The sequence below is a fragment of the Sphingomonas antarctica genome, from assembly GCF_965137005.1.
Taxonomy (GTDB): Bacteria; Pseudomonadota; Alphaproteobacteria; order Sphingomonadales; family Sphingomonadaceae; genus Sphingomonas_O; species Sphingomonas_O antarctica.
In genome coordinates, this window is the sequence record NZ_CBCRXM010000001.1 from 1 (window position 1) to 111,595 (window position 111,595).

Here is a 111,595-nt window from a genome sequence, read left to right on the forward strand (position 1 = left end):
CCCCCGCCTCCTCCGCCGCCTCCGGCAGCGGTGTGTCAGCCTGGGCCGTACATCGTGTTCTTCGAATGGGACAAGTCGGACATTACGCCTGAAGCCGCGTCGATCCTCGACAACGCCGTCACGGCCTATGCTGACTGTGCCAACACCACGATCATGCTGGCGGGTTACACCGACACCTCGGGTACCCCGAAGTACAACCTCGGTCTCTCGCAGCGTCGTGCTGATGCCGTTAAGGCATATATCACGGGCAAGGGCATTGCGGATGGTGTCATCACCACCAAGGCGCTCGGCGAAACCAACCTACGCGTTCAGACCGCCGATGGCGTTCGCGAACTGCAGAACCGTCGCGTCGAAATCATGTATGGCCCCAACGCCGGCATGTAATTTCGATCCGATTGTTGGAACGAAAAAGAGGGGCTCGGTCGCAAGACCGGGCCCTTTCTTTTTGTGTTCGCTTGATGCGCGCAAAGCCCTGACGCACACTCCCGTCAGGGAGATGCCGCATGGCCGATATCGAAAGCATTCCGGCGCCGCGCGCGCTGCCGCTGGTCGGCAATTTGCATCAGATCCCCAAGGCCGGGTTGATCGGGCACCTTCTCCAAGTCTCTAAAGACTTCGTCGATCCCGGCATTTTCAAGCTGCGTTTCGGCGCGCGCGTCGGGCTGTTCGTGACGCACCCCGATCTGGTCGCCGAATTGTGCGACGAAACCCGCTTTCGTAAAATTCCCGGACCTGGCCTGCGCGTCGTGCGCAAGTTCGCGGGCGATGGCCTGTTCACCGCGTTCAGCGACGAGGCCAATTGGGGCAAGGCGCACCGCATCCTGCTGCCCGCATTCGCCCAGCGCGCGATGCGCGGTTATTTCGACCTCATCCTCGAAGTCTGCGACCAATTAATTGCGAAATGGAGCGCGCGCGCGGGTGGCGAACTGCTCGTCGCCGACGATTTCACGCGGCTGACGCTCGACAGCATCGCGATCGCCGGCTTCGGCCACCGCTTCGACAGTTTTGCGCACGACGAACTCGACCCGTTCCTCGAATCGCTCGCCAGCGCGCTGGGTGAGTCGCTCAATGTCATTACGCGCCTGCCGATCCAGCAACGCTTCGCCAAGCGATCGACCGCGCAATTCGATGCCGACATCGTTGAGATGAACGCATTGGTCGACGGGATCATCGCCGAACGCCGCGCCAATCCGCGGGAGGCGAAAGACCTGCTCAACCTGATGATTACCGCGGTCGATCCGGAAACGGGTGAAGGCCTCGACGATCTCAACATCCGCTATCAGGTGCTGACCTTCCTGATCGCCGGGCATGAAACCACGTCGGGGCTGCTGACCTTCGCGTTCATGGAAATGCTCAAGGACCCGGCGGTGCTGGCGCAGGCATATGCCGAGGTCGACCGCGTCCTGCCCGGCGACACACGGCCGCAATACGAACACCTCGCGCATCTCAAGGTCATCGAACGCATCGTCAAGGAAACCCAGCGGCTATGGCCGACCGCCCCGGCCTTCTCGGTCGGGCCGTGGGAAGACACGGTGATCGGCGGCAAATGGCGGTTGCGCAAGGATCGGCCGGTCAACGTCTACGCGCCCGGCCTTCAGCGTCACCCGGCGGCATGGTCCGATCCCGAAGACTTCGACATCGACCGCTGGCTTCCCGAAGCCGAAGCGGCCCATCATCCGCACGCCTATAAGCCGTTCGGCAATGGCGCGCGCGCGTGCATCGGGCGGCAATTTGCCCTGGTCGAGGCCAAGCTCGCCATTGCTCTGATCCTCCAGAAATTCCAGGTCGCGGAACGGCGCGGCTATCGACTGACGCTGAAGGAAACGCTGTCGATCAAGCCCGACGATTTCTGGGTCCGCGTAAAACTGCGCCAGCCGCATGAACGCTTGTCGATCGGCGAGGCGGTAAAAGTCGGGGGCAACAGCGAGGTCGCCTCCGCGGCCGGAGCGGGACAACGCCTGTCGGTGCTCTATGGCACCTCGCTCGGCACCGCGCGCGACATTGCGGAGGAAATCGCCGAGCGCGCCGCCAATGACGGGTTCGAAACGCGCGTCGTTTCGATCGACGAATCGATGGGCACGCTGCCCGAAGACCGCGTAATCGTCCTCGTCACCGCGACCTATAACGGCCGTGCGCCCGACTCGGCGCTCGCCGCCGAAGCCGCGATCGACGCCGGACAGTTTGCCGATGCGCGTTGGCCCGAAACCAAGTTCGCGGTGCTCGGCATCGGCAACAGCCAATGGCCGAATTATCAGGCCTTCCCCAAAAAGATCGATGCGGCATTCGAGGCGACCGGCGCGCAACGGCTGTGTCCGCGAGGGGAAGCCAATGGCGATGGCGATTTCGACGGCGGCGTCACGGCGTTCCTCAAGGACTTATGGGCTGCACTTGGCGCGAAAGGCGAGGCAGCAAAGGCAAGCGGGCTGACGCTGCACATCGTCGATACCAAGGATGCCCGCGCTGCAGTGCTGCCCGAACAGGCGGTGGCGCTGACCATCACGCGCAACGACGAGATGATCCTGCCCGCCGAAGGGCTGTGGGATTTTGCCAAGGAGGCACCGCGTGGTTCGACGCGCTTCCTGACCGTCAAACTACCCGAGGGGCAAAGCTATGCTGCGGGCGACCACCTCGCAATCTATGCGCGCAACCGTAAGGAACATGTCGATCTCGCCATCGAACGCCTCGGCGTGCCCGGCGCGATGCAAGTCGTGCCCGGCGGCTCGAGCGGGCGCTTCCGCCATCTGCCGATCGGGCGGACGGTGACGGTGCGCCAACTCCTCACCGATTTCGTCGAGCTGCAGGAACCGATGCCGCGACGCGCGCTCGACACGGCGATCGCCGCGACGCGTTGCCCCGACGCGCGCGGCAAGCTCGAAGCGTTGCGCGACGATGCCACGTGGCAGGCGGAGGTTGCGGACAAACGCCTCACTTTGCTTGGCATGATGATCCAGCATCCGGCCATCGAGATCGACTTGCAGAACTTCGTCGAACTTTCCGCCGCGATCGCACCGCGTTTCTATTCGATCGCGTCGTCACCCTTGGTCGAGCCCAACGCGGTCGATCTGATCGTCGGCACTGTCAGCGCGCCCGCCTGGTCGGGCATCGGCACGCATCAAGGGTTTGCCTCGACGCATATGCGCGATCTCGGGCCGGGCGACGATGTGTTCGGCTATCTCCGCCGCCCCAATCCGCCCTTCGCGCCGCCACAGGACACCGCCGTGCCGTTGATCCTGATCGGTCCCGGCACCGGCTTCGCCCCGTTGCGCGGGTTTATTCAGGAGCGTGCGGCGTTGGGTAAAGGCGCGCTCATCCACTTGTTCTTCGGCGCACGTCACCCCGATCATGACTGGCTGTGCCGTGACGAAATGGACACTTGGGCCGCAGACGGCGTCATAGACCTTCACCTCGCCTGGTCGGCACTCGACGGCCACCCGCATCGCTTTGTGCAGGACGCGATCTGGGATGCGCGAGCTGCCGTGTGGGATGCGATTGGCAAGGGCGGGCAAGTCTTTCTGTGCGGCGATGGTCGCTTCATGGCCCCGGCGGTGCGCGACACGCTCATCCGCATTCATGCCGACAAGACCGGCGGCGGCCACGACGAGGGCTCGGCTTGGCTCGAAGGATTGATCGAGGACGGCATTTATCATCAGGACGTGTTCGGCTTCGGCAAATAACGTCCCCGATCGGGACAGTCCGCCGCGTTTAGCCGCCGGTATGTCCGTTTCGTCCAATCCAGACATCGCGCTGACACGTAAATGGTCCACGCATCGCTGCGTCAACGCCGCGATTGAGGACTTACGATGGCTAAATTCGGTTTTGTGACAGCGGTTGCGGCGATCGTGCTCGCTGGCACCGGCACGCTGGCACCGGTCTGGGCGCTGGCGTTGATCGCTGGCGGCGCTGCGGTTGCCGTGCTTCGCCGCCGCAAACCGGACGCGGATGGTGAGGTCAGCTGCTGACCATCGTGTCGCCGTCCCAGCGAGATTGCCAGCGGTGTGGAATCCGCTAGCATCCCGGACGAGCCGATAGAATTTGGCCGGGAGAGAGAATGCAGCAGCTCAGCGGCCAGGACGCCTCGTTCGTCTATCTCGAATCGCCGTCGACACCGATGCACATCGGGTCGGTCGGCATATACGATCCATCGACTGCGCCCGGCGGTTTCGTGCGGTTCAAGGATATCCTGCGCTTCATCGAAAGCCGGCTGAGCGGGGCGCGCTCGTTCCGCCAGCGACTGGTCCGCGTGCCGTTCGATCTCGATCATCCCTATTGGATCGAGGATCCCGATTTCGACATCGAATATCATGTGCGCCATATCGCGCTGCCGAAGCCGGGCGACTGGCGTCAGCTCTGCATCCAGGTCGCGCGGCTGCACGCCCGACCGATGGATCTCAGCAAGCCATTGTGGGAATTCACGATCATCGAGGGGCTCGACAACATCCCCGGTCTCCCACCCGGATGTTTCGCCTTGCTCGCCAAGGTTCATCACGCGGCGATCGACGGCATGTCGGGCGTCGAAATGTCGGCAGCGATCCACGACATCACGGCAGACATGCCAAACCGCACGCCCGCCGACGACTGGAAGGCCGACAACAAGCCCGGCATCGCCGACCTGCTGGTTCAGGGCTATTTCAACGCGCTGCGCCAACCGCAGAAATATCTCGAAACCGTCGCGCGTTCGGTCCCCGGCCTTGCCAAGCTCGCTGCGGCAGTGGGGAAGGGCGAGCTGACCATCGCCGGCGCACGCACGCCGCCCAGCACGCGCTTCAACAAGCCCGTTTCATCGCACCGCGTGTTCGACGGCGTGCCGTTCAGCCTGTCCGAAATCCGTGCGGCCAAGGACGCGGTTCCCGGCGCCACGGTCAATGACGTCATTCTGACGATCATCGGCGGGGGTTTGCGCACCTATCTGCTCGACAAGGGCGAATTGCCCGACGCGAGCATGACCGCGATGGCCCCGATCAGCGTGCGCGGGAATGGTGAAAAGGCCGCGCTCGGCAACCTCGTCTCGGCCATGGTGGTCAGCCTCGGCACGCACATCGCCGATCCCAGGGAGCGCCTCGAACATGTTCACAAAGACGCAATCAACTCCAAGGGGCTGACCAACGCCGTCGGCGCGCGGACTCTGACCGAGTTCAGCGAGCTGATCCCCTCGGGTCTCGCGGGTCTCGCTGCGCGACTTTACACCCGCGTGGGGGCGGCACAGGCGCATGCGCCCGCGTTCAACGTCGTCGCGACGAATGTCCCGGGCAGCCGCGTTCCGCTGTATTTCGCCGGTGCGAAAATGGTCAAGATGTACGGCACCGGCCCGGTGTTCGACGGCATGGGCCTGATCAACACGATCTATTCCTATGTCGACGAGATCGCGATCAGTTTCACCAGCGACCGCAACATGATGCCCGATCCGGAAGTTTACGGAGCGGCGCTCAAAAAATCGTTCGAAGATCTGAAAGCCGCATTGCAAGCGCCAGCAGCAACCAAGCCCGCTGCAAAACCCAAAAAGATCAAGGAGAAGGCATGATGGCTAAGGACAGCACCGACGCGAAAAAGGGTACGCTCGAAAACGCCACCGACGCGGTCAAGCGCGCGGGGGAAAGCGTCAAGGACGCGGCAAGCCATGCGGCACAAAACGCTGCCTCGCTGAATGCCAAGGTCATCGATCACGCCGAAGAAAATGTCCGCGAGGCGTTTCGCGCGCTCCGTGCCGCAGCGGGATCGACGTCGGTTCAGGATGTGGTCAAGGCGCAGACCGACTACGTCAAGGATCAGGGCGCGCGGTCGATGACGCAAGCCAAGGAAATCGGTGAGATGATCGCGCAATTCGGCCGCACCGCGATGGAAGCCTGGCGCCCGAAATCCTGAACCTTTTTGGGCTAAAGTTTGACTAAACTTTGGCTAGTCGTCGGTGATCAGATCCGCTTTCGCGCTGTCGGGAAGCAGCGCGAAAGCGAGCGCCATCAAAGCGCAGAACCCCGCGACATACCAATAAAATGCGGCCTCGATCCCGGCCTGCTTGAACCACAAAGCGACATATTCCGCCGTACCGCCGAACATCGCATTGCCGATCGCATAGGGGAAGGCGACGCCCAATGTGCGGATGTGCGCCGGGAACAACTCCGCTTTGAACACCGCGCCGATCGACGTGTAAGCCCCGAGCAGCGTCAGCGGGATCAGCACCAGCCCCAACGCCGCCGCTGCGCTTTGCACGCCGGCCAGCGCGGTGAAGATCGGCACCGCCACCACCGCTCCGGTCACGCCATAACCGATCAGCAGCGGTTTTCGCCCGACCTTGTCGCTGATCAAACCCCAGACCGGCTGCATCAGGGCAAAGATGACCAGCGCGACGGTCATCACTTGCGACGACGCCGCCTTGGTCAGTCCCGAAGTGTTGACCAGGAATTTCTGCATGTACGTGGTGTAGGCATAAAAGCTCAGGCTTCCGCCCGCGCTGATGACCGCGATTAACAGGAATTCGCGCGGGTGCGCGCGCCACAAATTGGCGATGCTCGATTTGGGCCGCTCCGCCGATTGTGTCGTGAAGCTGGCGGTTTCGGCAAGGCGGCGGCGCAAGATGTAGACAGCGACCGCAAGCAAAGCACCGACCACGAATGGAATGCGCCAGCCCCATGCGTTGAGCTGATCTTCGCTCAGCATCGCTTGAAGCAGCAACAACACCGCGAGGCTGAGCAACTGCCCGCCGATCAATGTGACGTACTGGAAACTCGACCAGAAGCCGCGACGGTCGCGCGTCGCCATTTCTGACAGATACGTCGCGCTGGTGCCATATTCGCCGCCGACGCTCAGCCCCTGAACCATCCTTGCGACGGTCAGCCAGATCGGCGCGGCCACCCCCGCCGCCGCATAAGTCGGCGCACTGGCGATCATCAGCGACCCCGCGGCCATCAGCGCGACCGACAATGCCAGTCCAGCCTTGCGGCCGCGCCGGTCGCCATACACGCCCATCAGCCACGCGCCGACCGGACGCATCAGAAAGCCGACCGCGAAAATCGCGGCGGTCGCCAGCAATTGCGCGGTCTTGTCACCCTTTGGAAAAAAGGACGCGGCGAAATACAGGCTCAGCGAGGTGTAGGCATACCAGTCATACCATTCGACGAGGTTGCCCGCCGATCCCCCGATGATCGATTTGAGCCGCTTGCCGTCCATCTGTACCCTCTCCCCGCACCACGGGTAGCGGGCCGGGGCGGCGCGGGCTAGAGTCGTGCGGGTGAAGCGTTCCCTCCTATTGTTATTGCTGCTTGCCGCCTGCGTCGGTCGGCCGAAGCAGGTTGAGGTTCCGGCCCCGCAGCCGCGTCCCGCGCCGCCGCCGATGGCAGTGCTGCCGCCCGTCGCGTGGGAAGACCGCACACGGACCGCTGGTAATTGGACCTATCGACGCGACGGTGCCGGTTCGGTCGCGGAATTCAAAAACGCAGAACAATCGATCTTTACCATAACTTGCGGTGCTGGGCGGGTCACGCTGCATCGTCCCGGCCCGGAAGCGTTGGTGATGACCGTCACGACGACAACGTCGAGCAAACGATTCCTCGGATCACCGGACTCACTTACGCACGGTGCCGTAGGCACGTTGCCCGCAAACGATCCGCTGCTCGACGCGATCATCTATTCGCGGGGCAAGTTCATGGTCTCTGCAACCGGTCTGACGGATCTGATCCTGCCGCCCTGGCCAGAGATTGCGCGCGTCGTTGAAGATTGCCGCAACTGACGAAGCGAAGCTCTAATGGTGGCTCGCAAAAATATTTTACACAAGACCTTGATTGCGAACCCACTTCATCGCAGATTTGCGTCGTGCCCGATTTGCGGCATGCGCAAGCGAAAGGAGGTGATCCGATGTCTCATGGTTCAGCACAGAGGTCGGAGAGTTTCGTTCGGGAGCATAGCTTCTAACCGAGCTATCGAAGGTCTCCCGGGCTCGAGGCAATCCTCCGGCCGCTGACCATGCTAAGGGTCGCCGGGCTTGGCCGCCCGGCGGCCTTTTTCATTGGTCGCTTACGAGAATCCGCTTTCACCGGATCGGTTTTTGCGGAATGCACGCGCGCATGAAAAAAAGAGCTTCGAAACCAAAATCGTTACCGGTTTCTTAACCTCCGGCTCCGCATGAAGTTAAACTCGGGGAGTTGCATGCGAATGCGTTGGGTGTGGCGGTTACTGGCGATGCTGGTGATGGCGTGCGGGTGTGCCCCCGCCGCCGCCCAGCCGCTCGTCCGCGCCCCCTTTATCCGCTGCGCCGACCAACCCGATTCGCGCTGCCCCGTGGCGAAAGGTGATCAAGCCTGGGTGGTGCTGACCGCGCCGGAGCAACTCGCGGATTTGCCCAGCGGATGGCAATTGCTGGTCGATCAGACGCGCTTCTCGCGGATCACTATCGAGGTTCAGACCGGCGACGCGATATATCGGATCGAACGCGGTCAAAAGGACCTCGCCGCCAACTGGTCGCTCGGCAACAATCTGCGCTTCGACATTCCGATCGAGGGACGAGAGGTTCGCGCGGTACGCATCGGCTTCGATCGGCCCGGCGACCTCCATTTGATGCGGACAATCAAGGCCGCCTCTCCCGAAGCCCTCAACGATTATGAGAGCGCGTGGCAATTCACCGTCGCGCTTGTCGCCGGGTTGATGATCTGTGCGCTGATCTACAGCGTGTTCCTGCTCAGCTGGCTGCGCACCAATTTCCAACGATGGTATCTCATCTGGGTCGGCGGTGCGCTGACTTACATGCTGTTATGGTCGGGGGTCGCTTATTACGCCTGGCCGGGACTTGTCGGGAATGCGACCGTCCGGATCGATGCGTTGCTGGCGGGTGTGCTGGTGGGTGTCGGCACACTGTTCTTCTATGCACTGCTGGAGGATGAGGCGCAGCAACCGCGCATGGCGCGCATCGGGCGGATGTGCGCCTGGGCCGGGGTGGTCAGCGGGATCCTGTCGGCGTGCGATCAGATTATTCCCGTCTGGCTCGGCGACCGCGCGCTTAATCTGGCATTTATCGCCTGTAACATCTCGATCCTCGCGGGCGTGTGGGTCGCGCTGCGGCTGCGCAGCCGGATGGTATGGTTCTACCTTGCCAGCTGGCTGCCCGTGCTTGTGATCTTCAACCTCCGTATCGCGCGCAATTTCGGGCTGGTGCCGCAAACGGACGCGATCGATTTCGGCAGTTTCATCTCGCTTGGGTTCGAAGCGGTGCTGCTGTCGGTCGCCATCGCCGATCGCGTACGCCTGCTCAGCCGCCAGTTCGCGGCGGCCGAGCAGGAACGCAACGCGCTGCGCAGTGAGGCATCGAGCGACGCGCTCACGCTGGTCCGCAACCGCGCATATTTCCAGCGCCGCCTCGCCAGCATCGAAGCGGTCGGTGAGCCGGTCGATCTGGTGCTGGTCGATATCGATTATCTGAAGGACACCAACGACTTCGCCGGACACGACGCCGGCGATCAACTGCTTCTCGCCGCGGCCTCGCGACTGGAAGCAGCGGCGGCGTGCGACGATTGCGTCGCGCGGGTTGGCGGAGACGAATTCGCCGTCCTGCTGGCGGGCGACCAGCGTGAGCGGCTCGGCGCAGTGCTCGATTCGATCCGTCAGGTCGATTCGATCACCTTGGCAAACGGCCAGGTCCTGCCTTTGTCGATGAGCGGCGGGCATTCCGCATGGGAACCCGAACAGGGGTTCCCCGGGCGGCTGTTCAAGGAGGCCGACCTCGCGCTCTACAAGGCCAAGGGTTCGGGCCGGGGGGCCTGGCGCACTTACGACCACGCCATGCGCGACGAGGAGGAAGCGCGGCGGCGCATGATCCTCGAGGCGCGTACCGCGTTGATCCGTGGCGAATTCTTTCTCGCCTTCCAGCCGATCTTTGTGCTCAATCCGAACGCGTTGCTCGCCAATGAAGTGCTGTTGCGCTGGCGTCACCCGGTCCACGGGGTGCTGACCCCGCCGCAATTCGCCGCCGTTCTCGAAGAGCCCGCCTTGCTCACGCAGCTGCAGGATCTGGTCCTCGACAAGGCGCTTGATGCGGTCGGTGCCGATCCCGCGCTCAAGCGCGTCAGCGTCAACTTCGTCGCCAGCCAGTTGCAGGGCATTGCGTCTGCCGAACGCATTTTCGAAAAAATGGCATCGCGCGGGCTTCCCGCCGAACGCCTGATCGTCGAGGTGCGCGAATCGGTGATGCTCGGGCGGGTCGCGCCGGGAAGCCCGATCGAACAATGTCTCGAACGCTTGCGATGGGCCGGCGTAACGATCGCGCTCGACGATTTCGGCACCGGCGGTGCGTCGCTGGTGCATCTGCGCACGCTGCCCACCGACATCCTGAAGATCGACGTGACCCTGATCGCGGCGATCAGCGGCGACAAGGCAACCGCGCGGACGGTCAATTCGCTGATCGATCTGGCGCACGGCTTCGGCCGAACCGTGATCGCCGAGGGGATCGAGACCGAACAGCAACTCTCCGCGCTCAAACGCGCCGGATGCGATGCTGGGCAGGGGCATTTGCTGGGCCGACCCGTCGAGGGCGCGGGCATTGGACAATTGTCGATCGCCGCGGCTTAACCGTTCGCGCGAACTCGTCCGAACAATTCGGTCAGTAAGGCGACATAGCGATCCAGCCGTTCGCGCACGCCGATATTGGCCAGCGCGATGTCCGCTGCCAGTTCGTCTCGCCGGCGATACCGGTCGAGGATGAACGCCAGCGCATCGGCGGTGCTCAACCCCTTGACCGGGACAAGGTGCTTGTAACCCAACACACCTTCGAACAGCCCGGAGAATTTCCGGCTATACGCGACCGGCACCACCGCGACTCCGCTCGAGAAAGCAGCGATGCACGCGTGCATCCGTCCGGCGACGAGGAAATCGAGTCCGGCAATATGGCTTTTCGCTGCCGAAGGCGACGCAAAGTCGGGCACACGCAACACGCCCGGAAATTCCAGCGCCAGCTGATCCGCCACCGCGCCGTCATCGTCGCGCGGGATGTGCGGCGCGTTAACATGGGTGATCAGCTCGACCGTCACGCCTTCGGCCAGCAATGCCTCGATCAACGCGCGGCTGAGCGCCGCATAATCGACGTCGAGTCCGTAATCATTGCCGCCCTTGTAACCGCCATTGAACAACAGGCCCGAGACATTGATCCCGACGCGCGGCGCAGCGGCGGGATTGCGCAAGGGTCTGTCGAACGGCAGGGCAAAGGCGACGTCGACCGCCTCGAGCACGCGCGCCTTCGGTGTCATCGCTCGCGCCACTGCGAACGACTGCGGATCGCGCGCCACGATCGCCGTCGCTCTGCCTTGCGCGATTGCCGCCAGCGACTTTAACGGCCCCGGCGAAAAAGGACCGATGGTTTGCGGCGAAAAGACCAGAGGCTTGCCGCGCGCGATGGCCGCCATCTTGGTCGCCCACAAATAGGCGAAGCGTTTCTTGCCATAAATGTCCGCCCAGCTGTCTCCCGCGCCGATGTCCAGCACCACATCGGCCTTGCCGATCGCGGCCCAATATCCGCCGGGTGACGCCAGCATCCGGCCATCCAGCGCGGCTTCGGCAATATCGTCACCAACCACATAGGGATCGCCAGCCTCACGCGGCCCATAAATCGTGAATTGCGGCGTCAGCCCGACGGCGGCGGCGGCCTCTCGCGCCAGCGCGATATTGGCGACGGTCAGCGCACCGACCCCCAGATTGGCTGACCGTGTCGAGTGCCACAGCAAGGCGATACGAAGTGTCGATGTCATTTCAGTGCCAGCCTCACGGCATCGCCAAATCGCCACAGCCGAATTCGCGCGAGCGTGATCAGCGCACCCGCGCGCTCACCGGCGCTCAGGCCCTGAGCGGCGAACACGCGCGGCGCATGCGCGACAATCGACAATGGCATCGCCAGTTGTTTCGCCAGCCACGGCCAACGTTCGCCGCGGGATTTTGCCAGCAGGAAACTCTCCTCGCTGATCCGGCCCCATTTCTTGACCAGCGACGGCCAGTCGGGCCGGGCAGGGTGCGCCACCGCCGCGTCGGGAGCATAAGCAATGGCATAGCCCATATCGCGCGCGCGCCAGCACCATTCGGTATCCTCGGACACGCCGGTGCGGAACGGCCCGACCGCATCGAACGTCGTGCGCGCGCAGAAAAGGTTCGCTGTCACGGTGAAGCCTTTGCGCGTGACGTAATCCTCGTTGTCGAACGCAAACAACGTCTCGAAAACTTCGGGGCCGGTGCGGGCTGAGCTGGTCGAAACGGTCATGCGCCCGCCGATGATCGGCGCGTTTTGGAGTGCGGCAATCCCGGCGGCGAGCCAGCCCGGTTCGGGAACGCAATCGCAATCGGTGAAGGCCAGCAATTCGCCCGCCGCCGCCGCGACGCCGCCATTGCGCGCGGGGCCAGCGCCCTTTTCGGGGGCGATGGTCAAGCGTGCCCGCCCGGCAATGACCTTGGCCACCGCCGCCTCGCCCATCGGTGAGGCATTGTCGGCGACGACGATTTCATGATCTGCCTTGGGAAACGTCTGGGCGGTCAGTGCGGTGAGGCAGGCGTCGAGGCTCGCCGGATCCTGATAATGCGGCACGACGACGCTGACGCGCATGGTCATGCGAATGCCTTTGCCAGCTTTTCCGGCGTCGGCCTGGTCACCGCATGATCGAAGTCGCGCTCGATCCGCGCGAGTTCGGCCATGTCGCGCTGCCACCAGCGGCTGGCCTCGAGCGCGGCGATCAAGTCGGCGTCGAAGCGCTGGCGCAGCGGGCTGGCCGGATTGCCCGCGACGATCGTGTACGCCTCGACATTCTTGGTGACGATCGATCCCGCGCCGATGATCGCGCCGCGGCCGATGAACTTGCAGCCGGGCAGGATCACGGTGTTGTGGCCGACCCACACATCGTCCTCGATGATCAGTGGCGCGGGCGACAACGCGTTGGCGGCAATTACGCCGTGCGCGGCTTCGTAGATGAGCGGGTGGGTGGTGATGCCGTCGATGGGATGGTTGCTGTCGACGACGCGCACCGTGCTGCCGAACGAGCAATAACGGCCGATCTGCAGCGGACCCGGCATGCGCCAGCGGTCGAAACAGCCATAGGAATAGAGGCCGACCTGGATGCCATATCTGTCCGCAAAATGGGTACGCAGCGGCAGGCTGGTCATTTGCTGACGGCGCCAGCGGAACAACCGCGCGCGATCGATGATACCCCCGAGCATCAGGGGCTAATGCAAGGGTGGGCGCGGGGCGTAAATCCCCGCGCCCATATTTCTTAGCGCTTCGAGAACTGGAAGCTGCGACGCGCCTTGGCGCGGCCATACTTCTTGCGTTCGACGGTGCGGCTGTCGCGGGTCAGGAACCCGGCGGCCTTGACCGGCGCACGCAGCACCGGCTCATACTTGGTCAGCGCCTGGCTGATGCCGTGCTTCAACGCACCGGCCTGGCCCGACAGTCCGCCACCCTTGACGGTGGCGACGACGTCATAGCTGCCGACACGGTCGGCGACTTCGAAAGCCTGAGCGATGACGAGACGCAGCGTCGGGCGCGCGAAATAGATTTCGCCGTCGCGGCCGTTGACCGTGATCTTACCCGAGCCGGGCTTGATCCACACGCGGGCAACCGCGTCCTTGCGGCGACCCGTGGCATAGGCACGGCCCTGCTTGTCGATGATCTGCTCGCGCAGCGGCATCGTCGAAACCGGGGCGACGGGCGCCTGCGGCTCTTCGCCGGGCAACGTGTCCACAACCGGCGCAGGGGCGGGAGCCGGCGCGCCGGTAAGCGCCGCGAGATCGGCGAGCGATTGACGGTTGTCGGACATTATGCGCCCACCTTGTTCTTGCGATTCATCGAGGCGACGTCGAGGACGTTCGGGTCCTGCGCCGTGTGCGGATGCTCGGCACCCTGATAGACGCGCAGCGCGCGCATCTGGTCACGACCGAGGGGGCCGCGCGGGATCATCCGCTCGATCGCCTTTTCCAGCACACGCTCGGGGAACTTGCCCGCGAGAATCTTCGCCGGCGTCGTTTCCTTGATGCCGCCCGGGTGACCGGTGTGGCGATAATAGACCTTGTCGGTGGTTTTCTTGCCGGTGAACTTCACCTTTTCCGCGTTGATGATGATGACATGGTCACCACAATCGACGTGCGGGGTGTAGGTCACCTTGTGCTTGCCGCGGAGGATGTTCGCGACCAGCGAGGCGACACGGCCAACGACCAGTCCGTCGGCATCGATCAAATGCCATTTCTTTTCGACCTCAGCCGGCTTGGCCGACTTGGTCGTCTTCATCAGCGCCTTCATGGCCTGAATCTCCCGAAAATAAAAAACCGCCCCGGGAAGGGGCGGTGTTGGAGGTTCAGTAGGCGCAGATCCTCAAAAAGGCAAGGGTATTATCATACCCGCCGTGTTCCGACAGCGTGCGCGGCCCAGGCGGTAGCGGCGACGAGCAGGGCGCCGTTCGCCTGATGCAGGATCGCCAGTGGCAGGCTGATTCCCGTCATCACCGTGGCGATGCCAAGCAGGATTTGTGTGCCGAAGGCGGCATACAAGGCGGTCGATGCACGACGATCTCCGGCGCGCTTGACCTGACGGGCGAGTGCTACCAGCGCGGCCACGGCGACCCACGCCCACCAGCGATGGAGGAAGTGAACGAGATAGGGGTCGGTCGCGAAGGCGGCGATACCGCGCGTCCAGTCGATGCCGTCGGGGACCATGCGGCCCTGCATCAGCGGCCAGTCGCTGGCGACATAGCCGGCGCGCATCCCCGCGACCCACGCACCCAGCGTCAGCTGGATCGCCAGCACCAACGCGGCGACGATCGCCACCGGCGTCAGGTGTGCCTTGTCGCCGCTGCGCAAGTCGAGCGCGGTCCAGATCAGCCCGGCCATCAGGAACAGTGCCGTCAGCAGGTGGATCGACAGGCGGATGTGGCTGACATGTTCGCCGGCGAGCAACCCCGACGTCACCATCCACCACCCGATCGCGCCCTGAAACCCGACCAACGCAACGAGTGCGATCAGCCGCGGCTTGTACCCGGCGGGGACCGCGCCCCGCACCCAATACCAGATCAACGGAAGGAGCAATGCGAGCCCGATCACGCGCGCCAACAACCGGTGGACCCATTCCCAGAAAAAGATGAACTTGAATTGCCCGAGCGTGATCCCCGCATGGACCGTCTTCGCCTGGGGTATCCGCAGATATTCGGCATAGGCCTGCGCCCAGGCCGCACCGTTCAGCGGCGGTAATGTGCCCGACACGGGCTTCCATTCGGTGATCGACAATCCGCTTTCGGTCAGGCGGGTCAGGCCGCCAATAACGACGATGGCGAACACCATCGCGGCGACGATGAACAGCCAGCGGGCGAGTTTGAGCGGTTGGGGCATTGCCGCCGCCCTATCGCAGGACAAGTCAGTCCTCAATTACCACTTGCCAAGCGCGCGCATGGGTCGGACTATGATCGCAGACCGCGGAACAGCGGCGTGGGAGAGATCGATGCGTCGCGCGCTTGCCGGAACCCTGTTGTTTGTCGTCATCCTGCTGGTCGCACTTACCGCTTGGGAGCCGATGACGGCGGGCACTTACGCACCGCCGCCGCCCGCGCATTATGACGGCCGCATCGTTCGCGACGAATGGGGCGTGCCGCACATTTACGGTAAGCGCGATGTCGATGTCGGCTTCGCGTTGGCTTACGCCCATGCCGAGGACGATTTCGCGACGTTGCAGGAAGTGATCGCAATGACTCGCGGTCGCGCCGGGGCGATGATCGGGCCGGAGGGGATGAAGGTCAGCTATGTCCTCGGCCTGCTCGACGCGCGCGGCACGGTCGATCGGCGATACAAGGAACTGGATCCGAAGACGCGTGCGCTGCTCGACGCTTATGCCAGCGGACTCAACGCCTTTGCGGCCAAGCACCCGTCCGAAGTGCGGCTGGCCAAGCTGTTCCCGGTCAATGGACAGGATGTCGCCACCGGCTTCGTTCTGCGCTCGCCCTTCTTCTTCGGTCTCGATGGCGTGCTCGGCGCGCTGAGCGACGACAAGCCATTGCCCGTCGAACTGGCCAAGCCGATGCTGCCCGACACCATGAGCGGGTCGAACGCCTTTGCCGTCGCACCCGGCAAATCGACCGACGGCCACACGCGCCTGCTGAGCAACTCGCATCAGCCGTGGAGCGGTGGCGTGGCATGGTACGAGATGAACATCCAGTCGGGGGAGGGGTGGCATTTCTCGGGCGCCAACTTCCCCGGTATGCCGTTCCCGGCGCTGGGGCATAACGAGACACTGGGCTGGACCAACACCGTCGACCGGCCCGATTTGATCGACGTGTACAAGCTGGTGCTCAACGCCGACGGCACGCAATACCGGTATGACGGCAAATGGCTGCCGCTCGAAAAGAAGCGCATCTGGCTCCGCTATAAAATCGGGCCGCTGCTGATCCCGGTGTTCAAGACCGCCTATCGATCGATCCACGGGCCGGTCGTGATCAACAAATCGGGCGCGTGGGCGATCAATTACGGCGGCAAGGATACGATCGGCCAGCTCGATCAATATTACCGCCTGAGCCATGCGAAGGATTGGGCGGAATGGTCCGCGACGATGGCGATGCACCAGATTCCGGCGACCAACTTCATCTATGGCGACGCAACGGGCAAGATCGCTCTGATTTACAACGCGCAGTTCCTCAACCGGAAACCGGGCTTCGACTATCGCGGTGTGCTGCCCGGAGATACATCGCGCGCGCTGGCCAGTGGCGGCGTGCCATGGTCGATGGTCCCGCAGAATGTCGCGCCCAAATCGGGCTTTATCGAAAATTCGAACAACTCCCCGTTCATGGCGGCCGGGCCGGGATCCGAACTCGATCCCAAGGCGTATTCGCCGCTGCTCGGGATCGAAACCGACGTCACCAACCGCGCCTTGCGCGGTGTTGGGCTGATGGCGGCGACCCCGAAGATCGGCGAGGCCGAGCTGATGCACATCAAATACGACACGGCCTATGATCCCAAGGGCTATGCCGGGGCGTGGTGGCGGGCGATTGCCGCCGTCGATCCCAAGGGCGATGCGACGTTGATCAAGGCCAAGGCGCTGCTCGCGACCTGGGACTGGACGCTCGACGGCAAGGGCGGCGCCGATGCGCTCGCCTGCCTGATGCTGCGTCCGGCGAACAAGGTGAATTATCAGCGGCTGACCACCCCCGCCGATGCCCGCGCCGAACTGGTCACATGGTCGGGGCATTTGATGAAATATTTCGGGCGGCTCGACCCCCCGCTCGGCGATCTGATGCGGCTGCGGCACGGCAATGTCGATCTGCCGCTCGACGGCGGGCCGGACACGCTGCGCGCGATGGCGTTGTGGGATATCGACGACGATGGCCGCCTGCGCGCAAAACATGGTGACAGCTTCATCATGCTGGTCGACTGGGATGCGCAGGGACGGGTGCGCTCACAATCGATCCAGCCATTTGGCGCCGCGACCACCCGCCCGGACTCGCCGCATTACAGCGATCAGGCACCGCTGTTCGCCACGCATCGCATGAAGGCGGTGTGGTTCTGGCCCCGCGATGTCGCCGCGCATGCCAAGAGTGCGCAGCGCATCACCAGCTAGTTGCGTCCCCCTTCGCAGCGCTTACACACACGCATCCAAATCACGAGGTCAGCCATGTCGTTTCGTGCCGCTCTGCTTGCTTTGTCTCTGTCCACGGCGCTTGTCGCCGTGCCCGCCTTCGCCGTCGAGCCGGCGCCGCTATCCGAACTCGTCAAATCGGTGGATATTCCGTACCAGCAATTCACCCTGCCCAACGGGTTGCGCGTACTGGTTCATACGGACCGCAAGGCGCCCCTCGTCCATGTCGGCGTATGGTATCACATCGGATCGAAGGACGAGCCCGCGGGCAAGACCGGTTTCGCGCATCTGTTCGAACACATCATGTTTTACGGTAGCGAGCACGCGCCGGGCGATTTCTTCAATTATCTGCAGGACATCGGCGCGACCGACACCAACGGCACGACGTGGTATGACCGCACCAATTATTTCGAGACGGTGCCAACCGGTGCGCTGGACCGCGCCATGTTCCTCGAAAGCGACCGCATGGGCTACCTTCTCGGCGGGCTGACCCAGGCGCGGCTCGATGCGCAGCGTGGCGTCGTCCAGAACGAAAAGCGTCAGGGCGACAATCAGCCGTTCGGCACGGTCGATTACCTCGTCAACGACGTGCTGTTCCCGGTCGGCCATCCCTATCGCCACCAGACCATCGGTTCGATGGCGGACTTGAACGCCGCCAGCCTCGCGACGGTGAAGAACTGGTTCTCCTCGCATTACGCGCCGAACAACGCGGTGCTGGTGTTGGCGGGCGATATCGACCTGCCGACGGCGAAGGCCAAGGCGAGCAAATGGTTCGGCAGCATCCCCGCCGGTCCCGCCAATATCCATCCCGTCGTGCCGATCCCGACGCTGTCGGCGAACATCGATAAGGTAATGCACGACCAGGTGCCTTATGCCCGGGTCCAGCGCAGCTGGGTGGTCGAAGGCGTCAACGGGCACGACACCGAGGCGCTCGACGCCGCGCTGTCGATCCTCGGCGGGCTGTCATCGAGCCGCCTCGACAATGCGCTGGTGCGCGGCGACAAATCCGCTGTCGGGGTCAGCGCGGGGCTGGAGGATCACGAAAGCCTGTCGATCGTCACGATCAGCGCGAATGTGAAGCCGGGGCAGGACCCTGCCGCCGTCGCGTCGCATCTCGACGCCATCGTCGCCGACTTCATCAAACAGGGCCCGACCGCCGACGAAGTCCGCCGCGTCGCGACCAAGGAAGTCGCGGGACAGATTGCCGGCTACGAAACCGTCGGCGGTTTTTCGGGCAAGGGGCCGACGCTGGCGCAGGGGCTGCTTTATTCGAACGACCCGGCAAAGTATAAAAAGGACCTGGCGGAGACCGCCGCGCTAACGCCGACACGCGTGCGCGATGCTGCCGCCAAATGGCTCGGTCGTCCCGCATTCCGCCTGACCGTGCTGCCCGGTGTGCGCGAAGATACGCCCGAAATGCGCGCGATCCGTGGCGACGTGGCCCCACCGGCCGGTCGTGGTGCCAGCCATTTCCGCAAGCCGGGCGAATGGCCCGCGACGGTCGTGACCCAGAACGCTGCACCCGACCGCAGCAGCTTCCCTCCGGTCGGCCAGCTCGCGGCGCTGAGCTTCCCCAGCATCGAGCGCGCCACGCTCGCCAACGGTATCCAGGTGTTCCTCGCCCGCCGGCCGGAAACCCCGACGGCGCGCGTTGCGGTCAGCTTCAACGCCGGGACGTCGGCCGATCCCAGGGATGCGGTCGGAACGCAATCGCTGATGCTTGCCTTGATGGATGAGGGGACGCAGCGGCTCAACTCGATCCAGATCGCCGAGGCGCAGGAACGGCTGGGTGCGACGATTTCGGGCGCCACGACGCTCGATCGCACCAGCATGCAGCTTTACGCGCTCAAGCCCAATCTCGCGCCGTCGCTCGATCTGCTCGCCGATATTGTCCGCAATCCGGCCTTTGCCGAGGGCGAGTTTCAGCGCCTGCGCGCGCAACAGCTTTCGGCGGTCGCGGCGACCCTCGCCGACCCGTCGAATGCGGCGCGTTATGTTGCCGGGCCGATCGCGTTCGGTCCCGACCACCCGTATAATGTGTGGGGCCGCGGCAATGGCGATCCAGCGGCGTTGGCAAAGCTGACGCGCGACGATGTCGTCCGCTTCCACCACGACTGGATCGTTCCGTCGAACGCGCAGGTGTTCGTCGTCGGCGATACGACGCTGGCGGAGATCGTGCCGCTGCTCGAAAGCCGGTTCGGCAACTGGCCGATGGATCGCCGGGCTCGTCCGGTAAAGGATTTGACGGCCGCGGTGCCGGTCAAGGCGTCGCGCATTTATCTGGTCGACAAGCCCGGCGCGCCGCAATCGGTGCTGCGCGGCGTGCTCGCACTGCCGGTCACCGGTAAAAGCGATCTGGTGCCGCTCGAAAGCGCCAATGACGTGCTGGGCGGCGGGTTCATCAACCGCCTCAACAATGATCTGCGCGAGGAAAAGGGCTGGTCGTACGGTGCGGGTTCGGCGGTGACGTCGTTCGAAGGGCCGGCGACCTTCCTCGCGGTCGCGCCGGTGCAAACCGACAAGACCGGCGAGTCGCTCAGCGCGATGATCGCCGATGTGAAGGCGTTTGCCACGACCAGGCCGATCGAGGCCGCCGAACTGGCGCGCAGCGTCAACGGTGCGGTTCGGGCGCTGCCCGGCGAGTTCGAGACATCGGACGCGGTGCTCGGCGCGCTGCAACAGATCGTCTGGCTGGGACGTGCCGACTATTATTATGTCGGCCTGCCCGCGCGGTATCGCGCACTCACCACCACGCAGCTCGACGCGGCGTCGCGTGCCGTGATCGACCCGGCGCACATCGCATGGATCGTGGTTGGCGATGCCAAGGTGATCCGCCCGCAGCTCGAAAAGGTCGGCCTGCCGATCGAGACGGTCGAGTTGCCGAAGACCAACTAACTGCTAACATCCTTGTGAATAACGGAGAGAGAATCATGCCGAACGTTGCGGGCAAATGGGATTGCGTGGTCAATTCGCCGCTGGGCGAGCAAAAATCGGTGCTGACCGTCAACGACAATGGCGACGGCACCTGGTCGGGCGACAATACCGGCACGATGGGCGGCCTGAGCTGCGACAATGGCAAGGTCGACGGCAACAAGATCACCTGGACGATGGACATGAAGGTGCCGATGCCGATGACGCTCGAATGCGATGCGACGATCGACGGCGACACGCTGACCGGCGGCGTCAAGGCCGGCGCGTTCGGCACCAGCCCGATGAAGGGCACACGCGTCTCTGGCTAAGTTTGACGGCCAGCCCACGCTCGACGGCGAAACCATCCTTCTCCGGCCAACGGAGCCAGAGGATTGGGACGCGTTGTTTGCCGTCGCCAGCGATCCGCAGATCTGGGCGAAGCATCCCGCTTGGGACCGCTTCAAGGAGCCGGTGTTTCGCGCCTATTTCGACGATGCGCTGGCGTCGCGCGGCGGGCTGACGGTCGTCGATAAGGCGTCGGGCCGCGTCATCGGTGCGTCGCGCTATGCCGCCTTTCCAGAACTGGACGAGGTCGAGATCGGCTGGACGTTTCTGTCTCGCGATTTTTGGGGCGGAGCGGTCAACCGGCAGATGAAGCGGCTGATGCTTGCCTACGCGCTGGTAGCGTTTCCGCGTGTGGTGTTCCGGGTAGGAGAAAACAACGTCATCTCATGCCGCGCGATGGAAAAGATCGGCGGTCGGCTGACCGATCGAACCGAGAGCATCGTTCGCGGCGGAAAGCCGGTCGTGCATGTGCTTTACGAAATCGACCGCACTGGCTTTACTGCTGGACCGCTCAACACATAAAAAAGGGCGCGACCGGCGGTCGCGCCCTTTTCTAAAATCGAGAGATGAACGCTTAGGCGGCTACGAGCGTCGCGCGGCGGCGGCGCATCGCACCACCGACAAAGCCGAAGCCACCGATCATGAGGGCCCACTGCGCAGGTTCAGGAACCGCAGTCACGCCGAAGGTCAATGCCGTGGTGTCGCCACCATAGTTGCCGTTGGCATCGACGATCGCGCCGAACTGTTGACCCGCCGCCAGAACGACCTGACCTGAAAGGGTCGTCGCCGAGGTGTAGCCCGGAAGAACCTGACGCGAACCAAGCGTCGCAACGTTGGCGACGGACGTGAAATCCGTGACACCGACGCCGTTCACCGAATCCGTGCCGATCGCCTTGAGCTTGATCGTATAAGCGTATTTGCCGGCAGTCGTCGCGCGAAACGCCGCGAACGTGTCGAGGCTGTTCGACGGATGCATCGCCAAGGTCGTGCCGTCATAGTCGACCGTGCTGTAGCTGCCGCCCTTGACGACACCCGGGATCACACCGTCCGGCGAGGCCGACGAGTAAAGGCAGGTGCCGCCCGGAAGGAAGCAGCCGCCCGTCGCGGTGACGTTGTAGTCGCTAAGCGCCGTTCCGCTGGCCGAGCCATAATAGAACCCACCGGTGCCGTTCGTGCCGTTGAACACGGTGAACGCATCGACCGCCAGAGCCGGCGAAGCGGCGAGCGCCGCCGAAGCAACAACAACACTCGTCAAAAACTTGATCATCATCGAATCCTCGAAAGTCGATTGCATTTGTAAACGCATTGCTAACCAGCGGCAAGCGGCATGTTGCGGCGCGGCATGATTATTTTGTCCCGAAAAGCGACACTTAAATCAGTCGCGTGACATGCCCCATCTTGCGTCCGGCGCGCACCGCCTTGCCGTAAAGGTGCAGATGCGCGCCACTTTCGGCCAGATAATCCGGCCAACGCAGTGCGTCGTCACCGATCAGGTTGGTCATCGTCGCGCCCGATCGGGTGAGCGCGGTCGAGCCGAGTGGCAGGCCGCAAATCGCCCGGATGTGATTCTCGAACTGCGAGGTTTCGGCCCCTTCGATCGTCCAATGCCCGCTATTATGCACCCGCGGCGCCATTTCATTGAAAACCGCGCCGTCGGCGGTGGCGAAGAATTCGACCGACACCACGCCTATGTAGTCAAGCGCGTCGGCAATCCGTTCGGCGGTCGCGCGCGCCTCGGGCAGGCAAGCGATGATATCCGCATGGGCAGGCACGGTCGAAGTGTCGAGAATGCCGTCGCGATGCCGGTTTTCGGCGGCGTCCCAATGGACGATCGACCCGTCGGCCCCGCGCGCGAGGATCACCGAAAATTCGCGCTCGAAGGCGACAAAGCCTTCAAGGATTGCGGGCTGCCCACCAATCGTCCGCCATGCGGCATCGGCATCGGCGGCGGTCTGCAATCGCGCCTGACCCTTGCCGTCATAGCCGAAGCGCACGGTCTTGAGGATCGCAGGGGTGCCTACCGCCGCTAGCGCCGCATTCAGTCGCTCGCGGCTGCCGGCCTCTGCCCATGCGGCTGTTCGAGCGCCCTGGGCGGCGGCAAAACGCTTTTCCACGATGCGGTCCTGCGCCGTCCTCAGCGCGACCAGCGGCGGGTAGAGCGGCACGGCGGCCGCGACCGCCTCCAATGGATCGGCGGCAACATTTTCGAATTCATACGTCGCGACATCCACGCTGGCGGCAAACGCAGCGAGCTTGTCGCGGTCGTCATAGCGGCCCTGGGTCCAGGCGGCGGAAACTTCCGTTGCCGGGCCGGACGCCTCCGGGCTGTAAACGTGGCAGCGATAACCGAGTTGCGCGGCAGCCATCGCCAGCATCCGGCCGAGCTGGCCGCCGCCGATGATCCCGATCATGCCGCCCGGTTCGATCATTATTCGGCCAAAATCACTCGGGGTTCTCGGCCACGCTTTCGGTCTGCGCCGCGCGCCAATCAGCCAGCCGCCCCGCCAAGGCTTCATCCGATAGCGCCAAAATCGCCGCGGCCAGCAACCCGGCGTTGATCGCGCCCGGCTTGCCGATCGCCAGCGTGCCCACGGGAATGCCGCCGGGCATCTGCGCGATCGACAGCAAGCTATCCATGCCCTTGAGCGCCTTCGACTCTACCGGCACGCCGAGGACTGGTAGCGCCGTCATGCTCGCCGCCATGCCGGAGAGATGCGCCGCGCCGCCCGCGCCGGCCACGATCACCTTCAGCCCGCGTTCAGCGGCGCCGGTCGCATAATCGTAAAGACGCTGAGGAGTACGATGCGCCGACACGATTTTGGCCTCGAACGTCACATCGAGCGCGGTCAGTATGTCCGCGCAGGCCTGCATCGTCTCCCAATCGGAGCGGCTGCCCATGATGATGCCGACCAGTGGTTGCGCCATCGGCACTCCCTAATCGGCACAGTTCGTCGCGGCAATGCGGCATTGCGGCGACAATCTTCGCCCTTTAACGGAGCCGCCGGGGGATTATCGAGTTATGGCTGGGATGTTGCGTGACGTGGCACAGTCGCTTGCGCGACCATTGACCGATGCTGGTCGCCTGCGCGCGCAGTTGGCGCATGCCGAGGCGCGCATCGCCGAGTTGGAGCGGCTGGCCGACACCGACCCGCTAACCGAACTCCCCAACCGCCGCCCGTTCATGCGGGCCATCGCGCGATCGATCCGGCATCTGGAACGGCACGGCACCCCGGCGGCGATACTGTTCATCGATGTCGATGGCCTAAAAGCGATCAACGATCTTTACGGCCATCTCAGCGGCGACGCGGCACTGCTGCACATCGCGCGCGTCCTTCAGCGTGAAGTGCGCGCGTCGGACGTGGTATCGCGCATCGGCGGTGACGAATTCGGGCTGGTGCTCGATCATGTCAACGAAGAGGCGGCACGCGCCAAGGCTACGGCGCTGTCGGCGGCGGTCAGCGATGCGCCCGTCCGGTTCGGCGACGCGGCGATCAGCGTGAAGCTGTCGATCGGCGTCGCGACGGTGATGCAGGGCGACACCACCGAACATGCGCTGCGCCGCGCCGACGACGAAATGTATGTCGCCAAACGCGCTCAGCGCTCGGACAAATAGAACCGCTCGCGCTCGCGCAGATTGTCGTCGAGTTCGTAGACGAGAGGCTGTCCAGTCGGGATTTCGAGGCCGGTGATGTCCGCGTCGGCAATCCCCGACAAATGCTTGACCAAAGCGCGCAGCGAGTTGCCGTGCGCTGCGATCAGGACGCGTTTACCGTCGCGCAGTTGCGGCGCGATCTTGGCGTCGAAATAAGGCAGGACGCGCGCGATGGTGTCCTTTAGACTCTCGGTCTGCGGGATCGGCACACCCTTGTAACGAACATCCTGAGCCAGATCCCACGCGGAACCTTCCTCGGGCGGCGGCGGCGGGACGTCGAAGCTGCGGCGCCACAATTTGACCTGGTCGTCGCCATGTTTCGCGGCAGTCTCGGCCTTGTTCAGGCCGGTCAGCCCGCCATAGGATCGCTCGTTCAGCCGCCAGTCCTTCTCGACCGGCAACCACAGCCGCCCCATCGCTTCCAGCGCCAGGTTGCAAGTCTTGATCGCGCGGCTCTGGAAACTGGTGAAGCACTGGTCGAAATCATACCCCTTGTCGCGCAGGTTCTCACCCGCCGCCCAGGCTTCCGTCACACCCTGTTCGGTCAGATCGACGTCCCACCAGCCGGTGAATCGGTTTTCGAGATTCCAGGCCGACTGGCCGTGGCGAAGCAGGACGAGCGTGGGCATGGGTTTCCTAGAGTTCCAAAGTCATGAAACGGTTGTGTTCGCTGGGCGGGTAGCCGCCGAATGGGTCGCAGTCCACGAAGCCGTAGAGTTCGTACATCGCGTTGGCCGGGTCGAACATCGGCGCGGTGCCGGTCTCGAGGCTCAGGCGCCTGAACCCCGACGACTGCGCTTCGGCGGCGAGGTAGCCGAGGATCGTGCGCGCGACGCCCTGGCGGAGGTGATCGGGATGCGTGCGCATCGATTTGAGTTCGGCGTGAGTGTCGTCGAGGTGCCGCAACGCTGCCACACCGAGAAGTTCGTCGTCGTCCCATACGGAGAAGAACCGAATGCCCGGCGCGCTGAGTGCCGCTGAGTCCATCGCATGGGCATTGTCGGTCGGCGTCGAGGCGTGCGCTTCGGTGCGGTGATAATGCAGCAAGGCCTCGACCTGCGGGTCGCCCAGGCCGCCCTCCCGAACCTGCATCACAGCTGGTCGATAATGCCGGCGAGCGTCTTCAGGCAATCGACCGCCAGTCGCTTGGAACGGTCGGGCGACCAGCCTTCGACCGGATCAGGAGCGTCCTGGTTATCCTTGAACGGCATCTCCAACGTCATGCTGACCGCGCCGAAGCGTTCGGCGAGCTGGTTGGTCGACATCGTCATATTGGCCTTGCCCTGACCCGCTTTGGGATAGCCGTATTTGGTCTGAAAATCCTCGGTCCGCGCTTCGAGTGCGCCGATGAACGCGTCGTAATTGCGAACCTGCTTTTGGGTCAGCGACGGCACCCCGTCGAAACCCGCCATGAACACGTAGGGGATCGCCTCGTCGCCATGCACGTCCATCGCGAAATCGACGCCCGTTTGATCCATCGCCGCGCGGGCGAGGAAAACTTCGGGGCTGCCGTCCATCGTCGGATCGGCCCATTCGCGATTGAGATTCTTGCCCGCGGCGTTTGTCCGCAAATGCCCCCGCGCCGATCCGTCGGGGTTCATGTTGGGCACGATGTGGAGCGTCGCGGCCTCGCGCAGTTTCTGCGCCGCAGGATCGTCCGAGATGAGAAACTCGAGCGCGCCTTCCATCCACCATTCGGCCATACTCTCACCGGGGTGCTGTCGGGCGTAAAGCCAGACACTCTTTCCGCCGGTGCCGATTTGCAACAAATCGAGCGGACGCCCGTCGAGCGTTTGACCGAGCATGCGATGTGCAGCGAGGTCGTTGCCCGCGATACGCTCGACCAGCGCCTGGTGTCGCGCGCTCGAATATGGCGCGAAATAGGCGAACCACACGCTGTCACCCGCGGGCGTGTGGCGGATCGTCAGAGTGCCATTGGCATAGCTGGTGTCGGTCCGCCGCCACGCCGCATCGTCGTCACTGACGCAGGCGCGGTAATCGGGCCAGCCGAGCGGATAGGCCGCACCCGCACAATTCATAATGTCGAGTTCGAGTGACTGTCCCGCTGCGCCGTCCACACGGAAATAAAACCACTGATAGAAATCGGACAGATGGTCATTGCGGATCGTCAGTTCGGCTCGAGGGCCGTCCAGCGACTCGACTTCGATATTGCCGGCATCGAAGTCGGCCGAAATGGTGATGGTCATTTGACCGTGATAGTGCGCCCGTTCACGCCCGGAAAGTCCCGGAACAAGGCATAGGCCAGCCGATCGGCCACCTCGCGCTGTCCAACGTCGGGGCGATCCTCGGTTTCCGCGCGGCCTTCCCAGACAGTGGAGCCGCCGCGCTCGCGAATTTGCACCGACAGGCGCGTGACCGCTGCGTCGCTACGACCGCCGCCAAAGCCTATGCCGACGCCGCCGCCGACGCTGCTGCCGCCATAATAGCCGCCGCCGCTGCCGCCGCCGCCCAAACCGATCGAAAAGCTCGGCTTGCGCTTGGCCGAAGGTTGGATGTCGCGCGTATATTCAATGGAATAGACATAGCGCGCGGTGTCGGCGCCGGGTGCAAAACCCTGACGGCTCAACTCAGCGGATACCGCGTCGCGATAAATTTGTGCTTCGAGACCACCGTCGAGGCTGGCGGGGGCGATCGCTCCACGCTGGACATCCTGCGTGAGGAAAAACCGGGTGGCGGTAGTGCGCGGCCGCGCGTCGGCAACGGCGGGCATGGTCAGCACCGCAAGCGGCAAAAGGTAAGCGAGGGTTTTCATGACTGGGCTCCGCACTGTATCGTTACGGTTGCAACGAACGATCGCGCCATTCGCTGCACCTTGACGGATTGCGTTGTCCTGAATAGTGGCGCCGCTTCAATTTCACGCAGATTCGAAGAAGCGTACGACCATGAAAATCCGTAACTCGTTGAAGTCGCTCAAGGACCGTCATCGCGATAACCGCGTGATCCGTCGTCGTGGGCGGACCTATGTCATCAACAAGACCAACCGCCGGTTTAAAGCCCGCCAGGGGTAAGCCCGCGCGCTGCGCATTTGCGCGGTGCCTTTCGTGACAAGCAGATAGCGACGCAGGGACGACCCGCGTCGCTTTTTTGCGTCCGGCTTATTTGAGCTCTTCACCCGTCAACCGCACCACATGCAGCACGTTAGTGCTGCCTGGGGTCTTGAACGGCACGCCCGCGACGATCACCAGTCGCTGATCGCCCGCCGCCAGATTGTGGCGCAACGCCATGCGCTTGGCCTTGGCGACCATTTCCTCGAAGCTCGCCACGTCGCGCGTATGGACCGCATGCGCGCCCCATAGCAGGCCCAGCCGCCGCGCGGTGGTCATGCTCGGCGTCATCACGAGGAGCGGCACGCCGGGACGTTCGCGTGCCACCCGCCGCGCGGTCGATCCAGACGCAGTAAACGTCGCGATTGCTCTCGCGCCAAGTGTGTGCGCGATTTCTCGCGCCGCCGCCGAGATCGCATCTGCGGCGGTCGCGTCGGCCTTGGTCTCGGTAAAGTGCAGACGCGCGTGATACCCCGGATCGGCCTCCACGCTCATTGCGATGCGATCCATCATCGCGACCGATTCGACTGGCCAGGCACCCGCCGCGCTTTCCGCCGACAGCATCACTGCGTCCGCGCCGTCGTAAATCGCGGTGCCGACATCGGACACTTCGGCGCGCGTCGGGGTCGGTGCAGTGATCATCGATTCGAGCATTTGAGTCGCCACCACCACCGGGCGGCCAGCGCGCCGCGCGACCTCGACGATGCGCTTTTGCGCAGGCGGCACCGCTTCAGGGGGCAGTTCGACGCCCAAATCGCCGCGCGCGACCATGACTGCATCGGCAAGTTCGACGATTTCTTCCAGCCGGTCGAGTGCCGCGGGCTTTTCGATCTTCGCCAGCACGGCGGCGCGCCCTTCGATCAGGCGGCGCGCCTCGGCAACATCCTCGGGCCGCTGAACGAAGCTCAACGCGACCCAATCGACGCCTTGCTCCAGCGCGAACGCCAGGTCGGTGCGGTCCTTGGCCGTCAGCGCGGCCATCGGCACGACGACATCGGGGACGTTCAAACCCTTGCGATCGCTCAGCGCGCCACCGACCTCCACCGTCGTTTCGGCATGATCGGCGTGAATCGCCTTTACCCGCAACACGATCTTGCCATCGTCGAGCAGCAACCGTGCACCGGGCTTCAGCGCTTCGAAAATCTCGCGATGCGGCAGGTTGACCCGCGTTGCGTCGCCCGGCGTCTTGTCCTGATCCAGCCGGAAATCCGCGCCGGTCTCCAGCATGACTTTGCCGCTCGCGAACGTGCCGACGCGTAATTTCGGCCCCTGCAGATCGGCGACGATGGTCATGGGCCGCCCGAGCGTTTTTTCCAGCGCGCGGATCGCGACCACGACGGGCGCATGATCGGCATGTGTGCCGTGGCTCATGTTGAGCCGAAACGCGTCGGCACCGGCGCGTGCCAGTTTCTCGATCATCTCGGGCGTGTTGCTCGCGGGGCCGAGGGTGGCGAGGATGCGGACCTTGCGGCCACGCGGCTTCAGTGTGCGGTGAGTGGACAGATCGGCCTCGTTTGGCTTGTCGGCGGGGGCAGGGTTCCCTATCGGCCTAGGCCACAGGTGCCAGTGCGACAAGTTGCCCGGCACGCAACACTGAGGATCATAATGAGCGACGTAATCCAGGCCGACAAATTGCGCCTGCTGATCGAACGGATCGAGCGGTTGGAAGAGGAAAAGAAGGGCATCGCCGACGACGTCAAGGATGTCTATGGCGAGGCCAAGGGGCAGGGCTATGACGTCAAGACGATGCGCAAGGTCGTCGCTTTGCGCAAACTCGACAAGCATGTCCGCGACGAAGCCGACGCGATGATGGACATTTATCGCACGGCATTGGGGCTGACCTGATGCGGATTCTCGGCGTCCCGACCTCCCCTTTCGTACAGCGCTGCCTGATCGTCGCACGCGCCAAGGGGCATGAAATCGAGGCGGCGAACCCGCCCGGAATGGACCTGACCTCGCCCGAATTCCTGGCGATCAGTCCGATGGGACGTATTCCGGTGCTCGAAACCGATGGCGGGGCGCATATCTGCGAATCCCTGGCGATTGCCGGTTATCTCGACGATGTGCTGCCGGGCGATCCGCTGATGCCCGCCGATCCGCTCGCGCGGGCGCGGGTGCGGGAAATCGTCTCGCTGGCTCAGGGGGAACTCGCCGTCGGCGGACGTCAGTTGATGGTCCATCTGGTGTTCAAAATGGCCGATTGCCCCGACATCGTAGCAGCGGCGCGGATGCAGATCGACAAGGGCCTGGACGCGCTCGAGCGGTTGATCGGCGACGATTTTGCTGTGGGTGGCGGCATCACCGATGCCGACGCGGCCCTGTTTCCGATCCTGACCTTGTTCGAATTGATCGACGGGCCGACACAGGCGTTCGCTGCAGTCAGGGCACGGCCCAAGGTCGCCGATTATTTCGCGCGCGGTAAGGACGATGCTGTGCTGGGCCGCACCGTCACCGAAATGCGCGACGGTTTCGCGAAGATGATGGCGCGCCGTGCCGCGCTCAAGGCATAAGGCAGGGCAATGGCGGGCCATTCCAAATTCAAGAACATCATGCACCGCAAGGGTGCGCAGGACAAAAAACGCGCGGCGGCGTTTTCGAAACTCAGCCGCGAAATCACCGTCGCGGCGAAATCGGGTTTGCCCGATCCGGCGATGAACGCGCGGCTGCGTTCCGCGGTGCTTACGGCGCGCGCCGGCGGTATGCCCAAAGACAATATCGAACGCGCCATCAGCAACGCGTCGAAGGGCGACGGCGCGAATTACGAGGAAATCCGCTACGAAGGGTTCGGCCCCGGTGGCGTGTCGCTGATCATCGAGGCGCTGACCGACAATCGCAACCGCACCGCGACCAACGTCAAGACGGCGGTGTCGAAGAACGGCGGCAATCTCGGCGCGCCCGGCGCGGTCAGTCACGCGTTCGATCGGCTGGGCCTGATCGCCTATTCGGCCAAGGCCGGCGATGTCGATGCGGTGTTCGAAGCCGCGCTCGAAGCGGGCGCCGAGGACGTCACCAGCGACGAAGACGGCCACCAGATCTGGACCAGCGTCGAAACGCTCCACGAAGTGACCAAGGCATTGGAAGCCAGCCTCGGCGAAGGCGAAGGCGCAAAACTCGCCTGGCGCGCGCAAACGATGGTCGACGTCAACGAAGGCGACGCGGGCACATTGCTCAAATTGCTCGATGCGCTCGACGACGATGACGACGTCCAGACCGTCTGGGGCAATTATGAGATTTCGGACGACATCATGGAGCGTTTGGCCTGATCGTCCTCGGCCTCGATCCCGGCCTCGGCACGACGGGCTGGGGAATCATCGTCGCGGAGGGAAATCGCCTCGCGCACATCGCCAACGGCCGGATCGCGACAAGGACGACCGATCCTCTGGCGGCGCGGCTGGCGCATCTTGGCGAACAGCTCAACCAGCTGCTGATCGCGCATGACGTCGTCAGCGCGGGCGTGGAAGAAGTATTTGTCAATTCGAACGGGCAATCGACGCTCAAGCTCGCGCAGGCGCGCGGGTGTTTGCTTGCCACCTTGGGCTTCAAACGCATCCCCGTCGGTGAATACGCCCCCCGGCAGGTCAAGCAGGCCGTCGTCGGCACCGGCGCGGCGGAAAAGACCCAAGTCCATGCGATGGTCAAACGCCTGCTTCCGGGGGTCCAAATCGACGGTAGCGACGCAGCCGATGCGCTGGCCGTCGCTATCACCCACGCGCACCATCTGGCCACAGCGCGGCATACGTCGGCCCTCTCCCCGTCACCCCGGACTTGATCCGGGGTCCCGCTTCTTCTGAAGCCGCGCAGAAGCGTCACCCCGGCTCGGANGCCGGGGTGACGCNTCTGCGCGGCTTCAGAAGAAGCGGGACCCCGGNTCNNAGNCCGGGGTGACGACGCGATTGTGGTGCGATAGGTCAACACCATGATCGCCCGCCTTGCCGGAATTCTCGCCGAAACGGACGCGGGCAGCGCGGTGCTCGATGTCGCCGGGGTCGGCTATCTCGTTCTCGCCTCAACCAAGACGCTGGCCGCGATCGGACCTGTCGGCGGGCAGGTGATGCTGTTTACCGAATTGCAGGTCCGCGAAGACGCGATGACGCTGTTCGGGTTCGGCTCGCAGGGGGAACGCGACTGGTTTCGCCTGCTGACCGGTGTGCAGGGCGTCGGCGGCCGGGTGGCGCTGGCGATCCTGTCGATCCTCACGCCCGACGAACTGGCACAGGCCATTGCGCGGCAGGACAAGACGATGGTCACGCGCGCCGCCGGCGTCGGGCCGAAGCTTGCCGAACGCATCGTGCGTGAGTTGAAGGATAAAGCCGGCGGCATCGCGCTTGGCAGCGGCTCGACCGCGGTCCCGGCAGGCAGCGCAGCGCAGGATGCGATTTCCGCCCTCGGCAATCTCGGCTTCAAGCCGGGCGAAGCGAGTGCGGCGGTGGCGGCGGCGGTGGACGACCTCGGCGCGGATGCCGGGCTCGACGCGCTGGTTCGTCTGGCGCTGAGGAAAGCGGCGCGATAGCGAAAAAAAAGAGCGCTGCCGACACCGTATGCGGTGTCCGGCAGCGCTCCGATCGACTGCGGCGAGTAGCCGTCGCCGCGTCGATATCTGTTAGGCGAAGCGAACCGCGACGCGCTGGCGACGGCGCAGCGCACCACCGACCACGCCGAAGCCGCCGATCATCAGCGCCCAGCTGGCCGGCTCAGGCACACCCAGAACCGCGGGGAGGGCGTTGTTCGGCGTCGTCATGGATGTGTTGGGAATATCGAACTTCACCGTGCTTGCGCCGATCGTGTCGAATTCGAACGCGACGCCGGTCGAGCTGAAACGCAGCGCGCCGACATTCTCCGACGGATCGAAGTTGATGTACAGGCGGCGATTGGTCAGCGCCGCACCCTGATCGCCATTCTGGCCGGGCAGGTCGCTGCCGGTGATCGTCTTGATCACATTGCCGGTCAGATTGAGAATTTCGATCGTGTTATAGGTGTCGACCGACCCGACATAGACACTCAATGAGCGCACGCGGTCATGCATGGCCGCGAAATACGACGCGAAGTCGAGGGTGGCCGAACCCCCGGTCCCGAGCGCCAAATACTGCGACGTATCGCCGACCGGTGCCGCCGCAACGCCGCTGGTGCCGGTGTACAGCCCGACCGTGCCCGAAGTGCTGAGCGAAACACCCGAATGCATCGCACCGTCGAACGTCACCAACGACGTTTCGAACGCGGCGAGGCCGGGATCCATGTTGCCAGCGCCGTGATTCGCGGCACCCAGCGAGAAGAACGACACGGCATGGGCCGGTGCCGCGATGGTCAGGGCCGCAACGGCGCTCAACAGGACTGCACGCATGACTTTTTCCTCGAACTCAATTCAGTTGTCTTTAGCTACGTTGCAATTCGTCATTTGGATACCTGACCAAAAGATCATGTTAACTGAACTGCGTCCCGTTCGGGGACGTGGAGATTGATCGGCTTCCCGCTCGCCTTGCGGGGAACAACTGCATATTGGGCATGGCAACGTGCTTGACCCGATCACCTCTCCCGCCCGTCAGCCCGAGGACATTGACGCCGCATTGCGTCCGAAGTCGCTCGACGATTTCGTCGGCCAAAAGTCGGCGCGCGAGAATTTGCGCGTGTTCATCGCGGCGGCAAGGGCGCGTGGCGAGGCGCTCGATCACGTCTTATTCTTCGGGCCGCCGGGACTCGGCAAGACCACGCTCGCCCAGATTGTCGCGCGCGAAATGGGCGTCGGTTTCCGCGCGACGTCGGGCCCGGTAATCGCAAAGTCGGGTGACCTTGCCGCCTTGCTCACCAATTTGGAGGACGGTGACGTCCTGTTCATCGACGAGATCCACCGGCTCGCGCCGGCGGTCGAGGAAGTGCTTTATCCCGCGATGGAGGACCGCGCGCTCGACCTGATGATCGGGGAAGGGCCGTCCGCGCGCAGTGTACGGATCGATCTGCCGCGTTTCACTTTGGTCGGGGCGACCACGCGACAGGGATTGCTGACGACGCCGCTGCGCGATCGTTTCGGGATTCCGGTGCGCTTGAGTTTCTACACCGTCGATGAGCTTCGCCAGGTGGTCACCCGCGCCGCGGGCTTGCTCGGGCTGACGCTGGCCGACGATGGCGCGGCAGAAGTCGCGAAGCGCAGCCGCGGTACGCCGCGCATTGCCGGGCGGCTGTTGCGCCGGGTTCGCGATTTCGCACATGCGGCGGGGGAGGACGTGGTCACCGCCAAGGTCGCCGATGCGTCGCTCAACCGGCTGGACGTCGATCAGCTCGGACTCGACGCGATGGACCGGCGTTATCTGACGATGATCGCCGATATCTATCGCGGTGGACCCGTAGGGGTCGAAACGCTGGCGGCGGGGCTCAGCGAACCGCGCGACACGATCGAGGAAGTGATCGAGCCGTTTCTCATCCAGCTCGGCCTGATCGCGCGAACGGCGCGGGGCCGCTGCCTCAATGCCGGGGGGTGGAAGCATCTGGGACTAACCCCGCCGAGCGGTGCGCAGGACGGCCTGTTCGACGGCTGAGCGGCGATGGTCGGGCATGTGCGTCACGCCCGCATCATGGAGCCGATGCGTATCAATCGTCTTAATTCATGCTTGCGGGGGCAGATAGTTCGGATTCGGGGACGAACGGGATTCACAGGCCGGACCCCAGCCGCTAGACCCTTGGCATGAGCGAACATGGCGCCCTCGGCCGCTTCGACGGCAAGCGGCACTTGTTCCCGGTGCGCGTGTATTTCGAGGACACCGACCTGTCGGGCCTGATCTATCACGCCAATTACCTGCGCTACATGGAGCGCGCCCGGTCGGACATGCTGCGCGCGGTCGGCATCGATCAGCGTGGGCAGCATGATGCTGGGCAGGGCGTCTATGCCGTCAGTGATCTCCACATCCGTTATCGCGCTCCGGCCAAACTCGACGACGATCTGATCGTCGAGAGTCGCGTGGTGAAGGTCGGCGCCGCGACGGCGACTATTCAGCAGCGAGTCATGCGCCAGGACCAAGTGCTGACCGAGGCAAATGTCACGGCCGCCTGGCTGACCACAGCCGGACGGCCGCAGCGCCAGCCAAAGGCGTGGGTCGCGGCTTTCACCGCATTGATCGAGGAAGATAAGTGAACCCGAGCGTCCCGAGCCTCAGCCCCGTCGAACTGTTTTTGCAGGCGGATATCATCGTCAAGGCGGTGATGCTGTTGCTCCTCGCCGCCAGCGTGTGGAGTTGGGCGATCATTCTCGCCGCCTGGGGACGGCTGAAGTCCATTGGCCCGGCCACCGACAAGTTCGAAAGCGAATTGATGTCGGCGCGCGATATCGAATCCTTTGCGCGCACGCATGAAAAATCATCGCTCCCCGCCGCCAGCGTGTTTCGCGCGGCGCTGGAGGAATGGCGGCTGTCGTCGAAGAGCGCCAAGCTCGATCGCGAAGGCGTCCGCGCGCGGCTGCAGACGGTGATGGCCAGCACTGCGGCGGGGGAGGGGGATGCGCTCAGCGACCGCCTCAACATCCTCGCCACTATCGGTTCGGTGTCGCCGTTCGTCGGCCTGTTCGGCACCGTCTGGGGCATCATGCGCAGCTTTACCGGCATCGCGGCAGCGCAGAACACCAGCCTCGCGGTCGTCGCGCCGGGGATCGCCGAAGCGCTGTTCGCCACGGCGCTCGGCCTGTTCGCGGCGATCCCGGCGGTCGTGGCGTACAACCGCCTCAGCCACCGCGTGAACCGTATCGAAGCGGGCCTGACGCGCTTTGCGGATCGCTTTCACGCGACACTCAGCCGCGAGCTGGACGGGGCATGACCCCCCTCCGCGCCTCGCAATCGCGCCGCCGCGCGCCGGTGGCGGAGATCAACGTCACGCCGATGGTCGACGTGATGCTGGTGCTGCTGATCATCTTCATGGTCACCGCGCCGCTGTTGACGGCGGGCGTGCCGGTGAACCTTCCCGATGCCGCCGCGAAACCCTTGACGCAGGAGCGCGAGCCGGTGGCGATCAGCCTCGACCGCTCGGGCAAATTGTTCGTCGGCGACAAAGCGGTCGATCAGGCCATCTTTGCCGACGAACTCACCCGCCTGACCGCGCGTGGCGATCCGCCGCAAGTCATGCTGCGCGCCGATCGCGGGCTCGATTATGGCCGCGTGATGGCGGTGATGGCACAGCTCAATCGCGCCGGGATCAACAAGATCGCATTGGTGACGACCGGAGAGGCGGGCGGTGACGCGCGCTGAACGCTTCGGTCTTGGCGGCGCGACGCTCGGCCATGTCGCGCTGATCGCCGCGCTGTCCGTCGGCCTGTTCGCCGCGCCCAAGCCCGATGTTCCGAAGGTCCAGTCGGTCGACGTGCAACTGATCGACGAGGTCGGCGTGACAGACACCGCGCCAATCATGTCGCAAGCCGCACCCGCCCCGTCGGTCGCGCCCGAACTCGGCACGCCCGAGGAGGCGGCACCGCAGCCGCAACCACAAGCGGCGCCACCCGTCGCCAAGGCATCGTCGCTGCCGACGCCCGCCAAGCCCGCTCCGCCGCGCGTCGCCGCACCACCGGCGGCTAAACCCGCTTCACCCAAAGGCGGTCGCCTCGGCGCGAACTTCCTGAAAGGCATCACCGACAGCAACCAACCGGGCGAAGCCGCCGCGCCGCGTGCCACCGTCGGCCCGGCGCAGGTCGCCAGCCTCGCCTCGGCCATTGCGCGACAAGTTCAGCCCTGCGCCGATCGCATCGTCACGCCGGGGCCAGGCGCGGAAGACATCCGCACCAAATTGAACCTGCGCCTTAACCCCGATGGCAGCTTAGCCGCCGAACCGCGCGTCGTCGGCCAGACGACCACCGATGAGAACGCCCGTTACGGGACGCGCGTGGCCGAACTGGCGCGCGCCGCGTTCAAACAATGCGCACCCTTCAAACTGCCGCCCGAACTTTACGACGGGTGGAAGAACATCAACCTCAATTACAGGCTGCCGGCATGATGATTTCAACACCCGTCACCCCGGCGAAAGCCGGGGTCCACGCTGCCACCGGGAACTGGCTTCGCGCGGTGCGGTGGATCCCGGCTTTCGCCGCGATGACGATGAGTGTAGCGGGGTTAGCCCAGACCACCGACTCGCCGATCGAAGTCGACGTCGTCGGCGGCACTTCCGCAGCGGTCGTCATCGCCGTCCCCGCCATGCCGACGCCCGAAGTCGCCACCACCATCGCCGGTCCCACCGACGCCCTCGGTCGCCAGGTCGCCGAAGTTGTCGCCAGCGACCTCAAGGGCACCGGCCTGTTCGCGCCCAAAGGGCCATCCGGCGTCCCCGGCATCACCTTCCCCGCTGTCCAATCGCCCGACTACCCGACCTGGGAAAGCCAAAGCGCCGCTTCGCTCGTCCAGGGCTATGTCAAAACCAACGCGGACGGTGGCCTCACCGTCGGCTGCTACCTCTACGATGTCGCGCTGAAGCAGCAGCTTACCAAGGCCGGCTACGTCGTCCCAGCGCGCGATTGGCGCCGCGCCGCGCACAAATGCGCCGACGCGATCTATGCACGGCTGTCCGGCGACAGCCCATTTTTCGACAGCCGCGTCGCCTACATTGCCGAGACCGGCCCCAAGGGAAACCGCGTCAAGCGCCTTGCCATCATGGACTCGGACGGCGCCAATCACCGCTTCCTGACCAATGGCCAGTCGCTCGTCCTGACCCCGCGCTTTTCGCCCGACTATAAGTCCCTGCTGTACGTCGGTTACGCTGAAAAGCGCGTCCGCATTTTCATCTACGACATGGCTTCGGGCACGCAGCGGACGCTGGTCGATGTGCCCAATACCGTCCTCGCGCCGCGCTGGTCGCCCGACGGCCGTACTATCCTCTATTCGATGGCGCAGGGCGGCAACACCGACATCTATGCGATCCCGTCGAGCGGCGGCACCGCGCGCCGCCTCACCAACTCGCCCGGCATCGACGTCGGCGGCAGCTTCTCGCCCGATGGTCGTCGCATCGTCTTCGAGAGCGATCGTTCGGGCAAACAGCAGCTCTACACGATGAACGCCGACGGTTCGGATCAACAACGCATCAGCTTTGCCGGTGGCAGCTACGCCACTCCCGAATGGAGCCCGCGCGGCGACCTCATCGCCTTCACCCGCGTCGGATCGTTCCGCATCGGCGTGATGACGCCGGACGGCAAAGGCGAACGCCTGTTGACCGACAGCTGGCAGGACGAATCGCCCAGCTGGTCGCCCAATGGGCGCATCATCCAGTTCTTTCGCACCAGCCAGGGTGCGGGCGGCAAATCGTCACTGTGGCAGGTCGATTTGACCGGCCGCAACGAACGCAAATTGCCGACACCGGCCGACGGCTCCGACCCGACTTGGGGTCCGGTGCTGCCATGAATTGCAAGGAGAGACGTATGACCAAACCCATCCTCACCGCCGCGCTGATGGCGCTTGCGCTCGCCGGCTGCGCGAAAAAGCCGCCCAAGCAACTGCCGCCCGCGCCCACCAGCGGCAGTGAGATCGCGCCGGTGACCGACACCTCGGGCGCCGCCACGCCGGGCAGTCAGGCCGACTTCATCGCCAAGGTGACCAGCGACCGCATCTTCTTCGACACCGACAGTTCGGACGTCGATGCCAATGATCAGGCCACGCTGCGCTCGCAAGCCGCCTGGCTCGCGCAATATCCCCGCGTCCGCGCCACGATCGAGGGGCATGCCGACGAACGCGGCACCCGCGAGTATAATATCGCGCTGGGTGACCGCCGCGCCAATTCGACCAAGAATGTGCTCGCCGCGCTCGGCGTCGATCCGGGCCGCATGACCGTGATCAGCTACGGCAAGGAACGCCCGGATGCGACGGGCAGCGACGAAGCCAGCTGGGCCAAGAACCGTCGCGCGGTGACCGTCACGGTTCAATAAGCAAACAGGGGCCGCAGCTAAGCGGCCCCTGTTTAACGCGTCTGGCTCAGGCGTAGGTCACCGCGACCCGCGACCTGCGGCGGCGCAATCCATAGCCGACGAGCGCGAGACCGCCGACCATCAGCGCCCAGCTTTCGGGTTCCGGAACAAGTCCCGCGCCGACGCCCGGGTCGATCGTCTGGGTAAAGCTGAAATTACCGGCATAGTCGTTGCTGTCGCCGGTCTGCGGGATCGCATGATACGGCCCGACCGTGTCGGCCAGGCTGCGCGTGAACGAGAATTCGGTCAGGCTCAGCGTCGTATTGCCGATCGTCACAGCATTGCCGCCGACGAACATGTTCGTGGAGCCCGGGATGTAACTGCCGGTGAGCACGGCACCGTTGTCGAACGTCAGCTCCAATCGGTAAAGCGGATCCGAATTCAGCGTGCTGCCCGGGAAAAACCCATCGCCAGCGAGAAACGCATAATTGTCCCCGGCATGCGCCGCGTAGCTGATTGCTTCGTCATTGCGATTGAGGAAGTTGCCGAGACCCGGATTCTGCAGGAACAGCGTGTAATTGCCGGAAGTGGTGCCGGGCGCATTCGCCGTCGCCCAGATCGTGTTGTTGGTGCTGCCGAATACGGCGGCGCTGATCAGCGTGGCGGCTTGTGCCGGGCACGCGACTAAGACTGCGGCGCAGGCCGCGAGCAGATGAGAATATTTCATTTTTGCGACCCTGTTAGGTAAACCCTAAACAGCGGACGAACCGAGCGGTTCCATCGCTAAGACGTTGGATATTAAGCCGATTGACCCTTTTTGGGACATCGCGCGCCACGGACTATGTCGGCGCAAAAAAAGGGCCGCCCGCAGGCAGCCCTTTTCCTGATCTTGGCTACGCTCAGGCGTAGGTGACGGTAACCTGCGGACGACGACGACGGACGCCGGCACCCATCAGACCGAAGCCGCCGAGCATCAACGCCCACGACGCCGGCTCCGGGACTGCGCCCGGCGTCACGACATTGGTGAAGCGAAAATTGCCCGCATAGTCATTGCCATTGCCGGTCTGCGGCGTGGCATCATGCTGCCCGACCGTGTTGGCGAGGCTGCGCGTGTACGAGAATTCGTTCAGCGTCAGCGTGCTGTTGCCGATCGTTACCGGCGTGCTGCCCATGAACGAATTCGGCGTTCCGGGGATGTAGGTTCCGGTCAGCGTCGCACCGTTGTCGAAATTCAGCTCGAGGCGATACTGCAGATCGGAATTGAGCGTGTTGTTGTCCGGGAACCCGTCACCGTCGAGAAACGCATAATTCGTGCCGGCGGTAACATTGTAGTTCAACGCTTCGTCATGCGGGTTCAAAAAGTCACCCAGGCCCGGATTGGACACGAACAGCGCATAATTGCTTGGGCTAGTGCCGGGCGCATTGAGCGTCCGCCAAACCGTTTGGCCGCCGACGCCGAAAACGGCGGCGCTGACCAGTGTAAGTGCGTTCGCCGACGTGGCGAGCGTTGCCGCGGCGACGGCCGCGAGCAGATGGGCTTTTTTCATGGTTTACGACCCCTTATTAGAGATCACTTAAACTACACCAAAACGACGAAGTTCCCGCCCAAAATGGCGTTAGAACAATATTTTACGCTGGATCGATAAACGGCGTAAATGCGCCATAGTTATCCAAGCGAAACGATGGCAATCCGTCCCATTTCGGGACAGTAAATGGTTAACACCGTTTTCGGAGCTGTTCGAATGGTCAGTCGTGCTCGAATGTCCACGCGCTCAAGCCGCGCTCCCGTTCGCTGAATTGCAGTGCGCGACCATGCGGCGGGCCGCTGCGCTGCGGACAGTCGGGTCGCGAACAATCGGCGCAGCCGAGCCCAATGGGTGCGCCTTGGCCCGACACGTCGATGCCGCGCGCCGCCGCCATGACATTGGCCTGGGTGGCCGCGACGCCGATCACCACCGCGAATTCGGCACGGATGCCGCCTTCGCGCGCGATGGACGGCTGGACGGTCCGCGCGATGGTGAACCAGCGGCTGCCGTCTTCGAGCTCGACCAGATCGCGCATCAACCGTCCCGGCCGGTCGAACGCCGCCACCGCGCGCCACAACGGGCACAGCCCTTCGCTCCCCGCCAGCGGCGACGCGCTTAGCCCGGCATAGCGTTTCGACATCTGCCCGGCGCGGTCGATACGGATCAGGAAAAACGGCAGGCCGCGCGCGCCGACCCGGCCAAGCGTCGTCAGCCGATGTGCAATCTGTTCGAACCCTGCGCCGAAGCGGCGTTGCAGCAGTTCGACGTCATATCCCGTCGCCTCACAGGCGCGCAGGAAGCGCGCATACGGCATCATCACCGCCGCCGCGAAATAGCCGAGCAGGTGACGCCGGAACATCCGCTCCGCGGGACGGGACAGGTCCGCCGGGCGCACGATCGCCTCGATCGCGTCGCGCGCCTCGATTTGCGCCAGATGATAAGCGGCGGCGAAGGTGCGGCTGGCGGAATCGAGCAATTCGCTGAGCTGCAATTGCCGCGCATGCATATCGAGCCGCCGCAGCAGCCCCGGCATGACCTCGACTGGCATGATCCGCACATGCAGGCTGTGTTTGACGCGCAGCCGCTCGGCGAGCGCCGCGTACAAATCGCCGCCGGTCAGGCGCAATTCGTCGGCCAGCGCTTCTGCGGCTTCGTCCAAGCCGGCAAAATGGTTTTTCCAGCGTTCGATGACCGCGCGCGTTTCGGCCACCGCGTCGCTTTCGGGCGCCGCGCCGCCACCGCCGCCAATCGCATCGAACGCGCGGGCAAAGGCCTCCGCCCCACGGGGCGCGGCGGCGAGCCATTCGCTCATCTCGTCGCGGTCGATTTCCAGATCGGCGAAGCGCGCATCGGCGAGGCGCCGCCTCAGCCCTTCGACTCCGCCCGCCGGATCGGCCCCCAATTCGCGCGTGTCGAAGCCGAATTCCTGGGTCAGCCGCAACAGCAACGCACCGGTCAGCGCGCGCTGGTTGCGCTCGATCAGATTGAGATAGCTGGGCGAAATCGCCAGCTGCTCGGCCATACCCAGTTGCGACAGTCCCAGCCGTCTTCGCAACCGCCGCACCGCATGCCCGGCGAACAGCTTTTGATTGACGCGATCGGCCATGACGTCCGCTGGCCCACGCGACTTTGGTTGTCAAGATTTTACAAATCGACAGAGATTGGCCTGACAGGGCCGACGGCAGTACATCAAAGTTTGCGCTTTATTGGTGAAACGCAGCGTCACCTTTGCCACCTTACGGGCAATTGATCAGCCGAAGTTGTAAAGGATTAACCATGACCTACGCCGCCCAATCGCGCCAGTTCGGCGATCTGATCCGCGATCAGGGTGCGCCTTGGGCATCGATCGACGGCGACGCGGCGGCGCGCTTTGCGCTCCAAAACCGCTTTCAGACTGGGATCGACATCGCGCGCTACACCGCCGCGATCATGCGTGAAGACATGGCCGCCTATGACGCCGACCATGGTAATTACACCCAGTCGCTCGGTTGCTGGCACGGCTTCATCGCGCAGCAGAAGATGATCTCGATCAAAAAGCATTTCGGCACCACCAAGCGTCGCTACATTTATCTTTCGGGTTGGATGATCGCCGCGCTGCGCTCGGATTTCGGCCCGCTGCCCGACCAGTCGATGCATGAAAAGACGTCGGTCCCCGCGCTGATCGAGGAAATCTACACCTTCCTGCGCCAGGCCGATGCCCGCGAACTCAACATTCTGTTCCGCCAGCTCGACGGTGCCACAGGTGCCGAACGCGCCGCGATCCAACATCAGATCGACACGTACGAAACGCACGTCGTGCCGATCATCGCCGACATCGATGCTGGCTTCGGCAATGCCGAGGCGACCTATCTCCTCGCCAAGAAGATGATCGAGGCAGGCGCCTGCGCGCTGCAGATCGAGAACCAGGTCAGCGACGAAAAGCAGTGCGGCCACCAGGACGGCAAGGTCACCGTGCCGCATGAAGACTTCCACCAGAAAATCCGCGCGCTGCGCTACGCTTTCCTCGAACTCGGCGTCCCCGACGGCGTCATCGTCGCGCGCACCGACTCGCTGGGTGCCGGGCTGACCAAGCAGATCGCCTTTTCGAAAGAGCCGGGCGACCTCGCCGACCAGTATAACGCGTTTCTCGATTGCGAGGAGGTCGATCCTGCGACGCTGGGCCATTCCGACGTGCTGATCAGCCGCGCCGGTCGCCTGATGAAGCCCAAGCGCCTGCCGTCGAACCTGTATCAGTTCCGCGCGGGGACCGGCGAGGATCGCTGCGTCCTCGACAGCATCGCCGCGATCGATGCGGGTGCCGACCTCATCTGGATCGAAACCGAAAAGCCGCACATCGAACAAATTGCCGGGATGATGGACCGCGTCCGCGCGGTGCACCCGACCGCCAAGCTCGCCTATAACAACAGCCCCAGCTTCAACTGGACGCTCAATTTCCGCCAGCAGGTGTTCGACGCAATGGCTGCCGAGGGGCTCGACGCCTCGGCTTACGACCGCGCCGGGCTGATGGATGTGAAATATGACGACACCGAGCTGGGCATCGCCGCCGACAAGCGCATCCGCACGTTCCAGGCCGATGCGGCCAAGCGCGCCGGCATCTTCCATCACCTGATTACGCTGCCGACCTATCACACCGCGGCGCTGAGCACGGACAATCTCGCCAAGGATTATTTCGGCGAAATGGGCATGCTCGGCTATGTCGCGGGCGTCCAGCGCAAGGAAATTCGCCAGGGCATCGCCTGCGTCCGTCACCAGAACATGTCGGGTTCCGACATCGGCGACGATCACAAGGAAGCGTTTGCTGGCGAGGCGGCGCTCAAGGCTGGTGGTGTCCATAATACCATGGGGCAGTTCGCGTAGGGGCGCGGGTACGGATTAGCGTGAGCTGATCCGACCTCGCGACCCTACCGGCCGGCGGGAGCTTCGGGATCGGCCATGCTCCCAGCATGGCCTGCGGGATGCGGGGCATCCCGTACCCGAAGCTCCCGTCCGACGTCATGGGCTTTGCCCATGACCTGACCCTTTCAAGAAATTCCTGGGGAGGAAGCACGCCCGTCCGGTGTTCAAGCCGGGCGGGCGTTTACATGCCCGCGCCTCGCTTTACAGCGAGCGCGTGAGCGAGCGTCCCGATCATCTGACCCTGTCCGCGCACCGCGACAGCGTGATGGCACGGATGTTCGACGCATTCGATTGGGCATCGCATCCCTTTGGCACGCCTGACAAATGGCCGCCGCAACTGCGCGGCGCGTTCACGCTGCTGATCGATGCGGCGTTTCCGGCGGCGATGTGGCTCGGCCCCGAACTCAATCTGTTTTACAACGACGCCTATGTGCCGGTGCTGGGTCCCAGGCATCCCGATGCCTTTGGCCGGCCCGGGCGCGAGATCTGGGGCGAATTATGGCCGGTGATCGGCCCGCAGTTCGCGCAAGTCGTGAAGACCCGCCGCGGGATGTCGATTGAAAATCAGCGCCTGATCATGACGCGTCACGGCTATGACGAGGAGACTTTTTGGGACTACACGTTCAGTCCGCTGACAGACGCGCAAGGCAACGTCGCCGGGGTTCTGAACCAGGCTTCCGATGTCAGCGAACGTGAGTTTCAGGCGCGCAATCACCGCGGCATCATCGCCCTCGACAATGCGTTGATCGCCGCCGACGACGCCGACACGATCCTCGCCACCGCGTTGCGCACGATCGGCGAGACGCTCGACGCCGACCGCGCCGGTTATGGCGAGATCGATGCCAGCGGCAAGGCGCTCGACGTGCTTCATTGCTGGGCGCGGGGCGACCTGCCAGCCGTCGGCGGCCGCCATGCGGTGGGACAGTTCGGGATTACCGAAGATCTTGCTGCCGGCCGTACCGTCGTGATCGACGATCCGCGCCTCGATCCACGCACCTCCGGTCCCGACGTGATGGCGCTCATCGAACAAGGCGGCATCGGCGCCGGGGTGCTGGTGCCGGTCATCGAACGCGGGCGCTACGCGGCAGAGGTTTTCATTCACTCCGCAAAATCGCGCGCGTGGCGGCCGCATGATGTCGACTTCGCCGAAACCGCCACCCAACGGCTGCATCACGCGCTGGTCCGCGCGCGGGCCGAAAACCGCCTGCGCGACAGCGAGGAACGCTACCGCCTGATTTTCGAACAGGCCAACGACATCATCTTCACCGCCGATCTCGATCAGGTGATTACCGACGCCAACGCAGCGGGCGCGCGCGCTTTGGGCATCCCGCGCGAAGAGATTATTGGCCGCAACATCGCCGATTTCGTCAACGCCACGGATCACGCCCAAACCACGGCGATGCTTCGCCAGAAGATCGAACAGGGCGGGCACACCCGCCACGAAGTCGGGGTGATCCGTCCCGATGGCAGGCAGGTGCGCTGGGAGAACGATTCGACGCTGGTGGTCGATCGCGACGGCTTTCCGATGGGGCTGTTGTCGATATCGCGCGATGTGACCGAGCAGCGCGCGTTCGAGGAACGTCGAGAGCTGCTGATCCACGAACTCAATCACCGCGTGAAGAACACGCTGTCGCTGGTCCAGGCGCTGGCGCATCAGAGCTTTCGCGGTCGCGAAGAATCGACAGTCTTCGCCGCCCGCCTGCGCGCGCTGGCCGGCGCGCACGACCTGTTGACGCAGGAACATTGGGAAGGCGTGTCGATGGCGGAGGTTGCCCGCGGCGCGGTACAAGCGTTCCCTGCCGGACGCGTCGTCATCGAAGGCGGTCCGGGTCTGGCGCTTCAGCCCAAACAGGCGATCGCCATCACCATGGCGCTGCACGAACTGGCGACCAACGCGACGAAATACGGTGCGCTGTCGAACGATTCCGGCCGGGTCGCCTTGGCCTGGACGGCAAAGCACGGTCGCTTTCGCCTGTGTTGGGACGAGACAGGCGGACCGCCGGTTAAAGTGCCTGATCACAATGGCTTCGGTCTTCGCATGATCGAGCGCGCGCTTGCCAGCGACCTGTCCGGTAGCGTAACGATGCAATTCGAAGAGTCGGGTTTAAGCTGCACGATCGACGCGCCGCTGCCCGACGGGGGTCGTTAGTCTTTCATGGCCGAAATCAAGGGACTGCGTGTGCTGGTCGTCGAAGACGAGGCGATGATCGCGATGCTTGCCGAAGACATGCTCGATATGGCCGGTTGCACACTGGCCGGTATCGCGTCGACTTTGGCCGAAGGGCTGGCGGCGGCGCAGAGTGACGATTTCGATGTGGCGATGCTCGACGTGAATCTCGACGGCGAGAATTCGGGTCCGATTGCCGACCTTCTTTCCGAACGCGGCAAACCGTTCATCTTCACCACCGGCTATGGGTCCGACGGCGTGCCCGATCGTCATGACATCCGCCCGGTCTGCGCCAAGCCTTATTTGCTGGCGGACCTGCATGCCGCGCTGGTTCATGCAGCTGGCAGCAACTCCAGCACGTCGACCACCGACTCGTAACGCGGATACGGCATCACCAGCCGCCAGCGGCTGGGCCCGATCCGCTCGACCGTCCCGACGATATCGCGCTGCGCATCGACCCCGTAGGGCCGCTGCATCGTCTCGTCGCCCAGAGCCAAGGTGCCGAGGAAGATCATTCGCCGCACGCCATCCGGGTAGAGCGTCCCGGCCTGCCGCTGCGATCCGTTCAATTTGCTCAGGCGGTTGCCCGTCACCGCGCAATCGAACGCGGGATAGGCGATATAGGGCAACAGGCCGCTGTTCCTCGCCCCCATCTTGATTACGCGGCATTTATAGCGGCCCTCGGGCAGTGTCGGGCCGTCAAGCGCGGCATCGGGTCGGAGCAATGCGCCCTCGGCGTCGATCTCCGCGCCGTGACCGGCGGTTCGCGCCTGCTCCAGACCCTTTACGAAGGCCATCCGCCAGTCATGCGCCCGCCGCGCATCGTCGCGCGTGATCGCGTTCGCCCAACCCGGAGCCGCAGGGGCGGGGTGCGGCGTGCCGCTGCATCCAGCGACCAACAGCAACGGGAGAAGCGCGCGCTTCATTGTGCGGTCCACCCGCCATCGACCGACAGGTTCGCGCCGGTGATTCCGGCCGCTTCGTCACGGCACAGGAACAGGCCGAGCGCCGCGACCTGTTCGGGCGTGACGAATTGCTTGGTCGGCTGTTTTTCCAACAGCACGTCGTTGATCACCTGATCCCGCGTCAGCCCGCGTGCCTTCATCGTGTCGGGGATCTGCCCCTCGACCAAGGCCGTCCAGACGTAGCCGGGCGAAATCACGTTAGCGGTTATGCCCCGCTGCGCAACTTCGAGCGCCACCGACTTTTGAAACCCCGCCAAACCATGTTTAGCGGCGACATAGGCCGATTTATATGGGCTGGCTGCTTTCGAATGCGCCGACGCCGTGGCGATCAACCGGCCCCAGCCTTTGCTCTTCATATAGGGCAGCGCCAGCCGTGTAGTGTGAAACACGCTCGACAGGTTGAGCGCGAGGATCAAATCCCATTTTGCGACGGGAAATTCATCGACCGGCGCAACATGCTGGGTCCCGGCATTGTTGATCAGGATATCGATCCCGCCGAACGCATCCGCCGCCGCGGCAACCATGCGCTCGGTCGCCGCCACATCGGTCAGATCGGCATCGCTATAGGTCGCCCCTGCGCCCGACGCGTCGGCCAGCGCGGCGCACTGCGCCGCGATCGCCGCCGCATCGCCGAACCCGTTGATCACGACATTCGCCCCCGCGCCCGCCAGCGCGGTGGCATAAGCCGCGCCGATCCCGGACGTGGAGCCCGTGATCAGCGCGGTTTTACCGGTCAGGAACCGATCGCTCATCGCGCCGCCCAGGCTCCGATCGCTGCCGCCTGACGCTGACGCAGCGCCGCGCGGTAATTGATCACCGCGATCGTCGCGACCGCCGATTGGCGGCTGCCTTCGGGCAGATTCGCCTTGGCATAGGCATCGACGCGTTCGGCGACGGCAGGGTCGCCTGACGACGCTGGAAGTCCGACGACAAATCGCGACGCCGTGCTCGCCTCAAGTGCGGCACTGATCTGCTCCTTATGCGCGACGGCGTAATCGAACGCCATTGCCGGATGGTTTTGCGCGACAGCCTGGAACACCGATCCTTTCAGCGCGAGCGGCACTTCGCTGGTCATGGCGAGATCGAGCGCCCGCTGCGCCAGCGCGTCGTCCTTGGCCGCGCCGAGCAGATTGTAATAACGCTGCTTGGCGACCGGTGTCGGCTCCGCCAGCGCCTTGGCGTGGAGATAATCCCAGTCTTCGGGCGTAGCATTATAGGCAAAGGCCCGAAGTGCCGGCAGGCGCTGTGCCGCCGGAACCGCATCGGGCCGGTCGAAGTTCAAGCGCGCCAACCGCCGCGCATCGGCGACCGCCGTCTGATTGCCGAAATTGGCTAGCGACGGTGCCAGTGCTTCGCGTAGCTGCGTCGTCGAGGGGCTCTCGCCGGCGCGCGCCGTCGTGCCGATCCGCGCCAGGACCGGCGTCAGGATGCGATTGGCCTTCGCTTCGAATGCCGTCTGCTCGGGCGCGCCGCGCAGCATGGTGTCCATGCCGTTGAGCTGGCCCAATGCCAATTCCCACACCAACGGGTCCGCGTCGGGCGTTAGCGTGTCGAGCAAACCGAGATAGCGTTCGATCGGCGCGTCGGCCGAATTGCCGAGGCCATAGCTGTCCGCCAGCAGCCCCAACTGATCGTCGAGCTTCAACTCACGATAGGCCGCGCGCAGCTTTTCGAAATGCGCGTCGGTATAAAGCGTACGGAAATACGCGCTCTGCCCGGCATTGACGATCGGCGTGCCGCAGCCCTCGATCGTCGCGGTCGCAGGCTTGCCGCCGGACACCTGAAGCTTGGTCATTGCTGTCGATCCGACCAGCCCGACATTGACCGGAACGACCCAGGTCTGGGGTTTCTTGCCCGACGCATCGAGCCCGAAGCGCGACTGGGTCAAGTTGATCGCGGTTTGTCCGCCACCGCCGCACACCGGCTCCGACACCACGATCATTGGCACACCCGCCTGCAGCGTGAAGCTGTGCATGTACGTCGACACGTCGCTGCCCGCGGACGCCGAGATCGACGACCACAACTGATCGGTCACCGCATTGCCGTATTTATGCTCGGCCATGTAGCGCCGCACGCCGCCGCGGAACACGTCCGGACCCACCGCGCCTTCGAGCATGCGGATCACCGCCTCGCCCTTGCGATAGGTGATGTCGTCGAACGCCTGGTTGATCTGGTCGGGCGTTTCGACATGCTGGACGATGGGATGGGTGCCGAGGCGCGCGTCTCGGCTCATCGCGCCCTGGCGATCGAAGGCCAGCGTCTGGCTCAGCGCCGCCCAATCGGGGTTGAGGTCGTTCGAAATCTTCGACGCCATCCAGCTGGCATAGCCTTCGTTGAGCCACAGATCGTCCCACCAGCTCATGGTGACGAGGTCGCCGAACCATTGGTGCGCCATTTCATGCGCCACCACGCCGAACACGCCCTGTTTCTGGCTTTCCGACTGGAATTTGGGATCCATCAGCAGGACCGGCTCGAAATAGAAGATCGCGCCCCAATTCTCCATCGCGCCAAAGAATTGCGACGAACCCGGCCCGGCGATCATGTCGAGCTTGGGCAGCGGATAAGGCGTCCCGAAATAGTCGTTATAGGCGGTCAGGATGCGCTTGGCCGATGCCAGCGCGTAATCGCCCTGATCAACCACGCCCTTGCGCGTGATCACGCCGATTTCGGTCTTGCCGGCCATCACCGTCTTGCGGTCGATATTGCCGACGCCGAGGAACATCAGATAGCTCGACATTTTGGGCGTCGGCTGGAACCGGTACAGCGTCTTGCCGCCTGCATAAGGCGTCTTCGCCGCGACGGGCATATTGGAGAAGGCGGTTTGCCCCGCAGGTGCGGTCACCGACAGCGTGAACGGCGTCTTGAATCCCGGCTCGTCCCACATCGGCGCCAGGCGGCGCGCATCGGCTGCCTCGAACTGGGTGACCAGCATGCGCTCCTGCTTGCCGGCATTGGCATAATCGATGGCGAACATGCCGGTCGCGGCCTGATAGATTTTGCCGCCATAATCGAACGCCAGCGTGTGACGTCCCGCGCCGACCATCTTGGCGAAGGTCAGCGTCGCGGTCTGCCCCGCCGCATCGACGGCAATCTTGGCGGGGATCGTCCCGTCGAGCTTGGCCGAACGAATGTCGAGATCGACCGCATTGAGCGTGATCGTCCGCGTCGCCCGCGTCACCTGAACCGTCGCCGTCGCCGCACCCTGGAATGTCAGGGCCGTCGCATTCGGATCGACCCGAATCGCGTAAGCAAGCGGCACGATTCCGCCGGGCAACCGGCCGTTTTCGGCGAATGCGGGGGCGGCAAGAGCAGTGGTCAGCGCGAGTGCGGCGGCAATCTTCATCCGGCAAATCCTCTGTATTAGGCGAGTGATACACTTGGCTTAGGCGAGTCACGCGGCCGTCGCAAGCCGTTGCAACGCTCCGCCGTCCCAAGCATTTAGCCTGCGTAACGAACGTGTGAATGAACTGGGGATTGCGCGATGCGGCTGGACGATTTCGGCAATGACGTGAATGTCGAGGATCAGGGTCGCGGCTCGGGTGGCGGCGGTTTCGGCTTTCCTCTGGGTGGTGGCGGCATCGGCCTCGGGCGCGGTGGGCTCGGTTGCGGCGGCATCGCCATCCTGCTGGTCGTGGCATTGCTGTTCGGCATCAATCCGCTGAGCTTGCTTGGCGGCGGCACCGGCAGCGGCGGGCAACAAAGCGCGCCGGTTTCGACCGACGCGAACACCGTGTGCCGCAAGGACGCGGATACGCTGCTCAGCTGCAATGTCCTCGCCAGCCTCAATCGCACCTGGCCCAAACTGATCGACAATTACAAACCGCCCGAACTCAGCTTCTACTCGCAAAACGGCCAGTCCGGCTGCGGCGCGGCGCAATCGGCAATGGGTCCGTTTTACTGCCCGACCGATTCCAAGGTCTATCTCGACACCGACTTCTTCAAGGAACTGAAGGACCGCTTCGGCGCCAGCGGCGACTTCGCCCAAGGCTATGTCATCGCGCACGAAGTCGGCCACCACATCCAGAATCTGCTCGGCACATCGGACCGGGTCCAGTCGCAGATGCAGGGCGCATCGAAGGTCGAGGGCAATGCGCTGTCGGTGAAGCTGGAGCTGCAGGCCGATTGCTATGCCGGCGTCTGGGCCGCGAACGCCAAGAACAAGGACGGCTCGGCCGTACTCGAACCCGGCGACGTCGAAGAAGGGCTCCGTGCCGCGCAAGCGATCGGCGACGACACGCTGCAAAAAGCCGGGCAGGGCGTCGTCGTCCCCGAAAGCTTCACGCACGGCACCAGCGCCCAACGCCAATATTGGCTCAAGCGCGGGCTGGAGTCGGGCCGTCCGGACCAGTGCGATACGTTCGCCGCGGGCGCGCCGGCTTAGGGCGCGCGCCGACCAAAAGCGGAGGGGCGGCTAACGCCCAAATATCGGACATTCGCGCCAAGCTAGGGCGCATCCAAAAGCTGCCTTTTGGCAACCGCCCCAATTGCTGCCGTTCGTTCGCGCTATCGCCTCGCTCAGGGAGGACATTGACGGCCAAAAGCGTTGCAAGTGCCGAAAGCCCGTGTAGCAATTGGGTGTGATGGGGGAATCATCTGAACCGTCGCCCGAATTGGCGGCAGTCGCTGAAGCGGCTCCTACGCCCGTTCTGGAGGAGCATGAGGTGGATATTCACAAACCCAAGCCAACCCATAATTGGCGGGAATTTATCTCTGAAATCGGCGTTGTCGTCATTGGCGTTCTAATCGCTCTTGCCGGCGAGCAACTTGTCAATTCGCTGCATTGGCGCACGGAGGTTTACGAATTTCGCGATGCCGCTGACAAAGAACTCGCCTCCGATCTGGCGGCGTTTGAGTTCCGTGTGAAGCAAGCACCCTGCGTCTCTCGTCGCATTGCCGAACTAGAAAGTTTGCTCACATCCGCTCGTGCCGGGACGCCAGTCCCTTTGCTCGAAGACATCGGGCGGCCAGCAAATATCACGCTGCGAACGAGCGTCTGGGACACGCGAGCTGGCGAACTGATGTCCCACATCCCAATCGAAAAACGGCTGGCCTATTCATCGTTATACGATGAGTTGGCGAACAACGATCGGCAGATCGTCGAGGAGCGTGATGTATGGAAAAGCCTCTCACAATTTAACGGCGCTAGCGCATTCAGCAGCGACAATCTGATGCGGTTAAGCGAACTGATCTATCGTGCGAAGACGATCAACAAGATCGTGACGTCGAACTCTCGCGAAGTGTCAAATTTGGCATCGGCGCTCGGAATACGACCTGACTTCGGAGAACGTTACATTGCGCCACCCGATCCGCATTTCTGTTCCCCGCTGCTGCCGGCAAGGGCGAGCTGACCGCTGCCAAGGTCACAAAATACTGGGCAATACTCCAACAGCCGCCTTTCCGCTTCCCACCCATTATCGGACATCCCCCCTCACTTTTTCCTTCCAAAATAGGGAATCGAGGCAGACCTGGTGTGCCGGCTCGTGATTGATCGCTGCACCGGCGGGATGCGCGAGCCCTGGTGACAGGGGATTTGAATGACCATCGACTCGAACCACGGCGCCGCGCCCAAACCGCCCGCCGCGCCGCAGGACCCGCAAGTCCATTTCGACCGAGCGCTCAAGATCATGGAAGACGCGAATATGCTCGCCACGACCAAGACGTGGACGCGCGGGCGTCAGGCGGCGTTCCTTGCGAAGATTGCGGAGGGCGCGACGGTCAAGGAAGCTGCCGCCGAAGTCGGCGTCGTCGAACGCACCGCTTACTCCTTTCGCCGCCGCCTCGCGGGGGCCAGCTTCGATCTCGGCTGGCGCGCGGGGCGGATGCTGGCGCGTGACCGGCTCGACGAAGAAATTTATCACCGCTGCATCGAAGGGCAGATCGTCACGACCGAAACGGTGGTCGAAACCCCGGATGGAGAGCGGACGCAAACGGTGACTCGCCGCCTGCACGACAACCGGCTGGCCATGGCGATGCTCCGGCGGCTCGACCGGCTGGCCGAAGATCGCACCGTGCCGGGATCCTATGTCGCCGGGCTCATCGCCATGGATTACGACGCCTACCTCGCCCATGTCGCCACCGGCGCGCCGATCGAACCCCTGATCCGCGCCCTCGCGCGCGAAGCCGAAGAAACCCGCAAGAGCAATCCGGCCGAACCGCTCCGGAACCAGGCTGATCCGGAAGACGAGGACGACGAAGATCTCGAACCGGACGGAGCATGAATCGGCATGAATCAATTCGGCTGCGCAACGACTCTAATCCCCTCCCCTTGGGAGGGGATGGCCGGTTCATCCTGTCCCCCGGACAGGATTGATGACCTGCGGGGCAGGTCATCATCCGGCCACGGCGCTGGGGCGCCGACGGGGGAGGGCGCCACGTCGGAGAGCACGCCGTGGCAAAGCCACGTCGTCGGACGGCTTGCCGCCGCCGGCCGGCGTTCCACGTGTCGGGCTTAGCGCGCGCTTGCTTCGCGACGCTTACGCTAAGCCTCGCCGCTACACGCGCACGAGCATCTTCCCCGTATTCGCCCCCGAAAACAGCCCGAGGAACGCGTCGAGCGTATTCTCGACGCCGTCCTTCACCGTCACCCGCGCCTTCAGCTTGCCGCTGGCGATCATCCCGCCCGCGTCGGCCATGAACTCGCCGATATGCGCGATATAGTCGGTGTAGATGAAGCCCTCGGTGCGGATGCGCGCCGAAATCGTCCGCATGAAATAAAGCAGTTCCAAAGGTTTACCGTCGTTATACGCGTCGATCATGCCACAGATCGCGAACCGCGCATTGTTGCGCGCGGTGGCATACGCCGCGTCGAGATGCTCGCCGCCGACATTGTCGAAATACACGTCGATGCCCTTCGGTGCGGCGGCCAATAGCTGCTTGAGCACGCTGCCCGCCTTGTAATCGATGCAGTCGTCGGCGCCGAGTTCCTTGACCCAGGCGCATTTGTCCGGCCCGCCGGCGGACCCGATCACCGTCATGCCCTTGGCCTTGGCGATCTGCACCACGGCCGATCCGACCGCGCCCGCCGCTGCGGACACGAACACGACATCGCCTTCCTTGGCCGCGGCGGTCTTGAGCAGCCCGAAATAGGCCGTCGCCCCGGTCAGCCCCAGATTGTGCAGGAACAGCTGCGGATCGGTCCCCGCCGGCAGTTTCTGCGGCGGCATCATTGTGTTCGCTGCGTCGACCACGGACTCGTCGCGCCAGCCCATCATGTGCAGCACATTGTCACCGACCGTATAGCCATCGGCCTTGCTCTCGATGACCTCGCCGACCGCGCCGCCCTGCAACGGCTCACCGATCTGGAATGGCGGGACGTACGACTTCACGTCGTTCATCCGCCCGCGCATGTACGGATCGACCGACAGCCAGCTGTTGCGTACGCGGATCTGTCCGTCGCCCAGCGGGGTGTCGGCCAAGTCCTTGAATTCGAAATTGTCGTGGGTCGGCATGCCCGTCGGACGGGACTTCAAATGCCATGCGCGTGCCATGTTCGCTCTCCTCTTTTGCGGGTGGCTTAGGCACAAAAAAAGGCCCGGGCAAACGCGCCCGGACCCTTCCTTGTTGCCGTAGCGTCAGGCTCAATAGGTGCCCGAAAAGCTCCGGTTGAGCACATGCGCGCCGCGATCCCGATCGGTGTTCGAATCGCCGAACATCGCGCTGTTCGCGTCGAGATCGGTCCAGGCGCGCTTGGCCTCGTCGGCGGTCTTGGTGATCGTCACGCGTTCCCCGTCGACACTCTGCAACCAGCTCGACGGGATTGAGTGGTGATGGCCACCCGCAGACGGATCGTTCTTCGCCAGGATGATACGGTCGCCACGGACCTTGTCGACCTTGCCGATATGTTCGCCATCGCTGCCGAGCACTTCGAAATGCTCCTTGACCTGGCTCAGCGAGGCACGCTGCGTCTGGCGGCGGTTGCGGAACTCGCCGAATTCATTTTCGAAGCGCTGGCGGTTCTCCTGACGATATTCGTGATAGTCGCGGTCGAGGTCCTGCACCTGGCGCGAACGCCAGCTGTGATAATCCGAATGTTCTTCGTTGCGGCCGCGGTCGCCATCGTCGAACCAATTGCTCACACGGTCCATGAAGCCGCCCGGACGACCGTCATTGCCGCCGTTCGACCGGTTCACATCGCGGTAACCGCGCGAAGCGTCATAGCGGTTGCGGTCGCCATAGCCGCCGTTGCTGTAACTGCCGCGATCCACGCCCGAATAACGCGCATCGCGCTCGCGGCGTTGCTCGGCCTCGTCATCGCCGAACCAGCTGCGAACCTCGTCGCCCGCGCGTTCGATGAAATTGCGGTCGCGGTCATACCCGCCGCCCTGCCGCGGGTAATCGCGCTGCCCGCCATATGCATAACTGCGGTCGTCATAGCTCGGCGCGCGGCGGCCATATTCGTTACCATAGCTGCCGCGAACATCGTCTCGATCGTAACCCATTGCTGCTCTCCTCGGGGTTGATGGAGTGAAAACGAGCGGACAAAATCGGCGTTCCGATACATCCGCAAAAATGCGGCGAAGCGCGTTGCATCGGCGGCGAAGCATGGCTAATGGCGCCACTCTTCGCGATGCCGGCCACGGTATCGCGGTTCGGGCGAGGGGCTGTAGCTCAGTTGGGAGAGCGCGTCGTTCGCAATGACGAGGTCAGCGGTTCGATCCCGCTCAGCTCCACCAGCCCGGGTAATTCAGGACCGAATATGAGCGACACAATTCCCGACCGCCTTTCGGTCGATCCGGCCAGCCCCTGGCACAATGCCGAATTGCTCCAAAAGGGCGTCGGCATTCACTTCAAGGGCAAGGAACGCTTCGACGTCGAGGAATATTCGATCTCGGAGAATTGGGTGCGCGTCGGCCTCGGTAAAAAGGTCGATCGCCATGGCCGCCCGCTGACGATCAAATTGTCGGGACCGGTCGAAGTGAAGTTGCTGTCGGGCGGCGACGATGCCGAGGCAGCCGACGAGGCCTAGCGAAGCTCGAAGACGACGATAACGGCGAAGGCGACGATGACCAGCGCCATCGAGATTGCCAGCACATAGCGCGTAACGCGTGGTGCCGACCCGGCGCGTGCATCGGTTTTGCTGATATCGATCTGTTCGTCGGTCATAAGCGGCGCCCGCAGTGGTTACGAAGACCCAACGCCGCGTGGTTGAGCGCGTTCCTTATGAGGCGCTTTGCGCCGCCGTCTTGATGAAGCCGTATAACGCATTGACGCGCGTTCCGAGTCCGCCGGCACCAGCGTAGAATACTCGCACGACGCTCCAGTCGCCCTTGGCCGAGACATCGACCGCGCGCACACCGCGCTCGACCCGGCCGGGCCGCGACCAATTGGCGTGGTCGAGCAGAACTTCGCGCGCCGAAACAACTTCACGGACGACCGCGACATGGCCCTGTGGCATCGTTCCCGAAGGCTTGAAGGTCATCACCGAACCGGCGGTGGGCAGCGCATCGCGCAGATACCGGCCGGCCGCCTGCGCCCACCAGGTCTTGGCATTGCCGCGCAGGTCGATCGCCGAGATCGAACGCGCAAACGTCACGCACTGCCAGAATTGTGCGTGCACCGGGGTCACCGGCAGGATCGTCAAGGCAAGCGCCATGGTTGCGCGAATCGCGCCGAATCGTGTCATTTAGAGGAAGTCCCCGCCCTCGCTGTCCAAGTGTCGATGGCGAATCAATTCAGTTGGTTAAAGCGTGTTGCGGCGAGGCGGCGGAGTCGTGCGGTGAATCGATTTCCCTGCTAGGGGGTGCCGTATCATGCTCAGTTTCAACGATGTCACAGTGCGCCTTGGCGGGCGCACGATCCTCGACGGCGCGACCGCCGCCCTGCCGCCCAAGAGCCGTGTCGGACTGATCGGCCGCAATGGCGCGGGCAAGACGACCTTGGTGCGCGTGGTCGCCGGATTGCTTGAGCCCGATGGCGGCGCGGCGGAAATGCCGCGCGGCGCGAAGCTCGGTTATATCGCTCAGGAAGCGCCGGGTGGATCGGCCACCCCGCTCGAGGAAGTGCTCGCCGCCGACATCGAGCGCGCCACTTTGCTTCACGAAAGCGAGACGAGCCATGATCCCGACCGGTTGGGCGAGATTCACGAGCGATTGAACGCCATCGCCGCGCATTCCGCCCCGGCGCGTGCGTCACGCATCCTGGCGGGACTTGGATTCGACGATGAGGCCCAGGGCCGCGCGCTCGAGAGTTTCTCCGGCGGCTGGCGTATGCGCGTCGCGCTGGCGGCTCTGCTGTTCTCCGCGCCCGACGTGTTGCTGCTCGACGAACCGTCGAACCATTTGGATCTCGAAGCCGTGCTGTGGCTCGAGGATTTCCTGCAAAGCTATTCGGCGACGATTCTTGTCGTCAGCCACGAACGCGACTTTCTCAACAATGTCGTCGATCACATCCTCCACCTCGAGCGCGGCAAGCTGACCCTCTACCCCGGCGGCTATGACGCGTTCGAAACGCAACGCGCGGAACGTCAGGCGCAACTCGCCTCAGCCCGCGTCAAGCAACAGGCCGAACGAGAAAAGCTGCAGGATTATGTCGCACGCAACTCGGCGCGGGCCTCGACCGCCAAGCAGGCGCAGTCGCGCGCGAAGGCGCTTGCCCGGATGCAGCCGATCGCCGAACTGATCGACGATCCGTCGCTCGCCTTCGACTTCCCCGCGCCCGATGAATTGCGCCCCCCGCTGATCACGATGGATCATGCGGAGGTCGGTTATGACGGGGTGCCGATCCTGCGCAAACTCGACCTGCGGCTCGATCCGGATGAGCGCATCGCGCTGCTCGGCCGCAACGGCAACGGCAAGACCACGCTCGCGCGGCTGCTCGCGGCACAGCTCAAGCCGCTCGCGGGCGACATCGCGATGTCGGGCAAGATGCGTGTCGGTTACTTCACCCAATATCAGGTCGAGGAACTCGATCGCGACGACACCCCGCTGGAGCATATGACGCGTATCATGCGCGGGAGCAGTCCGGGCGCGGTGCGGGGGCAATTGGGGCGTTTCGGCTTTTCCGGGCCGAAGGCGACAACCGCGGTCGGTAAATTGTCGGGCGGCGAACGCGCCCGCCTGGCGCTGGCGCTGATCACCCGCGATGCGCCGCACCTCCTGATCCTCGACGAACCGACCAACCATCTCGACGTCGATGCGCGCGAAGCGCTGGTTCAGGCGCTCAACCAATATACCGGCGCGGTGGTGATCGTCAGCCATGACCGGCACATGCTGGAAATGACCGCCGACCGGCTGGTGCTGGTCGACAATGGCATGGCCAAGGATTTCGACGGCTCGCTCAACGATTACATCGCCCTGGTCCTGTCGGGCGAAGGCGGTCCGGCGGGGAAGGGCGGCTCCAAAGCCAATAAGAAGGAAGCGCGCCGCCTCGCTGCCGAAGCGCGTGAGAAGGAACAGGCCAATCGCAAAAGGGCGCAAGCGGTCGAAGCGGAGATCGCCAAACTCACCGCCGAGCGTAGCGACATCGAACGCGCGATGTTCGATCCGGCCAGCGCTTCGGGCGCGCTTGCCAAGCTGACCATGACCGAAATGATGAAGCGCCGCGCCGATCTCAGTACGCGGATCGAGGCGGCCGAAGCCGCATGGCTTGAGCTGAGCGAAACGCTCGAAACGGCTTAGCTCCGCACGCGCCGGTGATATAGATGCGTCACCGCCGCGGCGCCGAGGATCGGTGCGAGCAGGTTCAGCACCGGCACCAGGAACAGGCAGCCACAAACAAGGCCGATGCCGGTCCGTGCGCCGCGTGATGCCTTGAGCCACAGGTGGCGGGACGACGTGTCGCCATGACGCGCCGAAACCATCTCGCCGAAATCGCGCCCGGCTGCCCAGCCGTTGACGATCACGAACAGGATCAGCGGGCCGACGCCGGTGACCAACATGATCAGGTAAAAGGGCAAAGCGACGATGTTGACGAGCAACAGCCGGCCGCTGGAACGCAGGCCCAGCAATGCCAGCCCAAATGCCCCGAGGGGCTGTGCCGTGGTCAGGCTTTGCGGGTAATGCCGCGTTTCGACGGCGGCGACGATCTTCTCGGCGAAGCCCGCGAGGACTCCGATCGCGACGGCCGGAAACAGCAGCCACATGAGGATCAGGGTCAGTCCAACTCCGCTGAGCGTACCCGCCGTGCCATCGATCGGGCAGGTGCCGAGATCGAGCCAGTCGCACGGATCCGCCCCGGCAAACACCCATGACAGCGCCACGCCTAGCCCGCCAAAAATGGCCATGGTGATCGCCAGCGACATCGCGGCAATCGCCAGCACTCGTCGATCGAACAGGTCGCCAATAGCCAGAGCGAGGGATGCGATCATGACCGCCCAACGCACGAGCCGCGCTGGTGGCCGCCGCGCCGTCGTTCGGCATTTTGGGATTTGGCGCGCCCGGAGGGAGTCGAACCCCCGACCGAGGAGGTAGAAGCTCCTTGCTCTATCCAACTGAGCTACGGGCGCGCACCATCGATATGCTAGCGCGCGGTAGCAGCGCTGGCTAGGTTCGCGCAAAAGGGGGACGTCATGGCCGAACCGATTACCCGCGTAGACGCCGCCGAGATCGGGCGCGGCGGCTTTCGCTATTTCGACTTCGTGATGGCGGCGTTTGTCGCGATTCTCCTGCTGTCGAACGTGATCGGCGCGGGAAAAGTGGCGCAGTGGCACGGCTTCACCTTCGGCGCGGGCATCCTGTTCTTCCCGCTCAGCTATGTCCTCGGCGACGTCCTGACCGAAGTTTACGGCTACGCTCGTGCGCGACGGTGCGTGTGGGCTGGGTTCGTCGCGGTGCTGTTCATGGCGTTCATGTCGTGGGTCGTCGTCACGCTTCCCCCCGCCGTGAGCTGGGGCAACCAGGGGGCGTATGAGGCCGTATTCGGACAAGTGCCGCGCATCGTCTTCGCCAGCGTCATCGCATTCTGGGCGGGCGAATTGGTCAACGCCTATGTCATGGCGCGGATGAAGGTGTGGACCAGCGGCAAACATTTATGGTCGAGAACGATCGGCTCGACAGTGTTCGGACAAGGCGTCGACAGCCTGATCTTCTACCCGCTGGCCTTTTGGGGCGCGGAGGGGTGGACGCACGATCTGGTGCTGACGGTGATGGTCACCAATTGGGCGCTGAAGGTCGGTTGGGAGGTGTTGCTGACCCCCGCGACCTATGCCGTCGTCGGCTGGCTCAAGCGCGCCGAGGGCGTCGATGTGTTCGACGAGGCGACCAATTTCTCGCCGTTCCGCACCGGTGTTTAGGTCGCCGCCAGCAAACCCTCGAACAACCGCAAACCATCGGTCCGGCCATGCGCGTCTTCGACGGCGCGTTCGGGATGGGGCATCATGCCGATGACGTTGCTGGCGTCGTTGACGATTCCGGCAATCTGGCGTTCGGACCCGTTGACGGCTTCGGCATAGCGCAGCGCGACGCGACCTTCGCCTTCGAGGCGGTCGAGCGTTTCGAGATCGGCGGTGAAGCGCCCGTCATGGTGTGCGACCGGGAAAGTGACACCCTCGTCCGCGTAGTAGCGGCTGGTGAAAGCGGTCTGGCTGTTGGCGACGGTCAGCGCGACATCGCGGCCGACAAAACGAATACCTTCATTACGCAGCAGTGCGCCGGGCAGCAGCCCCGCTTCGGTCAGCACCTGAAATCCGTTGCAAACGCCCAGCACCATGCGGCCCTTTGCGGCCGCTTCGGCAACGGCGCGCATGATCGGCGATCGCGCCGCCATCGCGCCCGAGCGGAGGTAGTCGCCATAGGAAAATCCGCCCGGAACCCCGATGACGTCGAGGCCGTCGGGCAGGGCGGTATCCTGATGCCAAACCATCGCGGTCGGTTTGCCGGTGACCAGTTCGAACGCGGTCGCAAGGTCTCGGTCGCAGTTCGATCCCGGGAAAACGATGACCGCCGCGTTCACAGCTGAGTAGGCCTGTTGGCCGGATCAGCCTCGGAAGACGTCTCTACTTTGAAGTTCTCTATGACCGTGTTGGCCAGCAGCTTGCGGCACATATCCTCGATCTTGTCGGTCGGCGTACCGTCGGCCAGATCGACTTCGATCAGCTTGCCCTGGCGCACATCGTTGACGCCGTCGAAGCCGAGTCCTTCCAGAGCATGGTGGATCGCCTTGCCCTGTGCATCGAGCACGCCGGGCTTGAGGGTGACAAAGATGCGGGCTTTCATGCTCGCGCCTATGCCTCCACGCGCCCTTTCGGGCAACCGTCAGAAATAGCGGGCGAGCGTGAAAGCGATGCGCGAACGGCTCGATTTATAGAGCTGCAGACTCGAATCATTGCGGCTGTAATTATACGTCACGCTGGGTGAGAAACCGAGGAAGCGGACGCTGCGCACGCCGGCATAGGCGCGTGCGGCGTAACGCCAGTCGTGGCGCGGTTCGGCGGAAAAGGCGAGCATCGGTGCAAAATAGCGGGCGCGGCTGACTGTCGCTGAAACGCCCGCATTGATGCCGTGCGGCAACTCACCGCCGACGCCGAGGGAGACGCCATATTCATTGTCAGTTTGAGCCCGCTCGCGCAGGCGGTCGGTCCGCGCAAACGCGCTGGCACTGGCGATAAAGCTTTTCGCGAGGACGCGCTCGTAGGTCGCGAACACGCCGCCGGTCCATCCGGTGTAGGCGTTGCTGAGCATTGAATCGGTGTGGCGGATGTCGATGCTGACGCCGATACGGTCACCCACGTCACGCGTCTTTTGCACGCTGGCGCGGACGCCGGCCTGTTTGGTTGCGAGCGTGCCGCCATACCAACGGAAGGCTGTCACGCCCTGAAGATAAGCGACTATGGTCTTGGTGCGAATGTCGGGGCCAGCGGCGAGCTGCGCGCCATAATCATCGACTGATTTGCCGGCATAATTGACGCCGGAAACTTCCGCATCGGTGACGAAGGCGTGCGTGCCGGTGCCGCTGCGATAGGTGCCGACGATGCGCGCCGATTCGCCGAGGCCCGCACGCGCCACAGCGTTGCCGCCGAGGGTGTAGGGAAGCTTGCCGCCGCCGATATCGATGTCCACGGTCGGTGACCGCGTGCCGCCGGTAATGTTGCTGTCGGGGACCAACGCAAATTCGACGTTCAGCGCCCATGGCTTGCGGTCGCGCAGCTGCGCCAGTGACGAATTGACCGTCGCGCGCACTTCGGGGGGAAGGTCGTCGGCGCGCTGGGCCAGGCGATAATGGTAATTAGCCGCCGCGTCCTTGCCCTGAAGCATCAACGCGCGCGCCAGCTCGAGACGCACGCGCGTGGCTTCTGGATGGCTTGCCAAGGCGGCGCGGAACTCGCTGGTCGCGGTGTTCAGATCGCCGGTTTCGACGGCGATGTAGCCGAGGAGGAATTGCGACTGGAACCGGTGCGCCGGATCCTGACCCAGGGCCTCGGCCAATGGCTTGGCCAGCGCGAATTCACGCGCGGCGACCAGCCGATCGACACGCTGGAGCAATTCGTCCGCGGTGAAGGTCAGCACGGTGGTGCCGTCCACCGTTGCGGACGGCCCGGCCGGGCTGACGATCGCGACGGGCGCTGCCGGAAGGGCGAGCGCGGCGGGCACCTAGGGTTTTTTGCCGGTGAAGGCGCCCATGATGTCGATGCGCTGATCAGGGGTGCCGCCGACGATGCGGAAGCCCCCGCCGACTTCCTGCGCCGCCGGACCATAAAATGCGCCGTCGATGCTCGATCCCGCGATGTTGACCGCCGTACCGCCATTGAACGAGGCGGTCTGGAATGCGCCGGTAAAGCCGCCGGTGTTGACCAGGTTGATCGTTGCGGTCCCTGCGGCGGTGAAGGTGCTGCCGGCGGCGATGGTCACCGCCTGCGGCGTGGTGCCGATATCGAAGAACGGTGCGCCGACGACAGCGTCGAGGCGCAGCGAGACTTTGTCGCTCGCAAAATCGACGGCAGTCGACGATGTGCCCGACAGCCACTGGAAATAGTTCGGCAGCGTCGAAGTGGCGTCGAGGGTCGGATTGTAAATCATCGTCCCGACCATTTCGCCGGTGTAAGTTCCGGTCCCCGTCTTCGGGACATTGTTCGGATCGGTCGTCAGGCCATAAGCGAACGCGCCGCGCTCCAGATGCCAATGGCTTTGCTGGAACGTGCTGACCCCGTTGGTGACATCGATCCAGTTGAGCGAGTTGCGCACATAGCCGGCGAACGAAACATATTGCGTCGTCGATCCGGGCACTTCGTAAAAGAAGGTCGTCGATTGATAGGCCGAACCCGACGTGCCGGTCGGTGCGTTCGTGTTGTCGCCTTCGTTGACGAAGCCGTTGCCGCTCTTGCCGTAGCGCGACAGCGGGTCGCCATCGCCCGCCTGGAGATAGCGGATGTTGGTGTTGCGGCCGATGCCGGACAGGGCGGCGAAATCCTGGACGCCCCATTGCGGTGTGCGAACGCCGCCGAAATCGGTGCGGCTGCCCGGATCCTGGAAGCGGACGTCGGTGGCGGCACCGCTGCGCGGATCCTGCAACGTCAGCGTGAAAATCGCATCGCGCGGATCGTAGGTCACCGAGATCTTGCTGTCCCGGACGGTCGAGGCATTGCCGGCATATTGCAGGCCCTGCTGACCGCGGTCGCCGACGATGCCGCGCGGGTCGGTCGAATAATCCAAAGTCTGGCTCGCGCCGACGCCGTTATAGGTCTTGGCAACCGTCGGCGTCTTGAACTGGGTATAAGGGTCGGCGGCGGGCGTGCTGCCCGTGCCGGTGCCGCTGACCGATGTCGTTCCAGCGGATTGCGCGCCCATGCCACCGCCGCAGGCCGCGAGAGCGATGGTCGAGGTGAGGACGATGATGTTGCGCATTGTTTGCCACTCCGCACGGCGATTGATTTCCAGCGGATTGGTAACCGGCAGTGGTAAAATACTGGTGAAGCCCAGTTAATATCGAACGTTAAGGCGCGAACACTTTCAGCGCGCGCGGCACGATTTCGAGCTTGATCGGCGTTGGCAGGCGGACCGGCTCGCCATCGATCGCCACGTCGAGCGAACCGGCGTGAGCGTTAATCTCCAGCGTACGACACGCGGTCAGCTGCGCGAAGTCGCGTTCGTAATCGATCCGCCCGCGCAACGCCGAAATCGCAAAACCGATCAGGCCGAGCCGGGACTTGGCCGCAACCGCATAAACGCCGAGTTTGCCGCCCTCGAGATTCTCGCGCTGGCCGAGCGAGCCGGGCTCCAGCGAATAAACATTGTTGCCGATAAACAGCATCGGCGTGCGGATGGTCTCCGCCGTCCCGTCGGCAATTACGCGCAACCGGTGATGTCGCAGACGTTTGAGCGAGGTCCAGGCGGCGGGAAAATTGGCGATCGCCTTCGGCAGCGGCGCGTCGTCGCGCAGCCGCACGACTTTGGGATAAAGCCCGATCGAGACATTGTTGACGAAGCCGCGGTCGGCGATCCGTCCGATATCGATCTCGCGCGTCCGACCCGCAGCGATCGCGGCAACGGCCTTGTCGAGTTCGGGGCCAACGCCGAGTTGCCGCGCGAGATGATTGCGCGTGCCGAGCGGGAGAACGCCCATCGTGGCGCCCGCCTCGGACACCGCCAGCGCCGCGCTGCCGATCGTGCCGTCACCGCCGCCGATTGCCACACGGCCGTGCGACTTCAACACCCTGTCGAGCGTCGCGGAAATCTCCTCGCCGCGCACGAGCATGATCTCGGCGTCGATCCCGGCCTTGGCAAATGCCTCGGCCAGTTGCGTTTCAAGCTTGTCACCGGCTTTGGCGGCCGCGCCGCCGCCCGCATTGACGATGACCGGCAGCGTTGCGGTCAACGGCCCCGTTTCTTGCGATGCGATTCCAGATCGAGGACCGCATGGCCTTCGCCTTCGGGCATCAGGCCGAGACGACGTGCAACCTCCTGATACGCTTCGACTTCACCGCCGAGGTCGCGGCGAAAGCGATCCTTGTCGAGCTTCTCGTTCGACTTCATGTCCCACAAACGGCAGCCGTCCGGACTGATCTCGTCGGCCAAAATCACGCGCGAATATTCATTGTCGTAGATGCGCCCGAATTCGAGCTTGAAGTCGATCAGGCGGATACCGACCGCGGCGAACAGCCCGCACATGAAGTCGTTCACGCGGATCGCCATGTCCGCGATGTCGTGCATCTCTTCCTGGCTGGCCCAGCCGAACGCGGCGATATGCTCGTCGGTGATCATCGGATCGCCGAGCGCATCATCCTTGTAGAAATATTCGATGATCGTGCGGGGCAGCTGTTCGCCCTCTTCGATGCCCAGCCGCTTGCTGAGCGAACCGGCGGCGACATTTCTGACCACAACCTCGATCGGAATGATTTCGACCTGACGGATCAACTGCTCGCGCATGTTGAGGCGCCGGATAAAATGATGTGGCACGCCGATCTGGCCGAGCAGCGTGAAGATATGCTCGGAAATCCGGTTGTTCAGCACGCCCTTGCCGTTGATTGTGCCCTTTTTCTGCGCGTTGAACGCCGTCGCATCGTCCTTGAAATACTGGATCAGCGTGCCAGGCTCGGGACCCTCATAAAGAATTTTGGCCTTGCCCTCATAGATTTGGCGACGACGGGACATGGCAGCTCCTGAACCAGAACGCGAAAGCCCCGGCGTGCCTGCAGGCGGCCAGGGCGTATTTTGCTTAGCGAGTCACGTTAACCCACGCAACGCCAACGAAAGAAGCCGCCGAGTCTACACTCGGCGGCTTCCCTCTAAAACCTTATTTTACGCGAGAAGGCTTAGCCGTCTTTCGCGCCAGCGCCACCGCGCCCGAAAATCCAGTCCCACATACACTTGCTCCCGTGCGCCCTGTTTTTATTGGGCTGACACCGGTGTTAAGGAGATTCCTCAACCTTAACAAGAGGTAAATGTAATTCAGGCGTTAACTTGTTAGTGAGGCAGCGTCAGGCGTACATAATTGCATAAGTTGAACCAATTTCATTGGTTTTCCGATCAGATAACCTTGCGCAACGTCGCAACCAAGCGACATCAGGATGACACGGGTCGCCTCGTCTTCAATTCCTTCGGCGACGACCTTGCGCCCGAGGGAATGAGCCAGCTTGATCGTGGACTCAACCAATAGCCGGTCGTTCGAGTAATGTGCCACGTTGGCCACGAAACCGCGGTCGATCTTGATTTCGTCCGACGGGATTGCGCGAAGATACTCCAATGTTGAGTGACCGGTGCCATAATCGTCGACGGAAATCTGGACGCCGATATCGCGCAACGCTTCGAGCGTGCGCATGCTTTCCGCCCCGGTTTGCAGCGCCGTCGATTCGGTCACTTCGAGCGTGAGCAAGTCGGGGCGCAGCTTATAGCGGTTGAGTAACAGCTGAACCGTCGCAACGATTCGCTGATCGTCGAGCAACGTCGTCGAGATGTTCACCGCAACGCTGAACGACATGCCGATCGCGTTAACCCCAGCAGCGCTGCGAATCGCCGATTCGAGCACGAAGTCGGTCAACCGGTCGATGCGGCCATGTTGCTCGGCCGCACGGATGAATTCGTCCGGGGCAATCACGCCCTTTTCCGGGTGCGACCAGCGAACCAGTGCCTCGGCCCCGATGATGCTGTTGGTGCGCATATCGAGCTTGGGTTGGTAGGCGACCCAGATATCGCCGCGGCCGATCGCCGAATCGAGCTGACCGAGCAGCGATAGACGCCATTCGGCATCCACCAGATGGGCAGGGTCGAATGCTTTCCACTTGCTGCCGTCGGCCGATGCTTCGTCGGCAGCGAGCAGTGCGCTCGACAAGCGGTTCGGCACCGCGCGTCCATCGGCCGCCACGACGCCGAACGAAATCGCCAGGTCCACGCTGCGGCTACCGAGGTTCAGCGCGCTGCGGAAGAGTGCGTGCAAGGCTTCGAGCTGACCGCCGATACCGCCAAGATCTTGCGGCGGCACAAGCCACGCGAAGACGCCCTCATCGCCCTGGAACACGCGGCTCGCGCCACCGATCTCAAGCCGCGAGGCGATCTGGCGCACCAGATGTTCTTCGTCGTCCACCGGGAGGCTGGTTGTGGCTTCAGAAAAGTTGCGAATGCGTGCAACGATCAGCCCGCTGTCGTTGGCGTCACCTTCGTGCCGCAGCGCGGTGAGGTTTGGCAGGCCGCTGACGGCGTTCGATCGCGAACGTTCATCCGACTGACGGCGAAACCGCCACCAGTAATAGCGGGCGCAACCGATGGTCAGCATCAGCAACGCGGGCATTGTCCCGAGGAAGATGCTGCGGAACTGAAGCAAGGGCGGAGCGATCATCAGGATCAAGAAGCCCCCCGCGACTGCGGCATGCCTTGGCATACGTGGGCCGTCGGAAAAGGCGTAGGTCAGGATCAGCGCAACGATGAACAGCGGGATCAACCAGCCCAGTTCGCGCGGAACGCCGACCATCAGCGTTTCGGCACCGAGGACGTGGACGAAGACGCTGGGGACGGCGCCGACACCGGGCGCGCGGATCGGATCGCTGATCATGCTCGACGTCATGCCGACCACGATGCGCTTGCCCGCGAGCATTTTTGGATCGATGCGTCCGTTGACCACGTCGGCGGCGCTGACGCTGGGGATCGAGGCGATGTCAGGAACGTAGCTTATCGGATAACTGGTCGCGAGGACCGGCGGTTTGTTGGCCAGCGCAAAAGACAGCGCCGGGCGAGGTTGCGCACCGACCCACCGGAATGTCGCCACCCGGTCCGCCTGGTTCATCGCGTTGAGCGGCAGGAACGCGTCGGCCAGTTCGACGCGTTGGGCGAACTCATCATAGGGCATGATCTCGGTCGACGTGCGAGCGACCGAGTCGAGACTGCGGAACGTGACCAGCGACACCTTGCCCCGCGCACGGTCGAGCGCGGCGGCGAAGGCGTCGTCTTCGGCGCGGGTCGATTTATTGCGAAAGGTGATGTCGAAATAAATGTGATCGGCACCCGCAGCGCGCAGGCGATCAACAAGTTTGGCATGAACCGTGCGGGGCCATGGCCATTGGCCGATTTCGGCAATGCTCTTGTCGTCCACCGCGACCACGACGATCTGACCGCTGGCGGGCCGGTTGAAATAGCGATTGCGGAGAGACCACAGGCCGCTGTCCAGCGGCGCTCCGATTTCCGACCAGCCGGCAAAAAGTCCGATCGCCAGGGCCCAGATAAGCATGCGCCGACGAGGGTCTAACCCTGCCCATAATTCCCTAAGTTTGCGCGCCCGTTCCATTTCATTTCCGCTGTCGCACGCAAATGGTTACCAAAAAGGTAACGATCTTTAAAATTTGTCCGGACAAGGGTCGTGCTTGCACGGCGCTGCACCGCTGCTAAGCCGCCGCGACCGTGACCGATCCCTTCGATCAGATTATCGACGCGCCGTTCGATGCGGCGCTCAGCGAACGCTATCTCGTTTATGCGCTATCCACGATCACTGCGCGCTCGCTGCCGGATCTGCGCGACGGGTTGAAGCCGGTACATCGCCGCTTGCTGTGGGCGATGCGGCTGCTGCGGCTCGATCCCGCCTCGGCGTACAAGAAATGCGCGCGCGTCGTCGGTGACACGATCGGCAAATACCATCCCCACGGCGACCAATCGGTCTACGATGCGATGGTCCGCCTCGCGCAGGATTTCTCGCTGCGCTATCCGCTGGTCGACGGCCAGGGAAATTTCGGCAACGTCGATGGCGATAACGCCGCTGCCTATCGCTACACCGAAGCGCGGATGACGTCCGCCGCGATCGACCTGATGGCCGGGCTCGACGATGGCACGGTCGATTTCCGTGCGACATATAATGGTGAGGAGCAAGAACCGGAGATTTTCCCGGGCCTGTTTCCCAACCTGCTCGCCAACGGGGCCAGTGGCATTGCGGTCGGCATGGCCACGAGCATTCCCCCGCACAATGTCGCGGAGATCGTCGATGCCGCGACATTGCTGATCGATCAGCCCGACGCACCGGGCGAAGCGTTGCTAGAGTTCGTCAGAGGGCCCGACTTGCCGACCGGCGGTCTGATCGTCGATCCGCCGGCGATGATCGTGCAGGCTTATGCCACCGGGCGCGGGTCGTTCCGTGTTCGCGCCCGCTGGTCGATCGAGCGGGAAAAGGGCGGTGGCTGGACCGTCGTCGTCAGCGAAGTCCCGTATGGAGTTCAGAAGGGCAAGCTGATCGAACAGATCGCCGATGTGATCGCGGCGAAGAAGCTGCCGATTCTCGCCGATGTGCGCGATGAATCCGACGCCGACATCCGCCTGGTCATCGAGCCGCGCAGCCGCACCGTCGATCCCGATGTGCTCATGGAAAGCCTGTTCCGGCTGAGCGATCTCGAAGTCAAAATACCGCTTAACCTCAATGTGCTCGATGCCGACCGCACGCCACGCGTGATGTCGCTCCACGCGGTGCTGACGGCGTGGTTGCGGCACCAGTTCGAAGTGATGCTGCGCCTTGCGCGGCATCACATTGCCAAGATCGACGATCGCGCCGAGATCGTCGCGGGCTTCATCATCGCGTTTCTCAATCTCGACCGCGTGATCGAGATTATTCGCACCGAAGATGAGCCAAAACCGGTGATGATCGCCGAATTCGCGCTGAACGATCGACAGGCTGAGGCGATCCTCAACATGCGCCTGCGCCAGTTGCGTAAGCTCGAGGAGATGGAACTCAACGCCGAACAGGTTGCATTGGCCAAGGAACGCGAAGGCTTGGTCGCGCTGATCGAAAGCCCTGCGCGGCAACGCACCAAGCTTAAGAAGGATCTGGCCGCACTGCGCACCCGCTACGCGCCCGAAACCAAACTCGGCGCGCGCCGCACGACGGTCGCCGAAGCCGCGCCACCGCGCGACATCCCGCTCGAAGCGATGATCGACCGCGAACCGATCACCATCCTGTTGTCGCAACGAGGATGGATCCGCGCGATGAAGGGGCATTTCGACGGACCGGTCGGCGATGCGGCAAAGTATAAAGAGGGCGATGGCCCGGCCTTTGTGCTTCCCGCGTACACAACCGACCGCATTCTGCTCGGGGCAGCAGACGGGCGGTTCTACACTTTGGCGCCGGACAAGTTGCCGGGTGGGCGTGGGTTTGGCGAGCCGGTTCGGCTGCTTGTCGACCTGCCAGGCGACGTGGATGTCATTTCGATCGGCGTGGCCCGGTCCGACCAACGCTTGCTCCTCGCTACCAGTGAGGGGCGCGGCTTCATTGCCAAAGTCGGAGAGATTGTCGCGGAGACGCGCAAGGGTCGCCAGGTCGTTAATCTTAAGGACGGCGTGCGGCTGGCCGTCGTTGCGCCGATCAATCCGTCGCACGACAGCGCTGCCATTGTCGGCGATAACCGCAAGCTGGTCGTCTTTCCTCTGGCGGAGCTGCCCGAATTGTCGCGTGGCTCGGGCGTCATGCTGCAACGCTATCGCGACGGAAGTTTGTCCGATGCGACGACGTTGAATTTTGCCGACGGCCTGACCTGGCCGATGGGCGGTGACAGCGGCCGCAGTCGGACCGAGGCGGATTTGACCCCTTGGCGCGCGGCACGCGGTGCCGCCGGACGCATGGCGCCGACGGGATTCCCCCGCGACAACCGGTTCGTGGATCAATCGCTTAAGCGAGGCTTAACCCAAATCGCCTAGCCGAACGGAATGGCCGCAACTGCGCGATTAACCACGGATTGGATCGACGTGCTGCCCGGCGCAGCGGCGCTCGTCGAGTGGCGCGGCAATTCGGTGGTCGCAAAGGGCAACGCAGCCTTCGATCAGGTTCTTGTCGCGGACAATTGGCTCGATGACGACGATTTGTTGGGGGCCGCGTGCCGGCGCGTGATATCGAGCGGCACGGCCGAACGTGCGCTGACGATCGGGATCGGTGAAGATTTCGATCAGCGCAGCTATTCGATCGACATCACCCCGGTCGGTCCGCAGGCGCTGGTCAGCTTCACCGACACGACCGCTATCGCCACCGCCACGCGATTGCTGCGCCGCCAGATGATCGACGATCCGCTGACTGGCCTGCCCAACCGCACTGGCTTTGTCGAAGCGCTCGAGGCGCGGATGGAGGCGGATCAGCAGCCGGCCGTCGTCGCGATCAACCTTTCCCACTTCTCACGTGTCAACGACTGTATCGGTCCGCTGGGCGGCGATGAACTGATCGTCACGGTGGCGCGGCGCCTGAAATCGAAGTTGCGCGATGGCGATCTGCTGGCCCGGACCGGTGGCGACGAATTCGCGGTCATCGTGTCGGGTGTCGCTGAAGGGGCCGATTTGTGCCGCGTCGCCGAGCGCATCGGAGCAGCACTCGATCAACCGTTTCGGCTGAGCGACTTCGAATTGAAGGTCGACTGCGCCATCGGGTGTGCGGGCGCCGGTGCGGATGACGATGCGGAGCAGGTGATCCGTCACGCCCAATTGGCGCTGAAGCTCGCCAAACGCACGCGACGGGTGGAATGTTACCGCCCGGCGGCGCTGCAGGACGCACACCGGCGCTTTCTGGTCGAAACCGAATTGCGCCACGACCTTGGGAGCGGTGCGCTGCATCTGGCGTTGCAGCCGTTGATCGACTTGGGCAGCAACCGCATCTGCGGATTCGAGGCGCTGGCGCGCTGGCAGCATTGGCGATTAGGCGCGGTCAGCCCGGTGGAATTCATCGCGGTCGCCGAGGACAGCGGCCTGATCGCGGCGCTCGATTCTCAGATGATGGACTGTGCGCTGGCAACGCTCGCCGCATGGGACGAGCGCGCGGGGCGCACCCTCGATGTCGGAGTGGCGATCAACCTCTCAGCGGTTGAGCTGACCAACGAAGACGTGTCGGAGCGCGTTGCAGATGCCCTTCGGCGCCACGGCATACAGGGGCAGCGCCTGACGGTTGAGCTTACCGAAAGCGCAATCCTCGCCGATCCGGCAAAGGCCGCGGAAGTGCTTGACCGCATCAAAGCCACCGGTGCGCGGATCGCGATGGACGATTTCGGCACCGGTTATTCCAATCTGGCACTGCTGCGCCGTTTGCCGATCGATATTCTCAAGATCGACCGTAGCCTGATCGGCGACATGCCGACCGACCCCGACAAAGCCGCGATCGTTCGCGCGATCCTGTCATTGGCTCAAGCGCTGGGGCTGCGCGTGACGGCGGAAGGTGTCGAAACGGCGGAGACCGCGCGACTGCTGGCGATACTGGGTTGCAACGTCGGGCAAGGCTATCATTTCGCGAGACCGCTCGAGGGCGACGCCGCATATGAATTCGCGTTAGCCCGCGGCGCCTGATTTCGCGCGCGCAGCCGAGATCGCGGTCTTTAGCGCGTCGTAGCCGACCGCCCCTGAGAGCACTTGACCGCCGATGACCCATGACGGCGTGCCGGTCAGGCTGAGTGGCCGGGCGAGGCTGCGATTGGCGTCGATTTCGCGCGAGAAGACCGGATCGTCCACCAGCCTCACGCCGAATTTCGCCGCGACCTTATCGATTTCCGCAGCGGACAGATCCTTGGCCGCGTACATTGCACGATGGAATGCCGGATAGGATTTGCCGCGCGCCGCCGCGAGTGACGCCTTGGCCGCGACCTCGCTATTCGGGCCGAGCACGGGAAATTCGCGATAGACGATGCGGAGCTTGTGGTCCTCCGCCAGCAAGCGGTCGATGTCGGGCAGCGAGCGACGGCAATAGCCGCAATCATAGTCGAAGAACTGGACGATGGTCAGGTCGGCGTCCGCCGCACCCTCCCACGCATTGGCGAAGGGCTTGAAAATGCCGTCGCGATTGGTGGTGATCGCGTTGGCGGTCTCACGTGACTGAAGCCGGTTCATCGCTTCTGGCAGGATTTCGGGATGTTCGAGAATATAGTCGCGGACAATCGCCTCGATCGCCGCGCGATCGGGCGCGGGGACGGGGGCCGCGGCCGCCAGCAGCAAAGCTATTGCGATCATGAGCGCTTATGGTCCTTTTTGTCTTTTTCGGCCTGAGTTCTGGAAATCATCGAAATGTCCTGCGCGCGGAGATAGTCCGCCGAACCCGGCGGCAGTCCGTGCATCGCGGTTTCCGCCGCCGCCAGCGCCGGTCGCGCCTGCCCTTCCAAATTCCAGCGTTCGGCACTGGCGAGAGCGGCTCGCGGCTGATCGCCTTCCTGCGTGTAGATGACGCCCAATTGATACCAGGCGAACGGATTTTCGCCGTCGCGCTGGATGGCATTTTTGAGGATGATCTTCGCCTCGGCATAATTGGCGCGGTCGCCACTTTCGATCAGCGCATGACCGAACAGGGCCGCGATCAGCGGTTGGTAATTGGTGCGCGCCACGGCTTCGCGGAGGATCGGGATCGCCTCGGTCGGCCGTCCGGATTCGAGCAGGATCTGGCCCTTCATTTCGAGGAAATACGGGTCGTGCGGGGCCGTTGCGAGGAGCGCATCGGTTTCATAAACGGCGCGGTCGGGATAGGCGCCGCGATGATAGGCGTAAGCGCGCGCGAGATGTGCAGGCACCGAATTATCGGTCAGCGGAAACCGGTTTACGACGACTTTGGGGTCGAGAATGAAGCCGGTCAGTTTGGCTTTGACCCGCTGAAACCGTGCCTCGATATCGTCAGGGGTCGGTGTGTTCCACGCCGGGTCGCTCGGCAGCGTGTCCGACAGCACCGCAATACGGTCCGAAGTCACTGGATGGTCGTTGCCGAAGCCATCGCCATTATCGTTGAGGCGCAGGCGATATTCCTGATTCTGCAGCGTTTTGAAGAACGAGATCATTCCCTTACCGCTGACGCCGCCGCCTCGGAGGAAGCGACGTGCGCTTTCGTCCGCGCCGGCTTCCTGAACCCGGGTGAAGGCAATGTACTTGCCGAGCGCCGCCTGTTGTCCCGCAGCGAAAATTCCCGCACCGGCCTCTCCGCCCCCCGCCGCCATGGCGGCCGCGCCCAGGATCATCGACAGGATCATGATGCCGGTGGCTTTCTTGATGCCTTCCTGCCCGCGCAATACATCGCCCGCCGCGACGTGGCCCAACTCGTGGGCGATAACGCCCTGAACCTCATTGGCGTTCTTTGCCGCCATGATCAGTCCGGCGTTGAGATAGACATCCTGCCCCTGCGACGCGAAGGCGTTGATCTCGGTATCATTGACCACCACCACGCGGACATTTTTGGGGTCCAGCCCGGCCGCCCGGATCATCGGTGCGGACATGTCGAGAAACAGGCTCTCGGTCTCCGCATCGCGCAGCACTGACTGCGCCAGCGCAGGCTGAACGGCCAGCACAGCGGCGATGACGAAAGCGATCAGGTGACGAAAGGCGCGCATGGTCGCGTGGTGGTATGGACGCGATGAACCACGGGTGAAAGAGGATACAAGTTGCGCCCTGCAACGTTGATCAATTAGCCGTTAAGCTGATCAGGTTCATGCGGCTCCGTTTTCCAAGATCAAGGTCCGAAAGTCGCAAATGTTGAATTGGTTTCGTGAACGATATCTCGACCTGCTCGGATCGATTTACATTTATAACGAACATCGCGGCTACACCGCCATCGACCGCGTGCTGGAGGCAGTTCGCGCACGTGCTCCCGACGATTGCGCACTCATCGCAGCAATCGAGCGCCATCGCGCCGACGAACGAAAGCATTACGTCATGTTCCGCCGCTGGTTTGAACTGCGCGGGACCATGCCGTTGATGGTAGACCGTACATGCGGACATATCGACCGCTTCGTCGAGATCATGTTCAAGACGAGTATCGACGACCTCGACACCAAGGCGATCATTGCCGACGATGCGATGTTCGAAAAGCTGTGTCGCGTCATCTCGCTGACCGAGAGGCGCGGGTTTGTGCAGGTCGAAATCCTGCTCAAGCACCCGCTTGTCCGCCGCGACCGGGCGCTGGTGAAGATTTTCGAAGTGGTCCACCGCGATGAACCGAGTCATTGGGCGCCGTATGAGGGTTGGCTCAAGGCCAATGGCAAGCGCGATTATCGCTGGTGGGAACGTGGGATCGACCGGTTCATCCACAGCGAGCTGCTATTCCTGAAGCTGCCGGTGTTGTTCCTGACGCCGAATTTGCCGCGTCGCACCGATTGGGCCGATGCGGGCGAGGCGGTCCAGCGGCCGCAACGCATCCCGCTCGCACAAGCTGCGTAGCATGGACGATGTGATGCCGACGGCGGGCAGTTTGCGCTCGCGCCTATTATCGAGGCGGGCAGCGGCAATGCTGGGGCGCAATACGGTGGTCAGCACCGCCGTGTTCGTGTTCGACATGGCGCTGTTATGGGCGCTGGTCGAACTGCTGGGCATGGACAAGATACTGGCGGCGGCGATCGGCTTCGTCGCGGCGAACAGCGCGCATTACGCTTTTGGACGCAGCTGGATTTTCGCCGGCACCGACCGGGCGGTGCTCACCGGGTACCTGTTCTTCCTGATCAATTCGGGCGTCGGCATGGTGATCACGCTTGGTATGTACGCCGCATTTCTCGCCTGGACGCCGATCAATTATCTCGTCGCGCGAGTGATCGTCTCGCTCTTTGCCGGGCTCGCCGTGTTCCTGCTCAACGCGATACTCAATTTCCGGCGGCTGTGATGCGGATTGCGCTGTTTACGGGCAATTACAATTACGTCCGCGAGGGGGCCAATCAGGCGCTTAACCGGCTGGTCGGCTATCTCGAGGACAAGGCCGGGCATAAGGTTCGCGTTTATTCCCCCGTTACCGATACGCCGGCCTTTGCGCCAACGGGGACGTTGGTCCCGGTCCCGGCAGTGCGATTGCCGGTGCGTGGTGAATTTCGACTGGCACTGGGTGTTCCGCGCACGATCCGGGCCGATTTGACGCGGTTCGCGCCCGAGCTGATCCACGTCGCGACGCCCGACATTCTTGGCACCCGCGCGCAGACGTTCGCGATCCGCAATGGCATCGCAAACGTTACGAGCCTGCACACCCGGTTCGAGACGTATCTGGATTATTACCGGCTCGGCTGGTTGCGTCCGGCGATCGAGGCGCACCTAGGCCGGTTTTACCGGCGCAGCGACCATGTCCTCGCGCCAACCCCGGCAATTGTCGAAGAATTGCGGACCCTGCGCGGCGACGATCACGTCAGCCTGTGGAGCCGTGGCGTCGACCGCACCTTGTGGGACCCGTCGCGCCGCGACCTCGCCTGGCGGCGTGCGCAAGGTATTGCGGATGACGAGGTCGTCATTCTGTTTTTTGGACGGTTGGTGCTGGAAAAAGGAATTCTCGTTTACTTGCAGATTATCGAAGAATTGCGGCACCGCGGGGTCAAACTACGCGCACTGGCAGTTGGCGAAGGTCCGGCGCGCGACCGGTTTTCGCCGATCGCTGGCGCGGTCCTGACCGGGCATCTCGACGGCCCCGACCTCGCCCGCGCCGTGGCCAGCGCGGACATCATGCTGTCGACCAGCGTTAGCGAGGCATTTGGCAATGTTGTGCTCGAGGCGATGGCGTCAGGCTTGGCAGTCGTCAGCGCGGATGTCGGCAGCGCGCGCGGGCTGCTGACTGACGGGGTGAGTGGCGTGCTGTGTGCGCCGCTAAATGTCCGCGCTTACGCCGATCAGGTCGCGCGGCTGGCGCGTGATCCGGTGCGACGCGCTGCGATAGGCGCGGCGGCGCGTGAGGCCAGTGCAGCATTTTCATGGCGAGCCGCATCACAAGCGGTGGCGCAGGCCTATGAGGCGGTCATCGAACGCCGTTCTTAAATCACGACACGCCTGTTCGAGCGCCACGACGGACGCTCGAACAGGGTATATTGCAGACTTACGTCGAACTTAGCCGAGCGTATCGAGCGTGCGCTGCCACCAACCGCGACGACGCGAGCCACTCTCGGCGGTGCCGTCGTCGCCGTCGGCGTCAGCGGGTGCGACCGCAGGCGATACGGCTTCGGACTCGACGGGTTTGGCGGCCTTGGCGCGGCTGGCGCGCTTTGGCTTTGCTTCAGGTGCGACCTCGGCAGGTGCCGACGGTTCGGGTTTAGCTACAACAGGCGCAGCCTCAACGGTTTCCACAGCCTTGGTGCGGCGGGTCCGCTTCGGCTTGGGCGCTTCCTCCACAGCCGCTTCTGTGGGCTCCGGGGTAGCAACCGCTTCGACCGGCGTCGTTGCGTCAGCCGCCTTGCGCGAACGGCGCGCGCGGGGCTTCGGTGCAGCCTCGGCAGCGGTTTCGGTATCCGTTGCCGGGTCCGCTTTGGTCACATCGGTTGGTTCGGCGTCGTTCGCGGTACCCGCCTCTACGGTCGTGTCCACACCACCCTCACGACCGCGCCGGCGACGACCGCCTCGGCGTCCGCGACGGCCCCCACGGCGTTCTTCGCCATCGGCAGTGGCGGCGGCTTCGTCGTCGCCGCCCTCGCGCGGTCCGACAGCTTCGCGTGGCTCACGAGGTTCACGCGGCTCGCGCGGCTCACGCGCTTCACGTGGCTCACCACCTTCGACAGCGCCCTCACCACGACCGCCACCACGGCGGCGGCGGCGGCGGCGCGGGCGACGGCCTTCGCCATCGACCTCATCGTCGCGGCGTGGGCGGGCTTCGCGCGACTCGCTCACGTCTGCCTCGATCTCTTCTTCTTCGTCCTCGGGGATGTCGTCCTCGGGATCGTCCTCAAGCAGCGGTATCGCATCGACCTTCGGCGCATGGCTCGGCGGCGGGCCGGAGCCCTCGACGGCCATGTGTGCGCCTTCGACTTCGCTGTCGGCCTGAACATCGATGCGGACGCCGAAGCGGTCCTCGATCTCGGCCAGTTCGGCGCGCTTGCGGTTGAGGATGTAAAACGCCGCTTCCTGGCTCGCGCGCAGCGTGAGGAGGCTCGACCGGCCACGCCCGGCTTCATCTTCCAGCAGGCGCAATGCCGACAATGCAGCGGACGAGGCGGTACGAACCAGCCCGGTGCCTTCGCAATGCGGGCATTGACGCGTCGAGGCTTCGAGCACGCCGGTGCGCAGGCGCTGGCGGCTCATTTCCATCAGGCCGAAGCTGGAGATGCGCCCAACCTGAATGCGCGCGCGGTCATCGGCCAGCGCGCTCTTCATCGCCTTTTCGACCTTACGGATGTTGCCGTTCGATTCCATGTCGATGAAGTCGATGACGACGAGGCCGGCCATGTCGCGCAGGCGCAACTGGCGGGCGATTTCGTAAGCGGCCTCAAGGTTGGTGCCAACGGCAGTCGCCTCGATGCCGTGTTCGCGCGTCGACCGACCAGAGTTGATGTCGATCGACACCAGCGCCTCGGTCGGATTGATCACCAGATAGCCGCCCGATTTGAGCTGGACGACCGGATTGTACATTGCCGCCAGCTGGTCCTCGACACCCGCGCGCTGGAACAGCGGCACGGCATCGGCATAGGGTTTCACGCGCCGCGCATGGCTGGGCATCAGCAGTTTCATGAACTGTTTGGCGTGGGCATAGCCCTCCGCGCCCTCGACGATGACCTCGTCAATGTCCTTGTTGTAGAGGTCGCGGATCGCGCGCTTGATCAGGTCCGAATCCTGATAAATCAATGCTGGAGCTGCGGAACCCAGCGTGTTCTCGCGAACCTCGTCCCACAGCCTTGCGAGGTAATCGAAGTCGCGGCGGATCTCGACTTTCGTGCGCGACAGGCCGGCGGTGCGAACGATGCAACCCATGGTCTTGGGCAGGTTCATGTCGGCCATGATCGTCTTCAAACGCTTGCGGTCGCCCGCGTTCGAAATCTTGCGGCTGATCCCGCCGCCGTGCGACGTGTTGGGCATCAACACGCAGTAACGACCAGCGAGCGAGAGGTAGGTGGTCAGCGCCGCGCCCTTGTTGCCGCGCTCTTCTTTCACCACCTGAACCAGCAGCACCTGGCGCCTGTGGATGACGTCCTGAATCTTGTAGCGGCGGCGCAGGTTCATGCGCTTTTCGCGGACGGCCTCGGCCTTGGCATTGCCACCGGCCCGGCGCTTTGGCGCGCCGTCTTCGTCGGAATGCTCGCCGTCGTCGCCCATCGCTTCGGGCTCTTCGGGGCGATCGTCTTCGCCATCGTCGGCGAAATGTTCTTCGCCCTGGATGCCGTCTTCGACGTCGTCGGCTTCGGCGCGGAGGCGCTCTTCTTCCTCGGCGTGCTCGGCTTCTTCGCGCAGCAAGGCTTCGCGATCCTCGCGCGGGATCTGATAATAGTCCGGGTGGATTTCACTGAAGGCGAGGAAGCCGTGGCGATTGCCGCCATAATCGATGAACGCGGCCTGGAGCGACGGCTCCACGCGCGTCACTTTGGCTAGATAGATATTCCCCTTGAGCTGCTTGTGCTCGGCCGATTCGAAGTCGAATTCCTCGATCCGGTTACCCTTGACCACCGCCACTCGGGTTTCTTCCCGGTGGCGCGCATCGATCAGCATGCGCATTGTCATGTGTTATTCCTTGTAGACGCGGCGGCGCGAATAACCGCGGGGCCGGCGTCAGTTTAAAGTGAAGTTTGAATGCCTCTGCTCGCGAAGCATGCCGGGCGGATTCGCGCCGGAGATTAGCCCGCCCAGCGGCCAGCCTTTGAAGGCTTTGGCCGGGAAGCGGGGAACCATGCATCATGCGAGCGTCAACCTGTAGACCCGGCAAGGTCGCCGGAGCTGCCGGACCCTAAAGCCGGCAGGCGAGCAAGGCACTAGCACCGCTGTAACAAGGCAGCAACATGTGGCGCGGCGGCGGTTTTGCCGTCATGGGATCGTCATGGGGATGCGGGCAGCACTGGCAAGCGCGGGGGCGGTGTTGATGCTCGCGCTCGCCGCATTGGTGATGAGCCTGGCGGTCACATCGCCGGCGCGGGTCGAAACGGTTCTTGCGGCACCGCTCCCCGTCCTGCCGTTGCCACGGATCGAGGGGCGCGCCGGGCGGCCATTGCTGGTGATCGATGCTGGACATGGCGGGCACGATCCGGGTGCGTCGGGCAGCGGGGTGCGCGAAAAGGATGTGACGCTGGCCGTCGCGCTGGCGATCCGCGCCGCGGTGTTGAAGCAGGGGCGGTTGCGGGTCGCGCTGACGCGCAGCGACGACCGTTACCTGCTATTGGGCGAGCGACCGGAAATTGCCCGGGCGATCGGTGCGGCCCTGTTTGTGTCAATCCATGCGGACAGCGGAGGCGGATCGGGCGCGACGATCTATACCTTGTCGGAGGCGCCATCCGATCCGGCGGCAGCGCGGACGGCGGCCCGTGAAAATGGCGCATCGGCCGCGGCGGGCGATGCCGAGGTTGCGGCGATCCTCGGCGATCTGGCGCGCGACGACCGCCTTGGCTCATCCCTCGCCTTTGCCGAAAAATTGCACGCAACCGCGCAGGGGCTGCCGTTCAAGTCCGAATATCGCCGCTCGGCCAATTTCGTGGTGCTGCGCGGGGCGGCGATGCCCGCAGTGCTGCTGGAACTGGGCTATCTCAGCGATGCCGGCGATGCCGCGCGGCTGCGATCGCCCGACCGCCGCGCGGCGATCGGTGACGCGGTGGCGCGCGCCGCCGATCTGTTCCTCGCCACCCGCAAATGATGCGCAAGTGACTGGCGCGCCTCGCTCTCGCTGCTAAAGCGCCAATGGTGGACGCGACCTTACCGCAGCTTTGGTTGACCCGTGCGCTTGACGATCTGCGCGCGGGATGGTCGAAACGGTGGTTCCGCTGGGCCGGCATCCTGGCCGCTGCCCTGTTCCTCGCCTGGGCAATTATCTGGTTCGTTGTGGCGCGCGCGCTGCCCGACGCCAATCAGTTGTTGAGCTATGAGCCGCCGCTGCCGACTAACGTGCGCGGGATCGATGGCGCACCGATCCACAGCTATGCCCGCGAGCGACGCGTCGAAATCGCTTTCGACGAATTTCCCAAGCCGGTGGTGGCGGCGTTCCTGTCGGCGGAGGACAAGAATTTCTTCAATCATGGCGGTGTCGATTATTTCGGGATCGTCCGCGCGGTGTTCAACAATGCGACGTCGAGCGGGCGCAAGCAGGGCGCGTCGACGATCACCCAGCAGGTCGCGAAGAACCTGCTGATCGGCAACGAAAGCAGTTATGCGCGCAAGGCCAAGGAAGCGATCCTCGCTTATCGCATCGAAGACGCGCTGACCAAGCAGCAGATCCTCGAACTCTACCTCAATCAGATTCCGCTCGGGCGGAATAGTTTTGGCGTGCAGGCGGCATCGCGCGCCTATTTCGACAAAGATCTGGGCGAGCTTTCGCTGTCCGAAGTGGCGTTCCTCGCGACCCTGCCCAAGGCGCCGGAGACGTATGGTCGCGCCAAGTTCGCCAACCGCGCTTTGGGGCGGCGCAATTACGTGCTCAACGAAATGCTGAGCAACGGTTACATCAACCGCGCGCAGCATGACGCGGCGGAGGCTCAGCCGCTCGGTATCCTCTCCCGCATCGTCCGGCGGCAATCGGACGCGACCGGCTATTTCGTCGAGGAGGTGCGCCGTTCGCTGATCGCCAAATATGGTGAAACCGCTGCTTCCGGGCCGAACTCGGTTTATGCCGGGGGACTCTGGGTACGAACGTCGTTCGACCCGAAGTTGCAGGCCTATGCCCAGGATGCATTGCGCGACGGGCTGTTGCGTTATGCGCGGGGACAAGGCTGGTCGGGGCCGCTCGGCCACGTCGATGCGGACAAGGACATGCTGTCACGGTTCATCGGCGCGAATTTCGGCATTGCCTATGACGATTGGCGCACCGCGGTGGTGCTGTCGCGCGACGGTGGCAGCGCCGATCTGGGCTTCCAGAACGGCACGACCGGCACGATGCCGTCGTCCGCCGCGCAGGCGCCGCGCAAAGGGACCGGGACACCCGCCTATAATTTCCTGAAAGCCGGGGACATCATCGCGGTCGCGCCCGAAGGCGATCATTTCGCGCTGCGCTCGGTGCCCGAAGTCGCAGGCGCGTTCGTGGTCGAAAATCCGCACACTGGCCAGGTGCTGGCGATGCAGGGCGGCTTCGACAGCCGCCTCGGCGCGTTCAACCGCGCGACACAGGCGCAACGCCAGCCGGGATCGAGCTTCAAGCCGGTGGTCTATTCCGCTGCGCTCGACCACGGGTTCACGCCCGCGACGCTGATCGTCGACGGGCCGTTCTGCGTGTATCAGGGCGCGAATCTCGGCAACAAATGCTTCCGCAACTTCGGCAATATGAAGGGCGCGGGGCCGCAGACGATGCGCTGGGGTGTCGAGCAATCGCGCAATTTGATGACGGTGCGCGCCGCGAGCCAGACGGGCATGGATGCGGTGGTCCAGCGTGCCGCCGATCTGGGCGTGTCGGCACCCGGCCATCCTTACGGCAAGTTTCTGGCCATCGCGCTCGGCGCGGGCGACACCACCGTGCTGCGGATGGTCAATGCCTATTCGATCCTCGCCAATAACGGGCGTGCGCTGCGCCCGACCCTGGTCGATTATGTTCAGGACCGCCACGGCAAGGTGATTTATCGCGCCGACACGCGCCCCTGCGACCGATGCAACGCGCCCGATTGGGACGGCAAGGCGATGCCCCGCCCGCCGGTGCGCCGCAAGCAAGTGCTGGACCCGATGACCGCGTACCAGATGGTCCACATCATGGAAGGCGTCGTCGAACGCGGCACCGCGACCGTGCTGCGCGACCTGAAGCGCCCATTGTTCGGCAAGACTGGAACGACCTCGGGCCCGACCAACGTGTGGTTCGTCGGCGGGTCTCCCGACCTGGTCGGCGGGCTGTACCTCGGTTACGACAATCCGCGTTCGATGGGCGGGTACGCTCAGGGCGGCACGATTGCCGCGCCGGTGTTCAAGCAGTTTGCAGCACTGGCGATGAAGGACATGCCGCCGGTGCCCTTCCGCGCGGCGGGTGGCGTGCGCATGGTACGGATCGACCGGCGTTCGGGGCAGCGGGTCTATGGCACCTTCCCGATGGACGACAGCGACCCCAAGGCGGCGGTGATCTGGGAAGCGTTCAAGCCCGAAAGCGAACCGCGCCGCTCGGTCCGCCGCGAAGACCTGCCCAAGGTCGCGGGCAAGCAGGCCAAGGCGGCGGCGGCGGCCGAAACTGGCCGCGACGACGATTTCCTGCAAAGACAGGGCGGGATTTACTAGGACCTGCCGACACACCTCGTCATCCCGGGGCAAGTCCGGGGTGACGATCAACCGATTGCGATTGAAGGACAATTACAATGCGCGCCGAAGCGCAGGCACATGCCGATCAAATCAATGCTGCGCTCGCCTTGCTGCGCCGGTTCCTCGATTGGGATCGTGCGCTCAAGCGGCTTGAGGAATTGAACGCGCTGGTCGAGGACCAGACGCTGTGGGACGATCCCAAGGCGGCGCAGGTGGTGATGCGCGAACGCCGCCGGCTGGAACAGGCGATCGATGCGACGCGCAAGATCCAGAGCGAGCTCGACGACACCGTCGAACTGATGGACATGGCCGATGCCGAGGGTGACCAGGCGATGTCCGACGAGGCGCTGACCTCGCTCGCCGATCTTGCCGAGCGGACCGAGCGCGACAAGGTCGCCGCGCTGCTCGCCGGCGAAGCCGACGCCAACAACGCCTATGTCGAGGTCAATGCCGGCGCGGGCGGGACCGAGAGCCAGGACTGGGCCGAAATGCTGGGGCGGATGTACACCCGCTGGGCCGAACGCCACCGCATGAAGGTCGAACTGATCGACTATCATGGCGGCGAACAGGCGGGCATCAAGTCGGTGACGTATTTGCTGAAAGGCGAAAATGCCTATGGCTATGCCAAGACCGAAAGCGGCGTTCACCGGCTGGTGCGGATCAGCCCGTTCGGCAGTGGCGACAAGCGCCAGACCAGTTTTGCCAGCGTATGGGTCTATCCCGAAGTCGACGACGATATCGACATCGAGATCGTCGAAAGCGACCTGCGCATCGACACCTATCGCGCGTCGGGCGCGGGGGGGCAGCATATCAACACGACGGATTCGGCGGTGCGGATCACGCACATTCCGACCAACATCGTCGTCGCGTGTCAGAACCAGCGCAGCCAGCACAAGAACCGCGCCGAGGCGATGAAGCAGTTGAAGGCGCGCCTGTACGAGGCCGAATTGCAGAAGCGCGAGGCCGAAGCCAATGCGCAGAACGCCGCCAAGACCGACATCGGCTGGGGTCATCAGATCCGGTCCTACGTTCTGCAGCCGTATCAGCAGGTCAAGGATCTGCGCACCGGCGTAACATCGCCCGCGCCGTCGGATGTGCTCGACGGCGATCTGGACCGTTTCATGGCGGCTGCGCTAAGTCAGCGTGTGACGGGCGAAAAGGTCGAAGTGGAGGACGTGGAATGACGCGCATGATCCCGCTGCTGGCCATGATCGCGCTGGGTGCCTGTTCGGCCCAGCCCCAGATCCTCAAGAAGCAGGACGATCCCAAATTCCCCGCCGCCGCGCGACCCGTGGCGCAGATCGTGTCACCGCGCTGGTCCGACGAGCCGACGCGCGACAAATCGAACGAAGCGGTCGAGGTGATGGACCGCGCCGGGATCATGCCGGGCATGACCGTCGCGGATATCGGCGCGGGCGAAGGGTATTACACCGTCCGCCTGTCGAAACGCGTCGGCAAGAATGGCCGCGTGCTGGCGGAGGATGTCACGCCGGGCACACGCGATGCGCTGGCCGAGCGCGTGGCGCGCGACGCGCTCGAAAATGTCAGCGTGAAACTCGGCTATCCCGACAATCCGCGCCTGCCCGAAAATTTCGACCGCGTGATGATGGTCCACATGTATCACGAGATCGCCAGCCCCTACGCGTTCTTGTGGTATCTGCGCCCCAGCGTGAAGCCGGGCGGGCGCGTGATCGTGGTCGATGCCGATCGCCCGACGACGCAGCACGGCACGCCGCCGGCGTTGTTGAAATGCGAACTGGCTGCGGTGGGTTACAAGCAGGTCGATTTCCAGCGGATGCCGTCGGCGGGCGGCTATCTGGCCGCGTTCGAGGTCGATGGTGCGCGGCCCGAGCCGGGGGCGATTGTGCCTTGTAAGGGATGATCGGCTAGTTGCCGACGTTGGCCGTTTGTTGATCTACAAGGTCGATGATCTCGGCGACAGTGATCGTAAACACGCCGCCCTTTGCAGCTCGCCATTGATCGATGCCCGGCGCGGCATCGGGAAACGCTGCGCTCGATCTCACCAATTTGGTGACACTGTTGTCGAGCGTTCCCTGGCTGACCGGAAAATGCGGCAGCTCTGGCCGCATGTGCGGATTGCTTAAGTGAACGCCGATGATCGAAATGTGATAAATCGGGCCAAGCGCCGCATCGCTCTCTACTTGTTGAATCTTTAGCAGGGATCCGTCTTCGGCGGTGCGGGTTTTATAAGCCCAAATCTGCCCTGCGGCGTAGGTATTAGCGGTTGAGGCGGATGCCCAGAGCAGGCCAATCGCGGCGATGAGAGCCTTCAAATCTCGCTTCCTTCACCGCGATATTTCAGCTCCAGATACTTTCCCTGCGTCGCCAGCTTTTCGAGGTCGCCGCGAGCCAGTTGTTCGCTCATGCGCGTCAATTCGGCGTCGACGGTCTTGAGGCCGTCGACCAGCTGCGCGTCGGGCGCCATGCCGTCGAGGCCGTTGCGGCGCAGCGCCGTCGGCACACGCGCATAGCCATTGACCAGTTCGGGCAATTCGTCGGCGATCAGGCGGCGGATTTCGAACGCGGCCGGGGTCGAATTGTCGAGCGTCGCGAGTTGCGGCTGGAGGGCTTCGAGCTTCACGCCGATGCCGTCGGCCAGCGTCTGCGCGGGGGCGGGCAGGGCCGGGCGCTGTTGATCGAGCCAGCGCGCGGTCTTCGACGGCAGCAGTGCGATCGGCGCTTGCGGCAGCGCTTCGAGGCGGATGTGCGGCTCCGCGGACAGCATCACGCCGATCACCGCCGCCGCGACCATCGCCAGCACCGCCAGCATCGCGCCGGTAATGCCGAGCGGCGTGATTAGCCCGATGACGAACGCAAGGAGGGCGACGCCCGCCACTCCGATCGCCGCATTGCGCGCCGCGCGGGGTGCCCGGCTGCGATACGCGCGGCGCGTCTGCACCGCGCGCTGCCGGTCAAGGATAGCGTCGGCGTGCGCGATGGCTTGGTCGGTTTCGGTCACACCGTCTCGAACGGATTAGGCGAATGCGTCAGTGCGGCGGTGTTGGCGCCCTCGGCCCGCTGGATATAGCCTTTCGACTTTTCGACTTCGCCTTCCAGCGCGACGACCGTGGTCTTCATGCTGTCGAGCGCCTTCAATTTGTACACGTCGATCGCGTCCATCGTGTCGTAGATGTTCTGAAACGCGCGCTTGAGCACGTCGAGCGGGATCGTCGCCGACGACGCCTGTTCGTGGATCGTCGCGGTGTTTTGCTTGAGCAGCGCGCCGGTCGAATCGATGATGTTGGCGGTGGTGGTGTTGAGCTGGGTGATCTGTTCGAGCACCAGTTTCTGGTTGGCCATCGCCTGTGCGACCGTTACCGCAGTGCGCAGCGCGGACACGGTGGTGGTGGACGCGCGGTCGACGCCCTTCACCAGCTCGACATTGTTCTTCTTGACCAGGTCGAGCGCGAGATAGCCCTGCACCGTCACCGCCATTTGCGTCAGCAGATCGGTGGTGCGTTGGCGGACATAGAACAAGGCGCTTTCGCGGATCGCCTTGGCCTTGGCCGGGTCGCTCGACTCCAGCTCGTACGCCTTGGCTTCGAGCTTGGCATCCAGCGCCTTCGACACATGGATCATCTGTTCCAGCCGACCCATCGCCGCCCACAGGGTCTGGCGCTCGACGGTGATCGCGGCATTGTCCTTGAGGAGTTCGTCCTTCCCGCCCGCGAGGCGCGCGAGGATCGACGAAATATGGCTCTGCGCCGATTTATAGCTGTCGAAATAATTGCGCAGCTTGTTGCCGAAGACGGGGATCAATCCGAACAGCTTTTTCGGCGCGGTCAGCGCACCCTGACGGCCCGGATCGAGATCCTCGATGGTGCGGCGCAGCTCGGCGAGGTCGTTGCCGACGCCCGATTCCTTGTCCATCGCGCGCACCGGGCGATCGAGGAAGCGGTTCGATTGCCCCGCCGCCTCGGCGATTTCGCGGCGGCCCATGTCGCTGATCTGGTCGACGCGCTTGCCGAATTCGGGTGAGTTGACGTCCTGCGCCGCCAGTTCCTCGACGAACGCTTCGGCTTTCGCTTCCAGCTTGGTCTTCTGATCGTCCTCCAGCGGCACGAGACCTGCGGCCTTTTCGGCGGAAACCGCGACCACCGGCTCGGGCGGGGTCAGCTTCAGATCGGTGACTTCGGCAACCTGCGTGGCCATCGGGGTAAACTCCTTCGTCGCGCAACATAGGGTGCGGGGAGTGTGTTATGCAAGTGACACAGGATCGTACTTCAATTTGACGGTTGTGCTCTTGCAGCCATAACCTGCCAAATGCGCCGAAGCACCCGGATTGGACTGCTTATCATTTGGACTGCGCTCGCTATCCTTGTCGCGCTGTTCGCGGCAGGCTGGCTGAATCACTTCACAGATGTTTTCCACGCTGCTTCCTACCGTTCGATCGGTGCATTTTTGGTTTTTTGGAGCGTTCTTTTAGTCCCATACATGGTGGTGGCTCTGACGTGGCGTCGATGAATTTCGCGCTTAACAGCGTCGCCGCACCGGCCTAAAGCGAGGGGTGTCGCCGCAAGAAACCGCGTTGATCCTGGCCCGGGCGCAATTCGCGTTCACGGTGTCGTTCCACTTCATTTTTCCCGCATTTTCGATCGGGCTGGCGAGCTATCTCGCGGTTCTCGAAGGGCTGTGGCTGTGGACGAAGAAGCAGCGGTTCATCGACCTCTATAATTACTGGCTCAAGATTTTCGCGGTCGCGTTCGCGATGGGTGTCGTGTCGGGCATCGTCATGTCGTATCAGTTCGGCACCAACTGGTCGGTGTTTTCCGACCGCGCGGGACCGATCGTCGGGCCGTTGATGGCGTATGAAGTTCTGACCGCGTTCTTTCTCGAAGCCGGGTTCCTCGGCGTGATGCTGTTCGGGCGGGACAAGGTCGGTGACCGGCTCCATTTCGGCGCGACGCTGATGGTGGCGGGCGGGACGTTCATGTCCGCCTTCTGGATCTTGAGCGTCAACAGCTGGATGCAGACGCCACAGGGCTGGGCGATCGCGGCGAACGGGCAGTTCGTGGTGAAGGACGGGTGGCTGCCGGTGATCTTCAACCCGAGCTTTCCCTACCGCCTGATGCACACCGTCACCGCTGCCTATCTCACGACCGCACTGGCGGTTGGTGGCGTGGGGGCGTGGCATCTGCTCAAAGGGCACAAGACGGAGGCCGCAAAGACCAGTTTCAACATGGCGATGTGGATGGCCGCGATCGTCGCGCCGGTGCAGATTTTCCTCGGCGATACGCAAGGGCTCAACACGCTCGAGCATCAGCCGATAAAGGTGCTGGCGATGGAAGGGCATTTCGAGGACTCGCCGCACGGTGCCCCGCTCGCCTTGTTCGGCTGGCCCAATCAGGAGACGCAGCACCTCGATTATGCCGTGACGTTGCCCAAATTGTCGTCGCTCATTTTGAAGCATGATCTCAACGCGCCGCTGCCCGGGCTGCGGTCGTACCCGCGGGAGAACCAGCCGCCGGTCGCCATCGTGTTCTGGAGCTTTCGCGTGATGGTCGGGCTCGGCTTCGCGATGTTCGGACTGGGCCTGTGGAGCCTGCTCGCGCGCTGGCGGGGCAGATTGTATGAGTGGAACTGGCTGCACCGCACGGGCGTGGCGATGGGTCCGGCGGGGTTCGTCGCGGTCATTGCCGGCTGGATCACCACCGAAGTCGGCCGCCAGCCCTGGGTCATTACCGGCCTGTTGCGCACCGCCGATGCGCGTTCGCCGATCGCCGCGCCCGCAGTCGCCGGGTCGTTGATCGCGTTCGTCATCGTCTATTTCGGCGTGTTCGCGATGGGTACCTGGTACATTTTGCGCTTGATGGCCAAGCCGCCGCAGGAGGGTGAGCCCGAGCATCCGCGCGAGCCGACGCGCACTGCGGGCGTCACACCCGCCTCGGCCCAAAGCTGATGGACCTCACCGTCCTGTGGGCGTTCATCATCGCCTTTGCGGTGGCGATGTATGTGGTCATGGACGGGTTCGATCTGGGCATCGGTATCCTGTTCCCCTTCTTCCGCGTCGGCAGCGAGCGCGACACGGCGATGAACGCCATCGCGCCGGTGTGGGACGGCAATGAGACGTGGCTGGTGCTCGGCGGCGGCGGGCTGATGGCGGCGTTTCCGCTGGCGTATGCGATTGTGCTGCCTGCGTTGTACGCGCCGCTGATCGCGATGCTGCTGGGACTGGTGTTTCGCGGCGTGGCGTTCGAATTCCGCTGGCGGGACAAGCGGCATCGGCGGTGGTGGGATGCGGGTTTCTGCATGGGTTCGGTGGTCGCGGCGTTCATGCAGGGCGTGACGCTCGGCGCGCTGTTGCAGGGGATTGCAGTCACGGGGCGGGCCTATTCGGGCGGATGGTGGGACTGGTTCAGCCCGTTCAGCCTGTTGTGCGGGGTCAGCCTGTTGTTCGCCTATGCGTTGCTGGGCGCCAGCTGGCTGGTGTGGCGGACCGAAGACGCATTGCACGACGACGGGCGCAAGTTCGTCCGCTGGCTGACCCCGGCGACGCTGGGCGTCATCGGGCTGGTCAGCGCGGCGACGCCGTTTTTGGAAGGCAAATATTACGAGCGCTGGTTCCGTTGGCCCGGGCTGCTGGTGACGGTGCCGATGCCGGTGTTGTTCGGGATCAGCGCGTTGATGCTGTGGCGGAGCGCCCGGAAGAGTGCCGACGCCGCGCCCTTCGTGTGGACGCTGGCGATTTTCGGGCTGTGTATGGCGGGGCTCGGCATCTCGATCTGGCCCGATGTCGTGCCGGGCCGCGTCAGCATCTGGCAGGCGGCGGCGCCCGAAACGAGCCAGTTGTTCATGCTGGCCGGCACCGTCGTGCTGGTCCCCGCGATCCTCGGCTACACCTTCTGGGCCTATTGGGTGTTTCGCGGGAAAGTGGGCGACAGCGGTTATCATGCGCACGACCATTAAGCGGGTCGGCTGGCTGATCCTGATCTGGGCGGGGAGTGTCGCGGCGTTGGGCGTGGTGGCATTTGCGTTGCGGTTGGCACTGCATCCATAGCGACTTGGCAAAGCCAAGTCGTCGGACCTCAATTGCATTGAGGCCGGCCGGCATTCGCGGTCTCGACGTCGGCACGGCGGCGTGCCGCTCATATGTGGTGAGCCCTGATGGATTTGAACCATCGACCTACTGATTAAAAGTCAGTTGCTCTACCGACTGAGCTAAGGGCCCCCGAGGGACTGGCGCCGACTATGAGCGAGGGCGCTTGCGGTCAAGCCGTGCGAGGGTCTGGCGGACGGTTAGATGTGTCATCGGGTCGCGCCAGTCGGGTGCGATCCCGGCCAATGGCGCGAGGACGAAGCGCCGGCGACGGAACTCGGGATGAGGGATAGATAGGCCCGGCGACGCCCACATGCCGCCCGACCAGCCGATGATGTCGAGGTCCAATGGCCGCGCGCTCCACCGCTGCCCCGGGCGGCGGCCAGCATCGTGTTCGAGCGCCTTGAGGTAATCGAGGAACGCGGGGGGCGGCAGGTCGCTTTCGACGATGGCCACGGCGTTGACGAAGCTCCGCCGTGAGGGGCCAATGGGCCGCGAGGGCAGGATGCGTGAGACTGTGGCGGGATAGAGGAGGCCAATGGCGCGGCGCACCGCTTGCTCGGGGTTGCCCCAGGAACCGGGCCTGTTCGAACCCAAGGCGACGATGAACCAGTCCATGCCGCTGCTAAAGAGGAAGGACGGGGCTTCGACAAGGTGGGCTTGAACGGTCTAGGGGATGGACGTGTCTCCACTCCCGCAAACCGAACCGCCGCGCGATTGCCCGCTGTGCCCGCGCCTCGTCGCCTTTCGCGAGGAATTGCGCGTCGAGCATCCCGCTTGGTGGAATGCGCCCGTGCCAGCGTTTGGCGACCCGCAGGCGCGGCTGGCGATCGTCGGCCTCGCGCCGGGCAAGCATGGTGCGAACCGGACGGGGCGGCCGTTCACCGGCGATTTTGCGGGGCTGTTGCTGTACGAGACGCTGGCCAAGTTCGGGCTGACCGAAGGCACTTACGATGCCCGCGCGGATGACGGGTTCGCCCTCAAGGACGTGATCATCATCAACGCGGTCCGCTGCCTGCCGCCCGAGAACAAGCCGACGCCGGAGGAAATCCGCACCTGCCGCCCGTTCCTCGAAGCGCCGATGGCCGCGCTGCCCAATGTCCGCGTGTTCGTGGCATTGGGGGCGATCGCGCATCAGTCCGCGGTCAAGGCACTGGGCGGGCGGCTGCCCAAGGCGCGGTTCGGTCACCTCAACGAGCACCGCATGCCCGACGGCCGCATCCTGATCGATAGCTATCACTGCTCGCGCTACAACCAGAATACGGGGCGTTTGACGCGAGCGATGTTCGAGGATGTATTTGAGCGGGCGGTCAGCTGCGCCACTCTTTAGCGTGGAGGTAGGCAGCCAGCTCTCGCAGGTGCCAACCCCAATGAATCTCGTAGCTGAATCTGACATGCCAATTTGCATCGTTAGGCCCGAATTTGGCTAATCTCTCGAGATATTCTTCCAAATCTCGCTCGATGTCAGCCAGATCGTCGATAGCGTCGCCCAACGACACTTCTGTCGTGATGTCGGCAAGCGGATCAACGACGGGATAATAACCGAGATTGGGGAAGCGTCGGCCAAGAAACTTTATCGACTCCGACCAATCTCGCTTGGCGACGATATCGTCGTCGGTGTCGAAGGGCTCCGAGATCGGTAGAGCGTGATAGGCTGCTGACAATGCGTCCAGCAGTTCGAGCAATCGCCTGATCGATGGCGGTTCGCCTTCGCGCACCTCTGTCAGGAAGGCTTTTGCGGCTTCAAACATCCTCAACCAACCGCCCATATAAATCCGGTCGCCGGTCGCGGAAAAAGCCGAAGGCGGCCCGGTTGGTGGCGGCGCGCTTGAGGTCGAGTTCGGCGACGAGAACGCCTTCCTCGTGGCCTTTGAATTCCGCGACGAAATCGCCGCGTTCGTCGGTGATGAAGCTGTGGCCGTAAAAGGTCTGGCCGCATTCGGTTCCGATGCGGTTGGCGGCGACGACGGGGACGACGTTGCTGACCGCATGGCCGATCATCGCCCGGCGCCATAACCGCGACGTGTCCAGCTCCTCGGCTTCGGGCTCGTCACCGATTGCGGTGGGGAACAACAAAATGTCCGCGCCCATCAGCATCAGCGCGCGCGCGGTTTCGGGATACCATTGGTCCCAGCAGATGCCGATGCCGATCTTGCCGAGTTTGGTGTCCCACACTTTGAAGCCGGTGTTGCCGGGGCGGAAATAGAATTTCTCGGAATAGCCGGGGCCGTCGGGGATGTGGCTCTTGCGATAGACGCCCATGATTTCGCCCGCGTCGTCGATCATCGCCAGCGAGTTGTAATAATGCTGGCCGTCGCGTTCGAAGAAGCTGGTCGGGATGTGGACCTGCAGCTCCTTTGCCAGCCTCTGCATCGCGCTGATGCTGGCATGTTCGTTCAGCGGCGCGGCGGTGGCGAAGGGATCGAGTTCCTGCACCTTGCAGAAATACGGCCCTTCGAAGAGTTCGGGCGGCAGAATCAGTTTCGCGCCCTGCGCCGCGGCATCGCGGACATGGGCGGAGATCACGGCGTTGTTGGCCGCGATATCCCCGCCGAGCGGGCACTGGATCGCGGCGACGTGAAGCTTGGTCATGCATCAATCCTCAGGCCGAAGCGCGACGCAACGGCGACGGTGAGCAGATAGAGCAGGATCGTCGTCACACAACCGATGCCCAAGGCCGGCCAGAAGGTCATTCCGCGCCGCAACAGGACCGGGATCAGCAGGAACATCGGGATCGAGGGCAGGAAGAACCAGAAGGTGCCACCGATATAGTCGGCGAGCTTTTCCGACGTCGCGCCGCTTTGCCACAGCAGGATCATACTGAGGACCGAAACGAGAGGCAGCGATACGATCAGCGAGCCGAGGCCGGGCTGACGCCGCGCGATCGTCGCGGCGAGCGCGATGATCAGGCCGGACAAAGCGGCGCGGGCCCAGAAGGCGATCACCGCGCCGGCACCTGTTGGCTGATGCAATGGAAGCTGCCGCCGCCGGTCAGGATGTGTCCTGTCGGCAGGCCGACGACCTGGCGGTCCGGGAATAGCGCCGCAATGGCTTTGACCGCGGCATCGTCGTTGGGTTGGCCGTGAGTGGGAACGACGACCGCGGCGTTGCCGATGTAGAAGTTCATATAGCTGGCGGCGATTGGCTCGCCTTCTTCCTCCACACGGCCGGGCGAGGGGAGGGGGACGATCTCGACCGGCCAGTTTTGCGCGCGCTGCCAGGCGTCGGCGTAGACGTCGGCGTTCGGATCGTCGCCATCGGGTTCGGGCAATGCGAGCACGCCGGGGGCGACGAAGCGCGCGAGATTGTCGACATGGCCGTCGGTGTGATCGCCGGCGAGTCCTTCACCGAGCCAGAGGATTTGAGTGACGCCGAGGTTGGCCTTGAGTTCGGCTTCGATCTGCTCACGGCTCATGCCCGGGTTGCGGTTGGGGTTGAGCAGACATTGCTCGGTCGTGACGAGCAGACCCGCGCCATCCATGTCGATCGCGCCGCCTTCGAGGATCATGGTTTTGGCGGTGCGCGGCAGGTCGGCATGCGCGGCGAGCTTTTCGGCCAGCGCTTCGTCGAGCGGGGAGGGGTATTTGCCGCCCCAGCCATTGCCGGGATAATCGAGCGCGCGGCCGTCGCTCAGCACCAGTGGGCCGGTGTCGCGGAGCCAGATGTCGAAGAATGGCTCGATCAGGATCGCGGCATCGGGCGCGAGGCGGCGCGCGACCGTTGCCGCGTCTTCATCGGCGCAGACCAGTTCGACGCGTTCGCCTTTGCCGCCGGCGTGGACCGCACGGGCGAAGGCGGCGACTTCCTCTTGGGCGCCTTCAAGGTCTTCGAGCCACAGGTCGGGCGCCGACGGGAAGCCGATCCACACCGAATCGTGCGGCGCCCATTCGGCGGGAAAATGATCGGTCACGAGGCGGGTCGATTCACACGAGTCACATGTGCCAATGATGGGTTGCGCGGAGGCAAGTTCACACGATTCACATGTGCTAACGGTGTCTGTGCAAAGGCCGGATTTCGGGCTGGTGTCATGGCCCGCGTCGATACGGCAAACGAGCAGGTGTAGGACAGCCTTTTCCGCCGCTCTCCGTCACCCTGACGAACGTCAGGGTCCATTCGCCCTCAGCGTGAGGCGGAGGACCAATGGACCCCGGATCAAGTCCGGGGTGACGGGTGTGTGGGTCACTTTGCGTCAGCGCGTGACTTATCCCGGATCGCCCTGAACTCGTCGCCGGCTTTCCAGTTCGGCCAGGCATCGGTCGTCGCAAGTTCGTGCCCGATGCCGTAATAAAATTGCAGATCCTGCACCGCGCCGTCCCAATTCCAGTTCGGATCATATTCGTCCTGCGGCTTGTGATAGCGGTTGACGTTGTAATCCTCGTTCAGCGCGTGGCCCTTGGCGGTGCCGCCATCGACCAGATCCTCCCCCGCGCCGGCATCGAGCATCGGCACGCCCAATTTGGCGAAGCTGAAATGGTCCGAACGATAATAGCCGCCGCGTTCCGGGTTGCTCTCCGGCGTGATCCGGCGGCCCTGCAACGCGGCATAGCGCGCGACATAATCGTCGAGATCGGACTTGCCCGGCCCGACGACCGACACGTCCTTGGTCAGGCCCATAACGTTGAGCCCGTCCATGTTCACGCCGCCGACAGTCTTGCCCAGCGGATAGATCGGGTGTTCGGCGTAGAAGCGCGAGCCGAGCAGGCCGGATTCCTCGGCGGTGACCGACAGGAACACCTGGCTCCGCGGGGTGCGCGGTGCCTTCGCGGCGACTTCGGCGAGTGCGACGAGGCCGGCGCTGCCCGAGGCATTGTCGAGCGCGCCGTTGCAGATGTCGTCGCCCTTGACCGGCGTGCAGCGCCCGAGGTGATCCCAATGCGCGGAGTACAGCACATATTCGCCCGGCTTGGTCGTGCCAGGCAGGATGCCGACAATGTTGTGCGACATCGAGTATTCGAGCTTGTTGGCGAAATTGAGGTTCATCTTCAGCCCCAGCGGGACCGCCTTGAACCCCGGCTTTTCAGCGGCGAGCGCAAGCGCGGACAAGTCCTTACCCGAGGCCGCGAACAGGCGCTTCGCCGCGTCCTGCGTCATCCAGCCATTGGCCTGTGTTTCGCGCATCGATTTGTTCGCGGCGGCGAGATGGATTTGCGAGCCGGTATAGCTGGAGACGACGACGCCCCAGCCATAGGCGGCGGGTTCGGTGTCGTGGACGATGATCGCCGCCGCCGCACCCTGTCGCGCAGCCTCCTCATACTTGTACGTCCAGCGGCCGTAATAGGTCATCGCGCGGCCGTTGAATCTTGTGGGGTCGCATCGTCCCCCGGACGATGCTTGAACCTGCGGGGCAGGTTCAACCCCACAAGCGCCGACCGTGGGCGTCTTCCAGTCGGGATCGTTGACCAGGATCACCACGGTCTTCCCGCGCACGTCGATACCGGCATAGTCGTTCCAGCCCTTTTCGGGCGCGACGATGCCATAGCCGACGAAAACCACGTCCGAATTGGCGATCGTGGTTTGCGGCACCTCGCGATAGCTGAACAGCGCGATGTCGGTCTTGTAAGCGAGGTCGACGGGCGCGTTGCCGCCGCTGAAATGCGCCACCATCGCCGGATCGGCAGTGACGCGAACCATCGGCACGTCCTGCGTCCATTTACCGTGATTGCCGGGTTGCAGACCGGCGGCTTTGAAGCGTTGGGTCATGTAGGCGATGACCTTGGGTTCGGCGGCGGAGGTCGGCGCGCGGCCTTCGAAGGCGTCGGAGGACAGGGTCTGCGTGACGTCCTTCAGCGTCTGCACCGGGATTTGTGGCGGGGCATCGGCGGCCCGGGCGCCGGTGGCGAGAACCGCGATCAACGCAAGAGTGAGGCGCATCGGACACAACTCCTTGGAAAGCGGGCGTCATGGCGCGCCGTTCCAGTGCTGTCCATATTGCCAAGCGGGCCGGGGCGGGCCAAAACATTGGCAACAGGGGAGAATGCCGATGTTCCGCGCCACCGCCGCCGCCCTTTTGCTCTCAGTGACTATTTCTACCGCGAGTCATGCACAAGAGATCGGCACGCTCATCACGCGGTCCGCTGCTCAAGTCGACTATGCCGACAAGAATGCGGCGAGGTTGCTGACCAACCGCTGGGCGAAATGCGTTGTCCAGCAGAGCCCCGCGCGAATCGAAATCTACCTGTCCATGCCCGTCGGCAGCAAAGCATCGCGGGACATGGCGCGCCGGTTTCTGACGGGCGAGAGCAACTGCATAAGCGGCAGCGTTGAATCGCGTGAGTTGAGCGTTGCGGATCAGGTAACGCGGGGCGCGTTGTTCGAAGCTCTGTTCGTGCGCAATTTCGGCCGCGATGATGCGACGGACCTAAGTCAGGCGGCACCACTGACCTATGATTGGGCACCGGGCGCTGAAATCACGCCAGATGCGCAACAGGCGACAGCTCTTGCGCGGGTCGGCGACTGCATGGTGCGCAAGAATACGGGTGGCGCGCGGCAATTGATGCGGACCGAGCCAGGCAGCGTCGGAGAGTCGCAGGCGATCAGTGGGATGGTCCCATTCCTGGGCGGATGCCTGCCGAAAGGGAAACAGTATCAATTCAGCAAATCACTCCTGCGCGGCACTGTTGCCGAACCGCTTTTCAGGCTCAGCATGGCAGCCGGAAAGCCGAACTAGGCGGAGCGCAGCGACGGGGGCAGTGGCGGGCTGAAATCCCGTCGCCGCCACCGGGCGTTCGCCGGCTCTTCGGGGTTGGTCGGCGCGAACGGGACGTAGCCGAAGAAGGTGGCGATACGGCGTTCGGCGGCCTCGGTGATCGCGGTGCGGCCGTGCATGTAGCGACTGTTGTCCAGGATCAGCACGTCGCCCTGTTGCCAAGTGACCGGCACGGCGATGGCATCCGCGACGCGCTTGATCTCGATCAGCCACTCGTCGGGAACGACGCTGCCATCGTCGAGCAAGGGGAAGCCGGTGCGGTTGTTGTTGAACCGCGCGAAAAGCAGGAAATTGCCGAATGCCGGTGCATCGCCGAACAGCGGACGGTGCAGCGCGGGGCGGGAGAACACCCGCCACAGCCGATCGTTCGCCCAGCGAAAACTATACGGACAATCGGGCGGCGGGGCGGCGAGCAGCGCGTCGTCGGGGGTCGGCGTGCCCAGCCAGAAATCGAGCAGCTCGGGCCAGACCGGTTGGGGATAGACCAGCCGCCGTGGGCTCAGCGCGTCACGCAGCCAGCCGGGCAGAGCTTCAACCACCGCCACCCCATCGCACACCAAGGTCTCGCCACCTTCGCCCGGCGGTGACAGGCAGGCGAACAGCGCCGCATCGGGCTTCCACGGTTCCCGCGACAATTCGGGGTGGAGGTTGAATGCGTCGGTTCCAGAATCGACCGACCGCACGTCGCCCGCACCGTTAAGCAGCACGCGGCCGGGACTCTCATTGACGACGGCTGTCGAGCAGAGGCGCCGAGCGAGCCGTTCGAACCGCGGCACATCGGCATCGAACCCGCGCAACAAGATCGCTCCGTGTTCGCGGAACAGCGTTTCGAGGCGTGCGGCGTCGAGGTCATCGGCGGTTTCGCCAGCATGTGCTTCGATGAGGACGGGCAGGGTCACGACACCCACCTAATTCCTTGCCGCGGCGACGTCACGGCTTATGCGGGTGCCATGTCGCCCGACGCCTATCTCCACCGGATCGAGGATGGCGCGGCGGTTTTCTTGCCGATGGACCGTGCGGCGTATCACCGCTCGATTTTTCTTGATCACCGCGTTCAGGCGGCGAGGTCGGGAGAGGCGAGCACGCCGGTGGGCGATGCTCCTGTGCAGCCGATCGCCTTCATCTTCCATGTCGCGCATTGCGGATCGACGTTGCTGGCGCGGGCGCTTGACCGGATCGAGAGCAATCTGGTGCTGCGAGAGCCGATGGCGCTGCGTCAGGCGGCGCTTGATCCGAACGTGCCGCTCGATGCGGTGCTCGGTTTGCTGTCGCGCCGCTATCGCCCCGATCTGCCGACGCTGATCAAGGCCAATGTGCCGGTGAATTTTGTACTGTCGCGCATTGTCGCGGCGGTCCCTGGGATGCGTGCGTTGTTTCTGCATATGCCGTTGGAAAGTTGGCTGGCGGCGGTGCTGCGCAGTCCGCAGCATCGCCATTGGGTGCATCAAGTCAGTACGCTGGTCGGTCTGCCGGTCGAGGTCGATGATGCGGCGGCGGCGGCGCAACTGTGGCTCGCGCAGACCGATGCGTTCCGCGCGGCGATGATGCTGTTGCCGGATAGCGTCAGCCTCGACGCCGACCGCTTTTTTTCGCACCCGGCCGAAGCTATTGCCGCGAGTGCGCCTGCGCTACACGTGGCGATGTCAGGGGGCGAGGCCGCGCAAATCGCCGCAGGCCCATTGTTTACGCACGACGCCAAGCGCCCCGCGAACGTATTCGACAATGCGGAACGGGTGCGGCGCGCGTTGGCGACGAAGGCAGCGATCGCGATAGAAATCAGCGCTGCGAGAAAATGGATCGAAGCGCGCGGCGGCGACACATCGCCGTTGCCGCGCGCTTTGATTTGAGTGCTGGCGCCGTGGCAAAGCCGCGTCGCCGGTCGGGCAAATTGCCCGCCGCCCGAGCCGCATCAGTCGAGGATAAGCGGCGCTTGCTTCGCGCCGCGCCGCTTATCCTTCGCTGATTAACGGCTGTAAAACTCGACGACCAGATTCGGCTCCATCTTCACCGGATAGGGCACTTCGTCGAGGGTCGGGACGCGCGACAGGGTCACCTTGGCGGTGCCGTCGGCGACGACGTAATCGGGGATTTCACGCTCGGGAAGGCTCTGCGCCTCCATCACCAGCGCCATTTCCTGCGCCTTGGTGCCCAGCGAGATTTCGTCGTTCACGGCACAGCGGCGCGACGCGACATTGCACTTCACGCCGTTGACGCGGATGTGGCCGTGCGACACCAGCTGGCGCGCAGCGAACACCGTCGGCGCGAACTTGGCGCGATAGACGATCGCGTCGAGGCGACGCTCGAGCAGGCCGATGAGGTTCTGCGACGTATCGCCCTTCATCCGCGCGGCTTCGGTATATTGCGCCTTGAACTGCTTTTCGGTGACTTCGCCGTAATAGCCCTTGAGCTTCTGCTTGGCCTTCAGCTGCAGACCGAAGTCGGACACCTTGCCCTTGCGGCGCTGGCCATGCTGGCCGGGTCCGTATTCGCGCTTGTTCACCGGGGACTTCGGACGGCCCCAGATGTTTTCGCCCATGCGGCGATCGAGCTTGTGCTTGGCGCTATGGCGCTTCGACATATTTCTTCCTTCAACTGCGTTCGTTACAAAATTGCCCGGAGCCGCCTGCGATCTCTCATGTTAGGGAGAGGACAGGGCCACCGCTTCACCGGACGTGCGGGGCCAATCACGAAGGGCGGGCCAATAGCGGCCAGCGGCTTGAAGTCAAGTTGGGGCCCGCTAAAGGCGCGCTATGATCCTTCCCCAAGATTGCACGACGATGGCTGATGTTCGCGCTGGCGTCGACGATATCGACCGCCAATTGGCCGCGTTGATCGGCACGCGGTTCCGCTTCATGGACGCCGCCGCGCGGATCAAGCCCGCGCGCGGCGCGGTGCGCGACGAATGGCGTAAGGCTCAGGTCATCGACAATGCGGCGGTGAATGCCGAGGCGAACGACTGGCCGGTCGACGCTGCCCGTCAATTGTGGGAGCACCTCGTCGAAGCCTCGATTGGCTATGAATTCGATCGCTTCGACGAACGCGGGAACTGAAGCGCCGACAATATCCCGCGGATCGTGCGGATTTCGGGTGTGGTCCAGCCGGGCTTGGTCAGGATCGAGCGCACATTGCGGCGCATCGACGGCACTTTCGGCGGCGGAAAGTAGAAGCCCGCTGCGTCGATCAGGCTGTCGAACTGCTCGATCATCCCGTCGAGATCGAATTGCGACGCGGGCGGTTCGTCGTCGACCTTGGTCGGTTGGGCCAGCGTCTCGCCCCGCGACCATTCATAAGCGACCAGGATCACCGCCTGGGCGAGGTTCAGGCTCGAAAATGCCGGGTTGACCGGGATGGTGAGGATCGCGCGGGCGATCGCTACATCGTCGGTTTCGAGGCCCGCGCGTTCGGGTCCGAACAGGATCGCGCTGCGGGTCGTGGCGGCGCGGATTTCGCTGGCGGCTTCGGCGGCGTCGACCACCGGTTTCGTGACGCCGCGTTTGCGCACGGTGGTGGCGTAGACATGGGCGCAATCGGCGACGGCGGCGGACACGCTGTCATAAACCTGCGCGTTGGCGATCAGCGCGTCCGCGCCCGCCGCCGCCGGCCCCGCATCGGGATTGGGCCAGCCATCGCGTGGGCTGACGAGGCGGAGTTCGGTGAGGCCGAAATTGAGCATCGCGCGCGCCGCCTTGCCGATATTTTCGGCGAGTTGCGGACGGACGAGAACAATGATGGGGGGCGGGGTCCTTCGAGACGGGCCTTGGGCTGCGGCTGCGCCTTCGCTCAGTCCGTCCTCAGGACGAACGGAGTTGGAAAAAATCCGTTTGTCCTGAGGAGCCGCTGAGCTTGTCGAAGCGGCGTCTCGAAGGACTGGCGTGGGGCGTGCGGCCAGAGTGCTGACCGCTTTCCAATCGCCGTCGATCAACGCCTGCTTCTTGGCGCGTGACCAACCCTTCAATTTTCGTTCGATCTCCAACGCCTCGTATCGCGTCTGAAAATATTCGGACCAGACCAGCTCGACCGGTCTGCGCGAATGTGTGAAGCCCTCAAAGACGCCCGACTGATGCTCGGCCACGCGCTTTTCGAGATCGTCGGTATGCCCGACGTAAAATCGTCCGTCGCTACAGCGCAAAATGTACGTCCAGAAGCTCATGTCACGTCCTTCGAGACGGGCCTTCAACTGCGGCTGCGCCTTCGCTCAGTCCCTCCTCAGGACAAACGGATTTGTGGGGTTCCGTTGGTCAGTGAGCGCCTACTCCCCGATCGGCAACCTTGGATGCGTGGGGTCCGCCGCTTCGGTCACATTGCCCGCGAACTCCTCGAAATCGCGCGGCTCTGCGAATTCCTTATAGACGCTGGCGAAGCGGATATAGGCCACGCTGTCTAAGCCCTTGAGACCGTCCATCACGAAGCCACCGATCTGGCGCGACGAGACCTCGGCATCGCCCAGCGTTTCGAGCTGACGCTGGATGCCCGAAATGAGCTGTTCGATGCGGACGCCGTCGATCGGGCGTTTGCGGACGGCGGTGTAGACCGAGCGGCCGAGCTTTTCGCGTTCGAACACTTCGCGGCGGCCGTCGCCTTTGACCACCGTCAATTCGCGAAGCTGGATGCGCTCGAACGTCGTGAAGCGCGCGCCGCAGCCTTCGCATTGCCGCCGCCGCCGGATCACCGCACCGTCTTCGGACGGGCGCGAGTCCTTTACCTGGCTGTCTTCATGCGCGCAGAACGGGCAGCGCATGCGTTACTTTTTCAGCTGCCGGTACGCGGCGTAACCCGCGCCGAGCAGGATGCCGAAGCCGACCGAAAAGGGCAGCAAAATCCCGGCAACCGCGCCGACTGCCGCGCCGCCGATCAGCTTGTTGCCATCGTCCCCGGCAATCACGTGAGTGGCCTTGTCCACGGCACTGTCGAGGACTTCGGTAACCTTGTCGGCGACCGATGGGCCGGTTTGTTCGTCCATGATCTAAAGCTCCGGATAGATTGGGAAGCGCTGGCACAAGGCCTCGACGCGCTGGCGGACGGCGTGTTCGACCTGGCCGTCGCCGGCCTCGCCGTTTTTCTTCAGGCCATCGAGCACGTCGGCGATCATGTCGGCGATCTCGACGAATTCGGCTGTGCCGAAGCCGCGCGTGGTGCCCGCGGGGCTGCCGACGCGGATGCCGCTGGTCTTGACCGGGGGCAGGGGGTCGAACGGAATGCCGTTCTTGTTGCACGTGATCGCGGCGCGCTCGAGCGCTTCGTCGGCATCCTTGCCGGTCACGCCGAGCGGGGTCAGGTCGATCAAGGCAAGGTGCGTGTCGGTGCCGCCCGACACGACGTCGGCGCCGCGTTCCTTCAGGCGGCCGGCGAGCGCCTTGGCATTGTCGATGATCGCCTGCGAATAGGTCTTGAATTCGGGGCGCAACGCCTCGCCGAACGCCACCGCCTTGGCGGCGATGACGTGCATCAGCGGGCCGCCCTGCAAGCCCGGGAACACCGCCGAATTGATCTTCTTGGCAATCGCCTCGTCATCGGTCAGCACCATGCCGCCACGGGGCCCGCGCAGCGTCTTGTGCGTCGTCGTGGTGACGACATGCGCGTGGCCGAACGGCGTCGGGTGCGTCCCGCCCGCGACAAGCCCGGCGAAGTGCGCCATGTCGACCATCAACTTCGCGCCGACTTCATCGGCAATCGCCCGGAACCGCGCGAAATCGATGTGGCGGGGATAGGCGCTGCCGCCCGCGATGATCAGGACCGGCCGGTGTTCCTTGGCCAGCGCTTCGACCTGGTCGAAATCGATTAGGTGATCGTCGCGCTTCACACCATATTGGATGGCGTTGAACCATTTGCCCGACATCGCCGCGCGCGCGCCGTGCGTCAGGTGGCCGCCGGCGTCGAGGCTCATGCCCAAAATCGTGTCGCCCGGTTTGGTCAGCGCGAGCATCACGGCGCCATTGGCCTGCGCGCCCGAATGGGGTTGGACATTGGCAAAGCCGCAATCGAACAATTGCTTGGCGCGCTCGATTGCCAGCGTCTCGACATCGTCGGACGGCGCGCAGCCCTGGTAATAGCGCTTGCCGGGATAGCCTTCGGCGTACTTGTTGGTGAATACCGAGCCTTGCGCTTCGAGCACCGCTTTCGAAACGATGTTTTCCGATGCGATCAGTTCGATCTGATGTTTTTCGCGCTGCACTTCGCGCTGGATGCCGCCGAACACCGCCGGATCGCTGTCGGCGAGCGTGCGGGTGAAGAACCCTTCCTGGCGGTATTTCGGGCTGTCGGTCATGCGGTCTCTTCGGCAGGAGGGTGGTTCAATTTGTCGACGCGGTGCGTGTGACGGCCGCCTTCGAAGTCGGTGGTCAGGAACGCGGTGACGCAAGCCTTGGCCATGTCGACACCGATCAGCCGCGCACCGAGCGCGATGGCGTTGGCGTCGTTGTGGCGGCGGGCTAGTGCGGCACTGACCGGCTCCGCGACCTGTGCGCACCGGACATGCGGATTGCGGTTGGCGGCGATGGCAATGCCGATGCCCGAACCGCAAATGGCGATGCCGAACGGCGCATCGCCATTTTCCAGCGCGGTGGCGAGGCGATAGCCGAAATCGGGATAATCGACGCTGGCGGTGGAATTGGTGCCGAGATCGAGAATGTCGTGTCCCGATTCCTTGAGCCATTCGATCAGCACGGTCTTGAGCTCATAGCCGGCATGATCGGCAGAAAGCGCAATCCGTAGCGGGTTTGTCGATGAATCGGTCAAGATATGGTCCTGCGAACTGATTCGGGCGATGCCACGCCTGTAGCACCACCGCGCACGAAGCATAGCGCCGGGTCGAAATCGATGCGCTGCTGGCGCGATCCGTATCGGCCATATGGGCTAGGCCGACGGGCTATCGGCGGCGGCGCGAATATGGGGCATGACAGTTCGGGGGCGGGATGATGCGCAAGCAGCCGGACGAAGTCACGATTACGACCAATACCGGCGTGGCGCTTGCCTCGCTGGCGTTGGTTGCCGTCGGGCTCGGCTCGGCTTGGTACGCGTTCAGCAACGTCGTCCCCGCGACGACAATGCGTTGGTGGGGCGGGTACGTTGCAGCCCTCATCATCGCGTTCGTCGCGGTAATTATTGCCTTCGAATTGACGCCCCGTTCGGTGCGCCGCGCGCGCCGACGGTCGTGGCGGTTGGCCGGAGAAGTGTTGCACTGGGGCACCTGGCTGGCGGTGCAGGGGGTCATCTGGCTGTTGATGCCGTGGGGCACAGAGCCGATGCAGCTGGTCACGGTGCTGTTCTCGACGGGCTATATCGCCGCCAATTACGTGACGTCGATCGATTCGCCGGGGTTGGCGCGGCTGCGCGTCGGGTCGGTGGCGATATCGCTGGTGCTGGCCACTCTGGTCCATCGCGTGACGTTATGGCCGTATATTGCCGGTTATCTGTTGTGTTTCGGGATGGTCATGCTGATGGTCGGCAACATCATTGACCGCAGCATCGGCCAATTGCGCGCGGCGCGGGTGGAGGCGGAGGCGGCGCGTGACGCGCGGACGCACTTCATGGCGGCGGCCAGTCACGATCTGGGTCAGCCGCTACAGGCCGCGCGGCTGTTCTTCGAACAGGCGATTGGCGCGCCCGATGGGCCACGGCAGGAGGTCGCGGCGCGCAACACGCGGATCGCGCTGGCGGCGATGGAGCGCCTGGTGCGGCAGATGCTCGATCATTTACGGCTCGACCAAGGCGCGGTCGAGACCGATCTGCGCCGCTTCCGGGTTGCGGACGTGATTGCCGCAGTGGCGGCGCAGTTCGAGCCGCTGGCGGCGCTAGGCCAGATCGATTTGCGCGCGGTGTCGGGCACGCTCGACATATGCGGCGATCCCGAGCTGGTCGAGCGGGCATTGGGCAATCTGGTCGACAATGCGCTGCGCCATTCGCGGGGGGCCCGCATCCTGATCGGCGCGCGGCGGCACGGACCTCGTGTCCGCATCTGGGTGATCGACAATGGATGCGGCATTCCGGGCGGTGATGTCGGCAAATTGTTCGAACCGTTCGTTCAGGGATCCGGCGACGGGCGCCCACGCGGCGGGCTGGGCATTGGTCTGTCGTCTGTGCGCGCGCTGATGACGCTGATGCAGGGGAGCAGCGGAATCGACCTGCGCTGGGACAAGGGTGCGGCGTTTTACCTTGAATTGCCCGCCTGAGCCCCGCTAGCCCGGTGGAAAGCGGGGCGCATGATGAAACAGGTTTTGGTGGCGGACGACCATGCGATGATGCGCGCCGCCTTGGCAGGCATGGTCGCGCTCGGCTGGCCCGATGCGGATGTGACGACGGCAGAGGATTTTACCGCCGCGGTTGCCGCGGCTGCGGGTCGCGACCTGATCCTGTGCGATCTGGCGATGCCCGACATGGGGCCGGTCGACGGGATTCATGCAGTTCGCACCGCCGCGCCCGATACGCCGTTGATCGTCGTTACGGGGCAGGATGATGACGATTTGCTCATCGCCCTGTTCGGGCTGGGCATATCGGGGTTCATCCCCAAGACGTCGGACGGTCAGGTGTTCGAAGCCGCGATCCGGCTGGTGCTGGCGGGCGGGCAGTATCTGCCGCCCCGTTTGCTCGCTTTGGCCGGTGGGCGCGATGTTCCGGCGGCGGTCGATACGAGCATACTCACCGCGCGTCAGCTCGATGTGCTGCGGCTGATGGCGGAGGGGATTTCGAACAAGGAAATCGCGCGCCGCCTCGATTTGTCGCCCGCCACGGTCAAGGCGCATGCGGCGGCCGTGTTCAACGCGATGGGCGTCGGCAACCGCACCGAAGCCGCCTATCGCGCCCGTGCCGCCGGCCTGCTCGACGGTTAGAGTGTTTCGAATTTTTCGAAGCCGCGCGCGGCGAATGCGGGGTGCAAGGCTTCGGGGAATGCGCCGGTAAACACCGCCACACCTGCGGGGCGCTGGTCGGTCCACGCCTGTCCATCAGTCAGCGAGGCGATCCGCCGCGCAATTCCATCCGAGCCATCGAGCCATTGGATCGGCCGGGGCGCGGCGGCGGCAAGTTCGCCCGCCAGCAACGGGAAATGCGTGCAGGCGAGGACCACCGCATCGATTCGCGCGCCGTCCGGCCCGGCGAACAGCGGAGCAATGGCGTCACGCATGGCTGCCGGGTCGATCGGCGCACCGCGCAATTTCGCTTCGGCGAGTTCGACCAACGCCGCCGATCCGTGGCGCAGCACCGTATAATCTGCGGCGAATTCCGCCGCCAGCCGGTCCACATAGGGCTGGCGCACCGTCGCATCGGTGCCGAGCACGCCGATAACGCGGCTTTGCGAAACGAGTGCAGCGGGCTTGATCGCGGGCACCGTGCCGACCACCGGCACGTCCAGCGCGGACCGCACATGCGCCAGGGCGATGGTCGACGCGGTGTTGCACGCGATCACCACCAGGCGCGGGCGGTAGCGCTCGACCAGCCGCCCGAGCAGCGCGGGCACGCGCGCGGCAATCTCCGCCTCGCCCTTGGTACCGTAGGGAAAGCCTGCAGCATCGGCGGCATACACCATCGGCATCGTCGGCAGCGCCGCCATCGCCTTGTCGGCGACCGACAGTCCACCAACCCCGGAATCGAAGAACAGAACGGGCGCGTCGGCGTGCATCGTGCGCGCAGTAACTTGCGCGATGTTATTGTGAAACCGTCACGAACGGAATAAACCGAAAACATGCAGGGGTGGCATGAGGCATTGTGGCTGTGGCCGGCGGGGGCGCTGGTGCTCGGCTATCTGCTCGGCTCGATCCCTTTTGGCCTGATCCTCACGCGCTTGTCGGGCGGCGGCGACATTCGGCAGCAGGGTTCGGGTAATATCGGCGCGACAAACGTGCTGCGCACCGGGCGCAAGGGCGTGGCGCTGGCGACGTTGTTGCTCGACGGTGGCAAGGGTGCATTGGCATATTTCCTCGGCGAACAGATCGGTCCCGGTCTGGGCATGCATGCCGCGGCGGGGGCATTTTTCGGGCATCTCTATCCCGTCTGGCTGGGGTTCAAGGGCGGCAAGGGTGTCGCGACGATGCTCGGCATTTCGCTGGCGATGCTGTGGCCGACGGGACTGGCGTTCGCGCTGGTGTGGGTGGCGGTGTTCGCCTTGTTCCGCTGGTCGTCGCTCGCCGGGATGTTCGCGGCGTCGGCGGTGCCGGTGACAGCGGCGATTCTCGGGCGGTTCGACGTCACCTTGCTGACGCTTGCGTTCGCCTTGGTGCTGATCTGGAAGCACCGTGAAAATATCGACCGTCTGTTGTCGGGTGAGGAACCGCATTTCGGCCGCAGCGCCGCGTGACCCTCGAACAGCTCGCGAAATTGCGGCTGGTCCGCTCCGAACGCGTCGGCCCGATTACGTTTCGCCAACTCGTCGCGCGCTTCGGCAGCGCCACTGCAGCGTTATCCGCACTCCCCGATCTTGCGCGGCGCGGCGGTGGCGCCCCATTGCGGATCGCCAGCGAAGCCGAGGTGACGACCGAAGCGCGCGCGGTCGAACGGGCCGGCGCGCGTTACCTGTTCGCAGGCGATGCCGATTTCCCGCCGCTGCTTGCCGAACTCGACAACGCCCCCGTCGCGATGACCGTGCGTGGCCATTGCGAAATCCTCACCCGCCCGTGCATCGCCATCGTCGGCGCGCGCAACGCCAGCGCCGCCGCCTGCCGCTTTGCCCGCGAACTGGCGCTGGGTTTGGCCGATCGCGATTGCGTGGTAGTGTCGGGTCTCGCGCGCGGCATCGACACCGCGGCGCATCAAGGATCGCTGCGCGGCGGCACGATCGGTGTCATCGCCAGCGGCATCGACATCGCCTTTCCGCGCGAAAATGCGGATTTGCAGGAAGCGGTGGCGACCGACGGCCTGCTCATCGCCGAACAGCCGCCGGGCACCGAACCGCTGGCGCGCCATTTCCCGTATCGCAATCGCATTATCGCCGGGCTGGGGGTCGGGACCGTGGTGGTCGAGGCCGCGCCCAAATCAGGTTCGCTGATCACCGCCCGGCTGGCCAATGAAGCAGGGCGCGAGGTCATGGCGGTCCCCGGCAGTCCGCTCGATCCGCGCGCCCAAGGCTGCAATTTGCTGATCCGCGAAGGCGCGACACTTATCCAAAATGCCGACGACGTGCTTGAGGCGATCAGCGCGATGTCGGGCCACGTCCGCAGCGCGCGTGAGGCGTATGAGGCTATGCCCGTGGCGATGGACGTCGACGATGCTGCGTTCGATGCGGTCTGCAGCCTGATGTCGCACACACCGGTCGCGATCGACGAACTCGTGCGCCAGAGCGGCTTGCCGTCACCCGTCGTCGCGGCGGCCTTGCTCGACCTCGAGCTTGCCGGCACCGTCATCCGCCACGCCGGAAGCCGCGTCGCGCTGCGTTAAGGATGCCAGCGGCTCTCGCGAATCCAGCGGCTGCCGAGATATTTGGTCCCGCGTTTTACCGGTAGCCCGGCATGTTCGGACAGGGGATCGACGGCGCGGTCGGGCAGGGCGTTGGCAAAGACGACAACATCGCCCTTGCGCCCCTTCACCTTCAAGCCGGTCTTCACGAACGCCGTCTCGCCGCCCTCATAATCGTGATTGAGATACACCAGCGCAGTCAGCCGCCGCTGGTTCTTTGCCGCGCGGACGAAATCGAAATGCGGCTTATATTGCTGGCCGGGGCGATAGCGCAGGATCTGCAACGCCTCGCCATGTTCCGCATCGCTGCCACTCACCGCTGCCAGCCGCCGGTTGAGCGCATGGACCGCCGGGTCCTCGATCAGCCAGTGAAAGGTGGCGCCGTCCGACCCGCGCATCGCGTCGCGGACCAACTGCCGTTGGGCATTGTACACTGTCGATGGCTGGTAATTCGCCTCCGCCGCGGCGCGCAGATAATCGCACTCGCCCGCGGTAAACAGGCGCTCGAACTTGGTGACCCGGGGGCTGGTGCTGAGTATTTCGCCCTCGGGGAGGGTTAGTGGATCGCCGTCGGCATCAAGCTTCATCCGGCCGATCAGTTCGAACGCCTTGCGCCGCGCCGGATCGCGTTTCGCCTCATTCTCCAGGCGAGCGACCGCCGCCGTCCAGTCGCGTGGTCCTGCCACCCCATTGCCCAGCAGGTTCGTCGAATAGGCCGCTGCCTCGACATTCCCCATATCCCCGGCGCGGCGATACAGCTGCCGTGCCTCCACGGGGTCTTGCGGCAGAACGCCCGACCATTTCCAGTCGGCCAAAATGAACAGTGCGTCGGGATCGCCCGCCGCCACCTGCCGGTGGACGATCAGGGCACCCTCGGCGACCCGCCCGGCATCGGCCAGTGCGAGCGCCTGCTGCAATTCGGGGGAGAAACGTCGCACGGCTTCGCTATGCCGCGCTTGACGCGACGCCGAAAGCCCCGCCACCCTCGCGCGTACACGTAAGGACAGTTTTTCGCGCCATGCAGCTCGTCGTCGTCGAATCTCCGGCCAAGGCCAAGACCATCGAAGGTTATCTGGGCAAGGACTACCGTGTCCTTGCATCCTATGGCCATGTCCGCGACCTGCCGCCCAAGGACGGATCGGTGCATCCCGACGACGGTTTTGCGATGGATTGGGAGACTTATCCCGACAAGGCGAAACAGCTGAAAGCGATAACCGATCTGGCTAAAACGGCCGATCGCCTTATCCTTGCTACCGATCCCGATCGCGAGGGTGAGGCGATTTCGTGGCATGTGCGCGAAGTGCTGGCCAAGAAGAAGGCGCTACCGAAAGAGGTGGAGCGGGTCACGTTCAACGCGATTACCAAGGCGTCGATCCTCGAGGCGATGCAGCATCCGCGCGAGCTCGACGAGGATTTGATCGATGCGTATCGCGCGCGGCGGGCTTTGGACTATTTGGTTGGTTTCACATTGTCACCGGTGCTGTGGCGCAAGCTTCCCGGTGCGCGTTCGGCCGGGCGGGTCCAGTCCGTCGCGCTGCGCCTGATCGTCGACCGCGAGCGCGAGATCGAAGCGTTCAAGGCGCAGGAATATTGGTCGGTCACCGCCACGCTGGAGCAGGACGGCACCGCGTTCGACGCGCGCCTGGTGCGCTGGAAAGGCGACAAGATCGACCGACTGACCATCGGCGCGGCGGGGGATGCCGAGGCGGCGAAGGCTGCGGTCGAGGCGGGGCGTTTCACCGTCGCTGACGTTGAGACCAAGCCGCTCAGCCGCAACCCGCCCGCGCCGTTCACCACCTCGACGCTGCAGCAGGAGGCGGCGCGCAAGCTCGGCTTCTCCGCGACCCACACCATGCGCCTTGCACAGGGGCTCTATGAAGACGGCGCGATCACGTACATGCGCACAGACGGCGTGCAGATGGACGGCAGCGCCATCTCCGCCGCGCGTGGCGCGATCGCCAAGCGCTATGACGCGAGCTACGTCCCCGACAAGCCGCGCCAATACACCGCCAAGGCCAAGAATGCGCAGGAAGCGCATGAAGCGATCCGCCCGACCGACTTTACCAAGGACCGCGCAGGCTCGGGCGACCATGCGCGTCTGTACGAACTGATCTGGAAACGCGCGATGGCGAGCCAGATGCAGTCGGCCCGGCTGGAACGCACCACCGTCACGCTGGAGGACGGCACCGGCCAGACCGCGTTACGTGCCACCGGCCAGGTGGTGCTCTTCCCCGGCTATCTCGCGCTCTATGAGGAAGGCCGTGACGATGCCGCCGAAGAAGACGCCCGCCTGCCGCGCCTCGGCAAGGGCGATGCGCCCGCCAAAAAGGACGTACGCGCCGAACAGCATTTCACCCAGCCGCCGCCGCGTTACTCCGAAGCCAGTCTGGTCAAGCGGATGGAGGAACTCGGCATTGGCCGTCCCTCGACCTATGCCGCGACGCTGCAGACGCTCAAGGACCGCGACTATGTCACGCTCGACAAGAACCGCTTTTCGCCCAGCGAAAGCGGCCGCCTAGTCACCGCGTTCCTCGAACGCTTCTTCGAACGCTATGTGAATTTCGATTACACGGCGGGCCTTGAGGACAGCCTGGATGACGTCTCGGGCGGGCGCATGGAATGGCGCGCCCTGCTCGAAGCATTCTGGAAGGACTTCAAACCCAAGACCGCCGAAGTGATGGAGGCCAAGCCCTCCGAAGTCACCGCCGCGCTCGACGAATTCCTGTCGCCCTATCTGTTCCCGGAGCGTGAGGACGGCAGCGACCCGCGCCTGTGCCCCAATTGCGGCAATGGGCGCCTGTCACTGCGCGGCGGTAAGTTCGGCGCGTTCGTCGCCTGCTCGAACTATCCCGATTGCAAATACACGCGTCAGTTTGGTCAACCGGGCGGTGAAGCGACCGCCACCCAAGATGCAGTTTTGGGGAATGACCCCGTCAGCGGGCTGCCTGTCGAGAGCAAGTCGGGACGCTTCGGCCCCTACGTCCAGTTGGGCGAGGGAAAAGAGGCCAAGCGGTCGTCGATCCCGAAGGATGCGGGTGAACTCGACCTCGAACTCGCGTTGAAACTTCTGTCGTTGCCGCGTGAAGTCGGGACGCATCCCGAAAGTGGGTTGCCGATCACGGCTTCGATCGGTCGTTATGGGCCGTATCTGCTGCATGACGGCAAATATGCTCGCCTGACCTCGACCGCCGAAGTGTTCGAAACCGGCATGAACACCGCCGTGGTCAAGCTGGCCGAGGCTGCGGCGAATGGCGGACGTCCGGCGCGCGGCGCGCGTGCGCCGCTCAAGGAACTCGGCAAACATCCGCGCACCGAGGCCGAGATCAAGGTGATGGAAGGCCGGTTCGGCGCCTACGTCACCGACGGCGAGACCAACGCGACCCTGCCCAAATCGATCGAGCCGACCGCGTTGACGCTCGAAGAAGCCGTCCAGCTCCTCGACGCCCGCGCGGCAATGGGTCCGCCGAAGAAGAAGGGCCGTAAGGCACCGGCGAAGAAGGCGGCTTTAAAAAAACCCGCCGCGAAGAAGCCGACGGCGAAAAAGAAGTAGCGTCGCCCCGGCGCAGGCCGGGGCCGCTTACGAAGGTCGCGCTCCTTCGATAACGGCCCCGGCCTGCGCCGGGGCGACGCGTTTTGGAACGAACCCGCCACCGCCGCGTCCCTCCAGTGATGCGGATCGCGACTTACAATGTGAACGGGGTCAACGGTCGCCTGCCGGTGCTGTTGCGCTGGCTGGAAGAGACGCAACCCCACGTCGTCTGCCTGCAGGAACTCAAGGCGCCCGACGAGAAATTTCCCGAAGAAGCGATCAAGGCCGCGGGGTACGACGCGATCTGGCACGGCCAGAAAAGCTGGAACGGCGTCGCGATCCTCAGCCGCGTGGGTAAGCCCCAAGAAACACAGCGCGGCCTTGCCGGCGATCCCGAAGACACGCACAGCCGCTATATCGAGGCGGCGGTCGGCGGCATCCTCATCGGCGGACTATACCTCCCCAACGGCAACCCGCGCCCCGGCCCCAAATTCGATTATAAACTCCGCTGGTTCGAACGTTTCGCCGAACATGCGCAGGGGTTGCTCGATACCAAATTGCC

The 111,595-nt window shown here is 64.0% G+C and carries 112 protein-coding genes and 3 tRNA genes (1 of these 115 cut by a window edge); 57 read left to right on the plus strand and 58 right to left on the minus strand.

Annotation, left to right across the window (positions count from 1 at the left end):
* From ACM9ME_RS00005 to ACM9ME_RS00025, 5 genes are all read left to right on the plus strand, one after another.
* Window positions 1–384 (plus strand): OmpA family protein (locus ACM9ME_RS00005; RefSeq protein WP_415641359.1); only part of this gene is annotated, 384 nt, incomplete at its 5' end.
* Window positions 385–503: 119 nt separating this feature from the next.
* A complete protein-coding gene (locus tag ACM9ME_RS00010; protein WP_415641360.1) occupies window positions 504–3,674 on the plus strand; it encodes a cytochrome P450 in 3,171 nt (1,056 codons plus the stop codon).
* Between the two features lie 126 nt (window positions 3,675–3,800).
* On the plus strand, window positions 3,801–3,959 hold the full coding sequence (locus ACM9ME_RS00015; protein ID WP_415641361.1) for a hypothetical protein: 159 nt from the start codon (window positions 3,801–3,803) through the stop codon (window positions 3,957–3,959).
* A gap of 89 nt (window positions 3,960–4,048) precedes the next feature.
* Window positions 4,049–5,518: a WS/DGAT/MGAT family O-acyltransferase gene (locus ACM9ME_RS00020; protein WP_415641362.1), complete on the plus strand. Its 1,470-nt coding sequence runs from the start codon at window positions 4,049–4,051 to the stop codon at window positions 5,516–5,518.
* Window positions 5,515–5,859, plus strand: coding sequence for a phasin family protein (locus ACM9ME_RS00025; protein ID WP_415641363.1), 345 nt, complete (start codon window positions 5,515–5,517; stop codon window positions 5,857–5,859). Before ACM9ME_RS00020 ends, ACM9ME_RS00025 begins: the two co-directional genes overlap by 4 nt.
* 33 nt (window positions 5,860–5,892) lie before the next feature.
* Here the strand turns inward: ACM9ME_RS00025 and ACM9ME_RS00030 are convergent, their stop codons facing one another.
* A complete protein-coding gene (locus tag ACM9ME_RS00030; protein WP_415641364.1) occupies window positions 5,893–7,161 on the minus strand; it encodes an MFS transporter in 1,269 nt (422 codons plus the stop codon).
* A 163-nt stretch (window positions 7,162–7,324) separates the two neighbouring features.
* On the opposite strand from ACM9ME_RS00030, the gene ACM9ME_RS00035 reads away from it, so the two are divergent.
* Together ACM9ME_RS00035 and ACM9ME_RS00040 are read left to right on the plus strand one after the other, a co-directional pair.
* Window positions 7,325–7,720 carry a hypothetical protein gene (locus ACM9ME_RS00035; RefSeq protein ID WP_415641365.1) on the plus strand — a complete coding sequence of 132 codons (396 nt, stop codon included), beginning with the start codon at window positions 7,325–7,327 and terminating at the stop codon, window positions 7,718–7,720.
* A gap of 416 nt (window positions 7,721–8,136) precedes the next feature.
* Window positions 8,137–10,548: a putative bifunctional diguanylate cyclase/phosphodiesterase gene (locus ACM9ME_RS00040; RefSeq protein ID WP_415641366.1), complete on the plus strand. Its 2,412-nt coding sequence runs from the start codon at window positions 8,137–8,139 to the stop codon at window positions 10,546–10,548.
* Here ACM9ME_RS00040 and ACM9ME_RS00045 read toward each other — a convergent pair.
* The 6 genes from ACM9ME_RS00045 to ACM9ME_RS00070 form a co-directional block, all read right to left on the minus strand.
* Window positions 10,545–11,720, minus strand: coding sequence for a polysaccharide pyruvyl transferase family protein (locus ACM9ME_RS00045; RefSeq protein WP_415641367.1), 1,176 nt, complete (start codon window positions 11,718–11,720; stop codon window positions 10,545–10,547). The two genes, ACM9ME_RS00040 and ACM9ME_RS00045, sit on opposite strands and share 4 nt — an antisense overlap.
* Window positions 11,717–12,568, minus strand: coding sequence for a glycosyltransferase family 2 protein (locus tag ACM9ME_RS00050; protein ID WP_415641368.1), 852 nt, complete (start codon window positions 12,566–12,568; stop codon window positions 11,717–11,719). Before ACM9ME_RS00050 ends, ACM9ME_RS00045 begins: the two co-directional genes overlap by 4 nt.
* Window positions 12,565–13,170, minus strand: a complete 606-nt coding sequence (locus ACM9ME_RS00055; RefSeq protein ID WP_415641369.1) for a CatB-related O-acetyltransferase — start codon at window positions 13,168–13,170, stop codon at window positions 12,565–12,567. The genes ACM9ME_RS00050 and ACM9ME_RS00055 overlap by 4 nt, the downstream gene beginning before the upstream one ends.
* 53 nt (window positions 13,171–13,223) lie before the next feature.
* Window positions 13,224–13,769 carry a 30S ribosomal protein S9 gene (rpsI, locus tag ACM9ME_RS00060; protein WP_415641370.1) on the minus strand — a complete coding sequence of 182 codons (546 nt, stop codon included), beginning with the start codon at window positions 13,767–13,769 and terminating at the stop codon, window positions 13,224–13,226.
* Window positions 13,769–14,248 (minus strand): 50S ribosomal protein L13, encoded by a 480-nt coding sequence (rplM, locus tag ACM9ME_RS00065; RefSeq protein WP_415641371.1) that lies wholly within the window; start codon window positions 14,246–14,248, stop codon window positions 13,769–13,771. The genes rpsI and rplM overlap by 1 nt, the downstream gene beginning before the upstream one ends.
* 92 nt (window positions 14,249–14,340) lie before the next feature.
* Entirely contained in the window at window positions 14,341–15,330 is a 990-nt protein-coding gene (locus ACM9ME_RS00070; RefSeq protein ID WP_415641372.1) for a COX15/CtaA family protein, read from the minus strand.
* 109 nt (window positions 15,331–15,439) lie between these two features.
* On the opposite strand from ACM9ME_RS00070, the gene ACM9ME_RS00075 reads away from it, so the two are divergent.
* The 4 genes from ACM9ME_RS00075 to ACM9ME_RS00090 are packed head-to-tail and all read left to right on the plus strand — an operon-like array spanning window position 15,440 to window position 21,340.
* A complete protein-coding gene (locus ACM9ME_RS00075) occupies window positions 15,440–17,545 on the plus strand; it encodes a penicillin acylase family protein (RefSeq protein WP_415641373.1) in 2,106 nt (701 codons plus the stop codon).
* Between the two features lie 54 nt (window positions 17,546–17,599).
* Entirely contained in the window at window positions 17,600–20,458 is a 2,859-nt protein-coding gene (locus ACM9ME_RS00080; protein ID WP_415641374.1) for a M16 family metallopeptidase, read from the plus strand.
* Between the two features lie 35 nt (window positions 20,459–20,493).
* Entirely contained in the window at window positions 20,494–20,802 is a 309-nt protein-coding gene (locus ACM9ME_RS00085; protein ID WP_415641375.1) for a hypothetical protein, read from the plus strand.
* A gap of 34 nt (window positions 20,803–20,836) precedes the next feature.
* Complete coding sequence (locus ACM9ME_RS00090) at window positions 20,837–21,340, plus strand: GNAT family N-acetyltransferase (protein WP_415641739.1); 504 nt, start codon at window positions 20,837–20,839, stop codon at window positions 21,338–21,340.
* A gap of 52 nt (window positions 21,341–21,392) precedes the next feature.
* Here ACM9ME_RS00090 and ACM9ME_RS00095 read toward each other — a convergent pair whose 3' ends face one another.
* The 3 genes from ACM9ME_RS00095 to purE form a co-directional block, all read right to left on the minus strand.
* Window positions 21,393–22,085, minus strand: a complete 693-nt coding sequence (locus tag ACM9ME_RS00095; RefSeq protein WP_415641376.1) for a PEPxxWA-CTERM sorting domain-containing protein — start codon at window positions 22,083–22,085, stop codon at window positions 21,393–21,395.
* Window positions 22,086–22,188: 103 nt separating this feature from the next.
* Window positions 22,189–23,247 (minus strand): 5-(carboxyamino)imidazole ribonucleotide synthase, encoded by a 1,059-nt coding sequence (locus ACM9ME_RS00100; protein WP_415641377.1) that lies wholly within the window; start codon window positions 23,245–23,247, stop codon window positions 22,189–22,191.
* A gap of 13 nt (window positions 23,248–23,260) precedes the next feature.
* Window positions 23,261–23,743: a 5-(carboxyamino)imidazole ribonucleotide mutase gene (gene purE, locus ACM9ME_RS00105; RefSeq protein ID WP_415641378.1), complete on the minus strand. Its 483-nt coding sequence runs from the start codon at window positions 23,741–23,743 to the stop codon at window positions 23,261–23,263.
* 94 nt (window positions 23,744–23,837) lie between these two features.
* On the opposite strand from purE, the gene ACM9ME_RS00110 reads away from it, so the two are divergent.
* Window positions 23,838–24,431, plus strand: a complete 594-nt coding sequence (locus ACM9ME_RS00110) for a GGDEF domain-containing protein (protein WP_415641379.1) — start codon at window positions 23,838–23,840, stop codon at window positions 24,429–24,431.
* Here the strand turns inward: ACM9ME_RS00110 and gpmA are convergent.
* The 4 genes from gpmA to ACM9ME_RS00130 are packed head-to-tail and all read right to left on the minus strand — an operon-like array spanning window position 24,413 to window position 27,243.
* Window positions 24,413–25,099, minus strand: coding sequence for a 2,3-diphosphoglycerate-dependent phosphoglycerate mutase (gpmA, locus tag ACM9ME_RS00115; RefSeq protein WP_415641380.1), 687 nt, complete (start codon window positions 25,097–25,099; stop codon window positions 24,413–24,415). The two genes, ACM9ME_RS00110 and gpmA, sit on opposite strands and share 19 nt — an antisense overlap.
* A gap of 7 nt (window positions 25,100–25,106) precedes the next feature.
* Entirely contained in the window at window positions 25,107–25,562 is a 456-nt protein-coding gene (locus ACM9ME_RS00120) for a GNAT family N-acetyltransferase (RefSeq protein WP_415641741.1), read from the minus strand.
* On the minus strand, window positions 25,562–26,677 hold the full coding sequence (locus ACM9ME_RS00125) for a M14 family metallopeptidase (protein ID WP_415641381.1): 1,116 nt from the start codon (window positions 26,675–26,677) through the stop codon (window positions 25,562–25,564). Before ACM9ME_RS00125 ends, ACM9ME_RS00120 begins: the two co-directional genes overlap by 1 nt.
* A complete protein-coding gene (locus tag ACM9ME_RS00130; RefSeq protein ID WP_415641382.1) occupies window positions 26,674–27,243 on the minus strand; it encodes a DUF4136 domain-containing protein in 570 nt (189 codons plus the stop codon). The genes ACM9ME_RS00125 and ACM9ME_RS00130 overlap by 4 nt, the downstream gene beginning before the upstream one ends.
* Before the next feature lie 130 nt (window positions 27,244–27,373).
* Here ACM9ME_RS00130 and ykgO point away from each other — a divergent pair, with 130 nt between their 5' ends.
* Window positions 27,374–27,499 carry a type B 50S ribosomal protein L36 gene (gene ykgO, locus ACM9ME_RS00135; RefSeq protein ID WP_003046794.1) on the plus strand — a complete coding sequence of 42 codons (126 nt, stop codon included), beginning with the start codon at window positions 27,374–27,376 and terminating at the stop codon, window positions 27,497–27,499.
* A gap of 87 nt (window positions 27,500–27,586) precedes the next feature.
* On the opposite strand, the gene pyk is transcribed toward ykgO, so the two are convergent.
* Entirely contained in the window at window positions 27,587–29,038 is a 1,452-nt protein-coding gene (gene pyk / locus ACM9ME_RS00140; protein ID WP_415641742.1) for a pyruvate kinase, read from the minus strand.
* A 102-nt stretch (window positions 29,039–29,140) separates the two neighbouring features.
* Between pyk and ACM9ME_RS00145 the strand changes: the two genes are divergently transcribed.
* The 5 genes from ACM9ME_RS00145 (at window position 29,141) to ruvA (ending at window position 32,045) form a co-directional block, all read left to right on the plus strand.
* Entirely contained in the window at window positions 29,141–29,380 is a 240-nt protein-coding gene (locus ACM9ME_RS00145; protein WP_415641383.1) for a DUF2312 domain-containing protein, read from the plus strand.
* Window positions 29,380–30,045: a glutathione S-transferase family protein gene (locus ACM9ME_RS00150; protein ID WP_415641384.1), complete on the plus strand. Its 666-nt coding sequence runs from the start codon at window positions 29,380–29,382 to the stop codon at window positions 30,043–30,045. The genes ACM9ME_RS00145 and ACM9ME_RS00150 overlap by 1 nt, the downstream gene beginning before the upstream one ends.
* 9 nt (window positions 30,046–30,054) lie before the next feature.
* Complete coding sequence (locus ACM9ME_RS00155; RefSeq protein WP_415641385.1) at window positions 30,055–30,798, plus strand: YebC/PmpR family DNA-binding transcriptional regulator; 744 nt, start codon at window positions 30,055–30,057, stop codon at window positions 30,796–30,798.
* Window positions 30,795–31,304 (plus strand): crossover junction endodeoxyribonuclease RuvC, encoded by a 510-nt coding sequence (gene ruvC / locus ACM9ME_RS00160; RefSeq protein WP_415641743.1) that lies wholly within the window; start codon window positions 30,795–30,797, stop codon window positions 31,302–31,304. Before ACM9ME_RS00155 ends, ruvC begins: the two co-directional genes overlap by 4 nt.
* Window positions 31,305–31,451: 147 nt before the next feature.
* Complete coding sequence (gene ruvA / locus ACM9ME_RS00165) at window positions 31,452–32,045, plus strand: Holliday junction branch migration protein RuvA (RefSeq protein WP_415641386.1); 594 nt, start codon at window positions 31,452–31,454, stop codon at window positions 32,043–32,045.
* Between the two features lie 90 nt (window positions 32,046–32,135).
* On the opposite strand, the gene ACM9ME_RS00170 is transcribed toward ruvA, so the two are convergent.
* Entirely contained in the window at window positions 32,136–32,873 is a 738-nt protein-coding gene (locus ACM9ME_RS00170) for a PEPxxWA-CTERM sorting domain-containing protein (RefSeq protein ID WP_415641387.1), read from the minus strand.
* Between the two features lie 169 nt (window positions 32,874–33,042).
* On the opposite strand from ACM9ME_RS00170, the gene ruvB reads away from it, so the two are divergent.
* From ruvB to pal, 7 genes are all read left to right on the plus strand, one after another.
* Window positions 33,043–34,062, plus strand: coding sequence for a Holliday junction branch migration DNA helicase RuvB (gene ruvB / locus ACM9ME_RS00175; protein WP_415641388.1), 1,020 nt, complete (start codon window positions 33,043–33,045; stop codon window positions 34,060–34,062).
* Between the two features lie 146 nt (window positions 34,063–34,208).
* Window positions 34,209–34,655 (plus strand): YbgC/FadM family acyl-CoA thioesterase, encoded by a 447-nt coding sequence (locus tag ACM9ME_RS00180; protein ID WP_415641389.1) that lies wholly within the window; start codon window positions 34,209–34,211, stop codon window positions 34,653–34,655.
* Entirely contained in the window at window positions 34,652–35,329 is a 678-nt protein-coding gene (gene tolQ / locus ACM9ME_RS00185; RefSeq protein ID WP_415641390.1) for a protein TolQ, read from the plus strand. The genes ACM9ME_RS00180 and tolQ overlap by 4 nt, the downstream gene beginning before the upstream one ends.
* Window positions 35,326–35,757, plus strand: coding sequence for a protein TolR (tolR, locus tag ACM9ME_RS00190; RefSeq protein ID WP_415641391.1), 432 nt, complete (start codon window positions 35,326–35,328; stop codon window positions 35,755–35,757). The genes tolQ and tolR overlap by 4 nt, the downstream gene beginning before the upstream one ends.
* On the plus strand, window positions 35,744–36,496 hold the full coding sequence (locus ACM9ME_RS00195) for a hypothetical protein (protein ID WP_415641392.1): 753 nt from the start codon (window positions 35,744–35,746) through the stop codon (window positions 36,494–36,496). Before tolR ends, ACM9ME_RS00195 begins: the two co-directional genes overlap by 14 nt.
* Window positions 36,497–36,591: 95 nt before the next feature.
* On the plus strand, window positions 36,592–37,890 hold the full coding sequence (tolB, locus tag ACM9ME_RS00200) for a Tol-Pal system beta propeller repeat protein TolB (protein ID WP_415641744.1): 1,299 nt from the start codon (window positions 36,592–36,594) through the stop codon (window positions 37,888–37,890).
* A gap of 17 nt (window positions 37,891–37,907) precedes the next feature.
* Window positions 37,908–38,411 (plus strand): peptidoglycan-associated lipoprotein Pal, encoded by a 504-nt coding sequence (gene pal, locus ACM9ME_RS00205; RefSeq protein ID WP_415641393.1) that lies wholly within the window; start codon window positions 37,908–37,910, stop codon window positions 38,409–38,411.
* Window positions 38,412–38,457: 46 nt separating this feature from the next.
* On the opposite strand, the gene ACM9ME_RS00210 is transcribed toward pal, so the two are convergent.
* From ACM9ME_RS00210 to ACM9ME_RS00220, 3 genes are all read right to left on the minus strand, one after another.
* Window positions 38,458–39,117, minus strand: a complete 660-nt coding sequence (locus ACM9ME_RS00210; RefSeq protein WP_415641394.1) for a PEPxxWA-CTERM sorting domain-containing protein — start codon at window positions 39,115–39,117, stop codon at window positions 38,458–38,460.
* A 172-nt stretch (window positions 39,118–39,289) separates the two neighbouring features.
* Window positions 39,290–39,937, minus strand: coding sequence for a PEPxxWA-CTERM sorting domain-containing protein (locus ACM9ME_RS00215; RefSeq protein WP_415641395.1), 648 nt, complete (start codon window positions 39,935–39,937; stop codon window positions 39,290–39,292).
* Window positions 39,938–40,136: 199 nt separating this feature from the next.
* A complete protein-coding gene (locus ACM9ME_RS00220) occupies window positions 40,137–41,522 on the minus strand; it encodes a helix-turn-helix domain-containing protein (RefSeq protein WP_415641396.1) in 1,386 nt (461 codons plus the stop codon).
* Between the two features lie 170 nt (window positions 41,523–41,692).
* On the opposite strand from ACM9ME_RS00220, the gene ACM9ME_RS00225 reads away from it, so the two are divergent.
* The 3 genes from ACM9ME_RS00225 (at window position 41,693) to ACM9ME_RS00235 (ending at window position 45,857) form a co-directional block, all read left to right on the plus strand.
* Complete coding sequence (locus ACM9ME_RS00225) at window positions 41,693–43,273, plus strand: isocitrate lyase (protein WP_415641397.1); 1,581 nt, start codon at window positions 41,693–41,695, stop codon at window positions 43,271–43,273.
* Between the two features lie 253 nt (window positions 43,274–43,526).
* Complete coding sequence (locus ACM9ME_RS00230) at window positions 43,527–45,461, plus strand: PAS domain-containing sensor histidine kinase (RefSeq protein WP_415641398.1); 1,935 nt, start codon at window positions 43,527–43,529, stop codon at window positions 45,459–45,461.
* A 6-nt stretch (window positions 45,462–45,467) separates the two neighbouring features.
* Complete coding sequence (locus tag ACM9ME_RS00235) at window positions 45,468–45,857, plus strand: response regulator (RefSeq protein WP_415641399.1); 390 nt, start codon at window positions 45,468–45,470, stop codon at window positions 45,855–45,857.
* On the opposite strand, the gene ACM9ME_RS00240 is transcribed toward ACM9ME_RS00235, so the two are convergent.
* The 3 genes from ACM9ME_RS00240 to ACM9ME_RS00250 are packed head-to-tail and all read right to left on the minus strand — an operon-like array spanning window position 45,812 to window position 49,787.
* On the minus strand, window positions 45,812–46,405 hold the full coding sequence (locus tag ACM9ME_RS00240) for a DUF4893 domain-containing protein (RefSeq protein WP_415641400.1): 594 nt from the start codon (window positions 46,403–46,405) through the stop codon (window positions 45,812–45,814). The genes ACM9ME_RS00235 and ACM9ME_RS00240 overlap by 46 nt on opposite strands.
* On the minus strand, window positions 46,402–47,196 hold the full coding sequence (locus ACM9ME_RS00245) for a 3-hydroxybutyrate dehydrogenase (RefSeq protein WP_415641401.1): 795 nt from the start codon (window positions 47,194–47,196) through the stop codon (window positions 46,402–46,404). Before ACM9ME_RS00245 ends, ACM9ME_RS00240 begins: the two co-directional genes overlap by 4 nt.
* Entirely contained in the window at window positions 47,193–49,787 is a 2,595-nt protein-coding gene (locus tag ACM9ME_RS00250) for a M1 family metallopeptidase (protein WP_415641402.1), read from the minus strand. The genes ACM9ME_RS00245 and ACM9ME_RS00250 overlap by 4 nt, the downstream gene beginning before the upstream one ends.
* Window positions 49,788–49,925: 138 nt before the next feature.
* Here ACM9ME_RS00250 and ypfJ point away from each other — a divergent pair, with 138 nt between their 5' ends.
* From ypfJ to ACM9ME_RS00265, 3 genes are all read left to right on the plus strand, one after another.
* Window positions 49,926–50,825: a KPN_02809 family neutral zinc metallopeptidase gene (gene ypfJ / locus ACM9ME_RS00255; RefSeq protein ID WP_415641403.1), complete on the plus strand. Its 900-nt coding sequence runs from the start codon at window positions 49,926–49,928 to the stop codon at window positions 50,823–50,825.
* Between the two features lie 196 nt (window positions 50,826–51,021).
* Window positions 51,022–51,792, plus strand: coding sequence for a hypothetical protein (locus ACM9ME_RS00260; protein WP_415641404.1), 771 nt, complete (start codon window positions 51,022–51,024; stop codon window positions 51,790–51,792).
* Between the two features lie 186 nt (window positions 51,793–51,978).
* Entirely contained in the window at window positions 51,979–52,662 is a 684-nt protein-coding gene (locus ACM9ME_RS00265) for a hypothetical protein (RefSeq protein WP_415641405.1), read from the plus strand.
* A 273-nt stretch (window positions 52,663–52,935) separates the two neighbouring features.
* Here ACM9ME_RS00265 and ACM9ME_RS00270 read toward each other — a convergent pair whose 3' ends face one another.
* Complete coding sequence (locus ACM9ME_RS00270; protein WP_415641406.1) at window positions 52,936–53,931, minus strand: NADP-dependent oxidoreductase; 996 nt, start codon at window positions 53,929–53,931, stop codon at window positions 52,936–52,938.
* Window positions 53,932–54,021: 90 nt separating this feature from the next.
* Window positions 54,022–54,882, minus strand: coding sequence for a DUF2171 domain-containing protein (locus ACM9ME_RS00275; protein WP_415641407.1), 861 nt, complete (start codon window positions 54,880–54,882; stop codon window positions 54,022–54,024).
* A 158-nt stretch (window positions 54,883–55,040) separates the two neighbouring features.
* On the opposite strand from ACM9ME_RS00275, the gene ACM9ME_RS00280 reads away from it, so the two are divergent.
* A tRNA-Ala gene (locus ACM9ME_RS00280) sits at window positions 55,041–55,116 on the plus strand.
* A 23-nt stretch (window positions 55,117–55,139) separates the two neighbouring features.
* Entirely contained in the window at window positions 55,140–55,409 is a 270-nt protein-coding gene (locus ACM9ME_RS00285) for a DUF3297 family protein (protein WP_415641408.1), read from the plus strand.
* Here ACM9ME_RS00285 and ACM9ME_RS00290 read toward each other — a convergent pair.
* Both ACM9ME_RS00290 and ACM9ME_RS00295 read right to left on the minus strand, forming a co-directional pair.
* Window positions 55,406–55,546: a hypothetical protein gene (locus ACM9ME_RS00290; protein ID WP_415641409.1), complete on the minus strand. Its 141-nt coding sequence runs from the start codon at window positions 55,544–55,546 to the stop codon at window positions 55,406–55,408. The two genes, ACM9ME_RS00285 and ACM9ME_RS00290, sit on opposite strands and share 4 nt — an antisense overlap.
* Before the next feature lie 55 nt (window positions 55,547–55,601).
* On the minus strand, window positions 55,602–56,066 hold the full coding sequence (locus tag ACM9ME_RS00295) for a CHAP domain-containing protein (protein ID WP_415641410.1): 465 nt from the start codon (window positions 56,064–56,066) through the stop codon (window positions 55,602–55,604).
* Window positions 56,067–56,193: 127 nt separating this feature from the next.
* Between ACM9ME_RS00295 and ACM9ME_RS00300 the strand changes: the two genes are divergently transcribed.
* Window positions 56,194–58,059, plus strand: coding sequence for an ABC-F family ATP-binding cassette domain-containing protein (locus ACM9ME_RS00300; RefSeq protein WP_415641411.1), 1,866 nt, complete (start codon window positions 56,194–56,196; stop codon window positions 58,057–58,059).
* Here the strand turns inward: ACM9ME_RS00300 and ACM9ME_RS00305 are convergent.
* Entirely contained in the window at window positions 58,056–58,748 is a 693-nt protein-coding gene (locus ACM9ME_RS00305; RefSeq protein WP_415641412.1) for an EI24 domain-containing protein, read from the minus strand. The genes ACM9ME_RS00300 and ACM9ME_RS00305 overlap by 4 nt on opposite strands.
* 61 nt (window positions 58,749–58,809) lie before the next feature.
* Window positions 58,810–58,886 (minus strand) — tRNA-Arg (locus ACM9ME_RS00310).
* Window positions 58,887–58,949: 63 nt separating this feature from the next.
* Between ACM9ME_RS00310 and ACM9ME_RS00315 the strand changes: the two genes are divergently transcribed.
* The gene (locus tag ACM9ME_RS00315; protein WP_415641413.1) at window positions 58,950–59,672 is read left to right on the plus strand and encodes a queuosine precursor transporter; all 723 of its coding nucleotides are present in this window, start codon (window positions 58,950–58,952) and stop codon (window positions 59,670–59,672) included.
* Here ACM9ME_RS00315 and purQ read toward each other — a convergent pair.
* From purQ to ACM9ME_RS00350, 7 genes are all read right to left on the minus strand, one after another.
* Entirely contained in the window at window positions 59,669–60,331 is a 663-nt protein-coding gene (purQ, locus tag ACM9ME_RS00320) for a phosphoribosylformylglycinamidine synthase subunit PurQ (protein WP_415641414.1), read from the minus strand. The two genes, ACM9ME_RS00315 and purQ, sit on opposite strands and share 4 nt — an antisense overlap.
* On the minus strand, window positions 60,328–60,594 hold the full coding sequence (purS, locus tag ACM9ME_RS00325) for a phosphoribosylformylglycinamidine synthase subunit PurS (RefSeq protein ID WP_415641415.1): 267 nt from the start codon (window positions 60,592–60,594) through the stop codon (window positions 60,328–60,330). The genes purQ and purS overlap by 4 nt, the downstream gene beginning before the upstream one ends.
* A 39-nt stretch (window positions 60,595–60,633) precedes the next feature.
* Window positions 60,634–61,968: a surface lipoprotein assembly modifier gene (locus ACM9ME_RS00330; RefSeq protein ID WP_415641416.1), complete on the minus strand. Its 1,335-nt coding sequence runs from the start codon at window positions 61,966–61,968 to the stop codon at window positions 60,634–60,636.
* Window positions 61,969–63,219 carry a transferrin-binding protein-like solute binding protein gene (locus ACM9ME_RS00335; RefSeq protein ID WP_415641417.1) on the minus strand — a complete coding sequence of 417 codons (1,251 nt, stop codon included), beginning with the start codon at window positions 63,217–63,219 and terminating at the stop codon, window positions 61,969–61,971.
* Between the two features lie 88 nt (window positions 63,220–63,307).
* Window positions 63,308–64,189 (minus strand): diacylglycerol/lipid kinase family protein, encoded by an 882-nt coding sequence (locus ACM9ME_RS00340; protein ID WP_415641418.1) that lies wholly within the window; start codon window positions 64,187–64,189, stop codon window positions 63,308–63,310.
* Window positions 64,186–64,965 (minus strand): phosphoribosylaminoimidazolesuccinocarboxamide synthase, encoded by a 780-nt coding sequence (purC, locus tag ACM9ME_RS00345; RefSeq protein WP_415641419.1) that lies wholly within the window; start codon window positions 64,963–64,965, stop codon window positions 64,186–64,188. Before purC ends, ACM9ME_RS00340 begins: the two co-directional genes overlap by 4 nt.
* A 304-nt stretch (window positions 64,966–65,269) precedes the next feature.
* Complete coding sequence (locus ACM9ME_RS00350; RefSeq protein ID WP_415641420.1) at window positions 65,270–67,531, minus strand: EAL domain-containing protein; 2,262 nt, start codon at window positions 67,529–67,531, stop codon at window positions 65,270–65,272.
* 170 nt (window positions 67,532–67,701) lie between these two features.
* Between ACM9ME_RS00350 and parC the strand changes: the two genes are divergently transcribed.
* Both parC and ACM9ME_RS00360 read left to right on the plus strand, forming a co-directional pair.
* The gene (gene parC, locus ACM9ME_RS00355) at window positions 67,702–69,975 is read left to right on the plus strand and encodes a DNA topoisomerase IV subunit A (protein ID WP_415641421.1); all 2,274 of its coding nucleotides are present in this window, start codon (window positions 67,702–67,704) and stop codon (window positions 69,973–69,975) included.
* A gap of 9 nt (window positions 69,976–69,984) precedes the next feature.
* Window positions 69,985–71,598, plus strand: coding sequence for a putative bifunctional diguanylate cyclase/phosphodiesterase (locus ACM9ME_RS00360; protein ID WP_415641422.1), 1,614 nt, complete (start codon window positions 69,985–69,987; stop codon window positions 71,596–71,598).
* On the opposite strand, the gene ACM9ME_RS00365 is transcribed toward ACM9ME_RS00360, so the two are convergent.
* The gene (locus ACM9ME_RS00365; RefSeq protein WP_415641423.1) at window positions 71,581–72,255 is read right to left on the minus strand and encodes a DsbA family protein; all 675 of its coding nucleotides are present in this window, start codon (window positions 72,253–72,255) and stop codon (window positions 71,581–71,583) included. The genes ACM9ME_RS00360 and ACM9ME_RS00365 overlap by 18 nt on opposite strands.
* Window positions 72,252–73,613: a M48 family metalloprotease gene (locus ACM9ME_RS00370; RefSeq protein WP_415641424.1), complete on the minus strand. Its 1,362-nt coding sequence runs from the start codon at window positions 73,611–73,613 to the stop codon at window positions 72,252–72,254. The genes ACM9ME_RS00365 and ACM9ME_RS00370 overlap by 4 nt, the downstream gene beginning before the upstream one ends.
* Before the next feature lie 139 nt (window positions 73,614–73,752).
* Between ACM9ME_RS00370 and ACM9ME_RS00375 the strand changes: the two genes are divergently transcribed.
* The 3 genes from ACM9ME_RS00375 to ACM9ME_RS00385 all read left to right on the plus strand — a co-directional run bounded on the left by ACM9ME_RS00375 (window position 73,753) and on the right by ACM9ME_RS00385 (window position 76,005).
* Complete coding sequence (locus ACM9ME_RS00375) at window positions 73,753–74,439, plus strand: ferritin-like domain-containing protein (protein WP_415641425.1); 687 nt, start codon at window positions 73,753–73,755, stop codon at window positions 74,437–74,439.
* A gap of 67 nt (window positions 74,440–74,506) precedes the next feature.
* Window positions 74,507–74,875 carry a GtrA family protein gene (locus tag ACM9ME_RS00380; RefSeq protein WP_415641426.1) on the plus strand — a complete coding sequence of 123 codons (369 nt, stop codon included), beginning with the start codon at window positions 74,507–74,509 and terminating at the stop codon, window positions 74,873–74,875.
* The gene (locus ACM9ME_RS00385) at window positions 74,875–76,005 is read left to right on the plus strand and encodes a glycosyltransferase family 4 protein (RefSeq protein WP_415641427.1); all 1,131 of its coding nucleotides are present in this window, start codon (window positions 74,875–74,877) and stop codon (window positions 76,003–76,005) included. Before ACM9ME_RS00380 ends, ACM9ME_RS00385 begins: the two co-directional genes overlap by 1 nt.
* Before the next feature lie 69 nt (window positions 76,006–76,074).
* Here ACM9ME_RS00385 and ACM9ME_RS00390 read toward each other — a convergent pair whose 3' ends face one another.
* On the minus strand, window positions 76,075–78,669 hold the full coding sequence (locus tag ACM9ME_RS00390) for a ribonuclease E/G (RefSeq protein WP_415641428.1): 2,595 nt from the start codon (window positions 78,667–78,669) through the stop codon (window positions 76,075–76,077).
* A 313-nt stretch (window positions 78,670–78,982) separates the two neighbouring features.
* Between ACM9ME_RS00390 and ACM9ME_RS00395 the strand changes: the two genes are divergently transcribed.
* The 4 genes from ACM9ME_RS00395 (at window position 78,983) to ACM9ME_RS00410 (ending at window position 84,241) form a co-directional block, all read left to right on the plus strand.
* Window positions 78,983–79,789 (plus strand): N-acetylmuramoyl-L-alanine amidase family protein, encoded by an 807-nt coding sequence (locus ACM9ME_RS00395; protein WP_415641429.1) that lies wholly within the window; start codon window positions 78,983–78,985, stop codon window positions 79,787–79,789.
* 44 nt (window positions 79,790–79,833) lie between these two features.
* Entirely contained in the window at window positions 79,834–82,338 is a 2,505-nt protein-coding gene (locus tag ACM9ME_RS00400; RefSeq protein WP_415641430.1) for a penicillin-binding protein 1A, read from the plus strand.
* 77 nt (window positions 82,339–82,415) lie between these two features.
* Window positions 82,416–83,543 carry a peptide chain release factor 2 gene (gene prfB / locus ACM9ME_RS00405; protein WP_415641431.1) on the plus strand — a complete coding sequence of 376 codons (1,128 nt, stop codon included), beginning with the start codon at window positions 82,416–82,418 and terminating at the stop codon, window positions 83,541–83,543.
* Window positions 83,540–84,241, plus strand: coding sequence for a class I SAM-dependent methyltransferase (locus tag ACM9ME_RS00410; protein WP_415641432.1), 702 nt, complete (start codon window positions 83,540–83,542; stop codon window positions 84,239–84,241). Before prfB ends, ACM9ME_RS00410 begins: the two co-directional genes overlap by 4 nt.
* A 4-nt stretch (window positions 84,242–84,245) precedes the next feature.
* Here the strand turns inward: ACM9ME_RS00410 and ACM9ME_RS00415 are convergent, their stop codons facing one another.
* From ACM9ME_RS00415 to ACM9ME_RS00430, 4 genes are read right to left on the minus strand one after another with little or no spacing between them, the layout of a single operon-like run.
* A complete protein-coding gene (locus ACM9ME_RS00415) occupies window positions 84,246–84,653 on the minus strand; it encodes a hypothetical protein (RefSeq protein WP_415641433.1) in 408 nt (135 codons plus the stop codon).
* Complete coding sequence (locus tag ACM9ME_RS00420; RefSeq protein WP_415641434.1) at window positions 84,650–85,339, minus strand: hypothetical protein; 690 nt, start codon at window positions 85,337–85,339, stop codon at window positions 84,650–84,652. Before ACM9ME_RS00420 ends, ACM9ME_RS00415 begins: the two co-directional genes overlap by 4 nt.
* Window positions 85,336–86,532, minus strand: a complete 1,197-nt coding sequence (locus tag ACM9ME_RS00425; RefSeq protein ID WP_415641435.1) for a toxic anion resistance protein — start codon at window positions 86,530–86,532, stop codon at window positions 85,336–85,338. The genes ACM9ME_RS00420 and ACM9ME_RS00425 overlap by 4 nt, the downstream gene beginning before the upstream one ends.
* Before the next feature lie 45 nt (window positions 86,533–86,577).
* Window positions 86,578–86,751 carry a hypothetical protein gene (locus tag ACM9ME_RS00430; RefSeq protein WP_415641436.1) on the minus strand — a complete coding sequence of 58 codons (174 nt, stop codon included), beginning with the start codon at window positions 86,749–86,751 and terminating at the stop codon, window positions 86,578–86,580.
* Window positions 86,752–86,908: 157 nt separating this feature from the next.
* On the opposite strand from ACM9ME_RS00430, the gene ACM9ME_RS00435 reads away from it, so the two are divergent.
* Genes ACM9ME_RS00435 through ACM9ME_RS00445 form a run of 3 tightly spaced genes read left to right on the plus strand, consistent with a single transcriptional unit; the run spans window position 86,909 to window position 89,377 of the window.
* Window positions 86,909–88,279, plus strand: a complete 1,371-nt coding sequence (locus ACM9ME_RS00435) for a cytochrome ubiquinol oxidase subunit I (RefSeq protein ID WP_415641437.1) — start codon at window positions 86,909–86,911, stop codon at window positions 88,277–88,279.
* Window positions 88,279–89,286 carry a cytochrome d ubiquinol oxidase subunit II gene (cydB, locus tag ACM9ME_RS00440; RefSeq protein WP_415641438.1) on the plus strand — a complete coding sequence of 336 codons (1,008 nt, stop codon included), beginning with the start codon at window positions 88,279–88,281 and terminating at the stop codon, window positions 89,284–89,286. The genes ACM9ME_RS00435 and cydB overlap by 1 nt, the downstream gene beginning before the upstream one ends.
* Complete coding sequence (locus ACM9ME_RS00445) at window positions 89,270–89,377, plus strand: DUF2474 domain-containing protein (protein WP_415641439.1); 108 nt, start codon at window positions 89,270–89,272, stop codon at window positions 89,375–89,377. The genes cydB and ACM9ME_RS00445 overlap by 17 nt, the downstream gene beginning before the upstream one ends.
* A 95-nt stretch (window positions 89,378–89,472) precedes the next feature.
* On the opposite strand, the gene ACM9ME_RS00450 is transcribed toward ACM9ME_RS00445, so the two are convergent.
* Together ACM9ME_RS00450 and folK are read right to left on the minus strand one after the other, a co-directional pair.
* Window positions 89,473–89,548, minus strand: a tRNA-Lys gene (locus ACM9ME_RS00450).
* An 18-nt stretch (window positions 89,549–89,566) separates the two neighbouring features.
* A complete protein-coding gene (folK, locus tag ACM9ME_RS00455) occupies window positions 89,567–90,034 on the minus strand; it encodes a 2-amino-4-hydroxy-6-hydroxymethyldihydropteridine diphosphokinase (RefSeq protein ID WP_415641440.1) in 468 nt (155 codons plus the stop codon).
* A gap of 64 nt (window positions 90,035–90,098) precedes the next feature.
* Between folK and ACM9ME_RS00460 the strand changes: the two genes are divergently transcribed.
* A complete protein-coding gene (locus ACM9ME_RS00460) occupies window positions 90,099–90,746 on the plus strand; it encodes a uracil-DNA glycosylase (RefSeq protein ID WP_415641441.1) in 648 nt (215 codons plus the stop codon).
* Here ACM9ME_RS00460 and ACM9ME_RS00465 read toward each other — a convergent pair.
* The 5 genes from ACM9ME_RS00465 to ACM9ME_RS00485 form a co-directional block, all read right to left on the minus strand.
* The gene (locus ACM9ME_RS00465) at window positions 90,727–91,167 is read right to left on the minus strand and encodes a DUF5063 domain-containing protein (RefSeq protein ID WP_415641442.1); all 441 of its coding nucleotides are present in this window, start codon (window positions 91,165–91,167) and stop codon (window positions 90,727–90,729) included. The genes ACM9ME_RS00460 and ACM9ME_RS00465 overlap by 20 nt on opposite strands.
* Window positions 91,160–92,008 (minus strand): N-carbamoylputrescine amidase, encoded by an 849-nt coding sequence (aguB, locus tag ACM9ME_RS00470; RefSeq protein ID WP_415641443.1) that lies wholly within the window; start codon window positions 92,006–92,008, stop codon window positions 91,160–91,162. Before aguB ends, ACM9ME_RS00465 begins: the two co-directional genes overlap by 8 nt.
* Entirely contained in the window at window positions 92,005–92,361 is a 357-nt protein-coding gene (locus ACM9ME_RS00475) for a DUF3147 family protein (RefSeq protein ID WP_415641444.1), read from the minus strand. The genes aguB and ACM9ME_RS00475 overlap by 4 nt, the downstream gene beginning before the upstream one ends.
* Entirely contained in the window at window positions 92,358–93,326 is a 969-nt protein-coding gene (locus ACM9ME_RS00480; RefSeq protein ID WP_415641445.1) for an agmatine deiminase family protein, read from the minus strand. Before ACM9ME_RS00480 ends, ACM9ME_RS00475 begins: the two co-directional genes overlap by 4 nt.
* A 269-nt stretch (window positions 93,327–93,595) precedes the next feature.
* Window positions 93,596–95,287 carry a M28 family metallopeptidase gene (locus ACM9ME_RS00485; RefSeq protein ID WP_415641446.1) on the minus strand — a complete coding sequence of 564 codons (1,692 nt, stop codon included), beginning with the start codon at window positions 95,285–95,287 and terminating at the stop codon, window positions 93,596–93,598.
* Between the two features lie 109 nt (window positions 95,288–95,396).
* Between ACM9ME_RS00485 and ACM9ME_RS00490 the strand changes: the two genes are divergently transcribed.
* Window positions 95,397–96,083: a hypothetical protein gene (locus ACM9ME_RS00490; RefSeq protein ID WP_415641447.1), complete on the plus strand. Its 687-nt coding sequence runs from the start codon at window positions 95,397–95,399 to the stop codon at window positions 96,081–96,083.
* On the opposite strand, the gene ACM9ME_RS00495 is transcribed toward ACM9ME_RS00490, so the two are convergent.
* Entirely contained in the window at window positions 96,080–97,021 is a 942-nt protein-coding gene (locus ACM9ME_RS00495; protein ID WP_415641448.1) for a TauD/TfdA family dioxygenase, read from the minus strand. The two genes, ACM9ME_RS00490 and ACM9ME_RS00495, sit on opposite strands and share 4 nt — an antisense overlap.
* A 51-nt stretch (window positions 97,022–97,072) precedes the next feature.
* Between ACM9ME_RS00495 and ACM9ME_RS00500 the strand changes: the two genes are divergently transcribed.
* A complete protein-coding gene (locus tag ACM9ME_RS00500) occupies window positions 97,073–97,969 on the plus strand; it encodes a hypothetical protein (RefSeq protein WP_415641449.1) in 897 nt (298 codons plus the stop codon).
* Window positions 97,970–98,085: 116 nt separating this feature from the next.
* Here ACM9ME_RS00500 and rpsD read toward each other — a convergent pair whose 3' ends face one another.
* Window positions 98,086–98,700, minus strand: coding sequence for a 30S ribosomal protein S4 (rpsD, locus tag ACM9ME_RS00505; RefSeq protein ID WP_415641450.1), 615 nt, complete (start codon window positions 98,698–98,700; stop codon window positions 98,086–98,088).
* 199 nt (window positions 98,701–98,899) lie between these two features.
* Between rpsD and ACM9ME_RS00510 the strand changes: the two genes are divergently transcribed.
* Window positions 98,900–99,172, plus strand: a complete 273-nt coding sequence (locus ACM9ME_RS00510) for a chorismate mutase (protein ID WP_415641451.1) — start codon at window positions 98,900–98,902, stop codon at window positions 99,170–99,172.
* Here the strand turns inward: ACM9ME_RS00510 and ACM9ME_RS00515 are convergent.
* From ACM9ME_RS00515 to rpiB, 5 genes are all read right to left on the minus strand, one after another.
* Window positions 99,136–100,272 (minus strand): TrmH family RNA methyltransferase, encoded by a 1,137-nt coding sequence (locus ACM9ME_RS00515; RefSeq protein WP_415641452.1) that lies wholly within the window; start codon window positions 100,270–100,272, stop codon window positions 99,136–99,138. The two genes, ACM9ME_RS00510 and ACM9ME_RS00515, sit on opposite strands and share 37 nt — an antisense overlap.
* A 99-nt stretch (window positions 100,273–100,371) precedes the next feature.
* Complete coding sequence (gene nrdR / locus ACM9ME_RS00520; protein ID WP_415641453.1) at window positions 100,372–100,860, minus strand: transcriptional regulator NrdR; 489 nt, start codon at window positions 100,858–100,860, stop codon at window positions 100,372–100,374.
* Between the two features lie 3 nt (window positions 100,861–100,863).
* Window positions 100,864–101,082 (minus strand): hypothetical protein, encoded by a 219-nt coding sequence (locus ACM9ME_RS00525; RefSeq protein WP_415641454.1) that lies wholly within the window; start codon window positions 101,080–101,082, stop codon window positions 100,864–100,866.
* A gap of 3 nt (window positions 101,083–101,085) precedes the next feature.
* Window positions 101,086–102,387 (minus strand): serine hydroxymethyltransferase, encoded by a 1,302-nt coding sequence (gene glyA / locus ACM9ME_RS00530; RefSeq protein WP_415641455.1) that lies wholly within the window; start codon window positions 102,385–102,387, stop codon window positions 101,086–101,088.
* Complete coding sequence (gene rpiB / locus ACM9ME_RS00535; protein ID WP_415641456.1) at window positions 102,384–102,857, minus strand: ribose 5-phosphate isomerase B; 474 nt, start codon at window positions 102,855–102,857, stop codon at window positions 102,384–102,386. Before rpiB ends, glyA begins: the two co-directional genes overlap by 4 nt.
* A 179-nt stretch (window positions 102,858–103,036) precedes the next feature.
* On the opposite strand from rpiB, the gene ACM9ME_RS00540 reads away from it, so the two are divergent.
* A complete protein-coding gene (locus tag ACM9ME_RS00540; protein ID WP_415641457.1) occupies window positions 103,037–104,290 on the plus strand; it encodes a sensor histidine kinase in 1,254 nt (417 codons plus the stop codon).
* 30 nt (window positions 104,291–104,320) lie between these two features.
* A complete protein-coding gene (locus tag ACM9ME_RS00545; protein WP_415641458.1) occupies window positions 104,321–104,947 on the plus strand; it encodes a LuxR C-terminal-related transcriptional regulator in 627 nt (208 codons plus the stop codon).
* Here ACM9ME_RS00545 and murI read toward each other — a convergent pair.
* A complete protein-coding gene (murI, locus tag ACM9ME_RS00550; protein ID WP_415641459.1) occupies window positions 104,944–105,735 on the minus strand; it encodes a glutamate racemase in 792 nt (263 codons plus the stop codon). The two genes, ACM9ME_RS00545 and murI, sit on opposite strands and share 4 nt — an antisense overlap.
* A gap of 63 nt (window positions 105,736–105,798) precedes the next feature.
* On the opposite strand from murI, the gene plsY reads away from it, so the two are divergent.
* Together plsY and dprA are read left to right on the plus strand one after the other, a co-directional pair.
* A complete protein-coding gene (plsY, locus tag ACM9ME_RS00555; RefSeq protein WP_415641460.1) occupies window positions 105,799–106,410 on the plus strand; it encodes a glycerol-3-phosphate 1-O-acyltransferase PlsY in 612 nt (203 codons plus the stop codon).
* Entirely contained in the window at window positions 106,407–107,486 is a 1,080-nt protein-coding gene (dprA, locus tag ACM9ME_RS00560) for a DNA-processing protein DprA (protein ID WP_415641461.1), read from the plus strand. The genes plsY and dprA overlap by 4 nt, the downstream gene beginning before the upstream one ends.
* Here dprA and ACM9ME_RS00565 read toward each other — a convergent pair.
* A complete protein-coding gene (locus tag ACM9ME_RS00565; RefSeq protein ID WP_415641462.1) occupies window positions 107,483–108,442 on the minus strand; it encodes a 2OG-Fe(II) oxygenase in 960 nt (319 codons plus the stop codon). The two genes, dprA and ACM9ME_RS00565, sit on opposite strands and share 4 nt — an antisense overlap.
* Window positions 108,443–108,522: 80 nt before the next feature.
* On the opposite strand from ACM9ME_RS00565, the gene topA reads away from it, so the two are divergent.
* Window positions 108,523–111,054: a type I DNA topoisomerase gene (gene topA / locus ACM9ME_RS00570; RefSeq protein WP_415641463.1), complete on the plus strand. Its 2,532-nt coding sequence runs from the start codon at window positions 108,523–108,525 to the stop codon at window positions 111,052–111,054.
* Between the two features lie 119 nt (window positions 111,055–111,173).
* A protein-coding gene (gene xth, locus ACM9ME_RS00575) for an exodeoxyribonuclease III (protein ID WP_415641745.1) crosses the window boundary here: on the plus strand, window positions 111,174–111,595 show its 5' portion. It continues 352 nt past the right edge of the window; 422 of the gene's 774 nt are visible here — the first part of the coding sequence; it begins with the start codon at window positions 111,174–111,176; its stop codon lies off the right edge, out of view.

Coding starts and splice junctions, on each gene's coding strand:
- ACM9ME_RS00010 (WP_415641360.1), top strand. CDS start 504: ATGGCCGATATCGAAAGCATTCCGGCGCCGCGCGCGCTGCCGCTGGTC.
- ACM9ME_RS00015 (WP_415641361.1), top strand. CDS start 3,801: ATGGCTAAATTCGGTTTTGTGACAGCGGTTGCGGCGATCGTGCTCGCT.
- ACM9ME_RS00020 (WP_415641362.1), top strand. CDS start 4,049: ATGCAGCAGCTCAGCGGCCAGGACGCCTCGTTCGTCTATCTCGAATCG.
- ACM9ME_RS00025 (WP_415641363.1), top strand. CDS start 5,515: ATGATGGCTAAGGACAGCACCGACGCGAAAAAGGGTACGCTCGAAAAC.
- ACM9ME_RS00030 (WP_415641364.1), bottom strand. CDS start 7,161: ATGGACGGCAAGCGGCTCAAATCGATCATCGGGGGATCGGCGGGCAAC.
- ACM9ME_RS00035 (WP_415641365.1), top strand. CDS start 7,325: ATGGCAGTGCTGCCGCCCGTCGCGTGGGAAGACCGCACACGGACCGCT.
- ACM9ME_RS00040 (WP_415641366.1), top strand. CDS start 8,137: ATGCGAATGCGTTGGGTGTGGCGGTTACTGGCGATGCTGGTGATGGCG.
- ACM9ME_RS00045 (WP_415641367.1), bottom strand. CDS start 11,720: ATGACATCGACACTTCGTATCGCCTTGCTGTGGCACTCGACACGGTCA.
- ACM9ME_RS00050 (WP_415641368.1), bottom strand. CDS start 12,568: ATGACCATGCGCGTCAGCGTCGTCGTGCCGCATTATCAGGATCCGGCG.
- ACM9ME_RS00055 (WP_415641369.1), bottom strand. CDS start 13,170: ATGCTCGGGGGTATCATCGATCGCGCGCGGTTGTTCCGCTGGCGCCGT.
- rpsI (WP_415641370.1), bottom strand. CDS start 13,769: ATGTCCGACAACCGTCAATCGCTCGCCGATCTCGCGGCGCTTACCGGC.
- rplM (WP_415641371.1), bottom strand. CDS start 14,248: ATGAAGGCGCTGATGAAGACGACCAAGTCGGCCAAGCCGGCTGAGGTC.
- ACM9ME_RS00070 (WP_415641372.1), bottom strand. CDS start 15,330: ATGCCCCAACCGCTCAAACTCGCCCGCTGGCTGTTCATCGTCGCCGCG.
- ACM9ME_RS00075 (WP_415641373.1), top strand. CDS start 15,440: ATGCGTCGCGCGCTTGCCGGAACCCTGTTGTTTGTCGTCATCCTGCTG.
- ACM9ME_RS00080 (WP_415641374.1), top strand. CDS start 17,600: ATGTCGTTTCGTGCCGCTCTGCTTGCTTTGTCTCTGTCCACGGCGCTT.
- ACM9ME_RS00085 (WP_415641375.1), top strand. CDS start 20,494: ATGCCGAACGTTGCGGGCAAATGGGATTGCGTGGTCAATTCGCCGCTG.
- ACM9ME_RS00095 (WP_415641376.1), bottom strand. CDS start 22,085: ATGATCAAGTTTTTGACGAGTGTTGTTGTTGCTTCGGCGGCGCTCGCC.
- ACM9ME_RS00100 (WP_415641377.1), bottom strand. CDS start 23,247: ATGATCGAACCGGGCGGCATGATCGGGATCATCGGCGGCGGCCAGCTC.
- purE (WP_415641378.1), bottom strand. CDS start 23,743: ATGGCGCAACCACTGGTCGGCATCATCATGGGCAGCCGCTCCGATTGG.
- ACM9ME_RS00110 (WP_415641379.1), top strand. CDS start 23,838: ATGGCTGGGATGTTGCGTGACGTGGCACAGTCGCTTGCGCGACCATTG.
- gpmA (WP_415641380.1), bottom strand. CDS start 25,099: ATGCCCACGCTCGTCCTGCTTCGCCACGGCCAGTCGGCCTGGAATCTC.
- ACM9ME_RS00120 (WP_415641741.1), bottom strand. CDS start 25,562: ATGCAGGTTCGGGAGGGCGGCCTGGGCGACCCGCAGGTCGAGGCCTTG.
- ACM9ME_RS00125 (WP_415641381.1), bottom strand. CDS start 26,677: ATGACCATCACCATTTCGGCCGACTTCGATGCCGGCAATATCGAAGTC.
- ACM9ME_RS00130 (WP_415641382.1), bottom strand. CDS start 27,243: ATGAAAACCCTCGCTTACCTTTTGCCGCTTGCGGTGCTGACCATGCCC.
- ykgO (WP_003046794.1), top strand. CDS start 27,374: ATGAAAATCCGTAACTCGTTGAAGTCGCTCAAGGACCGTCATCGCGAT.
- ACM9ME_RS00145 (WP_415641383.1), top strand. CDS start 29,141: ATGAGCGACGTAATCCAGGCCGACAAATTGCGCCTGCTGATCGAACGG.
- ACM9ME_RS00150 (WP_415641384.1), top strand. CDS start 29,380: ATGCGGATTCTCGGCGTCCCGACCTCCCCTTTCGTACAGCGCTGCCTG.
- ACM9ME_RS00155 (WP_415641385.1), top strand. CDS start 30,055: ATGGCGGGCCATTCCAAATTCAAGAACATCATGCACCGCAAGGGTGCG.
- ruvA (WP_415641386.1), top strand. CDS start 31,452: ATGATCGCCCGCCTTGCCGGAATTCTCGCCGAAACGGACGCGGGCAGC.
- ACM9ME_RS00170 (WP_415641387.1), bottom strand. CDS start 32,873: ATGCGTGCAGTCCTGTTGAGCGCCGTTGCGGCCCTGACCATCGCGGCA.
- ACM9ME_RS00180 (WP_415641389.1), top strand. CDS start 34,209: ATGAGCGAACATGGCGCCCTCGGCCGCTTCGACGGCAAGCGGCACTTG.
- tolR (WP_415641391.1), top strand. CDS start 35,326: ATGACCCCCCTCCGCGCCTCGCAATCGCGCCGCCGCGCGCCGGTGGCG.
- tolB (WP_415641744.1), top strand. CDS start 36,592: ATGACGATGAGTGTAGCGGGGTTAGCCCAGACCACCGACTCGCCGATC.
- pal (WP_415641393.1), top strand. CDS start 37,908: ATGACCAAACCCATCCTCACCGCCGCGCTGATGGCGCTTGCGCTCGCC.
- ACM9ME_RS00210 (WP_415641394.1), bottom strand. CDS start 39,117: ATGAAATATTCTCATCTGCTCGCGGCCTGCGCCGCAGTCTTAGTCGCG.
- ACM9ME_RS00215 (WP_415641395.1), bottom strand. CDS start 39,937: ATGAAAAAAGCCCATCTGCTCGCGGCCGTCGCCGCGGCAACGCTCGCC.
- ACM9ME_RS00220 (WP_415641396.1), bottom strand. CDS start 41,522: ATGGCCGATCGCGTCAATCAAAAGCTGTTCGCCGGGCATGCGGTGCGG.
- ACM9ME_RS00225 (WP_415641397.1), top strand. CDS start 41,693: ATGACCTACGCCGCCCAATCGCGCCAGTTCGGCGATCTGATCCGCGAT.
- ACM9ME_RS00235 (WP_415641399.1), top strand. CDS start 45,468: ATGGCCGAAATCAAGGGACTGCGTGTGCTGGTCGTCGAAGACGAGGCG.
- ACM9ME_RS00240 (WP_415641400.1), bottom strand. CDS start 46,405: ATGAAGCGCGCGCTTCTCCCGTTGCTGTTGGTCGCTGGATGCAGCGGC.
- ACM9ME_RS00245 (WP_415641401.1), bottom strand. CDS start 47,196: ATGAGCGATCGGTTCCTGACCGGTAAAACCGCGCTGATCACGGGCTCC.
- ACM9ME_RS00250 (WP_415641402.1), bottom strand. CDS start 49,787: ATGAAGATTGCCGCCGCACTCGCGCTGACCACTGCTCTTGCCGCCCCC.
- ypfJ (WP_415641403.1), top strand. CDS start 49,926: ATGCGGCTGGACGATTTCGGCAATGACGTGAATGTCGAGGATCAGGGT.
- ACM9ME_RS00265 (WP_415641405.1), top strand. CDS start 51,979: ATGACCATCGACTCGAACCACGGCGCCGCGCCCAAACCGCCCGCCGCG.
- ACM9ME_RS00270 (WP_415641406.1), bottom strand. CDS start 53,931: ATGGCACGCGCATGGCATTTGAAGTCCCGTCCGACGGGCATGCCGACC.
- ACM9ME_RS00275 (WP_415641407.1), bottom strand. CDS start 54,882: ATGGGTTACGATCGAGACGATGTTCGCGGCAGCTATGGTAACGAATAT.
- ACM9ME_RS00285 (WP_415641408.1), top strand. CDS start 55,140: ATGAGCGACACAATTCCCGACCGCCTTTCGGTCGATCCGGCCAGCCCC.
- ACM9ME_RS00290 (WP_415641409.1), bottom strand. CDS start 55,546: ATGACCGACGAACAGATCGATATCAGCAAAACCGATGCACGCGCCGGG.
- ACM9ME_RS00295 (WP_415641410.1), bottom strand. CDS start 56,066: ATGACACGATTCGGCGCGATTCGCGCAACCATGGCGCTTGCCTTGACG.
- ACM9ME_RS00300 (WP_415641411.1), top strand. CDS start 56,194: ATGCTCAGTTTCAACGATGTCACAGTGCGCCTTGGCGGGCGCACGATC.
- ACM9ME_RS00305 (WP_415641412.1), bottom strand. CDS start 58,748: ATGATCGCATCCCTCGCTCTGGCTATTGGCGACCTGTTCGATCGACGA.
- ACM9ME_RS00315 (WP_415641413.1), top strand. CDS start 58,950: ATGGCCGAACCGATTACCCGCGTAGACGCCGCCGAGATCGGGCGCGGC.
- purS (WP_415641415.1), bottom strand. CDS start 60,594: ATGAAAGCCCGCATCTTTGTCACCCTCAAGCCCGGCGTGCTCGATGCA.
- ACM9ME_RS00335 (WP_415641417.1), bottom strand. CDS start 63,219: ATGCGCAACATCATCGTCCTCACCTCGACCATCGCTCTCGCGGCCTGC.
- purC (WP_415641419.1), bottom strand. CDS start 64,965: ATGTCCCGTCGTCGCCAAATCTATGAGGGCAAGGCCAAAATTCTTTAT.
- ACM9ME_RS00350 (WP_415641420.1), bottom strand. CDS start 67,531: ATGCTTATCTGGGCCCTGGCGATCGGACTTTTTGCCGGCTGGTCGGAA.
- ACM9ME_RS00360 (WP_415641422.1), top strand. CDS start 69,985: ATGGCCGCAACTGCGCGATTAACCACGGATTGGATCGACGTGCTGCCC.
- ACM9ME_RS00365 (WP_415641423.1), bottom strand. CDS start 72,255: ATGATCGCAATAGCTTTGCTGCTGGCGGCCGCGGCCCCCGTCCCCGCG.
- ACM9ME_RS00370 (WP_415641424.1), bottom strand. CDS start 73,613: ATGCGCGCCTTTCGTCACCTGATCGCTTTCGTCATCGCCGCTGTGCTG.
- ACM9ME_RS00375 (WP_415641425.1), top strand. CDS start 73,753: ATGTTGAATTGGTTTCGTGAACGATATCTCGACCTGCTCGGATCGATT.
- ACM9ME_RS00380 (WP_415641426.1), top strand. CDS start 74,507: ATGCTGGGGCGCAATACGGTGGTCAGCACCGCCGTGTTCGTGTTCGAC.
- ACM9ME_RS00385 (WP_415641427.1), top strand. CDS start 74,875: ATGCGGATTGCGCTGTTTACGGGCAATTACAATTACGTCCGCGAGGGG.
- ACM9ME_RS00390 (WP_415641428.1), bottom strand. CDS start 78,669: ATGACAATGCGCATGCTGATCGATGCGCGCCACCGGGAAGAAACCCGA.
- ACM9ME_RS00395 (WP_415641429.1), top strand. CDS start 78,983: ATGGGGATGCGGGCAGCACTGGCAAGCGCGGGGGCGGTGTTGATGCTC.
- ACM9ME_RS00400 (WP_415641430.1), top strand. CDS start 79,834: ATGGTGGACGCGACCTTACCGCAGCTTTGGTTGACCCGTGCGCTTGAC.
- prfB (WP_415641431.1), top strand. CDS start 82,416: ATGCGCGCCGAAGCGCAGGCACATGCCGATCAAATCAATGCTGCGCTC.
- ACM9ME_RS00410 (WP_415641432.1), top strand. CDS start 83,540: ATGACGCGCATGATCCCGCTGCTGGCCATGATCGCGCTGGGTGCCTGT.
- ACM9ME_RS00425 (WP_415641435.1), bottom strand. CDS start 86,532: ATGGCCACGCAGGTTGCCGAAGTCACCGATCTGAAGCTGACCCCGCCC.
- cydB (WP_415641438.1), top strand. CDS start 88,279: ATGGACCTCACCGTCCTGTGGGCGTTCATCATCGCCTTTGCGGTGGCG.
- ACM9ME_RS00445 (WP_415641439.1), top strand. CDS start 89,270: ATGCGCACGACCATTAAGCGGGTCGGCTGGCTGATCCTGATCTGGGCG.
- folK (WP_415641440.1), bottom strand. CDS start 90,034: ATGGACTGGTTCATCGTCGCCTTGGGTTCGAACAGGCCCGGTTCCTGG.
- ACM9ME_RS00465 (WP_415641442.1), bottom strand. CDS start 91,167: ATGTTTGAAGCCGCAAAAGCCTTCCTGACAGAGGTGCGCGAAGGCGAA.
- aguB (WP_415641443.1), bottom strand. CDS start 92,008: ATGACCAAGCTTCACGTCGCCGCGATCCAGTGCCCGCTCGGCGGGGAT.
- ACM9ME_RS00485 (WP_415641446.1), bottom strand. CDS start 95,287: ATGCGCCTCACTCTTGCGTTGATCGCGGTTCTCGCCACCGGCGCCCGG.
- ACM9ME_RS00490 (WP_415641447.1), top strand. CDS start 95,397: ATGTTCCGCGCCACCGCCGCCGCCCTTTTGCTCTCAGTGACTATTTCT.
- ACM9ME_RS00500 (WP_415641449.1), top strand. CDS start 97,073: ATGTCGCCCGACGCCTATCTCCACCGGATCGAGGATGGCGCGGCGGTT.
- rpsD (WP_415641450.1), bottom strand. CDS start 98,700: ATGTCGAAGCGCCATAGCGCCAAGCACAAGCTCGATCGCCGCATGGGC.
- ACM9ME_RS00510 (WP_415641451.1), top strand. CDS start 98,900: ATGGCTGATGTTCGCGCTGGCGTCGACGATATCGACCGCCAATTGGCC.
- ACM9ME_RS00515 (WP_415641452.1), bottom strand. CDS start 100,272: ATGAGCTTCTGGACGTACATTTTGCGCTGTAGCGACGGACGATTTTAC.
- nrdR (WP_415641453.1), bottom strand. CDS start 100,860: ATGCGCTGCCCGTTCTGCGCGCATGAAGACAGCCAGGTAAAGGACTCG.
- ACM9ME_RS00525 (WP_415641454.1), bottom strand. CDS start 101,082: ATGGACGAACAAACCGGCCCATCGGTCGCCGACAAGGTTACCGAAGTC.
- glyA (WP_415641455.1), bottom strand. CDS start 102,387: ATGACCGACAGCCCGAAATACCGCCAGGAAGGGTTCTTCACCCGCACG.
- ACM9ME_RS00540 (WP_415641457.1), top strand. CDS start 103,037: ATGCGCAAGCAGCCGGACGAAGTCACGATTACGACCAATACCGGCGTG.
- ACM9ME_RS00545 (WP_415641458.1), top strand. CDS start 104,321: ATGATGAAACAGGTTTTGGTGGCGGACGACCATGCGATGATGCGCGCC.
- murI (WP_415641459.1), bottom strand. CDS start 105,735: ATGCACGCCGACGCGCCCGTTCTGTTCTTCGATTCCGGGGTTGGTGGA.
- plsY (WP_415641460.1), top strand. CDS start 105,799: ATGCAGGGGTGGCATGAGGCATTGTGGCTGTGGCCGGCGGGGGCGCTG.
- topA (WP_415641463.1), top strand. CDS start 108,523: ATGCAGCTCGTCGTCGTCGAATCTCCGGCCAAGGCCAAGACCATCGAA.